The sequence below is a fragment of the Mesorhizobium sp. WSM4308 genome, assembly GCF_002294905.1.
GTDB lineage: Bacteria > Pseudomonadota > Alphaproteobacteria > Rhizobiales > Rhizobiaceae > Mesorhizobium.
Map to the genome: position 1 here is coordinate 56,960 of NZ_NSFW01000018.1, position 111,179 is coordinate 168,138.

General features: G+C 62.6%; 114 protein-coding genes, 4 tRNA genes and 1 pseudogene (2 of these 119 running past the window's edge). 47 read left to right on the forward strand and 72 right to left on the reverse strand.

Annotation, left to right across the window (positions count from 1 at the left end; all coding sequences use genetic code 11):
* A protein-coding gene (gene cpaB, locus CK227_RS28290; RefSeq protein WP_245318117.1) for a Flp pilus assembly protein CpaB crosses the window boundary here: on the reverse strand, positions 1-444 show its beginning. 483 nt of this gene lie to the left of the window's left edge; only the first 444 of its 927 coding nucleotides appear in the window; the start codon lies at positions 442-444; its stop codon lies off the left edge, out of view.
* Positions 445-681: 237 nt separating this feature from the next.
* Here cpaB and parE point away from each other — a divergent pair, with 237 nt between their 5' ends.
* Positions 682-2,739: a DNA topoisomerase IV subunit B gene (gene parE / locus CK227_RS28295; protein ID WP_064984353.1), complete on the forward strand. Its 2,058-nt coding sequence runs from the start codon at positions 682-684 to the stop codon at positions 2,737-2,739.
* Positions 2,740-2,783: 44 nt separating this feature from the next.
* Positions 2,784-4,850, forward strand: a complete 2,067-nt coding sequence (locus CK227_RS28300; RefSeq protein ID WP_095772796.1) for an FUSC family protein — start codon at positions 2,784-2,786, stop codon at positions 4,848-4,850.
* On the opposite strand, the gene CK227_RS28305 is transcribed toward CK227_RS28300, so the two are convergent.
* Positions 4,847-5,971, reverse strand: coding sequence for a DUF2336 domain-containing protein (locus CK227_RS28305; protein WP_095772797.1), 1,125 nt, complete (start codon positions 5,969-5,971; stop codon positions 4,847-4,849). The two genes, CK227_RS28300 and CK227_RS28305, sit on opposite strands and share 4 nt — an antisense overlap.
* 154 nt (positions 5,972-6,125) lie before the next feature.
* Between CK227_RS28305 and CK227_RS28310 the strand changes: the two genes are divergently transcribed.
* Both CK227_RS28310 and CK227_RS28315 read left to right on the forward strand, forming a co-directional pair.
* On the forward strand, positions 6,126-6,578 hold the full coding sequence (locus CK227_RS28310; protein WP_095772798.1) for a MaoC family dehydratase: 453 nt from the start codon (positions 6,126-6,128) through the stop codon (positions 6,576-6,578).
* Positions 6,578-7,459 (forward strand): CoA ester lyase, encoded by an 882-nt coding sequence (locus CK227_RS28315; protein ID WP_095772799.1) that lies wholly within the window; start codon positions 6,578-6,580, stop codon positions 7,457-7,459. The genes CK227_RS28310 and CK227_RS28315 overlap by 1 nt, the downstream gene beginning before the upstream one ends.
* A 19-nt stretch (positions 7,460-7,478) precedes the next feature.
* Here CK227_RS28315 and CK227_RS28320 read toward each other — a convergent pair whose 3' ends face one another.
* Positions 7,479-9,380, reverse strand: coding sequence for a hypothetical protein (locus tag CK227_RS28320; RefSeq protein ID WP_095804213.1), 1,902 nt, complete (start codon positions 9,378-9,380; stop codon positions 7,479-7,481).
* 164 nt (positions 9,381-9,544) lie between these two features.
* Positions 9,545-10,219, reverse strand: coding sequence for an isoprenylcysteine carboxylmethyltransferase family protein (locus CK227_RS28325; RefSeq protein WP_095772801.1), 675 nt, complete (start codon positions 10,217-10,219; stop codon positions 9,545-9,547).
* Between the two features lie 145 nt (positions 10,220-10,364).
* Here CK227_RS28325 and CK227_RS28330 point away from each other — a divergent pair, with 145 nt between their 5' ends.
* A complete protein-coding gene (locus CK227_RS28330) occupies positions 10,365-11,075 on the forward strand; it encodes a TetR/AcrR family transcriptional regulator (protein WP_095772802.1) in 711 nt (236 codons plus the stop codon).
* A gap of 18 nt (positions 11,076-11,093) precedes the next feature.
* Here CK227_RS28330 and CK227_RS28335 read toward each other — a convergent pair whose 3' ends face one another.
* A complete protein-coding gene (locus CK227_RS28335; protein ID WP_095772803.1) occupies positions 11,094-11,702 on the reverse strand; it encodes a flavin reductase family protein in 609 nt (202 codons plus the stop codon).
* The gene (locus tag CK227_RS28340; RefSeq protein WP_095772804.1) at positions 11,703-12,287 is read right to left on the reverse strand and encodes a nitroreductase; all 585 of its coding nucleotides are present in this window, start codon (positions 12,285-12,287) and stop codon (positions 11,703-11,705) included.
* Positions 12,288-12,441: 154 nt separating this feature from the next.
* Between CK227_RS28340 and CK227_RS28345 the strand changes: the two genes are divergently transcribed.
* Positions 12,442-13,404 carry a hypothetical protein gene (locus CK227_RS28345; protein WP_095772805.1) on the forward strand — a complete coding sequence of 321 codons (963 nt, stop codon included), beginning with the start codon at positions 12,442-12,444 and terminating at the stop codon, positions 13,402-13,404.
* A gap of 24 nt (positions 13,405-13,428) precedes the next feature.
* On the opposite strand, the gene CK227_RS28350 is transcribed toward CK227_RS28345, so the two are convergent.
* Together CK227_RS28350 and thrS are read right to left on the reverse strand one after the other, a co-directional pair.
* Complete coding sequence (locus tag CK227_RS28350; protein WP_095772806.1) at positions 13,429-14,367, reverse strand: GNAT family N-acetyltransferase; 939 nt, start codon at positions 14,365-14,367, stop codon at positions 13,429-13,431.
* 82 nt (positions 14,368-14,449) lie between these two features.
* Positions 14,450-16,426, reverse strand: a complete 1,977-nt coding sequence (gene thrS / locus CK227_RS28355) for a threonine--tRNA ligase (RefSeq protein ID WP_095772807.1) — start codon at positions 16,424-16,426, stop codon at positions 14,450-14,452.
* A 269-nt stretch (positions 16,427-16,695) separates the two neighbouring features.
* Between thrS and CK227_RS28360 the strand changes: the two genes are divergently transcribed.
* On the forward strand, positions 16,696-17,532 hold the full coding sequence (locus CK227_RS28360) for a class I SAM-dependent methyltransferase (RefSeq protein WP_095772808.1): 837 nt from the start codon (positions 16,696-16,698) through the stop codon (positions 17,530-17,532).
* A gap of 5 nt (positions 17,533-17,537) precedes the next feature.
* Here the strand turns inward: CK227_RS28360 and blaOXA are convergent, their stop codons facing one another.
* On the reverse strand, positions 17,538-18,365 hold the full coding sequence (blaOXA, locus tag CK227_RS28365) for a class D beta-lactamase (protein WP_095772809.1): 828 nt from the start codon (positions 18,363-18,365) through the stop codon (positions 17,538-17,540).
* 150 nt (positions 18,366-18,515) lie between these two features.
* Positions 18,516-18,890: a membrane protein insertion efficiency factor YidD gene (gene yidD / locus CK227_RS28370; protein WP_095772810.1), complete on the reverse strand. Its 375-nt coding sequence runs from the start codon at positions 18,888-18,890 to the stop codon at positions 18,516-18,518.
* A gap of 324 nt (positions 18,891-19,214) precedes the next feature.
* Between yidD and CK227_RS28380 the strand changes: the two genes are divergently transcribed.
* Positions 19,215-20,132, forward strand: a complete 918-nt coding sequence (locus CK227_RS28380; protein ID WP_095772812.1) for a LysR substrate-binding domain-containing protein — start codon at positions 19,215-19,217, stop codon at positions 20,130-20,132.
* A gap of 25 nt (positions 20,133-20,157) precedes the next feature.
* On the opposite strand, the gene CK227_RS28385 is transcribed toward CK227_RS28380, so the two are convergent.
* Positions 20,158-20,652 (reverse strand): cell envelope integrity protein TolA, encoded by a 495-nt coding sequence (locus CK227_RS28385; RefSeq protein ID WP_142876303.1) that lies wholly within the window; start codon positions 20,650-20,652, stop codon positions 20,158-20,160.
* Positions 20,653-20,654: 2 nt separating this feature from the next.
* Positions 20,655-21,101, reverse strand: coding sequence for an iron-sulfur cluster assembly scaffold protein (locus CK227_RS28390; RefSeq protein ID WP_095772814.1), 447 nt, complete (start codon positions 21,099-21,101; stop codon positions 20,655-20,657).
* A gap of 240 nt (positions 21,102-21,341) precedes the next feature.
* Between CK227_RS28390 and folE the strand changes: the two genes are divergently transcribed.
* From folE to CK227_RS28410, 4 genes are all read left to right on the forward strand, one after another.
* The gene (folE, locus tag CK227_RS28395) at positions 21,342-21,977 is read left to right on the forward strand and encodes a GTP cyclohydrolase I FolE (protein WP_095772815.1); all 636 of its coding nucleotides are present in this window, start codon (positions 21,342-21,344) and stop codon (positions 21,975-21,977) included.
* Positions 21,978-22,067: 90 nt separating this feature from the next.
* The gene (gene hisI / locus CK227_RS28400; protein ID WP_095773083.1) at positions 22,068-22,529 is read left to right on the forward strand and encodes a phosphoribosyl-AMP cyclohydrolase; all 462 of its coding nucleotides are present in this window, start codon (positions 22,068-22,070) and stop codon (positions 22,527-22,529) included.
* A gap of 84 nt (positions 22,530-22,613) precedes the next feature.
* Complete coding sequence (locus CK227_RS28405; RefSeq protein ID WP_095773084.1) at positions 22,614-23,585, forward strand: patatin family protein; 972 nt, start codon at positions 22,614-22,616, stop codon at positions 23,583-23,585.
* Between the two features lie 159 nt (positions 23,586-23,744).
* Complete coding sequence (locus tag CK227_RS28410) at positions 23,745-24,311, forward strand: dihydrofolate reductase family protein (protein WP_095773085.1); 567 nt, start codon at positions 23,745-23,747, stop codon at positions 24,309-24,311.
* 12 nt (positions 24,312-24,323) lie between these two features.
* Here the strand turns inward: CK227_RS28410 and recJ are convergent, their stop codons facing one another.
* From recJ to CK227_RS28450, 9 genes and pseudogenes are all read right to left on the reverse strand, one after another.
* Positions 24,324-26,105 (reverse strand): single-stranded-DNA-specific exonuclease RecJ, encoded by a 1,782-nt coding sequence (recJ, locus tag CK227_RS28415; RefSeq protein WP_095773086.1) that lies wholly within the window; start codon positions 26,103-26,105, stop codon positions 24,324-24,326.
* Positions 26,106-26,285: 180 nt separating this feature from the next.
* On the reverse strand, positions 26,286-26,447 hold the full coding sequence (locus CK227_RS38015; RefSeq protein ID WP_348628965.1) for a DUF6434 domain-containing protein: 162 nt from the start codon (positions 26,445-26,447) through the stop codon (positions 26,286-26,288).
* A 1-nt stretch (position 26,448) separates the two neighbouring features.
* Positions 26,449-26,523: pseudogene (locus tag CK227_RS38020) on the reverse strand (DUF6434 domain-containing protein); the annotation flags it as partial.
* A gap of 73 nt (positions 26,524-26,596) precedes the next feature.
* Positions 26,597-27,580: a class II fructose-bisphosphatase gene (gene glpX / locus CK227_RS28425; protein WP_095772816.1), complete on the reverse strand. Its 984-nt coding sequence runs from the start codon at positions 27,578-27,580 to the stop codon at positions 26,597-26,599.
* A 204-nt stretch (positions 27,581-27,784) separates the two neighbouring features.
* Complete coding sequence (locus CK227_RS28430) at positions 27,785-27,952, reverse strand: Thivi_2564 family membrane protein (RefSeq protein ID WP_095773087.1); 168 nt, start codon at positions 27,950-27,952, stop codon at positions 27,785-27,787.
* A 69-nt stretch (positions 27,953-28,021) separates the two neighbouring features.
* A complete protein-coding gene (locus tag CK227_RS28435) occupies positions 28,022-28,381 on the reverse strand; it encodes a hypothetical protein (RefSeq protein WP_095772817.1) in 360 nt (119 codons plus the stop codon).
* A gap of 125 nt (positions 28,382-28,506) precedes the next feature.
* Entirely contained in the window at positions 28,507-29,820 is a 1,314-nt protein-coding gene (locus tag CK227_RS28440; RefSeq protein ID WP_095772818.1) for a homoserine dehydrogenase, read from the reverse strand.
* A 38-nt stretch (positions 29,821-29,858) separates the two neighbouring features.
* Entirely contained in the window at positions 29,859-31,076 is a 1,218-nt protein-coding gene (locus CK227_RS28445) for an LL-diaminopimelate aminotransferase (protein ID WP_019858471.1), read from the reverse strand.
* A gap of 45 nt (positions 31,077-31,121) precedes the next feature.
* A complete protein-coding gene (locus CK227_RS28450; RefSeq protein WP_179296082.1) occupies positions 31,122-31,628 on the reverse strand; it encodes a hypothetical protein in 507 nt (168 codons plus the stop codon).
* On the opposite strand from CK227_RS28450, the gene phaC reads away from it, so the two are divergent.
* The 3 genes from phaC to CK227_RS28465 all read left to right on the forward strand — a co-directional run bounded on the left by phaC (position 31,616) and on the right by CK227_RS28465 (position 35,437).
* Positions 31,616-33,451 carry a class I poly(R)-hydroxyalkanoic acid synthase gene (gene phaC / locus CK227_RS28455; protein ID WP_095772820.1) on the forward strand — a complete coding sequence of 612 codons (1,836 nt, stop codon included), beginning with the start codon at positions 31,616-31,618 and terminating at the stop codon, positions 33,449-33,451. The two genes, CK227_RS28450 and phaC, sit on opposite strands and share 13 nt — an antisense overlap.
* Before the next feature lie 216 nt (positions 33,452-33,667).
* Entirely contained in the window at positions 33,668-34,924 is a 1,257-nt protein-coding gene (locus tag CK227_RS28460; protein ID WP_095772821.1) for a YcbK family protein, read from the forward strand.
* A 438-nt stretch (positions 34,925-35,362) separates the two neighbouring features.
* A tRNA-Glu gene (locus CK227_RS28465) sits at positions 35,363-35,437 on the forward strand.
* 69 nt (positions 35,438-35,506) lie between these two features.
* Here the strand turns inward: CK227_RS28465 and CK227_RS36390 are convergent.
* Both CK227_RS36390 and CK227_RS37475 read right to left on the reverse strand, forming a co-directional pair.
* A complete protein-coding gene (locus CK227_RS36390) occupies positions 35,507-35,818 on the reverse strand; it encodes a hypothetical protein (RefSeq protein ID WP_095772822.1) in 312 nt (103 codons plus the stop codon).
* Positions 35,819-35,979: 161 nt separating this feature from the next.
* Complete coding sequence (locus CK227_RS37475; RefSeq protein WP_245318119.1) at positions 35,980-36,180, reverse strand: nuclear transport factor 2 family protein; 201 nt, start codon at positions 36,178-36,180, stop codon at positions 35,980-35,982.
* 825 nt (positions 36,181-37,005) lie between these two features.
* On the opposite strand from CK227_RS37475, the gene CK227_RS36900 reads away from it, so the two are divergent.
* Together CK227_RS36900 and CK227_RS28480 are read left to right on the forward strand one after the other, a co-directional pair.
* Positions 37,006-37,179, forward strand: a complete 174-nt coding sequence (locus CK227_RS36900) for a hypothetical protein (RefSeq protein WP_179296424.1) — start codon at positions 37,006-37,008, stop codon at positions 37,177-37,179.
* Positions 37,180-37,253: 74 nt separating this feature from the next.
* The gene (locus tag CK227_RS28480; RefSeq protein ID WP_019858477.1) at positions 37,254-37,790 is read left to right on the forward strand and encodes a J domain-containing protein; all 537 of its coding nucleotides are present in this window, start codon (positions 37,254-37,256) and stop codon (positions 37,788-37,790) included.
* A 32-nt stretch (positions 37,791-37,822) separates the two neighbouring features.
* Here the strand turns inward: CK227_RS28480 and CK227_RS28485 are convergent, their stop codons facing one another.
* The 6 genes from CK227_RS28485 to CK227_RS36395 form a co-directional block, all read right to left on the reverse strand.
* Entirely contained in the window at positions 37,823-38,176 is a 354-nt protein-coding gene (locus tag CK227_RS28485; RefSeq protein ID WP_095772824.1) for a TadE/TadG family type IV pilus assembly protein, read from the reverse strand.
* A gap of 166 nt (positions 38,177-38,342) precedes the next feature.
* Complete coding sequence (locus CK227_RS28490; protein ID WP_179296079.1) at positions 38,343-38,783, reverse strand: TadE/TadG family type IV pilus assembly protein; 441 nt, start codon at positions 38,781-38,783, stop codon at positions 38,343-38,345.
* 5 nt (positions 38,784-38,788) lie between these two features.
* Positions 38,789-40,015 (reverse strand): pilus assembly protein TadG-related protein, encoded by a 1,227-nt coding sequence (locus tag CK227_RS28495; RefSeq protein ID WP_179296426.1) that lies wholly within the window; start codon positions 40,013-40,015, stop codon positions 38,789-38,791.
* A 580-nt stretch (positions 40,016-40,595) separates the two neighbouring features.
* The gene (locus CK227_RS37480) at positions 40,596-40,859 is read right to left on the reverse strand and encodes a DUF6074 family protein (protein WP_095772826.1); all 264 of its coding nucleotides are present in this window, start codon (positions 40,857-40,859) and stop codon (positions 40,596-40,598) included.
* A 210-nt stretch (positions 40,860-41,069) separates the two neighbouring features.
* Positions 41,070-41,366, reverse strand: coding sequence for a DUF982 domain-containing protein (locus CK227_RS28505; RefSeq protein WP_095772827.1), 297 nt, complete (start codon positions 41,364-41,366; stop codon positions 41,070-41,072).
* A gap of 64 nt (positions 41,367-41,430) precedes the next feature.
* A complete protein-coding gene (locus CK227_RS36395) occupies positions 41,431-41,625 on the reverse strand; it encodes a hypothetical protein (protein WP_143750540.1) in 195 nt (64 codons plus the stop codon).
* Between the two features lie 40 nt (positions 41,626-41,665).
* Between CK227_RS36395 and map the strand changes: the two genes are divergently transcribed.
* From map to CK227_RS28520, 3 genes are all read left to right on the forward strand, one after another.
* Complete coding sequence (gene map, locus CK227_RS28510; RefSeq protein WP_095772828.1) at positions 41,666-42,493, forward strand: type I methionyl aminopeptidase; 828 nt, start codon at positions 41,666-41,668, stop codon at positions 42,491-42,493.
* Positions 42,494-42,551: 58 nt separating this feature from the next.
* Complete coding sequence (gene radC / locus CK227_RS28515) at positions 42,552-43,313, forward strand: DNA repair protein RadC (protein ID WP_095772829.1); 762 nt, start codon at positions 42,552-42,554, stop codon at positions 43,311-43,313.
* A gap of 354 nt (positions 43,314-43,667) precedes the next feature.
* Entirely contained in the window at positions 43,668-44,438 is a 771-nt protein-coding gene (locus CK227_RS28520) for a hypothetical protein (RefSeq protein WP_095772830.1), read from the forward strand.
* A 90-nt stretch (positions 44,439-44,528) separates the two neighbouring features.
* Here the strand turns inward: CK227_RS28520 and CK227_RS28525 are convergent, their stop codons facing one another.
* From CK227_RS28525 to CK227_RS28535, 3 genes are read right to left on the reverse strand one after another with little or no spacing between them, the layout of a single operon-like run.
* Positions 44,529-45,491, reverse strand: a complete 963-nt coding sequence (locus CK227_RS28525) for a 3-keto-5-aminohexanoate cleavage protein (RefSeq protein ID WP_095772831.1) — start codon at positions 45,489-45,491, stop codon at positions 44,529-44,531.
* On the reverse strand, positions 45,488-46,435 hold the full coding sequence (locus tag CK227_RS28530) for a 3-hydroxyacyl-CoA dehydrogenase (RefSeq protein WP_095772832.1): 948 nt from the start codon (positions 46,433-46,435) through the stop codon (positions 45,488-45,490). Before CK227_RS28530 ends, CK227_RS28525 begins: the two co-directional genes overlap by 4 nt.
* A 10-nt stretch (positions 46,436-46,445) precedes the next feature.
* On the reverse strand, positions 46,446-47,252 hold the full coding sequence (locus CK227_RS28535) for an SDR family oxidoreductase (RefSeq protein ID WP_095772833.1): 807 nt from the start codon (positions 47,250-47,252) through the stop codon (positions 46,446-46,448).
* A 316-nt stretch (positions 47,253-47,568) separates the two neighbouring features.
* Between CK227_RS28535 and CK227_RS28540 the strand changes: the two genes are divergently transcribed.
* The 7 genes from CK227_RS28540 to CK227_RS28570 all read left to right on the forward strand — a co-directional run bounded on the left by CK227_RS28540 (position 47,569) and on the right by CK227_RS28570 (position 53,636).
* Positions 47,569-48,249: a GntR family transcriptional regulator gene (locus CK227_RS28540; RefSeq protein WP_095773089.1), complete on the forward strand. Its 681-nt coding sequence runs from the start codon at positions 47,569-47,571 to the stop codon at positions 48,247-48,249.
* 263 nt (positions 48,250-48,512) lie between these two features.
* Positions 48,513-49,397: a cytochrome c oxidase subunit II gene (coxB, locus tag CK227_RS28545; RefSeq protein ID WP_095773090.1), complete on the forward strand. Its 885-nt coding sequence runs from the start codon at positions 48,513-48,515 to the stop codon at positions 49,395-49,397.
* A 23-nt stretch (positions 49,398-49,420) separates the two neighbouring features.
* Positions 49,421-51,190: a cytochrome c oxidase subunit I gene (gene ctaD / locus CK227_RS28550; protein ID WP_095772834.1), complete on the forward strand. Its 1,770-nt coding sequence runs from the start codon at positions 49,421-49,423 to the stop codon at positions 51,188-51,190.
* Positions 51,187-51,891, forward strand: coding sequence for a cytochrome c oxidase subunit 3 (locus CK227_RS28555; RefSeq protein WP_095772835.1), 705 nt, complete (start codon positions 51,187-51,189; stop codon positions 51,889-51,891). Before ctaD ends, CK227_RS28555 begins: the two co-directional genes overlap by 4 nt.
* Before the next feature lie 14 nt (positions 51,892-51,905).
* Entirely contained in the window at positions 51,906-52,625 is a 720-nt protein-coding gene (locus CK227_RS28560; protein WP_095772836.1) for a heme-copper oxidase subunit III family protein, read from the forward strand.
* A gap of 9 nt (positions 52,626-52,634) precedes the next feature.
* Positions 52,635-53,024: a cytochrome C oxidase subunit IV family protein gene (locus tag CK227_RS28565; protein WP_095772837.1), complete on the forward strand. Its 390-nt coding sequence runs from the start codon at positions 52,635-52,637 to the stop codon at positions 53,022-53,024.
* A gap of 138 nt (positions 53,025-53,162) precedes the next feature.
* Entirely contained in the window at positions 53,163-53,636 is a 474-nt protein-coding gene (locus CK227_RS28570) for an aminoacyl-tRNA deacylase (RefSeq protein WP_095772838.1), read from the forward strand.
* A 155-nt stretch (positions 53,637-53,791) separates the two neighbouring features.
* Here the strand turns inward: CK227_RS28570 and CK227_RS28575 are convergent, their stop codons facing one another.
* The 5 genes from CK227_RS28575 to tig all read right to left on the reverse strand — a co-directional run bounded on the left by CK227_RS28575 (position 53,792) and on the right by tig (position 58,740).
* Positions 53,792-54,604, reverse strand: a complete 813-nt coding sequence (locus CK227_RS28575) for a DUF2189 domain-containing protein (protein ID WP_095772839.1) — start codon at positions 54,602-54,604, stop codon at positions 53,792-53,794.
* 457 nt (positions 54,605-55,061) lie between these two features.
* On the reverse strand, positions 55,062-55,997 hold the full coding sequence (locus CK227_RS28580) for a heme o synthase (RefSeq protein ID WP_095772840.1): 936 nt from the start codon (positions 55,995-55,997) through the stop codon (positions 55,062-55,064).
* 36 nt (positions 55,998-56,033) lie between these two features.
* Complete coding sequence (locus CK227_RS28585) at positions 56,034-56,414, reverse strand: cytochrome c family protein (RefSeq protein ID WP_027046909.1); 381 nt, start codon at positions 56,412-56,414, stop codon at positions 56,034-56,036.
* Positions 56,415-56,567: 153 nt separating this feature from the next.
* Complete coding sequence (locus CK227_RS28590) at positions 56,568-57,092, reverse strand: hypothetical protein (protein ID WP_095772841.1); 525 nt, start codon at positions 57,090-57,092, stop codon at positions 56,568-56,570.
* A 163-nt stretch (positions 57,093-57,255) separates the two neighbouring features.
* Complete coding sequence (tig, locus tag CK227_RS28595; protein ID WP_095772842.1) at positions 57,256-58,740, reverse strand: trigger factor; 1,485 nt, start codon at positions 58,738-58,740, stop codon at positions 57,256-57,258.
* Between the two features lie 370 nt (positions 58,741-59,110).
* Here tig and CK227_RS28600 point away from each other — a divergent pair.
* A tRNA-Leu gene (locus CK227_RS28600) sits at positions 59,111-59,195 on the forward strand.
* Between the two features lie 90 nt (positions 59,196-59,285).
* On the opposite strand, the gene CK227_RS28605 is transcribed toward CK227_RS28600, so the two are convergent.
* The gene (locus CK227_RS28605) at positions 59,286-59,678 is read right to left on the reverse strand and encodes a RidA family protein (RefSeq protein WP_095772843.1); all 393 of its coding nucleotides are present in this window, start codon (positions 59,676-59,678) and stop codon (positions 59,286-59,288) included.
* A gap of 438 nt (positions 59,679-60,116) precedes the next feature.
* Between CK227_RS28605 and CK227_RS28610 the strand changes: the two genes are divergently transcribed.
* Positions 60,117-61,190, forward strand: coding sequence for a hypothetical protein (locus CK227_RS28610; RefSeq protein ID WP_143750541.1), 1,074 nt, complete (start codon positions 60,117-60,119; stop codon positions 61,188-61,190).
* 217 nt (positions 61,191-61,407) lie between these two features.
* Here CK227_RS28610 and CK227_RS28615 read toward each other — a convergent pair whose 3' ends face one another.
* Entirely contained in the window at positions 61,408-61,992 is a 585-nt protein-coding gene (locus tag CK227_RS28615) for a GDYXXLXY domain-containing protein (RefSeq protein ID WP_095772845.1), read from the reverse strand.
* A complete protein-coding gene (locus CK227_RS28620; RefSeq protein WP_095773091.1) occupies positions 61,989-63,107 on the reverse strand; it encodes a DUF2157 domain-containing protein in 1,119 nt (372 codons plus the stop codon). The genes CK227_RS28615 and CK227_RS28620 overlap by 4 nt, the downstream gene beginning before the upstream one ends.
* A gap of 235 nt (positions 63,108-63,342) precedes the next feature.
* Here CK227_RS28620 and CK227_RS28625 point away from each other — a divergent pair, with 235 nt between their 5' ends.
* The 4 genes from CK227_RS28625 to CK227_RS28640 all read left to right on the forward strand — a co-directional run bounded on the left by CK227_RS28625 (position 63,343) and on the right by CK227_RS28640 (position 66,245).
* Positions 63,343-63,483: a DUF1127 domain-containing protein gene (locus tag CK227_RS28625; protein ID WP_013531315.1), complete on the forward strand. Its 141-nt coding sequence runs from the start codon at positions 63,343-63,345 to the stop codon at positions 63,481-63,483.
* A 49-nt stretch (positions 63,484-63,532) separates the two neighbouring features.
* Positions 63,533-63,673 carry a DUF1127 domain-containing protein gene (locus CK227_RS28630; RefSeq protein WP_019858543.1) on the forward strand — a complete coding sequence of 47 codons (141 nt, stop codon included), beginning with the start codon at positions 63,533-63,535 and terminating at the stop codon, positions 63,671-63,673.
* 567 nt (positions 63,674-64,240) lie between these two features.
* Positions 64,241-65,650, forward strand: a complete 1,410-nt coding sequence (gene trmFO / locus CK227_RS28635) for a methylenetetrahydrofolate--tRNA-(uracil(54)-C(5))-methyltransferase (FADH(2)-oxidizing) TrmFO (RefSeq protein WP_095772846.1) — start codon at positions 64,241-64,243, stop codon at positions 65,648-65,650.
* 112 nt (positions 65,651-65,762) lie between these two features.
* Positions 65,763-66,245: a T6SS immunity protein Tdi1 domain-containing protein gene (locus tag CK227_RS28640; RefSeq protein WP_095772847.1), complete on the forward strand. Its 483-nt coding sequence runs from the start codon at positions 65,763-65,765 to the stop codon at positions 66,243-66,245.
* Positions 66,246-66,255: 10 nt separating this feature from the next.
* On the opposite strand, the gene CK227_RS28645 is transcribed toward CK227_RS28640, so the two are convergent.
* From CK227_RS28645 to yajC, 6 genes are all read right to left on the reverse strand, one after another.
* Positions 66,256-67,206 carry a sterol desaturase family protein gene (locus tag CK227_RS28645; protein ID WP_179296427.1) on the reverse strand — a complete coding sequence of 317 codons (951 nt, stop codon included), beginning with the start codon at positions 67,204-67,206 and terminating at the stop codon, positions 66,256-66,258.
* Positions 67,206-67,634 carry a hypothetical protein gene (locus CK227_RS28650; RefSeq protein ID WP_095772849.1) on the reverse strand — a complete coding sequence of 143 codons (429 nt, stop codon included), beginning with the start codon at positions 67,632-67,634 and terminating at the stop codon, positions 67,206-67,208. Before CK227_RS28650 ends, CK227_RS28645 begins: the two co-directional genes overlap by 1 nt.
* Before the next feature lie 79 nt (positions 67,635-67,713).
* Positions 67,714-68,565: a phytoene/squalene synthase family protein gene (locus CK227_RS28655; protein WP_179296428.1), complete on the reverse strand. Its 852-nt coding sequence runs from the start codon at positions 68,563-68,565 to the stop codon at positions 67,714-67,716.
* Between the two features lies 1 nt (position 68,566).
* A complete protein-coding gene (locus CK227_RS28660) occupies positions 68,567-68,962 on the reverse strand; it encodes an Mth938-like domain-containing protein (RefSeq protein ID WP_179295843.1) in 396 nt (131 codons plus the stop codon).
* 26 nt (positions 68,963-68,988) lie between these two features.
* Positions 68,989-71,538, reverse strand: a complete 2,550-nt coding sequence (secDF, locus tag CK227_RS28665) for a protein translocase subunit SecDF (RefSeq protein ID WP_095772850.1) — start codon at positions 71,536-71,538, stop codon at positions 68,989-68,991.
* Between the two features lie 51 nt (positions 71,539-71,589).
* Positions 71,590-71,931, reverse strand: a complete 342-nt coding sequence (gene yajC / locus CK227_RS28670; protein WP_010909882.1) for a preprotein translocase subunit YajC — start codon at positions 71,929-71,931, stop codon at positions 71,590-71,592.
* 288 nt (positions 71,932-72,219) lie between these two features.
* On the opposite strand from yajC, the gene CK227_RS28675 reads away from it, so the two are divergent.
* Positions 72,220-73,110 carry an ATP-binding protein gene (locus CK227_RS28675; protein ID WP_095772851.1) on the forward strand — a complete coding sequence of 297 codons (891 nt, stop codon included), beginning with the start codon at positions 72,220-72,222 and terminating at the stop codon, positions 73,108-73,110.
* On the opposite strand, the gene CK227_RS28680 is transcribed toward CK227_RS28675, so the two are convergent.
* Positions 73,100-73,924, reverse strand: a complete 825-nt coding sequence (locus tag CK227_RS28680; RefSeq protein ID WP_095772852.1) for an AraC family transcriptional regulator — start codon at positions 73,922-73,924, stop codon at positions 73,100-73,102. The two genes, CK227_RS28675 and CK227_RS28680, sit on opposite strands and share 11 nt — an antisense overlap.
* A gap of 111 nt (positions 73,925-74,035) precedes the next feature.
* On the opposite strand from CK227_RS28680, the gene CK227_RS28685 reads away from it, so the two are divergent.
* Entirely contained in the window at positions 74,036-74,926 is an 891-nt protein-coding gene (locus tag CK227_RS28685; protein ID WP_095773094.1) for an NAD-dependent epimerase/dehydratase family protein, read from the forward strand.
* A gap of 110 nt (positions 74,927-75,036) precedes the next feature.
* Here CK227_RS28685 and CK227_RS28690 read toward each other — a convergent pair whose 3' ends face one another.
* From CK227_RS28690 to CK227_RS28750, 13 genes are all read right to left on the reverse strand, one after another.
* Positions 75,037-76,584, reverse strand: coding sequence for a peptidoglycan DD-metalloendopeptidase family protein (locus CK227_RS28690; RefSeq protein ID WP_095772853.1), 1,548 nt, complete (start codon positions 76,582-76,584; stop codon positions 75,037-75,039).
* Between the two features lie 282 nt (positions 76,585-76,866).
* Positions 76,867-77,520 (reverse strand): protein-L-isoaspartate(D-aspartate) O-methyltransferase, encoded by a 654-nt coding sequence (locus tag CK227_RS28695; protein ID WP_095772854.1) that lies wholly within the window; start codon positions 77,518-77,520, stop codon positions 76,867-76,869.
* A complete protein-coding gene (gene surE / locus CK227_RS28700; protein ID WP_095772855.1) occupies positions 77,517-78,275 on the reverse strand; it encodes a 5'/3'-nucleotidase SurE in 759 nt (252 codons plus the stop codon). Before surE ends, CK227_RS28695 begins: the two co-directional genes overlap by 4 nt.
* Positions 78,275-79,579 (reverse strand): serine--tRNA ligase, encoded by a 1,305-nt coding sequence (serS, locus tag CK227_RS28705; RefSeq protein ID WP_095772856.1) that lies wholly within the window; start codon positions 79,577-79,579, stop codon positions 78,275-78,277. Before serS ends, surE begins: the two co-directional genes overlap by 1 nt.
* A 104-nt stretch (positions 79,580-79,683) precedes the next feature.
* Entirely contained in the window at positions 79,684-80,559 is an 876-nt protein-coding gene (tatC, locus tag CK227_RS28710; RefSeq protein ID WP_095772857.1) for a twin-arginine translocase subunit TatC, read from the reverse strand.
* Positions 80,556-81,281, reverse strand: a complete 726-nt coding sequence (gene tatB / locus CK227_RS28715; RefSeq protein WP_095772858.1) for a Sec-independent protein translocase protein TatB — start codon at positions 81,279-81,281, stop codon at positions 80,556-80,558. The genes tatC and tatB overlap by 4 nt, the downstream gene beginning before the upstream one ends.
* 30 nt (positions 81,282-81,311) lie before the next feature.
* On the reverse strand, positions 81,312-81,533 hold the full coding sequence (locus CK227_RS28720; protein ID WP_010909892.1) for a twin-arginine translocase TatA/TatE family subunit: 222 nt from the start codon (positions 81,531-81,533) through the stop codon (positions 81,312-81,314).
* Between the two features lie 180 nt (positions 81,534-81,713).
* Positions 81,714-82,478: an SMC-Scp complex subunit ScpB gene (gene scpB / locus CK227_RS28725; protein ID WP_095772859.1), complete on the reverse strand. Its 765-nt coding sequence runs from the start codon at positions 82,476-82,478 to the stop codon at positions 81,714-81,716.
* A complete protein-coding gene (locus tag CK227_RS28730) occupies positions 82,475-83,278 on the reverse strand; it encodes a ScpA family protein (RefSeq protein WP_095773095.1) in 804 nt (267 codons plus the stop codon). The genes scpB and CK227_RS28730 overlap by 4 nt, the downstream gene beginning before the upstream one ends.
* A gap of 63 nt (positions 83,279-83,341) precedes the next feature.
* Positions 83,342-84,361 (reverse strand): beta-N-acetylhexosaminidase, encoded by a 1,020-nt coding sequence (gene nagZ, locus CK227_RS28735; RefSeq protein WP_095772860.1) that lies wholly within the window; start codon positions 84,359-84,361, stop codon positions 83,342-83,344.
* Between the two features lie 151 nt (positions 84,362-84,512).
* Positions 84,513-87,905: an SPOR domain-containing protein gene (locus CK227_RS28740; RefSeq protein WP_095772861.1), complete on the reverse strand. Its 3,393-nt coding sequence runs from the start codon at positions 87,903-87,905 to the stop codon at positions 84,513-84,515.
* Positions 87,906-88,008: 103 nt separating this feature from the next.
* Complete coding sequence (argS, locus tag CK227_RS28745) at positions 88,009-89,766, reverse strand: arginine--tRNA ligase (protein WP_095772862.1); 1,758 nt, start codon at positions 89,764-89,766, stop codon at positions 88,009-88,011.
* Between the two features lie 60 nt (positions 89,767-89,826).
* Positions 89,827-91,041, reverse strand: a complete 1,215-nt coding sequence (locus CK227_RS28750; RefSeq protein WP_095772863.1) for a deoxyguanosinetriphosphate triphosphohydrolase — start codon at positions 91,039-91,041, stop codon at positions 89,827-89,829.
* A 76-nt stretch (positions 91,042-91,117) separates the two neighbouring features.
* On the opposite strand from CK227_RS28750, the gene erpA reads away from it, so the two are divergent.
* From erpA to CK227_RS28770, 4 genes are all read left to right on the forward strand, one after another.
* Positions 91,118-91,465: an iron-sulfur cluster insertion protein ErpA gene (gene erpA, locus CK227_RS28755; RefSeq protein ID WP_019858570.1), complete on the forward strand. Its 348-nt coding sequence runs from the start codon at positions 91,118-91,120 to the stop codon at positions 91,463-91,465.
* A gap of 4 nt (positions 91,466-91,469) precedes the next feature.
* The gene (locus tag CK227_RS28760; protein ID WP_095772864.1) at positions 91,470-91,862 is read left to right on the forward strand and encodes a VOC family protein; all 393 of its coding nucleotides are present in this window, start codon (positions 91,470-91,472) and stop codon (positions 91,860-91,862) included.
* A gap of 7 nt (positions 91,863-91,869) precedes the next feature.
* Positions 91,870-92,664 carry an exodeoxyribonuclease III gene (gene xth / locus CK227_RS28765; RefSeq protein WP_095772865.1) on the forward strand — a complete coding sequence of 265 codons (795 nt, stop codon included), beginning with the start codon at positions 91,870-91,872 and terminating at the stop codon, positions 92,662-92,664.
* Positions 92,665-92,755: 91 nt separating this feature from the next.
* Positions 92,756-93,073, forward strand: a complete 318-nt coding sequence (locus CK227_RS28770; protein WP_179296429.1) for a hypothetical protein — start codon at positions 92,756-92,758, stop codon at positions 93,071-93,073.
* 47 nt (positions 93,074-93,120) lie between these two features.
* On the opposite strand, the gene CK227_RS28775 is transcribed toward CK227_RS28770, so the two are convergent.
* The 3 genes from CK227_RS28775 to CK227_RS28785 all read right to left on the reverse strand — a co-directional run bounded on the left by CK227_RS28775 (position 93,121) and on the right by CK227_RS28785 (position 97,200).
* Positions 93,121-93,951, reverse strand: coding sequence for a tetratricopeptide repeat protein (locus tag CK227_RS28775; RefSeq protein ID WP_095772866.1), 831 nt, complete (start codon positions 93,949-93,951; stop codon positions 93,121-93,123).
* Positions 93,938-95,662 carry a dihydroxy-acid dehydratase gene (gene ilvD / locus CK227_RS28780; protein ID WP_095772867.1) on the reverse strand — a complete coding sequence of 575 codons (1,725 nt, stop codon included), beginning with the start codon at positions 95,660-95,662 and terminating at the stop codon, positions 93,938-93,940. Before ilvD ends, CK227_RS28775 begins: the two co-directional genes overlap by 14 nt.
* A 290-nt stretch (positions 95,663-95,952) precedes the next feature.
* A complete protein-coding gene (locus CK227_RS28785; RefSeq protein WP_095772868.1) occupies positions 95,953-97,200 on the reverse strand; it encodes an OmpP1/FadL family transporter in 1,248 nt (415 codons plus the stop codon).
* A gap of 80 nt (positions 97,201-97,280) precedes the next feature.
* Here CK227_RS28785 and CK227_RS36400 point away from each other — a divergent pair, with 80 nt between their 5' ends.
* Positions 97,281-97,541: a hypothetical protein gene (locus CK227_RS36400; RefSeq protein ID WP_143750542.1), complete on the forward strand. Its 261-nt coding sequence runs from the start codon at positions 97,281-97,283 to the stop codon at positions 97,539-97,541.
* An 18-nt stretch (positions 97,542-97,559) separates the two neighbouring features.
* Here CK227_RS36400 and CK227_RS28790 read toward each other — a convergent pair whose 3' ends face one another.
* Positions 97,560-100,343, reverse strand: a complete 2,784-nt coding sequence (locus CK227_RS28790; protein ID WP_095772869.1) for a valine--tRNA ligase — start codon at positions 100,341-100,343, stop codon at positions 97,560-97,562.
* A gap of 266 nt (positions 100,344-100,609) precedes the next feature.
* Between CK227_RS28790 and CK227_RS28795 the strand changes: the two genes are divergently transcribed.
* Positions 100,610-101,242 (forward strand): VOC family protein, encoded by a 633-nt coding sequence (locus CK227_RS28795; protein WP_095772870.1) that lies wholly within the window; start codon positions 100,610-100,612, stop codon positions 101,240-101,242.
* Positions 101,243-101,301: 59 nt separating this feature from the next.
* Here the strand turns inward: CK227_RS28795 and CK227_RS28800 are convergent, their stop codons facing one another.
* The 5 genes from CK227_RS28800 to CK227_RS28820 all read right to left on the reverse strand — a co-directional run bounded on the left by CK227_RS28800 (position 101,302) and on the right by CK227_RS28820 (position 105,611).
* The gene (locus CK227_RS28800; RefSeq protein WP_095772871.1) at positions 101,302-102,126 is read right to left on the reverse strand and encodes a PopZ family protein; all 825 of its coding nucleotides are present in this window, start codon (positions 102,124-102,126) and stop codon (positions 101,302-101,304) included.
* A gap of 305 nt (positions 102,127-102,431) precedes the next feature.
* Complete coding sequence (locus CK227_RS28805; protein WP_179295841.1) at positions 102,432-103,832, reverse strand: TolC family outer membrane protein; 1,401 nt, start codon at positions 103,830-103,832, stop codon at positions 102,432-102,434.
* A gap of 165 nt (positions 103,833-103,997) precedes the next feature.
* Positions 103,998-104,666, reverse strand: coding sequence for a protein-L-isoaspartate O-methyltransferase (locus CK227_RS28810; protein ID WP_095772872.1), 669 nt, complete (start codon positions 104,664-104,666; stop codon positions 103,998-104,000).
* A gap of 91 nt (positions 104,667-104,757) precedes the next feature.
* Positions 104,758-104,831 (reverse strand) — tRNA-Cys (locus tag CK227_RS28815).
* Positions 104,832-105,323: 492 nt separating this feature from the next.
* Positions 105,324-105,611: a hypothetical protein gene (locus tag CK227_RS28820; RefSeq protein WP_095772873.1), complete on the reverse strand. Its 288-nt coding sequence runs from the start codon at positions 105,609-105,611 to the stop codon at positions 105,324-105,326.
* A gap of 220 nt (positions 105,612-105,831) precedes the next feature.
* On the opposite strand from CK227_RS28820, the gene CK227_RS28825 reads away from it, so the two are divergent.
* Both CK227_RS28825 and CK227_RS36405 read left to right on the forward strand, forming a co-directional pair.
* Positions 105,832-105,906: transfer RNA gene (locus CK227_RS28825), tRNA-Asn, on the forward strand.
* A 400-nt stretch (positions 105,907-106,306) separates the two neighbouring features.
* Positions 106,307-106,522, forward strand: a complete 216-nt coding sequence (locus CK227_RS36405; RefSeq protein ID WP_142876333.1) for a hypothetical protein — start codon at positions 106,307-106,309, stop codon at positions 106,520-106,522.
* Between the two features lie 877 nt (positions 106,523-107,399).
* Here the strand turns inward: CK227_RS36405 and CK227_RS28835 are convergent.
* Together CK227_RS28835 and CK227_RS28840 are read right to left on the reverse strand one after the other, a co-directional pair.
* A complete protein-coding gene (locus tag CK227_RS28835; protein WP_095772875.1) occupies positions 107,400-107,600 on the reverse strand; it encodes a hypothetical protein in 201 nt (66 codons plus the stop codon).
* Positions 107,601-107,866: 266 nt separating this feature from the next.
* Positions 107,867-108,229 carry a hypothetical protein gene (locus tag CK227_RS28840; protein WP_095772876.1) on the reverse strand — a complete coding sequence of 121 codons (363 nt, stop codon included), beginning with the start codon at positions 108,227-108,229 and terminating at the stop codon, positions 107,867-107,869.
* Positions 108,230-108,451: 222 nt separating this feature from the next.
* On the opposite strand from CK227_RS28840, the gene CK227_RS28845 reads away from it, so the two are divergent.
* Entirely contained in the window at positions 108,452-108,883 is a 432-nt protein-coding gene (locus tag CK227_RS28845) for a cupin domain-containing protein (RefSeq protein ID WP_095772877.1), read from the forward strand.
* Positions 108,884-108,980: 97 nt separating this feature from the next.
* On the opposite strand, the gene CK227_RS28850 is transcribed toward CK227_RS28845, so the two are convergent.
* On the reverse strand, positions 108,981-109,436 hold the full coding sequence (locus tag CK227_RS28850) for a carboxymuconolactone decarboxylase family protein (RefSeq protein WP_095773098.1): 456 nt from the start codon (positions 109,434-109,436) through the stop codon (positions 108,981-108,983).
* Between the two features lie 273 nt (positions 109,437-109,709).
* Here CK227_RS28850 and CK227_RS28855 point away from each other — a divergent pair, with 273 nt between their 5' ends.
* The 3 genes from CK227_RS28855 to CK227_RS28865 all read left to right on the forward strand — a co-directional run.
* Complete coding sequence (locus tag CK227_RS28855; protein WP_245318120.1) at positions 109,710-110,468, forward strand: copper homeostasis protein CutC; 759 nt, start codon at positions 109,710-109,712, stop codon at positions 110,466-110,468.
* Positions 110,465-110,953, forward strand: coding sequence for a GNAT family N-acetyltransferase (locus CK227_RS28860; RefSeq protein ID WP_095772879.1), 489 nt, complete (start codon positions 110,465-110,467; stop codon positions 110,951-110,953). The genes CK227_RS28855 and CK227_RS28860 overlap by 4 nt, the downstream gene beginning before the upstream one ends.
* Positions 110,954-111,014: 61 nt before the next feature.
* Positions 111,015-111,179 carry the 5' end (the start) of an SRPBCC family protein gene (locus CK227_RS28865; RefSeq protein WP_095772880.1) on the forward strand. 333 nt of this gene lie beyond the right edge of the window, so the window shows 165 of its 498 coding nt (coding positions 1-165); its start codon is at positions 111,015-111,017; its stop codon lies off the right edge, out of view.

Consider the following 111,179-nt stretch of genomic DNA (forward strand, 5'->3'; position numbering starts at 1 on the left):
GCCGACACCGGCGATCTCGTCGGTGCGGATGGTCACCGCCCGCATTCCGGGCGTCAGCATGTTGGAGAGCGTGGCGCGACCGTTCGGTCCCGACAGCTTGGTCAGCAGCAGCGGCTCGTTGACCTCGATCGGCGACAGCACGATGCGATTGCCCTCGCCGAGCAATCCGTCGATGGTGGCAAAGGCACCTTGCGGCAGCGAATCCTGCGGCCAGGGGATCTCGATCAGCTTGGCGCGGTCGAGTTCCTGGCCGTAGCGCAGCGGCGCTTTCGCCACCACGATGGTCTTGAATTCGATCCTGGGCGCTACCGGAGCCGCGATCGACGCCGTCTTCTCTTCGGCATCGGCCTTGGCCTGGCTCTTGACCCAGAAATCCGCGGCAAAGATCGAGATCGCGCCGAAAACGGCGGCGATGCCGATCATCGTTATGGCCTTGCCCCTCACGCCGAAACCCCTGATGCCCGTCGTTTCTTGTTTTGTTAGGCTCACGCTAGGCGGGTTTGTTAAAGAAACAGGAATCTTGAAAGGCGGCATTCGACCTATTTCCGCCCGCTTGGTTATCGAATGGTTTTAGGATAAGACGGGTCAAATCCCCGAACGTAACAGGAACCTCCGTCGCTTGGCGCTGAAAAGCGTGGCAGTATCGACGGGTGATTCGCAGCACCGGACCCTATGGCAGGCATGGACGACAACAACGATCTCTTCGGCAATATGGACAAGCAGCCGCAGCCGGTTCGCTCGCCGGCGCGCCCGGCCGACCCGCTTGTGCAGGCAGCAGCCAAGCGCCCGGCCGCGACCAAGGATGGCAGCGAGGGCTATAGCGCCGCCGACATCGAGGTGCTGGAAGGCCTGGAGCCTGTGCGCCGCCGGCCAGGCATGTATATTGGCGGCACCGACGACAAGGCGATGCACCATCTGTTCGCAGAGGTCATCGACAATTCGATGGACGAGGCGGTTGCCGGCCATGCCACCTTCATCGATGTCGAGCTTTCGGCCGACGGGTTTCTGACCGTTACCGACAATGGCCGCGGCATCCCGGTCGATCCGCATCCGAAATTCAAGAAGCCGGCGCTCGAAGTCATCATGACGACGCTGCATTCAGGCGGCAAGTTCGACTCCAAGGTCTATGAAACCTCCGGCGGCCTGCACGGCGTCGGCGTTTCCGTGGTCAACGCGCTGTCGGATCATCTCGAGGTCGAGGTCGCGCGTGGCCGGCAGCTCTATCGCCAACGCTTTTCGCGCGGCATTCCGGTGAGCGGCCTGGAGCAGCTTGGCGAGGTCCACAACCGGCGCGGAACGAAAATCCGCTTCCATCCCGACGAGCAGATCTTCGGCAAGGGCGCGGCCTTCGAACCGGCGCGGCTCTACCGCATGACGCGGTCGAAAGCCTATCTGTTCGGCGGTGTCGAAATCCGCTGGACCTGCGATCCCTCGCTGATCAAGGAAAAGGACCAGACGCCAGCCAAGGCGGAGTTCCATTTCCCTGGCGGCCTGAAGGACTATCTCAAGGCGTCGCTCGGCGACGACTTCCAGGTGACGCGGGAAATTTTCGCGGGAAAAAGCGAAAAGCAAGGCGGCCATGGCTCGCTCGAATGGGCGGTGACCTGGTTCGGCGGCGACGGCTTCATCAATTCCTACTGCAACACCATCCCGACCGGCGAAGGCGGCACCCATGAGGCCGGCTTCCGCAACGTGCTGACGCGCGGCTTGCGGGCCTATGCCGATCTCGTCGGCAACAAGCGCGCCTCGATCGTCACCTCGGAAGACGTCATGATCTCGGCGGCCGGCATGCTGTCCGTGTTCATCCGCGAACCCGAATTCGTCGGCCAAACCAAGGACAGGCTGGCGACGATCGAGGCAATTCGAATTGTCGAGACCGCGATCCGCGATCCGTTCGACCATTGGCTGGCCGACAATCCGCAGGAAGCCTCGAAACTGCTGGAATGGGTGATCGCGCGCGCCGACGAGCGGGTGCGCCGGCGCCAGGAAAAGGAAGTGTCGCGCAAGAGTGCGGTGCGCAAATTGCGCCTGCCGGGCAAGCTCGCCGACTGCACGCAGAACGCGGCGGCCGGTGCCGAACTGTTCATCGTCGAAGGTGATTCCGCCGGCGGCTCGGCCAAGCAGGCGCGCGACCGCGCCAGCCAGGCAGTACTGCCATTGCGCGGAAAAATCCTCAACGTGGCCAGCGCCGGCAATGACAAGCTGGCCGCCAACCAGCAGATATCGGACCTGATCCAGGCGCTCGGCTGCGGCACGCGATCAAAGTACCGCGACGAGGATTTGCGCTACGACCGCGTCATCATCATGACCGACGCCGACGTCGACGGCGCCCATATCGCTTCGCTGCTGATCACCTTCTTCTACCAGGAAATGCCCGCGCTGGTGCGTGGCGGCCATCTCTATCTGGCGGTGCCGCCGCTTTACTCGATCCGGCAAGGCGGCAAGGTCGCCTACGCCCGCGACGACGCACACAAGGACGAACTCCTGCGCACCGAATTCACCGGGCGCGGCAAGGTCGAACTTGGCCGCTTCAAGGGCCTGGGCGAGATGATGGCCTCGCAGCTCAAGGAGACCACAATGGATCCGAGGAAGCGCACGCTTCTGCGGGTCGATGTGATCGACGCCGAGGCAGCGACGAAGGACGCGGTCGACGCTCTGATGGGCACCAAGCCGGAAGCCCGCTTCCGCTTTATCCAGGAACGTGCCGAATTCGCCGAGACGGAAGTGCTGGATATCTAGCCGCTGGCCAGTTTAGCTTGCGCTTCCGATAAGGAGACCGGCATGTGACCTGGGCGCGGCTGAAGGCCTATTTCGAGACGAGCCTGGCCGGGTGGACGCAGCCGACGCGCTCGGACTGGATTTTCGCCTTGCGCACCGTTTCGGCCGGCCTGATCGCGCTGCTCGCCGCCTATGCCCTCAAGCTCGACCACCCGCAATGGGCGATGATGACGGTGTTCATCGTCGCCCAGCCGGTCGCGGGCATGGTGCTGGCGAAGGGCTTCTACCGGTTGCTCGGCACGCTGGCCGGCGGGCTGGCGGCGATCGGCATCACCACTGTCTTCGGCACCAACCCATGGGTTCTGGTGACGGTGCTCGCCGTCTGGATCGGCATCTGCACCTTCGTTTCCTCACTGCTGCGCAATCCCGAAGCCTATGGTGCGGCTCTTGCCGGCTACACGGCGATGATCATCGGCCTGCCTGCCTTCGGACAGCCGCATCTGGTCGTCGATCTCGCTGTCGCCCGTTGCGCGGAAATCGTGCTTGGCATCGTCTGCGCCGGCGTGACCAGCAGGCTGATCCTGCCGAAACTGGCCAGCGATGCCATCATATCGCGGCTGAAGCGCTGCATTCTTGACCTTGCCACCTATGCCGCAGGGGCCTTCTCGGGAGGTGATACAGCGACACTTTCCGCACTCCATCGCAAACTCGTCGCGGACACCCAGACACTTGGCGAAATGCGCGCCTATGCCAGGCTGGAAGCGCCGAGCTTCGCGCCGCGTGCCCACCCGGTTCGGCGCACCATCGGACAATTGCTCTCGGCCCTGTCGGCGGCACGCGCGCTGCATTCTCACGCCGCGCCGAAAAACGCCGCCCTCATCCCGGTGCGTTCGGAATTGCAGGCCCTTGTCGGCGATCTGGCGGCAAAGCCCGGCGCACTGGACGATACGGCACCCTGGGTGGAACGGCTCGACGCGATCTCGGCCAAGGCCCGGCAACTGCCCGATGCCTCGGTCGACCAGGGCGACGACAGGGTCGGCACCATCACGCGCCTCACCATCGCCGCCGATTTTGCCGAGGCGCTCAAGCAGGTGCTGCGCGGGCTCGATGCCTTGCGCGCGCCGGTCACACGTACCGGCCGCGCCAGCAGGCAGCCTGCGCTGGTGGTGCACCGCGACTACCCCGGCGCATCGCGCAATGCCGTGCGCGCTGCCCTTGCCACCTTGCTGGTCGCGGCCTTCTGGCTGACGACGAAATGGTCCGAGGCAGCGGGTACGGTCATTCTCGTTGCCGTCGTATCCAGCCTTTTCGCCGCTCGCCCCGATCCGGTGCAGGTGTCCTGGGGCTTCTTCAAGGGAACGCTGCTTGCCCTGCCCTTTGCCTTTCTCATAGGCCAGATAGCGTTGCCCGCCCTGCCCGGCTTCGGCTGGTTCGTCCTGTTTGTCGTGCCGATCCTGGTGCCGACGGCGCTGGGCATGGCCAATCCGCGCTATGTCGGCGTGGCCACGGCCTTCGCCATCAACTTCCTCGCTTTCCTCAGTCCGCATCAGGCGATGACCTACGATCCTGGCCCGTTCTTCGCCGGCTCGGCGTCCGTGCTGGTTGGTATCCTGCTGGCCATCGGCGTCTTCATTGCCGTGCTGCCCGCCGATCCGTGGCTCGCGGCAAACCGCATCGTGCGGGCCATGCGCGAGGATTTGGCACGGCTTTGCCTGCACGAGCGCGTGCCGAGGCGTTCAGCCTTCGAAAGCCTCGCCTATGACCGCGTCAACCAGCTGATGCCGCTGGTGCAGAACTCCGGCAGGAAGGGCGAGGCGGTGTTGGGCGGCGGCGTTGCTGCCGTGACGGTCGGCCTGGAGATCCTGAGGCTGCGCGGCACAAACCAAAACCATGCCATCCCGTCCGAAACCGCACTTTCGATCGCCAATTTCCTGAGAGGGCTGGCGCGCGAGCTGCTGTTCCGCGCTCCGGGTGATCCGCAGACAGCGACCGTCGCTGTCGCCCGGCAGTATGCGGCGAGCATCGCCCAGCGCAACGCCACCGGCGACATGCTGCAGATCGCGGCATCCCTGCGCATCATTGCCGCAGCGATGGAGGATTTTCCGGATTTCTTCGCGAAAGACCGAGGCTAAGCCGCCGCTATCGCCAACGCATGGCCGCGTGCGTTTTCGCGCAGCGCGTCGAGATGGATCGACTTGACCAGGGCGGCGAGATCGCCTTCCGCGGATTGCCCGCCCAACTCCTTGAGCATCAGCCAGCTGACTTCCTGCACGCCGGCGACGCGCTTGCCATTGGCGACCTCGCGCCAGATTTTCAGCGCACGCAGGATGATCGTATGCGTTGCCGCAGCCAGGCCCGCGCCGCGGAACAATGCCTGCAAGGCCACATCGTGGCCGCCGGCCAGCAGCGCCCTCACCCGCGGTTCGGACTGCTGGCCGAGTGCCACCAGCGTGGAGCCGAAGAAATCGACCTTGCCATGCGCTATGGTGCGGATGAGGAAGCTCGCGGTGAGATCGCCACGCAGCCTGAGATGCTCGATCAGCGCGGCATGTTCTTCCTGGCGCGTGCCCTCGATCAGCGTCACCGAGGCCTTGACGCAGGCGTCCCGCAGGACGCGATCGGCCCGCGCGGCGCCCATCAATGCCATGACCAGCGGTGAAGTCTTCAATGTCTCGCCGAGCTTTATGAGCAGCATGTGGCGGCAGTCGGCCGGAAGACGGGCGTCCGAAATCAGCGCCTCGCGCACCAGCGGCAGATGCCCATGGCGTTCGGCCATGCGGCGGAAGCTCAGCGACGCGATGTCGGCGCCGCTATTGGCGAGCAGAACCGCGCAGGCTTCCGACTCGCCGATCTCGGCGATTGCCGCCGCCAGCGCCATCGAGACGACAGGCCGGTCGGCGATCAGCTTCTGCGTCGCCTTTTGGCTCGCCGCCACGCGGTTGATCAGATCGGCATCGGTGAGCAGCGGTGAGCGCGCCAGCACCACACCGGCGACTTCCGGCTGGTCGGACGCCAGCGCACTGATGATCTGCAGCGGCGCGTGGTGGCTCATGGAGAGCGCTTCGGCCATCGCCAGCCGCACTTTCGACGAGGCATCGTCGAGCAGCAGCGTCAGCGCCGCCTCGGCGGCGCAGCGGTCCTCGAACGGCAATTCGGAATTGACATAGGCCCGGGCCAGCGCATTGGCCGCGGCTGCGCGCTCGGACACTCTTGCCGTGTAGATCCATTTCAGGAAATGCGAAACAACAACCATGCCCGCCTGCTTACGCCCCTTGCCGGAAGGTTTCCGGCCCCGCTGAAGACGGTAGGCAGAAATGGTTTACGAACGGTTCACCATGTTCATTAACTGGCTTGCGACCACCGGATGCAGCGCCTATCAACCGTCAATCAGCGCAGGAGACTGAAAAATGGCCGGCCTATACCTCGAAGAGTTCGTCGTCGGCCATGTCTTCCGGCACACGCTGCGCAAGACCGTGACCGAGAGCGACAACATGCTGTTTTCGGTGATGACGCTGAACCCGCAGCCGCTGCATATCGACTTCGATTTCGCCGCCAGAAGCGAATGGGGCAAGCCGCTGGTCAACTCCCTGTTCACGCTCGGCCTGATGATCGGCATTTCGGTCAATGACATCACGGTCGGCACGACGGTCGCCAATCTCGGCATGAAGGAAACCACCTTTCCGCATCCGGTTTTCCACGGCGACACCATCCGCGTCGAGACCACTGTCATCTCGGTGCGGGAATCGAAATCGAAGCCGGATCGCGGCATCGTCGAATTCGAACATCGCGCCTACAACCAGCATGGCGACCTGGTCGCCAAGTGCACCAGGCAAGCGATGATGCTGAAGAAGGTCGCCTGATGCGCTCGCTGCTGTTTGTCCCCGGCGATTCCGAGCGAAAGCTGGAAAAAGGATTCGGCGCCGGCGCCGACGTCGTGATCGTCGACCTCGAGGATTCCGTGGCGCCGCAGAACAAGGCGACGGCGCGAGACATTGCGGCACGCTTTATCGCCGAACGCAGGGGGCAAACCAGCTCGGCCATCTATATCAGGGTCAACGACCTGTCGACCGGATTGACGGATGACGATCTTGCCGCGCTCGTACCGGCGAAGCCGGACGGCATCATGCTGCCAAAGTCCAACTGCGGCCAGGACGTGCAGCAGCTCTCGGCAAAACTCAGGGTGCGCGAGGCCGAGAACGGCTTGGCCGACGGCTCGATCAAAATCCTGCCAATCATCACCGAAACCCCGGCGGGTGTGCTCGCCGCCGCGACCTACGCGGGCGCAAGCGCGCGGCTCGCCGGTCTCACCTGGGGCGCGGAAGACCTGTCTGCGGCGGTCGGGGCGCGCACGGCCCGCGACGAGCACGGACGCTACACCGACGTGTTCCGCCACGCTCGCCTGACGACCATCCTGGCGGCCGCAGCCGCGGAGGTCGCGGCGATCGACACCGTGTTCCCGAATTTTCGCGACATGGCGGCCTTCGCCGCGGAATGCGCGGAGGCCGAGCGCGACGGCTTCACCGGCAAGATGGCCATCCACCCCGATCAGGTGCCCGTGATCAACGCCGCCTTCACGCCCTCGGCCGAGGCGGTGAAGCAGTCGGCGGCGATCGTCGCGGCGTTCGAGGCGGCCGGGAATCCCGGCGTCGTCGGCATTGACGGCAAGATGTTCGACCGCCCGCATCTGCGGCTGGCCGAACGGCTGCTGGCACGCGCCAAGGCAGCCGGGCTCTCCGCTTAGTCTGGCGAGCCTTTGCTCGTCAGTCCCGCGCCAGCACGATGATCCGGTCCTCCGGCAGATAGGCCAGCGCTTCCGACCTCAGGGGATTGACGGTGACGCCGCCCAGCGCCCGCTGGTCGGCAACTCCGGCGCGGATGCGCCGGTAGCCTATCGCGATCTCGCCGCGCAGCCGCGCCGATTCCGCGATCGTCCAGAAGGTCAAGGGCTGGTCGATGGCGACATAGTCGGCGACCGGCCGCATGTAGATTTCGGAGCCCTGCTCGTCGAGCAGATCATCGAAGATCGCGGCGAGATATTGGTTCTCGGACGCCTGCGCCAGCATCAGGCTGACCAGCCGGTTGCTGACGACGAAATCTTCGGCCTTGGTCACCGCCGCAAGCTCGCGGTTGCGCACGTCGATCATCTCGCTGACGATGGAGATGTGCAGGCCGGCATCATCGGCGATCTTGCGCAGATGCAGCAGTGTCACCAGCGTGCGCGTGTCGGCCGGCTGCGCGGCCATGGTTTCGCTGTAGCCGAGGACCAGCACGTGGTCGTAGGAAGGCACGTCTAGGCTTGAAAGTGCCGTGCTGCTCGACGTGTCGGTGATGCGGCAGGAAACCTCCAGATTGTCGCCGGCGACCGGCAGTCCGGCAACTTCCTGCTCGAGGCCAGGCGTATCGGCGGCGATGGTCAGGATCGAACCAGGCGCGACATAGCGCGACAGTTCATAGGTGATGATCGGACCGCGCCGGTTCCAGCCGAGGATCAGCGTGCGCTCCGGCTTCGCCTCGACGGGCCGGGGGCCGCGGATCGCCGCCGCATTGATCTTGATCCCATTGCTGCCGAGCCTGATCGCGGCATCGTCCTCGGCGATGATGATGGCGCGCATGTCCTTGCCGATCACCGTATCCGACGGCGGGTTGAGATTGACGCGCCCCTTTTGGTCGCAAAGCCCGATCAGCGCGCAATGCTCATAGGCCATCACCGCCTCGCCGAACGTCTTGCCGGTGAGTTCCGGCTGCGCGGTCGTGTAGATCTCGCAGCCGTCGAAATCGAGCAGCTCCGAATAGACGCCGCTGAGGCCCGACTGCCGGCTCGAATGCACGACGATGCGCGAGATCAGCTGATCGGCCAGCACGAGCTGCACCTCGGACCCGCCGACGACGCGGGCGACCTCGGCATTCTTGCCGTCGCGGATCTCGGCGGCGATGTTGTAGGGGTCGGTGCGCCGGCTTGGGTCGTTGACCAGCGCCAGCACCGTCTTGATGACCTGCGAATCCGGATCGTCACCGTCCGGCGACAGCACGATGACCGACCGCGAGGTCTGCGGATTGACGATGGCGAGATCATAGAGATCGGTCGGATCGCCGCTGCGGCAGATGATGCGCGTGTTGCCCAGTTTGCCGACCTTGGCCGCGATCTCATCCTCCATCGCGACCTTGTCCATATTGGCCATGACGACGATGCGCGGACGGCGACGGCTGGCATTGGCAATGACGAGTTCGGAGATGACGTCGAAGATCGACGGCGACCAGTTGAGGATGATGGTGTGATCGGCCTCCAGCACCCGAGAACGGCCCTTGCGCAATTCGTCGAGCTTGCCGTCGACGCCGGCGCTGAGCACGCCGATGAGGGCCGATACGACGAAGATGCCGGCAAGCGTGACGGCCAGCATGACGAGGCGGAAGGCCCAGCCTGTGTCGCCGCCCATCGTCCCGGAATCGAGCGTGCGCATCAGCGATTCCCAGAACGCCTCGAAGAAATTCAGCGGCTCGCCACCCTCCGGCGCGATGCGGGTCACGGCAAGGAAAGCCGCGGCGGCGATGATGATCAGCAGGGAAACGACTGCAAGCCAGCCGATCAGCGCGATCGGGCCGGCGGCCATGCTCTTGTCAAAGCCGTAGCGCAGCCGGGTTTCCAGCGTGTCTCGTCTCTTCATGCCAGTGGTGCCCCCGCACTATCCCCAAGGTCGATGCGCCAACCCCAACGCATCGCCGAAGCCGCTCTCTTAGCGTGTGTTCGGAGGAAGGGGAATCGTTTTTCGCGGTCACTGCCAAGGAAGCCGCCGTGAGGCGAACCTGACGCGCCGGTCTGGTGCGGCGGCTACCAGACCATCGGGATCAGGCGGTAGCGGACCCGGGTTGCGTAGTCGTCATAGCCGCGCAGGCCGGTGCGCAGGGTCTTCTCCTCAATGAAGGTGCGCATGGCGAGGAGAACGATGAACACGAGCACGGATACCAGCCCCCACCAGGAGCCAAGCAGGAGTGCGGTGCCGGCGAAGAAGAGGATGGCGCCGGCATACATCGGGTGGCGAACGTAGCTGTAGGGTCCCGTGGTGATCACGCGCTGTCCACGTTCGGCCTGGATCTTCACCACGGGTGCCGCGAAACTGTTCTCCAGCATGGTCAGGTAGCAGATCCAGATTCCGACCAGCAGGACCAGCGCGCCGACCGTCTGCGCCCAGAAGGGGACCGCCGACCAGCCGAAACGGAAGTCGAATCCCATGAAGCTCAGCCAGCCGAAGATGCCGATGAGAAGTATGGAGAGCAGGACCTTGTCGGCCGCGGTCTGATTCTTCTGGATGGGAGGGCTCAGCCGCTCGTTCATCAGGCCCGGATCGCGCCGCGCCAGCGCCACGCCCATGGTGAGGCTGAGCCCCACCATCACCATCAGATAGACCCACGCCCCCGGCCAATGCAGCGTTCCGGCCGACAGGAAGAGCAAGGCGCCCATGACGCCGAACCAGATGAATGTCTGAAGCACCAATTTCGCGATCATGATCGACCTTCCACGTTATGCCCCTCGCCCGCATTGGCTGAAACAGACCAATGGTCTATCATACCGACCACTGGTCTGTAATTCAAGCGGACTATCTGATATCCGTGCTGGACGGGAACGACCGTCGCGTGCAGAAGGTTTCGTCATGCCCCGTGTCATCAAGCATCCAGAGATCAGGCGAGAAGACATTCTGGACCATGCCCAGGCCCTGTTCCTGACGCAGGGCTACGACAGAGCGAGCCTCAACGACGTGATTGCCTCCGCCGGCATCTCGAAGGGCGCCTTCTATCACTACTTCCCCTCCAAGGAGGCTCTTCTGGAAGCCTTGGCTGACCGTTTCGCGCGGCAGGCACTGGCTGGGGTCCAGGGTATACTCGACGATCCCGGCCTCGACCCACTTGGCCGGCTGAACAGCCTGCTCAGCCAGTCGCGGCAGGCCAAGATCGAGACCGCGGCGGAGGCCTGGGCTCTTTTCGAAACGATGTTCCGGCCGGAGAATCTGGTGCTTTTCCACCGCATCAACCTGGCAGCCAACGCGTCGTTTTCGCCCCTGCTGGTCAAGATCATCCGGCAAGGTGTCGAAGACGGCACCTTCAGGACCTTCGATCCGGAGGGTGTCGCCGATATCGTCATGCAGTTCGGCTTGGCCACGCACGATGTCGTCGCCAAGGCGATCGCCGGCGGTAGCGACGCCGATATGGAGGTCGCGATCAAAGTCCTGGAACAACGCGTCAGGCTCTACGAAATCGCTCTCGATCGCATCCTCGGCCTTCCCGACGGCAGCATTCGGATCGGGGAACCCGGCTATATCAGAGCCGTCATGACGGCCCGACGGAAAGCCGACAAGGCGCGGTGACTTGCCAGGTCCAGAAACCTACTCCTTGCTCCAGCGTGGCCGGCGCATCGAGAAGACCTCATTGACGCAGGCGTAGTCCATGTAGCCGAGCCGAGCCACATTGCCAGCCTTGATGATGTCGAACAGGCCATCTTTCAGGAAGGCGTCGTCAATGTGCACGCCGACCACCTCACCGGCGACAACGACGGCGCTCGTCGGCGTTCCATCCAGCGCCTTAGGGCGAAACACCTCCGTCACCCGGCATTCCAGCGCGGCAGGCGCGGCCGCCACGCGCGGTGGCTTCACGAGACGCGAAGGCGCCATGGCGAGATCGGCATAGACGAACTCGTTGACGCCGCGCGGCGCGTTGACGGACGTATAATTCATCTTCTCCGCGAGATCGCGGCTGACCAGATTGGCGACGAACTCGCCGGTCTCCTGGGCAAAGGTGGCGCTGTCCTTCTCGCCCTCCGAGGAGAACCAGACGATGAACGGCCGCGTCGAAACAGCATTGAAGAAGGAGTATGGCGCCAGGTTGATCTCGCCTGCCCCGTTCAGCGTCGATATCCAGCCGATCGGCCGCGGCGCCACGATCGCCTTCGACGGATCGTGCGGCAGCCCGTGTCCCTTGGGCGGCTCGTAGAACATTCAGCCTGCCCAGGCTCCTGAGTAGTCGGCATAGAGCTTTGCCGGATCGGGCCGTGGCCGCTCCGGCGCCGGGCCGGCATAGGAGCCGATATGGATGAAACCGACGACGCGCTCCTGCGGCGCCAGTCCGAGGATCGCCCTGCCCTCCGCCACGTCGGAATACCAGTTGCTGATCATGTTGGTGCCATATCCCAGCGCATTGGCTGCGATCATAAGGTTCATCGCCGCCATGCCGCCGGACAGGAACATCTCCCATTGCGGGATCTTGGGGTTCTCTTTCGGCACCGACACCACGCCGATCACCAGCGGCGCGCGGGAAAAGCGCGCCAGTTCCTGGTTGCGGCGGCCCTCGGGCAGCGGCCCTTCCCGCTGTTCGGCAAGCGTCGCCAGCTTCCTGCCGATCTCGATGCGGGCATCGCCGCGATAGAGGATGAAGCGCCAGGGCTCGAGCCGGCCATGGTCAGGCACGCGCGTGGCGGCGGCGATCATCGTTGCGATATCGGCGTCGCTCGGCGCCGGCTCCTTGAGGTCCGGAATCGGCGCTGAATTTCGGGTCAGCAGGAAGTCGATGATCGGCGACGCCATGGGCGCAAGTCTCCTGAACACTCTGTTTTGAGCTGAAGCGCACCATCGGGAATTCGGGCGGCTCGGGCAAAGGCGCGCAAGCGCCGGCTGAAGAGTCTATCGATCGGACTCTTAAGCCTTGAAATTGCCACCGCCATGGGCTTCAACGCAAGGCATGTTTGAGGGGCGACTGCGTCTTTTCCTGGTCTGGCTCTGCGCCGCGCTGTTCCTGCTGCCGGTCTCCCTGGCTGCTGGGCAGGAAAAGGACGGCGTCAGCGACCTGAAACTCCCCGGAATTTCGAGCTACGCGACGCCAAAGAGCGAAGCCCCGCTGGCGCTCGGCGGCGGTGGCGCCATCACTTTGTCGGCGCAGCTGACCGACAAGGGCACCGATATCACCCGCGGCCTCGTCTGGCGTGTCTTCAAGCCCGAAGCCGTCAACGGCAAATTGCCGATGGTCGCCTCCGCGCATGGCGGCAGCGCCGTCTTCCAGCTCGAACCCGGCAGCTATCTGGTCCATGCCTCCTATGGCCGCGCCGGCGCCACCAAGCGCATCACTGTCGGCAAGGAAGCCAAGCGCGAAAGCCTGGTGCTCGACGCCGGTGGCCTGAAGCTCGATGCGGTCCTGTCCGGCGGCGTGCGCATTCCCCCGAAAAAACTGCGCTTCTCGATCTATGAGGGCACCGCCGAGGCCAATGGCGACCGCGCGCTGATCATTCCCGATGTCGAACCCAACAGCGTCGTGCGGCTCAATGCCGGCATCTACCATGTCGTCTCGACCTACGGTGCGGTCAATGCGGTGATCCGCTCCGACATTCGCGTCGAGGCCGGCAAGCTGACGGAAGCCACTGTCGAGCATCATGCCGCCGAGATCACCATGAAGCTGGTGCGCGAAGCCGGTGGCGAGGCCATCGCCGACACGTCATGGTCGCTGCTGAACGAATCCGGCGATCCGATCAAGGAGACCGTCGGTGCCTTCGCCTCGATGGTGCTTGCCGAGGGCGACTACACCATCATCGCCAAGAACCGCGACCGCATCTATCAGAAGGATTTCACGGTCGTGGCCGGGCAGAATCAGGAAATCGAGGTTCTGGCGACCGAAGCGGCGGCCATGGACCCCGAAGAAGGCGCGGACTAGCCTCCGCTGCGAATTCTCTAGCTTTCAGGCGGCCAGCTTGGTCCGCGCGGGCAGGAAGGGAATCCGGCGGCGCGGCACCTGCGGTGCCAGGTCGAACACACCGCGGTAAAGCCGGTCGAGCAATGCCTTGCGGTCGCGCAGCGGCTCCAGTTCGCTCCAGCTCAGAACGTCGCCGACGCGCACGTCGATCGCCTTGCCGGACAGCCGCGCGAATTCGTGGATGAGCATCGAAAGGCGCAGCGTCAGCGAAGCCTTGCCGACGAATTTGGCCACGCGGCCATCGCGCTCGGCCATGTTCATCGGCCCGCTGACCAGATGGAACAGCCTGCCATTCTGTCCGGAGAAATGCATCGGAATGACGGACGCCTTGGCATCCTGCACCAGACGCGCCGGAAACATCTTCCATGGCAGGTCGCGCGCCCGGCCAAAGCCTTTCGGCGCGGTGGCGACACCACCGGCGGGGAACACCACGATGGTGACACCCTCCTTCAGCAGCCGTACCGCCTCGTGGCGCACGGCCATGTTGTTCTTCAGCGCTTCCTTGGTCTCGGAAAAGTCGATCGGCAGCGAATAGGGCTCCATCTCGCGGATCTTGAGCAGATCCTTGTGGATCATCACCCGGAACGGCCGCCCCAACTGCTCCGCCAGCGACAGCACGGCAATGCCGTCGCCAATGCCGAACGGATGGTTGGCCACGATCACCAGCGGTGTGTCCGGCAATGGTGCGGGCGGCCATTGGTCGGCGGTGCGGATCCGCACGTCGATCAGGTCGAGCATGCGGCTGAACACGCGCTCGCCTGATGGCACCACCTGGCGGCGCCAGAAATCATAGAGCGCGGCATAGCGGTCGCGCCCCGACAGGCCTTCAATGGAATGGATGACCCAGCGCGTCAGTGCCGGCTGTCGCGGATTGGCATAGGAAAGCTCGGGAAACGGTTTTTCGCGCGTCTTCAGCTTGAGCATGAGGGCTCGTTACAAGGTTGGCGTGACAGAGATATGAAAATGGCGGTGGATCGCTCCACCGCCATTCCTGGGAACTATCGGATCAGGCCGCGCGTTTGCGCCTGCGGTCCGGCGTAACGGCCTCTTCGGTCAGTTGCGCGATCGCCTCGGCGAGGCCAAGCGATTCCTGGTCACGCGAGCCGAGCCGGCGGATGTTGACCGTCTGTTCCTCCGCCTCGCGTTTGCCGCACACGAGGATGACCGGCACCTTGGCCAGCGAGTGTTCGCGGACCTTGTAGTTGATCTTCTCGTTGCGCAGATCGGCTTCCGCCAGCAGACCGGCGGCCTTCAGCTTTGCCACCACCTCGGTCGCGTAGCTGTCCGCCTCCGATGTGATCGTTGCCACCACCACCTGCAGCGGCGCGAACCACAGCGGGAAATGGCCGGAATAATTCTCGATCAGGATGCCGAGGAAGCGCTCCATCGAACCGCAGATGGCGCGGTGCACCATGACCGGCTGCTTCTTCTCCGAATCCGAGCCGATATAGAAGGCGCCAAAGCGTTCCGGCAGGTTGAAATCGACCTGCGTGGTGCCGCATTGCCATTCGCGGCCGATGGCGTCCTTCAACACATATTCGAACTTCGGCCCATAGAAGGCGCCCTCGCCCGGATTGATCGAGGTCTTGATCCGGTTGCCGGACTGCGTCCTGATCGTCTCCAGCACGCTGCCCATGATCGCCTCGGCATGATCCCAGGCCTCGTCGGTGCCGACGCGCTTGTCCGGCCGCGTCGACAGCTTGACGCTGATTTCGTCGAAACCGAAATCAGCATAGGTCGACAGGATCAAATCGTTGATGCGCAGGCATTCCGACGCCAGCTGCTCCTCGGTGCAGAAGATATGCGCATCATCCTGCGTGAAGCCGCGCACACGCATGAGCCCATGCAGCGCGCCCGACGGTTCGTAGCGATGCACATTGCCGAATTCCGCAAGTTTTACGGGCAGATCGCGATAAGACTTCAACCCATGCTTGAAAATCTGCACGTGGCCAGGGCAGTTCATCGGCTTCAGCGCGAAGACGCGGTCGTCGTCGGTATCGTCGCCGGCAACCGTCACCTTGAACATGGCGTCGCGATACCAGCCCCAATGGCCCGACGTTTCCCACAGGCTCTTGTCGAGCACCTGCGGCGCGTTGACCTCCTGATAGCCCTGCTCGTCGAGGCGGCGTCGCATGTAATTGACCAGGTTCTGGAACATCTTCCAGCCCTTGGCGTGCCAGAAGACAACGCCCGGCCCCTCTTCCTGGAAATGGAAGAGGTCCATCTCCCGCCCGAGCTTGCGGTGGTCGCGCTTCTCGGCCTCCTCCAGCATCGTCTGGTAGGCTTCGAGCTGCGCCTGGTCGGCCCAGGCCGTGCCGTAGATGCGCGTCAGCATCGGGTTGTTCGAATCGCCGCGCCAATAGGCACCGGCCACCTTCATCAGCTTGAAGGCGTTGCCGATCTGGCCGGTCGAGGCCATGTGCGGGCCACGGCAGAGATCGAACCAGTCGCCCTGGGCATAGATCTTGAGGTCCTGATCCTCGGCAATGGCGTCGATCAATTCCAGCTTGTAGCGCTCGCCCTTGTCGGCGAAGACCTTTTTCGCCTTGTCGCGCGACCAGACTTCCTTGGTGAACGGCTTGTTGCGCGCGATGATCTCGCGCATCTTCTTCTCGATCACCGGAAAGTCGTCCGGTGTGAACGGCTCGTTGCGGGCGAAGTCGTAATAGAATCCGTTCTCGATCACCGGACCGATGGTCACCTGCGTTCCCGGCCACAATTCCTGCACGGCCTCCGCCAGCACGTGCGCTGTGTCGTGGCGGATAAGCTCGAGAGCGCGCGCATCGTCGCGGGTGATGATCTCGACCTTGCCGGACTTGCCGAGCGGGTCGCTGAGGTCACGCACGGTGCCGTCAATAGCGTAGGCGACGGCCTTCTTGGCCAGCGACTTCGAGATCGATTCGGCAAGGCCGGCACCGGTCATCGCCGCGTCGTAGTCGCGGACGGAGCCATCGGGAAATGTCAGGGAAACGGAATTCAGCATATGGTTCTCCTATCCAGTCCCGCAAACGAGCGCGGGTGGTTGAAATGTATGTCACCCAAAAATGTATGATGGTCCCGGGGTTACGACATACAGAAGATAAAGCCGGATGCGCCAAATCACATGGACAAACGGCAGCGCGCGGGTTTTAGAGGCAGTGCCGGGCCAGGTAAAGAGTGCTGACTGGCCGGCCGTCAGGAAATGTCGGCAGTGATGTCGCAGCCCTCCGCCCAGGCTTGCGAACATCCCCGCAATCGTCTGGAATTGCCGATATGGAAAACGCAACACCCAGCCGAACCGCCCTTGGCGTCGCCCGCATGAGGGCTCTGCATCAATTTTCACCGCAGGCAGGGTTGTTTCGCGATCCCTACGCGATCGCGATTCTGGGTGAAGCCGCTCCCGCGGCGCGCGAGCTTGAACAGGAAGACGAGCGCCGCCGGCGCATGCGCCTGTTCGTGGCAGCGCGCGCCCGCTTCGCCGAGGACTGGCTGGCGGCGGCGGTGCATCGCGGTGTCCGCCAACTCGTCGTGCTTGGCGCCGGCCTCGACACGTTTTCGCTGCGCAATCCGTATCCCGACCTCAGCGTGTTCGAAGTCGATCACCCGGCCACGCAAGCCTGGAAACGCAAATGCATTGCCGACAACGGCCTCGCCGAGCCAGCCGCCACCAGATTCGTGCCGGTCGATTTCGAGCGGCAAAGCCTGTCTGCGGAACTGGCCGCGGCAGGCTTGCAGTCGACCGCGCCGAGCTTCTTCATCTGGCTGGGGGTCGTTCCCTACCTGACGAAGGAAGCGATCTTCAAAACCTTGTCCTGGATAGCGAGTGTCCCCGGCTCGGAGGTCGTGTTCGACTACAGCGAACCGGCTGCGAACCGCGGCGCGGCTGGACAGGCGGCGCTGGCCTTCCATGCGGCCCGCGTCGCATCTGTCGGGGAGCCATGGATCAGCTTCTTCGTGCCGGCCGAGCTGGCGAAATCCATGGGCGAGCTCGGCTTCGACGAGATTGAAGATATCGAGAGCGGCGATATCGCCGCCCGTTTTTCCGAGGCCCCGAAGGAAATGACGAACAATTCCGGCGGCCACATCATCCGCGCGCGCCGGAGCATCTGAGCGACCTATTTCACCAGCAGTGGCAGGTCTTTCAGAAACGCCGCCCGCGTTTTGAGGCCTTTTGGCATATCGGTGCGGGTGGCATCGACAACAAGGCGGGCAAAGACGATCTGCTGGCCGTCCTTTTTCGCCCAGCCGACGAACCAGCCGAGCGAACGCTTGTCCCTGATCTTGTCGGCATCACTGGCCAGCCTTGTGCTGCCGGTCTTGCCTTGCACCGTCCAGCCTCCGGCCTGGAACGTCGGGATGATGGCTGACGTCATGTCGTAGGCCTTGGCCGAGACCGGCAATTTGCGCGCCAGCAGCTTGCGCAGGAAATCGACCTGCTCGACCGGCGTGATCTTGAGCGAGGAGTTGACCCAGGAATGGGTAAGCCCGTCATTCTTGCCGGGATTGCCGGAAACGTCTTTGTTGCCATAGTCGAGTTTCGAGACATAGCCGGCAAAGCTCTCGGGTCCAAGCTTGCGAGTGATTTCACGCGAATACCAGAGGATCGAATCCTTCTCCCAGATCGTCGGGTCGACTGTCTTCTGGTCCCGCTTCACGGCCGCGAACTCTGGCTTGTAGTCCCAGCTCGGCGTGTGCTCGTCGCCCAGGATGCCGGCGTCATAGCCGATCAGCGAAAGCGGCACCTTGAACGTCGAGGCCGGGCTGAACCGCTGGTCGCAGGTGCCGTCCTGGTAAAGCACCTTGCCGCTCGCCGCATCGGCAATGAGGGTGCACTGCACATCTCCAAGCGGCGCCGATTGCGCGCGCATCGGGAACCCCAGCAACCAGGCGAGCAGGAAGAGGACTCCAGCCAGGATAAAGGGAAGACGGTCGATGTTACGCATTGATGCTCGCTCCAGAAGGGTGTTCGCGAGCGGGCTTAGCGAGGTCTCTTGTCTCGATTTTGTCTCAAATGCGCAGTTGTTGTGCAGGCTGGCGTTAACCCTACCAGTTCGTAAAGAACGAGACGCCCGCGCAAAACCCGTCAGGTGCGATCAGCCCTTTGCTTCGCCACGCTTCTTGCCGATCCGCCAGTATCGCCACGGCATGAACCAGACGTAGCGATCCGCCAGCAACTCCGGCACGAGGTCGACACCGTGCGTGCCGAACGGCCCGCAGCGCAGCACCCTGAAAAACCCCATCCAGCCGCCGGCCCACAGGCCGTGGCGGGCGATCGCCTCATGCGCGTATTCGGAACAGGTCGGCAGATGCCGGCAGGAATTGCCGACAAAGCCGGACAGCGTCAGCTGGTAGAGACGCACGAGCGAAGTGCCGACGAGACGGCCAGGCGTCTTGCGCCACGGGCCGGGCCAGTTGCGCCCTCGCCCCGGCGGTCTGACAGTATGGGCATGCCCGTGCGGGTCGTGCACCGCAGTCTCCGTATCGCGTTTCCCGTGCGATAGATGTGAGCTTCGTCGGGAGAACGCAATCCCTCCCCCGTGCTGTCATGGGCGGGAGCGACGAGACGGCAGCCTGTCAACCGGAGGCGCCCAGCGGCCGTTGCGGACAGGCTCCTCGCCGCACTTTGCATGGTGGCTTTCGTCACACCATTGGAATGTTGCGATCCGCATGACATCGCCAAGGATGCTCAGGAACTGGATCATGGTCGGTCTCCTTTGACGCGATTAGATCGCCGCTGGCCTTGGCCTTCAAACGAGTATAATTTCCACTTCGGATAATCCTGGGTTATGCGAATGAAGCGCGGGCGGCTGCCGTTGACTGCATTGAGAAGTTTCGAGGCGGCGGGCCGGCACCTGAGCTTCAGCAAGGCCGCAGAGGAGCTTTTCGTTTCCCAGGCGGCGATCAGCCGCCAGATCCGCGAACTTGAAACCTTCCTGCGCCAGCCCTTGTTCGAACGTCACCATCGCCGCGTCGAACTGACCGACACCGGCCGCCGGCTGCTCGCCCAACTGGTCAGGAGTTTCGACGACATCGACAAACTGCTTTCGGAATTGGTCGCCGCCCCCGCGCAATCCGTGGTTCGCGTCAGCGTCGAGCCGTCGCTTGCCTCCGTCTGGCTGGTGCCTCGGCTCAACCGGTTTCGCCAGTTGCGGCCCGATATCGACGTGTCCCTCGAAGTCGATGCCAGGCTGATCGAATTCCGCAGCGATCAGCCCGAGCTTGCCTTGCGCTTCAGCGCAAAGGCGACCTCGTGGCCGCGCAACCAGGCGGAGCGGCTTGCCTCCACAGTCGATTCTCCGGTTTTGTCGCCGGCGCTGCTCGCCTCGGGCCCTCCCCTCGAAAAGCCGATCGACCTTGCCCGCTACACACTTTTGCATGAGGAGAATCGCCAGGGCTGGACGCGCTGGTTCGAAGCCGCCGGCGTGCCGGCCGATGCCGTGCCCGCGCGCGGGCCGATGCTGGCGGATATATCGCTTTCAAAGCAGGCCGCCCTGCTCGGACATGGCGTGGCGTTGGGCGATCTCTTGCAGATCGGCAACGAGCTCGAAACCGGCGCGCTGGTCAAGCCGTTCGACATCGACGTTGCGTCCGGCGGCTACTGGCTGGTGGCCAGGAGCTTGAAGGAGCTTTCCGAGCCGGCCGCAGCGTTCGCCGACTGGATCCGAAGTGAATTTGCCTCAAGCAGACGGACATTGGAAGCAAAGGTCTAAGCCGGTTTCCGGGCCGGGGCTCCCGCTACTTTGCGTTCTTGTATTTATCGAGAAGCTTGTCGATGTCGTTTACCCCGACTGCTGGACGCCCGCCCGACGTGTCCTGTGCCGGGTGGAATGTGAGGACGACCTCGCGCCACAGATCGTAGTGCGCCGCATAGGACGTCAGGCCGGGAAACGGCGCACAACGCTTGATGGCCCGGACGGCAGCCTCGGCGACCTTGTCCGGCTGTGGTGTGACAGGATCGAGGATTTTTGGCGGACCGGCGAGAGAGCCGTCCTTGTTCAGGCTGATCCGGACGCGCGCAACACTCGTGGCATTTGCAGGCACTGCCCAACAGGTCTGGATAGCCTTCATGAGATAGTCGTGGATATCCCGCGTGACTGCCACGTCGGCCCGGCTCGAGCCACAGCCTGACATGAGTGCGCCGGCAAGGCTCCAGACGAACACCAGGCCATGAAAGGGTCGGTGTCGCGGGCTGCCGCGAAGTCCGCGCATCGTCAGAACGGGAAATGGCAAGATCAGGCCGCCTGTTCGGCGCGCTTCTTCTCGATTTGGCCGATGGCGTCGACCACGGCGTCAAAGGTCAGCATGGTCGAGGCGTGCCGTGCCTTGTAGTCGCGCACCGGCTCCAAATATTTGAGGTCGGCGAAGCGCCCTTCCGGCGGCGCGCCATTCTCTTTCAGCATCTTCAGCATGGCGTCGCGCACCGTGCGCAATTCCTCGGCGCTCGCGCCGACGACATGCTGCGCCATGATCGAGGACGACGCCTGGCCGAGCGCGCAGGCCTTCACGTCATGGGCAAAGTCGGTGACCACGCCGTCCTCCATCTTGAGATCGACGGTAACGGTCGAACCGCACAGCTTGGAATGCGCCTTGGCGGTCGCGTCCGGATGCTCGAGCCGGCCGATTCGGGCGATGTTTCCGGCAAAACCGAGAATTTTCGCGTTGTAGACTTCGTTGATCATTATTTTCCAATCCGTCGCCGCCAAGCGAACAGCGATTGCCGCTGCTGCGTCTTCCTTTCGCTCGCTACGACCTTATATAATGCTGGCAGTCCGGTAACGACAAGGCGATCAGCGCCCCTGTCCTGGCCGGGAAGTTCACGCCGCTTACGGGGCTGGAAACGGGGCGAGTTTCCGACACCGAAAGGTCGTGGTCCGTTCAACTCGTTCCTCCTTGGAGAGGAACTACGGGAGACGCCTTTTATGGATGCCGTCATCAAGAAACTCATGCCCCAGTCCGTCTACATGGAAAAGCCGGTCACCGACCGGCCGAGCGAGGCCGAGGTCGAGGCCGCCGTGCGCACATTGCTGCGCTGGACCGGCGACAATCCGGACCGCGAGGGGCTGATCGACACACCCAAGCGCGTGGCCAAGGCCTACCGCGAAATGTTCGGCGGCTACGACATGTGCCCGGCCGATGAACTCGGCCGCACCTTCGAGGAGGTCGCCGGCTACGACGATCTCGTCATCGTCAAGGATATCCAGTTCCATTCGCATTGCGAGCACCACATGGTGCCGATCATCGGCAAGGCGCATGTCGGCTATCTGCCGGATGGCAAGGTCGTCGGCCTGTCCAAGATCGCGCGGGTCGTCGATATCTTCGCCCATCGCCTGCAGACGCAGGAAGCTCTGACCGCGCAGATCGCCGGCGTCATCCAGGATGTGCTCAACCCTCGCGGCGTCGCCGTCATGATCGAGGCCGAGCACATGTGCATGGCCATGCGCGGCATCCGCAAGCAGGGCTCCACCACGCTCACCTCCACCTTCACCGGCGTTTTCAAGGACACGCCCGAGGAGCAGGTTCGTTTCGTCACCATGGTTCGCGGCGGCGGGGCATAACGTCTAGGCCGATATCGCTAGGCCATGATCCTGAAAAACGCGGACCGGTTTTCGGGTAAGATCATGGTCAAACAGGAAGATACACCGGCGATGTCGGCACTGGAATTTCCCAAAACTCCATCAGACAAGAAAGCCCTGGAGGAAGGCGCGGTGTTTTCGCCGCGCTTCGACGCCGCCGGCCTTGTCACCGTCGTCGTCACCGATGCCCAAGACGGCATGCTGCTGATGGTCGCGCATATGAATGCGCAAGCCTTGGCGCTGACACTGGAAACCGGCATCGCCCACTACTGGTCGCGCTCGCGCAACGCGCTTTGGAAGAAGGGCGAAACCTCGGGCAATTTCCAGCATGTCGTCGAGATGCGCACCGACTGCGATCAGGATGCATTGTGGCTGCGCGTCAAAGTGTTGGGCCACGACGCAACCTGTCACACCGGCCGGCGTTCATGCTTTTATCGGACGGTGGGACTCGTCGACGGCAAGGGGACACTTGTTGACGACGGCAGCAAGCCGCTGTTCGATGCGGAATTCACGTATCGGAAGCCATCGTCTTGAACCATCTGCCTCACACCAACCACACAGATTCATCATTTCGATACGGCCTGTCCGTATATTAGTCTTGGGACAAGGGAGATCATGATGCTCGAGTGGGCGTCATTGCGTAACAGACCAGATGTCAGGGAGGCCAACGGCCTGACCTCTTCCGGCGGCGCGTCCGAAACGAAATCTCCCAAGAAAACAGCCATTTCGCTCGCTTTGGGCGGCGGTTGCGCAAGAGGCTGGGCTCATATCGGCGTGCTGCGCGCGCTCGATGAAGCCGGCATCGAAGTTTCGATGATCGCCGGCACCTCGATCGGCGCGCTGGTCGGCGGCTGTTATCTCGCCGGCAAACTGGATGAGCTGGAAGAGTTCGCCCGCAGCCTGACCAAGCGGCGCATTTTCGGCCTGCTCGATCTCAATCTGCGCGGCAGCGGCCTGTTCGGCGGCTTGAAACTCGATGCCCGTCTGCGCGAGCATGTGGCGGGCGTCCGTTTCGAAGACCTGCCAAAACCCTTCGTCAGCGTCGCATCGGAAATCCGCACCGGCCACGAGATCTGGCTGTCGCACGGCTCGCTGATCACGGCCATGCGCGCGTCCTACGCATTGCCTGGCGTGTTCGAGCCGGTGAATTGCAACGGCCGCATGCTGGTCGACGGCGCGCTGGTCAATCCGGTGCCGGTATCGGTTTGCCGCGCCTACGAGCAGCCGCTCGTCGTGGCGGTCAACCTTCACTACGACCTGTTCGGCCGCGCCGCCGTGATCAAACACAGCGCCGGCGAACTTGTTGTCGAAAAGGACGCGCCGCGCCCCGGCCATGTCGGCACCGAGCACCAGACGCATCAGACCCGCCTCGGCATCACCGGCGTCATGGTCGAGGCTTTCAACATCATCCAGGACCGCATCTCGCGCGCCAGGCTGGCGGGCGATCCGCCAGATATGTCGCTGCAGCCCAAACTCAGCCATATCGGCCTCACCGAATTCCATCGCGCCGACGAGGCGATCCAGCTCGGCTATCAGGCGACGATGGCCCAGATCGGCGAACTGACCCGGCTGCAGACCGTTCTCGCCTGAGGCCAGCCGCTGTCCGAAACACCGTCCGTTGCGTCCCATCGACGGAGTGGTGCTGCACCCTTGAAGCGTTGGCGGCCTTTTCATTTGCCTGTTGTGTGAAAAACTGATTGCAAAACGCAATTGGTTATGCTGGCCTGTGCTGCTTATACGGAGGCGCCAATGGCCAGGCTCGTTTATTCCATGCTCACCTCTTTGGACGGCTATATCGCCCGATCGGACGAGGACATAGCACTGCCAGTGCCGGAGACAGAATTGCATCAGCATTTCAATGACATGATGAGGCTAGCCTCAGCAGTCCTTGCCGGGCGGCGGATGTACGAGACGATGCGCTTCTGGGACAGCCCTGAGCGCGAGACCGGCTCCACCGAGGTCGAGCGGGACTTTGCCCGCGCATGGCGAGAGACACCGAAGATCGTCTTCTCGACCACGCTTCGGCAGGTCGGGCCCAATGCCCGGCTGGTGAACGGCGATGCCGAGACCGCAGTGAGATCGCTCAAGTCAAAGACGGATGGCCTCGTCATCCTCGGCGGCGCAGACCTTGCCGCCGGTCTGGCACGAGCAGGGCTTATCGATGAATACCGGCTGTACATGCACCCGGTCGTGCTGGGGGGCGGCAAGCCGTACTTCCAGTCCGGCCTGTCGCTGAGGCTGAAACCGCTTGGCAGGGAAAGCCTGCCCCAGGATGTGACGCTAATGCGTTATGCGCCGGCCAACCAAGCTGCATAGATACTGACGCGGCTACGCTCGCGCCGCATCGACAATGCGGAATTGCACCGTGCGGTTGCCGTTCCAGTAATTACCAGACAGCGAGCCGGCGACATGCACGCTCTTGCCACGGTTCTTGAACAGGAATTCGCCAAGCACCGTATCGACGGCACGAAAGGCGATCGCCTGGATACGGCCGCCGCTGTCCGACTGCAATTCACAGCGTATATGGTTGGTGCCGACCGGCCTGGCGTCGGCCAGCCGATGGCGCGGCAGCACGAAGACCGGCGCGACGTGGCCGGCGCCAAAGGGGCCGGCCTTTTCCAGCGCGTCGAGCAGGCTGACCGTCGCGCCTTCGGCCGCAAGCGCGCCATCGATCGCCAGGCTCTCCTCGTCCTGTAGCCGAAACACGTCGGCAGCCGCCCGTTCCTCGAAGAACGCCCTGAGTTCGCCGAGCCTGGCGCGCTCCACAGTGATGCCGGCCGCCATGCCATGACCACCGCCCTTGACGATCAGCCCGACATCGGCGGCTTCGCGCACCAGCCGGCCGAGGTCGAAGCCCGACACAGAACGGCCCGAACCGGTGCCGATGCCCACAGCGTTGAAGGCAATGGCGAAAGCCGGCCGGCGCGCATGATCCTTCAGCCTCGAGGCGAGCAGGCCGACAATGCCGGGATGCCAGTTGTTGCTGGCGGTGACGACGATCGCCGGGCCGCTGCCACCGGCAAGCTCGGCATCGGCCTCGGCGCGCGCCGCGGCCAGCATCTCCTGCTCCATCAGCTGCCGCTCCTGGTTCAGCCGGTCGAGCGTCTCGGCGATGGTCCGCGCCTCGACCGGATCGTCGGTCGCAAGCAGCCGGCTGCCAAGCGCCGCATCGCCGATGCGCCCGCCGGCATTGATGCGTGGCCCGATCAGATAGGCGAGATGGAAGGTGCTGACCGGCTCGCCAATGCGCGATACCCGCGCCAATGCGGCCAAGCCTTCATTCTTCTGCTGGCGCGCCATTTGCAGGCCTTTGACGACGAAGGCACGGTTGACGCCGGTGAGCGGCACCACATCGCAAACGGTCGCCAACGCCACGAGATCGAGCAGCGAAAGCAGGTCTGGCGGCGCGACATCGCTCAGGCCACGCAGGATTTTCGCGGTCTGCACCAGGGCGAGGAACACGACACCGGCGGCACACAGATGCCCCTGCCCGGAAAGATCGTCGTCACGGTTTGGATTGACCACCGCAATCGCGGCCGGCAACGCGCCGCCGACCTGATGGTGGTCGAGCACCACGACATCGGCGCCGGCTTCGTTGGCGGCATCGACGGAAATGGCACTGTTGGTGCCGCAATCGACGGTGACGATCAGCGTCGCGCCGCGCGACACGAGTTCGCGCATGGCATCGGGATTGGGACCGTAACCCTCGAAGATACGGTCCGGAATATAGATTTCCGACGGTATGGAGAAATGTGCCAGAAACCGCTTCAGCAAGGCCGACGAGGCGGCGCCATCGACATCGTAGTCGCCGAAGATCGCTACCTTTTCCCGCGCCATCACCGCCGCCGCGATTCGGGTTGCGGCCTTGTCCATGTCGGTCAGCGACACCGGATTGGGCAACAGGTCGCGGATCGTCGGATCGAGGAAGCGCTCAGTCTCGTCGGCGGTAACGCCGCGTCCGGCCAGAACGCGCGCGACGATGTCGGGCACGCCATGACCTTGCGCGATGGCAAGCGCGACCATGTCCTGCCGTTCGGTCAGCCGGTGCTCCCAGGAGAGACCGGTCGCCGACTGCCTGACATCGAGGAAAAGGCGCCTTTCGCCCATTATGCGCTTTGCCAATTCATGGTCGGCCGCAGGATAGAGCATGTCGCGCAAAAATGTGCAGCGGTTTTGGGCTAACGACATGCGCGGACAACAGCCTAAAGTGCTGCGCGTGAACGCGACGCGCTTTAGGGCCAAAGACGGGCAAAACCAGGTGGTTCGCGGCGGGTGGCGTCGCAGGAGAATTCAAGACAAACCACGCTTTCCGCTTTTCAGCCAGGCGCGCCTGATCCATTCGTCGGCGGCGTCGCCCATTGTCTTGTCCCGACCGTCCTTTAGCCAGGCCATGAAAGGCCGATCGAACCTGAACGTATCGCCGCATTCGCGGGGTGAAATAGCGGCGCACATTCTGGGTGTTGCGATAGGATTTCGTGATGGGCGCGGCACACGAAATCGGATCCGCGTGCCAGTCGAACACATTCATCGTCAATCCTTGCGCCGCCAGGGTTCAGATGCAGCCAAGGGCTAGCAACTGCGGTGCGGCTTCGCAAGGAGGCCTAGAACTTATCCAGATCCTGATGCCGCGCCTTGATCTCGCGCACGGTCCGCGACGATGAGCGCAGTACGATGGTGTGGGTGGTGATATAGGTGCGGCCGAACTTGACGCCGGCCAGCATGTTGCCGTCGGTGACGCCGGTCGCCGCGAACAGCACGTCGCCGCGCGCCATGTCTTCCGCATGGTAGATCCGCTTCGGATCGGAAATGCCCATCTTGGCGGCGCGCGCGACCTTGTCCGGCGTATCGAGGATCAGCCGGCCCTGCATCTGGCCGCCGGTGCAGCGCAATGCGGCCGCGGCCAGAACGCCTTCCGGGGCGCCGCCCGTGCCGAGATAGAGGTCGATGCCGGTCTCCTCCGGGTCGGTGGTGTGGATGACGCCGGCGACATCGCCGTCGCCGATCAGCCGGATCGCGGCTCCCGTGGCGCGCACGGCATCGATCAGCTTGACGTGGCGCGGCCGGTCGAGGATGCAGGTGGTGATGTCCGAGACCGCGACGCCCTTGGCTCGCGCCAGGCTCGCGATGTTCTCGGCCGGAGAAGCATCGATATCGATGACGCCTTCGGCATAGCCCGGACCAATGGCGATCTTGTCCATATAGACGTCGGGTGCGAACAGCAGGCTACCCTTCTCGGCAATGGCGATGACAGCAAGCGCGTTGGGCAGGTTCTTGGCGCAGATCGTCGTGCCTTCGAGCGGATCGAGCGCGATGTCGACTGCCGGTCCTTTGCCGGTGCCGACCTCTTCGCCGATATAGAGCATCGGCGCCTCGTCGCGCTCGCCCTCGCCGATCACCACCGTGCCTTTGATGGCAAGACGGTTGAGCTCCTGTCGCATGGCGTCGACAGCGACCTGGTCGGCAGCCTTTTCATCGCCACGGCCGCGCAGCCTGGCGGCCGCCACGGCGGCCCTTTCGGTGACGCGCACCAGTTCCATGGTGAGTATCCGGTCAAGGCCGGCGACGATGTTCTGGGCCACATTCATGTTCGGCAAATCCTCGTTGGCATAGCGCCTCCCGCCGGAGGCGGGCCTGTTTTGTCAAACGAGCATGACAACGGCAAGACCTGCCGGACGTTTTATCGAAAAGCCAGCAATATCAATCGATTGAACCGCATTTCCGACAAGATTGCGGACCGGTCGGAAACGACCGGGCCGCCTTGAAGAAGCACTGAGGATTGCCGCCGCGATCTAGAAAACCGCGAGATATCTGAGCAACGAAATGATGCCGATGATGATAACGATGACCTGCACGATCTGCCGCATCCTGGCGTCGAGCGGCAGGCGCTGCACGAGATAGAGAACGAGAATGATGACGAGGAATGTGATCAGTATGCCCATCAACATGGATGAAGCCATGATGCCCTCCTTCAAATGAATTCCTGAAACGGGAAACGAGCCGGCACTGCCAGCCCGTTACCGGCACGCTCAATACCAACGGCGGGGCGTGTCGTTGTTCATCGACTGGCCGACGGCGATCCCGGCCAGAAAACCAAGCAGGCCGACGACGCCGATCACGGCTGTCGTCGTGCCCGGGTTTTCGCGCGCGACTTCCGAAACCGCCTGAGCCTGGCTGCGCAGCTGCTGTGCTGTGCGCGATGCACGCGCCGCGGCCGTCTCATAAAAATCCGAAGCCTGTTCGCTGGCATCATCGAGCATTTCCGCGCCCCTTGCCGAAATGCTCTTGTTGATCTTGGTGATCTCCTTGCGCAGTTCAGCGATCTGCTTTTCCAGCGTTTTCTGGATATCGTCGATGGAGGGGGTGTCGGACTTGCTGGTATCGGCCATGAAGCGGCTCCCTTGGTTACTGACCAAGAGAACGGCGCCGCAACGAATTCGTTCCGGCCAATGCGCGGCTGGTCGCCATCTGTCGACCGCAGGCGCCGGCGAGGACGTTACCCGCCGGGGGACGACTACCCTGCCCGCTCGATGCGGATGACCTGCGGCTTGTCGGTCAGGTGACCGTCCTTGGTGATGCCGTCGACGGCCTTGCGCACGGCTGCCTCGGTGGTCTCGTGGGTGACGAGGATCACCGTCTTCTGCGCCGCCGCCTCGCCGCTGACCGCATGCTGGACGATCGATTCCAGCGAAATATCGTTGTCGGCCATGCGCTTGGCGATCGCGGCAAAGACGCCGATGCGATCATGCACGGTCAACCGGATGAAGTAGCCGCCGGCATGGCTGCGCATCTGCGCCTTCTTGTAGGGCCTGAGCTCCTTCGCCGGCAGGCCGAAGACCGGGCCATGCTGGAAGCCGGGCCTGCTCTTGGCGATGTCGGCGATGTCGCCGATGACGGCCGAGGCAGTGGCGTTGCCGCCGGCGCCGGGGCCTGAAAGCAACAATTCGCCAAGAATGTCGGTTTCGATCGCCACCGCATTGGTGACGCCATGCACCTGCGCGATGACGGAAGCGGTCGGCACCATGGTCGGATGCACGCGCTGCTCGATGCCGCTTTCGGTGCGCTGGGCGACGCCGAGCAGCTTGATCCGATAGCCGAGATCGCCGGCCGCACGGATGTCGGCCTGGGTGATGTTGGAAATGCCTTCCATATAAATGTCGTTGGCGGCGATCTTGGTGCCGAAGGCAAGGCTGGTCAGGATCGACAGCTTGTGCGCGGTGTCGTGGCCCTCGATGTCGAAGGTCGGATCAGCCTCGGCGTAACCCAGCCGCTGCGCGTCCTTCAGGCAGGCGTCGAACGAAATGCCCTCGGCCTCCATGCGGGTGAGGATGTAGTTGCAGGTGCCGTTGAGAATGCCGAACACGCGATTGACCGAATTGCCGGCCATCGCCTCGCGCATCGTCTTGATGACCGGAATGCCGCCCGCCACCGCCGCCTCGTAGTTGAGCAGCACGCCCTTCTTCTCGGCGATCTCGGCCAGCGCCACACCATGCTTGGCGAGCAGCGCCTTGTTGGCGGTGACGACGTGGCGGCCGGCTTCGAGCGCCGCCTTGACCGACAGGCGCGCCGGCCCCTCGTCGCCGCCGATCAGTTCGATGAACACGTCGATGTCGGCGATCTGTGCCATCTTGACCGGATCGTCGAACCATTTTGCGGCGCTGACATCGACGCCACGGTCGCGTTTCGGGTCACGCGCCGAAACCGCCGACACGACAATGTCGCGCCCGCATTGCCGGGTCAGCTCCGCTGCCTTGTCGCGCAGCACCCGCGCCACCGATGCGCCGACCGTGCCAAGTCCGGCAATTCCAACACGCAGAGCTTCAGCCATGGAAGGCGACGTCCCTCAAAATCAGATCGAATTTTTGCTTACCGGTGGGCGGACAGCGGCACCACATTGTTGGGCTGCTTGGCGCTGGTCGACAGGAAGCGCTTGATGTTGCGCGCCGCCTGGCGGATACGGTGCTCGTTCTCGACCAGCGCCAGGCGCACGAAATCGTCGCCATGTTCGCCGAAGCCGACACCGGGCGCCACCGCCACATCGGCGTGCTCGATGAGCAGCTTGGAGAATTCGAGCGAACCGAGATGCTTGAACGGTTCGGGGATCGGCGCCCAGGCGAACATCGAGGCGGCGGGAGCTGGAATGTTCCAGCCGGCGCGCCCGAAGGAATCGACCATGACGTCGCGGCGCTTGTGGTAGACCTCGCGCACCTCGGCGATATCGGCGCCGTCGCCGTTGAGCGCATGGGCCGCCGCCACCTGGATCGGCGTGAAGGCGCCGTAGTCGAGATAGGACTTCACCCGGGTCAACGCCGAGATCAGCCGCTCATTGCCGACGGCAAAACCCATGCGCCAGCCGGGCATGGAGAAGGTCTTCGACATTGAGGTGAATTCGACGCAGACATCGATGGCGCCCGGCACCTGCAGCACCGAAGGCGGCGGGTTGCCGTCGAAATAGATCTCCGAATAGGCAAGGTCGGACAGGATGATGATGTCGTTCTTCTTCGCGAACGCTACCACGTCCTTGTAGAAGTCGAGCGAAGCGACCAGCGCCGTCGGGTTCGACGGATAGTTGAGGATCAGCGCCAGCGGCTTCGGGATCGAGTGGCGAACGCCGCGTTCCAGCGCTGGAATGAACCCATCGTCCGGCTCGACCTGCAGCGAGCGGATGACGCCACCCGACATGATGAAGCCGAAGGCATGGATCGGATAGGTCGGGTTCGGGCACAGGATGACGTCGCCAGGCGCGGTGATCGCCTGCGCCATGTTGGCGAAGCCTTCCTTCGAGCCGAGCGTGGCCACCACCTGCGTGTCGGGGTTGAGCTTCACGCCGAAGCGGCGCTGATAATAGGCCGCCTGGGCGCGGCGCAGGCCGGGAATGCCGCGCGAGGAGGAATAGCGATGGGTGCGCGGATCGCGCACCACTTCGCACAATTTGTCGACGATGGCCTTGGGCGTCGGCAGGTCCGGATTGCCCATGCCGAGGTCGATGATGTCGGCGCCGCGCGAACGGGCACTGGCCTTGAGCCGGTTGACCTGCTCGAACACGTAAGGCGGAAGCCGGCGGACCTTGTGAAACTCTTCCATGGCAGTTCCAGACAGCAAAAGGGGCTATGGGCGCGCGCTATATACTCATTTGCAGGTAGGGTCGAGGGCGGGATCGCATTTGCCTTCGATCTGCTTCAGCGTCTGCGGACCATGTTTCGTGGCTAGGTCCGCCAACGCCGCCTGATTGGCGACCGCAGCGCCGCCGCCGCTTTTGGCGCCCTGTGCGCCGCCATCAGCCTTGAGTTCGGCGAGCTTGGCGTTCGTCTCGGCCTGCGTCAGCTGCTTGTTCGCCACTTTGGGCGGGATGTTGAGGTTCGGAAAGGTGCCGGTATCCTTTGGACCTGCATTGTCGGCCATCGGCACCGGAGCGCTGGTATTCGTGCTCGAACACCCGGCGATCCCCAAAAGCACGATCGCCGCGCCGATGCGGCAAAAGCGTGCGGCATCAAAAAAAACAGTCTCGCCAATATTAATCGTCATATTGTTTCCTTGGCAGCCGAGGTAGAGCGAGATTGGACCCTGTCGGATGTCCCATGTTAATATGTCAAGAAAACGCTTCGGGAGGAACCCCGCGAACCATGTCCAAAACACCCGATTCGGGCAAAACGGAAGATGACGAGCCTTCGACCGTCGAGCAATATCTGGTGAAGGATCCGGAGCGCTTCGCGTTGAACATGGCGCGCATGATCGAGCAGGCCGGCAAGGCGGCGTCCGCCTGGGCCGAACCGCGCGAGCGCGGCGAAGTGCGCGACCACGTCGCCGAGCCGGTCGTCGACATGGTCAAGACGTTTTCCAAGCTGAGCGAATACTGGCTCGCCGACCCCCAGCGCGCGCTCGAAGCGCAGACGCGGCTGTTCGCCGGCTACATGACCGTGTGGGCGAACGCCATCCAACGCGTCAGCCCCAACGCCGAAGGCCCCGACGACGCCGTCAAGCCGGAGCGCGGCGACAAGCGTTTCCAGGACCCGGAATGGGGCCGCAACGCCTTCTTCGATTTCCTCAAGCAGGCCTATCTCGTCACCTCGCGCTGGGCGTCCGAACTGGTCGAGCACGCCGAAGGTCTGGACGAGCACACCCGCCACAAGGCGAGCTTCTACGTCAAGCAGGTGTCCAATGCCATCTCGCCGTCGAATTTCATCCTGACCAACCCCGAGCTTTTCCGCGAGACCGTCGCTTCCAACGGCGAGAACCTGGTGCGCGGCATGAAGATGCTGGCCGAGGACATCGCCGCCGGCAAGGGCGACCTGAAACTGCGCCAGGCCGACTATTCGCCCTTCGAGATCGGCAGGAACATCGCCACCACAACCGGCAAGGTCGTTGGCCGCAGCGATGTCGCCGAGATCATCCAGTATGATCCGGCGACCGAGACGGTGCTGAAACGCCCGTTGCTGATCTGCCCGCCCTGGATCAACAAGTTCTACATACTCGACCTCAACCCGCAGAAATCCTTCATCCGCTGGGCGATCGAGCAGGGCCACACCGTCTTCGTCATCTCCTGGATCAATCCGGACGAGCGCCACGGCGCGAAGGGATGGGAAGCCTATATCAGGGAAGGCCTGCAATATGGCCTCGACACGATCGAGGAGGCGACCGGCGAGCGGGACGTCAACGCGATCGGCTACTGCGTCGGCGGCACGCTGCTGGCGGCGGCGCTGGCTCTGATGGCACAGGAAGGCGACGACCGCATCAAGTCGGCTACCTTCTTCACCACGCAGGTCGACTTCACCTATGCCGGCGACCTGAAAGTCTTCGTCGACGAGGAACAGGTCGCGGCGGTGGAGAAGTCAATGAACGAGAAGGGCTATCTCGACGGCACCAAGATGGCGACCGCCTTCAACATGCTGCGCTCCGGCGACCTGATCTGGCCCTATGTCGTCAACAACTACATGCGAGGCAAGGACCCCCTGCCCTTCGACCTCCTCTACTGGAATGCCGATTCGACCCGCATGGCGGCGGCCAACCATTCCTTCTACCTGCGCAATTGCTATCTCGAGAACAACCTCTCGCGCGGCAAGATGGAACTGGCGGGGCATACGGTCTCGCTCGGCGATATCACCATTCCGATCTACAACCTCGCCTCGCGCGAAGATCACATCGCGCCGGCGCTGTCCGTCTTCCTCGGCTCGAAATATTTCGGCGGCAAGGTCGACTACGTGATGGCGGGATCGGGCCACATAGCCGGTGTCGTCAATCCGCCCGCCTCCGGCAAGTACCAGTATTGGACCGGCGGCAAACCGGAAGGCGATTTCGGCCAATGGATTGCCAGGGCCGCTGAGCATCCCGGGTCGTGGTGGCCGCACTGGCAAAGCTGGATCGAGGCCAAGGACGACACCCGTGTGCCTGCCCGCAAACCCGGCAAGCATATGAAAACCTTGGGCGATGCTCCCGGCAGCTATGTGAAGGTGCGAGTGTAACGGACTGTAATGTCTGGTGAGTTGACGGCCCGTCAAAAGCGGGCGAAATGGTGTCGTCAACCATCAAGCAGCCGTAATTCGGCGATCACTGCAAAAATACTTCCAGGCTTGCGGATTTGACACAGGTCTCGTTTCCGGATCGGAGACAAAGGTCACCTTGGACAGCGACTTCCAGTGCTGCGCCAAGGACGTACCGACCGGACATCGAGGGGGAATTTGACTTTGAAATCAGCAGGATGGAGCCTCGCAAAGGGAGAACGCAGCGCCATCTTGGCAGCGCTCTGCTGTGTGCTCCTGGCCTCCTGCACATCGGCCGGCGACCCGACAATGTCGGTCGGAATGCCCGGCTACAATGCCTCCGCCTCTGACATCAATGCGGCCGCCACCGGCAAGTCCATCGCCACCGCCGATTCGACATCGCAGACAACGGCCACGCAAACGACCGTGATGAGCGAAGGCGACACCGCACTCCCCGAAAAAGTCGCTTACGTACCGATCGCCAAGCCGCAAGCAGCCTTTCCGCTGATAACGCCGGCCGGCGCTGAAGCGATCGCGGGACAAACGCCGCAGGCCTTGCAGCAGCCGGCCCAGACGGCGCAGCAGACAGACGCGGTCGCCCAGAAGATCGCCGCCGCCGATGCCGCGGTGACAACGCCAAAGCCGGCCGCGGCGCCGGTGATGAACAATCCGGTCTATGTGACCGCAGGTGAGGTGCCACCAGCCGAGGCGCCAAAGAAACGTGGCTTCCTGGCCTCGATGTTCGGCGCCACGCCCGCTTCGGCCACACCGGCTCCGCTCATCAACACGCGATCGGGCGAACAGCCGACCGCACAGGCCAAACCCGCGCCTGCGGCGGCGGCAAAGCCGATCATCACGTTGGCCTCGGCCGACTCCACGGCAAAGCCGATACAGTTGGCCTCGACCGGTGACGACGCAGGTCATATCACCGGCAGCGATGCCTTGCCTGGCGTGCGCCAGACCGCCCTGTTCGAGATCAAGCGCAAATCCGGCCTCGACGACGAAAGCGACGTCGACCTCAATGAGGACGAGGGTCCAATCGGCGGCAGCTATCAGGTTGCGTCCGCAGCCGGCATGGCCCGGCTCGCGCCAAACGGCCTGCTGAAGCAGAACGAAAGCGTCGATGTCGCCTGCCTGAAGCCGTCTCTGGTGCGCGTGCTGAAGACGATCGAAGGCCATTACGGCCGCAAGATGATGGTCACGTCAGGTTACCGCGACCCTGCCCGCAACCGCCGCGCCAACGGCGCCAAGAACTCGCTGCACATGTACTGCGCCGCCGCCGACATCCAGGTGCCCGGCGTCTCCAAATGGGAACTGGCGAACTACATCAGGACCATGCCCGGCCGCGGTGGCGTCGGCACCTATTGCCATACCGAATCGGTACATGTCGACGTCGGGCCCGAGCGCGACTGGAACTGGCGCTGCCGCCGGCGAAGCGGCGGCGGTGACGGCTGAACGGCGCGATTTGACGGGCCAGAGCGGCTAGGGTCGTGCCATCAATATCGTTCCAGTGGACTTTCCATTGGCCTGAGCGCCCCCCCAACTCGTCATCCACGGGCGGAGCAGGAGCGAAGCTCCGTCGCGAAGACCCGAGGATCCATTCCGTGGCCTTGGTTGACGAGCGCGGCCGACCAGAATTCCGCACCGTTTCAACGCCTTGAAGTCGCGGCATGGATTCCTTTGGCTGCGGAGCAGCTCCAGGGTCTGCGCCGAGTAGCTTTGCTCCTTGCTCCGCCTTGGAATGACGAAGCAATGGGCGTTTTCGCTAGTCACCAAGCCGCGCCGTGGGTGATGAAGCCCCCGATTCCAAAGCCTCGGAAAAAAGTTGTCCAAGCCGGCACCTGACGGGTTGCCGGTTGCGCACAACGTCAGTATAAGCCGCTTCGTCTGAGCGCGCCCATCGTCTAGCGGTTAGGACACCGCCCTTTCACGGCGGTAACAGGGGTTCGATTCCCCTTGGGCGTACCAGACCTTTCAAACACTTAGCGACCTCCCAGTCCTTACTGTCCAATTTTTGGGCTGATTCCAGGGAATTGGTCAAAATGGCAACACAAACAATTTCGCGTGCATGATGGACGTCACCACCCGCGCCGAATGCGGCATGTCTGATGCGGCGGACCTTTCGGAGATTCGCCATTCCATCACCGGACATGTCGCCGCCTGCGCCGACCCCTTTGGCGCTCCTTCGGCTTCGGGGTGATCTCCTCGACCCGAGCCCTCGCGCGCCATGCTGAAGCATCGCCTGTCCGGCGCTTGGGTTTCACCCTCATCCTGTGTAGTCAGGATAGTGCGCACGTGCGCCTTGCCGAAGACGCTGGCGAGCAGGTTGTGGCCGGCTTTGTCGGTCATTGGCCGGGATCGGTGCTGTTGAGGCTGCACATGCGGATCAGCCAGCGTCCGCCAGCAGCCTGTCGCTCAAAAACGCTGAGCGAAGTTCCGTTCCCGGTCGCCTCACCCTCCGAATAAGCCGCGAGAGACCATGCCAGCTTCCCGGATGCCCCCGCCTCTGGCTAGTGTTTTGTCGGGGTGGCGTATTGGGTCCAGACGCCATGCAGCGCCTCTATCGCCGCGCGGCCGCGAGCCGGCGGCGCATAGGGAGAATGCAATTCCGCGTCAGAGGTGAATACCGCCGCGCAACCGGCAGCATCGCCGGCCCGATAGGCCGCAACGTAGATGTCCCAAAGCTCCTGCAGTTCGTCGCGGATCGACATCACTTCCTCCCGGTAAGGCCACGGAACCTTGGGCGCCTGTTGGCCTGCTCAGCCGCGGGCGGCCGCGCCGGTGCTGTCCCACGAAAGGCCGGCCGCGAGTTCATTTGCATTTTAGCTAATTGAATGTGAGATGGTCGTGAAATTCCGAGCGGGGGCTCATGACCACAGACATTTTTCTGACCGCTATCGCGGCATTCTCGATACTCGTTCCGCTGTACTTCATCCTCAGGTGAGGCGTTATGCCGCCTGGCGGGCGCACCAGCGCGCGTTCCTCGCTGGCGCTGTCCTACGCGGCAGAGGCTTCCCGTGCGTCCTGACGCCCGCCGATGGCCAGTCGCTGTGTCTCTGGATGCACCTGCAATCTGCTTGAACGCAGAAACCCCGCCGCTCCATTTGCGAAGCGGCGAGGCCTGCCCCAACCTCGGCCCCAATTGCCGGTCCCAACAGCCGGCATCGCTGACAATGCAATTGTTGTGCCAGCGACGATTGATCCATTACTGGACGGAAGAACCGGTCGCCGCAAGTTGCGCGGCCGCATCGTCCGGCCTGCTCAGGCGCCGCCCACCAGGCGCGATCGATTTCAACGGCGCCTTCCTTCCAGAGAGCCTCGCAAAGCCCGCCCTTTTCACGGCAGTAACAAGGGGTTCGATTCCCCTTCGGCGTACAGGCTTTCGTGCACTCCACCCCCTGTTTGCCGAATATCTCAGCCGCCCTTGCCTTGAGTCCCGGAGCAACCGCATCAACCATCTTATTAGCAAGCGCTTGTGTTCCTCACCAAGCCGGATCATTATCCAAACCATCAGGTCGCTGAAGGGGTAGAGCGCCATGGAACTGAGCTGCTATGATCCGGGCGGGAGCATCTTTGCATCACCCGCCTTCCTTAACCTCACGGCTGTTTTCATCATTCTGGCCGCCTTCGCCGTTGCGCGACTGATGGCAATGTCACGCGCGGATTCTCTCGACCAGCTTCGGTTCGCGCCGATCCAAGCCGCAAGTTGAGGACTGTCGTTCCTTGCCTTCAGCAGTCATGCTCTCGACGGTGTGCGCAATAGCGAAGTTGTGGGGGCGCCATCTTGTTCGTTGATTACTACGAACTCCTGGAAATCAGCCCGAACGCCAACTCGGAAACGATAGAACGGGTATTCCGCTATTTTGCCATGCGCTACCATCCTGACAATCAGGACACCGGCGATGAATCACGCTTTAGCGAAATCCTGGAAGCCCACAATGTGCTCAAGGATCCTGTGAAGCGCGCGCGGTATGATATCCAGCACAAAGACCATTTGAATCTGCGAACGGAGTTGATTGGGGAAGCCAGCAACAACACAACAATCGAACGCGATGTGGCCATTCAGGCGAAATTGCTCTCGCTGCTTTACGTCAAGCGCCGGCAAGACGTAAACAATCCCGGCATTGGCGATACAGAAATCGAACGTTTGTCAGGCTGTCCACGAGAACATCTTGAGTTTCATCTCTGGTACCTAAAAGCCAAGGGCTGGATTGGAAGGATCGAGAACGGAACCTTCGCGATCACCGTGGAAGGCATCGATCGCGCCAATTCCGAACATCGCCGTGACACCACGATAAGATTGCTGGACCATGCCGGCTGAAACGCGGAAGTTCGCGTCAGCGCCGCATTTCACTAACCGCCGACCAGCGGTACGGTAACGGTGGTGGCGTAGTTGATCGGAAAGGTGTCGAGGTAAGGAAAATCGACGACGAAGGCATAGGTGGCGGTCAGATGCGCCATGCGGAAACCGCCGCTTGCCGGGTCGATGGCGATCGTCACGTTCACATCCTTCAAACCCAAGGCCTGCAATTTCTGCCTGGCGATCGATTGGATGTCGGCCTGGGTCAGCGTGTTCTGAAGCTGCAGCGAGCGCGATGATGTCTCCAGCGTATAGCGAACGCTGGACACCGAATGCATCGACCAGCCCAAGGCGAAGATCCCGAACAGCAATATGATGAGGAACGGTGCGATCAGCGCGAACTCCAACCCGGCCCCGCCCGAACGATCTCGCCCGAAGGCGCCTTGCCTGGCGCAATTCCAGGAAAGGTGTGAGCTGGTTGTCCCGGGAAAAGCGCGCAGCGCTTTCGCTTGGGAATCGCGGCAAAACAAAGAGCGAGGGCGTTTCGCCATTTCCGCGAAACGGTGAGACGCCCTAGCGAACACGGATCACCTCCAGATGGCCGATGACGCTGGAAGCGGAAAAGACGCCGAAGGTGAAGGGCGGCGTCCAGGTGGCCGATGCCTGGATCTGAACATAGACCGACGGCACCTTTGGTCCGCTGCACAGAGTGGAGGCGTCGACCACGGTCGTCCCGCACATATAGATCCGGCTTAGCGTGACCTGGCCGTCCGCCGGCCGTTTCTCCCAGCTCGAAATGGCGACGGCCTGCGTCGCCGTATCATTCGTCGAGCCTTCCATGATCAGGTTCGCGGCGGTCTTCACGCCGGCACGCATCGACAGCGAACTCGTCACATAGGACCAGCCGTCGATGATACCGAGCAGCGCCGCGCACAGGAAAGGCAGGACCATCGCGAACTCGACCGCTGCAACGCCCGTTTTATCGCTCAGGATCGGCACAGATCGGGGCTCCACGGAGGCTACTCCACCAGCGCCACGGACCGCGCCGCCGGAATGTCGCGCATTCCGAGGCTCGTGCAATCCTGGTTGATGGTCGTGCTGCCGGACCATTGAATCGTATTGGCGACGACCTGGGTGCAGCCGCTGTTGCCCGAGAAATTGCCAAGATAATTCACTTGCTGTTTGGGGAAGTAGATGGCCCCGGTTAGCAGCGAATCCGCTGTTCCATTGAATGTGCTGGATGCACTGTTGCCGGCCCTGTCGCCGTAGAACAGCACACCGGAATAGATACCCGAGGTCGGCGCGCTGAGCTTCACGGAGGCGTTGCCATTCATGCTGACGGTCGAACTGCCCGACATGAAGATGGTCACATCGCTGCCGGTGATGATCGCGTTGGCGTTTATCTTGAGATCGCCCTGAACGACATAGACGCCGGGCGAGAGGGCGACATTGCCCTTCAGCGTCATGCCGCTGCAATAGGTGCCTGGGCTCAGCGTCGCCTTGTTGTCGTTCTGGCATGGGTTCGAGGCCGCCGGAACCGGGAGGTCTGCAAATGGATCTGCCGCAGGCAGCGCCTGGGTGATCGGGGCCGCGCAGACCGTGGTGACGGGATTGCTGAGAGACACGCCGCCCGCCGATATCAGGCAATCGACCTGGAGGCTCGCCGAGCCCTGGAGCTTGATGGCGTCCGGAGCGATCGAATTGGACATCACCACGCAGCCGGTGACCTTCACGGTGGTATTGCCTGAAAACGATGCAGCCTGCGAGGCGGTCTGGTCGAGCGCGGTCATGCAGGCCTTCGAGGCATCGGTGATGAGAGCCACCGCCCTCGCCTGTTCGGGAACCTGGCTCTGCGTGAAGATCGAGGTGAACATCCGGTTGAGGTTCTGAGCGACGATGACCTCGACCGCCTTCTTCGCCGTATTCGGCCCGGACGCCGGCGGCGTGTTGACGATGATCGTGCCCGAGCCCAGCCCGTTCGTCGCTGCCGACTGCGTCGCGGCCGCGACGATCGTCGGCTTGTCGGAACCCGAGATCTGTTCAAGCGCGCCGGCATAGGCCGCGGCATCGGCCGTCGCCTGTAGTCTCAGGCTGTTGTAGTACCAGTAGGAGGTCTCCACGCCAAAGCCGGCCGCGCCGACGACGATCGGCAGGCTGAGGGCGAAGATGGTGGCAACATTCGCCCGTGTGCTCCGGCGTATACCGGTCGCCATGATCCGAATTCGGGCGAAGCAATTGAAAATCATAACTTAAATTAGAAAGCATGCATATATGAAGGAACGGCTAAAAAGTTCGGTTCATTTTTTGATGAGGGCTTCGATTGGCTTCAAACAGTGGGCCGTCGGCTGATCAGTGCATGCAGACGTCGCGATAGGCAAGAAACTCACGGCGCTGGAACGTCAGCACGGTTCGGCACCTTGCGCCTGGGCAAAAGCCTTCGAACTACATGTTGCTGGCTGGACGAATCGGAGGCGGTGGGCGATGCGCGGGCTTTTGCCGCGATTTAATGGGAATGTCCGCCAAGGATGCGCGTCTCGGCTTGATGGACAGCGATAGGGCATTGCCACGGCGCTTCAGCAGCCCAACTGATATCTTGGCAACGAGGTCCCGTATTTCCATGGGCGCTCCTCCCGAGCAGCCCCCGCCACCTTATTATTAGCAGCGAAGCGAATTCTCCGCATTTAACTTTGATGTATCAAGGTCGCGCGATGTTGCTTCGATGTCAGGCTCATCGAACGCCATGCGCCCGTTGACGGTGACCGCGTCCTCGGCCGCCCTCGGGACAACGAAGGCGCAGCCAGGTGCTGCCTGGAAGAAATATTTTCTTCAGGCGGAAAGAACTGGAGCCGACTCAGTCGCCAATCCAGCCGAAAGCTCTCTCTGTACGGCCAGGAAAAACCTGCGCACTTCATCACTTGCGGTTGCTCTGTCCCTGCCCGACCCGACAACCAGGTCAAGCAACTCGGCCGCTTTAGCCCTCCAGAACGAGGCTGCAGGCTCGCCATGCAGATTGTCTAGGCTGGCTGCAACTTCCCTGACCAAAAACAGCTGACGGTCGATCGGGAATGCACGGACTTTTTCTGGGGACATCTTCCAAACCTGAACTGACGCAACGAATCAACCATTGCTGAACAAGCAATGGCGTAGCCGCCAAGGTGGAAACGGAAGCTTAACGTCGCTGTCGATGCATCATCGTGCGAGGAAATGCAGATGATGATCGAGGCACGAGATCACCACGCACATTCAAGCCAAGTTGGTTGAGAAAACGGAGTTGGTCGATCGGAACAGGCGAAGCAGCCCTCAGGCCCGCTGCAGGCTTGCCTCGCCGCCACGCTTGCGCGGCGCCATCATGTCGCTGGCCATCAGTCCGGTGACACGGCAGAACGCCATGAACGCCCGGCAGGCATCCTCGGTCTTGACCACGTCCACAGTGGCGCCGAAGCAGGCATTGAAGGCTTTCTGATACACCGGTCCCTGCCGGCGCGCCGGCCAGTCCTGCAGGAAATCCAGCGCCTGCTCGACGCTGTAAATCTCCTCGACGGGCAAGCCGGGGCCTTGCGCAATGCGCACCGGCACCTCGAATTGCAATCTATCCATCCGCAAATCTCCCGACCCCGTCGCCCAGGCAGCGCCGTTCGTCGTCAAAAGTTGCTTTGCCCGCTCAGTGCCACGCAAATGTGTCGTCACTGCGGAAACGGCCGTTTTTGCTTCGCACGATGGCCGGAAAGGAAAGCAACCGTGCAAAAACCGATCGAAATTGGCCCAACGATACGAATATCCCGCCGGCTAAGCCCGCATCAGCCAGTTCTTCCTTGAACCTTTTGCCCTCAAGTGCCAAATCTGGCGGAATACCCACGCCAGAACTCCTGCAGCGCTTACCCTTCCATACGGACAAAATGGTCACCTATCTCGACGCCGCCACGGCCCCTCTCAGAAACACCGGCCAGATCCGCCTCTATGGCGAGGACGGTTTTGCCGGCATGCGCAAGGCATGTGACCTCACCGCCCGTTGCCTGGACGCGCTGGTGCCGATGGTCGCGCCCGGCGTCACCACGGACGCCATCGATCGTTTCGTCTTCGAGTTCGGCATGGATCACGGCGCGCTGCCGGCGACGCTCAACTATCGCGGCTACACGAAATCGTCCTGCACCTCGATCAACCACGTCGTCTGCCACGGCATTCCAGACAACAAGCCGCTGAAGGATGGCGACATCGTCAACATCGACGTCACCTATATTCTCGATGGCTGGCATGGCGATTCCTCGCGCATGTATCCGGTCGGCACCATCAAGCGCGCCGCCGAACGCCTGCTCGAGGTCACCCATGAATGCCTGATGCGCGGCATCGCCGCCGTCCGGCCGGGTGCCCGCACCGGCGCCATCGGCGCCGCTATCCAGACTTTTGCCGAAGCGGAGCGCTGCTCGGTGGTGCGCGACTTCTGCGGCCATGGCGTCGGCCAGCTCTTCCACGACGCCCCCAACATTCTGCACTATGGCAGCGCCAATGAGGGCGTCGAGATGCGGCCCGGCATGATCTTCACCATCGAGCCGATGATCAATCTCGGCCGGCCGCATGTGAAGGTGCTGTCGGATGGCTGGACGGCGGTGACGCGGGACCGTTCGCTGTCGGCACAGTACGAGCACACGATCGGCGTGACCGACACCGGCTGCGAGATTTTCACGCTCTCGCCCAAGAACCTCGACCGGCCCGGCCTGCCGGCCTGATATTTTTAATACGTCGGGCGACCGCCTTGCCTGACTGATTGGCTGGATGCGGGGGCTGATGGGGAAGGCCAGCGACGACGACGAGCGGAGTTTCTTCGCCGAGGTGCCGGTTCGGCCCGCGGCGAAGGCGAGGCCCATTCCAGCTGAAAAGCCTGGATATCTCGGCCACCGCGACCGTTTGCGCGAGCGCTTTGCTTCGGCGGGTCCAGACGCCCTGCCCGACTATGAACTTCTGGAGCTCTTGCTCTTCCGGCTGATCCCGCGCGCCGACACCAAACCGGCCGCCAAGGCATTGCTGGCGCGCTTCGGTACGCTGGCCGAAGTGCTTGGCGCGCCCGTCAACCTGCTGCAGGAGGTCAAGGGCATCGGCCCGGCGGTGGCGTTCGACCTGAAGGTTGTCGCCGCGACAGCGCAACGCATGGCGCATGGCGAGGTGCACGGCCGTGAAGTCCTTTCGTCCTGGACGCAGCTCCTCGCCTATTGCCGCTCGGCCATGGCCTTCGAGGCGCGCGAGCAATTCCGCATCCTGTTCCTCGACAAGAAGAACGCGCTGATCGCCGACGAGGTGCAGCAGACCGGTACTGTCGACCACACGCCCGTCTATCCCAGGGAAGTGGTCAAGCGCGCCCTCGACCTGTCGGCCACCGCGATCATCTTGGTGCACAACCACCCGTCAGGCGATCCGACGCCATCGCGCGCCGATATCGAGATGACGAAAGAGATCATCGAAGCGGGCAAACGGCTGGGCATCGGCGTGCACGACCACATCATCATCGGGCGCAAGGGATACGCCAGCATGAAGGGCCTGCTGCTGATCTAGGGGCAACGACCAACATGGCGACCATGCCGTCTTCGCTGAAAGCAAAGCCATGGCGTTCCTGCCTCACGCATTCGGCCAGGCTTTTCGTCATCGACTTCCGGTATTCCAACGCGTTTCCGACCGACATTGTCTGACGGACGGGACCATGGTCCTGGCTGGTATGGGACTTCAGTAGCACAGCGACCTCACGGCGCCTATTTGCATGAAATATCAATAAGTTAAGCCACAAGCCATTACCAGACTCGCGCATTGCGACCGCATTTGTCTAAAGTTTACTCCGTACGATTAGTGGATTCTCATATTACGCTGATCTAGCGCGGTTGGGCGGAGGTGGCGATTCCCCGAGGAGACACCATGACAAACCGAAAAACTCTGTTCGCGGCGCTTGCCGCATTGACGCTTCTGGCGTCGCCGGCGCTCGCCGGGGCCGGCGGCAACGGGCACGGTGGCGGCAATGGCAGCGGCCACGGTGGCGGCAACGGCAATGCTGGCGGCAATGGCAAAGGCAACAGCGGTGCCTCGCATGGCAAGTCTGCGTCGGCCCCCGGACGTGTTGGCAAGGTGGATGCTGATGCCACGACCGACACCACGGTCGACACGACCACCAAGGTCGCAGCCGTGCCGAAGGAGAAAAACATCCATGCCAAACTCGGCCGGCTGAATTCGCTGCAGCGCAACATCAACGCCTATATGAATTCCAAGAGCAAGAAGTTCGCTGCCCTACAGGCCTTCGTGACACAGTCGGCGAAAGCCAAGGTTGCCCAGGCCGCAGCTGAGACGGCAGCCGCCACGGCCGCCGCCGCGCAGGCCCAACTGGATAAGCTGAATGCGCAACTGACCGCACTGCAGGCTGATCCGAATGCCACGGCTGCGCAGATCCAGGCTGTGAAAGATCAGATCACCGCCCAGCAGGCCGTTGTCGACGCCGACAACGCAGCGGCGGACCAGGCTGAGGCGGCGGCTGCCACGGCAACCGTCGGCACCGACCAGGCATCGCTCGATGCAGCGCTGACGGACATGGCCAACAAGCCCGTCGACGACGACGTCACCGCCTGGGCCGAAGGCGTCCTTGCAGACAAGATCGACCAGATGGCTACCAAGATCGAAGCGCAGACGACGCCTTAGGCGTCGACCGGAACGGCAATAGCAAGGCCGCCGGCGGCCTTGCTATTTCTTGACCATCGAGAAAAACTCGCACCCTCGGTCCTGGCCGGGTCAGAAGGCGACCTTGTCGCCGCCCTTCAGGGACAGGATCTCGCGCGCCTCGTCAGGCGTCGCCACCTCCATGCCAAGCCCTTCGATGAGCTTGCGCGCCAGCAAGACCTGTTCGGCGTTCGACTTGGCGAGCTTGCCCTTGCCGGCCCACAGGCTGTCCTCCAGCCCAACGCGGATGTTGCCGCCGAGTGCTGCCGATTGCGCGGCGATGCGCAGCTGGCTGGCGCCGGCGCCCAGCACCGACCAGCGGAACTGGTCGCCGAACAGCCGGTCAGCTGTGCGCTTCATATGGGCGACGTCTTCGGGATGGGTGCCGATGCCGCCGAGCAGGCCAAACACCGACTGCACGAAGAACGGCGGCTTCACCAGCCCCCGATCGGCGAAGTGGGCGAGGTTGTAGAGATGGGCGATGTCGTAGCACTCGAACTCGAAGCGCGTGCCATTGTCGTAGCAAGTCGCCAGAATGTATTCGATGTCCTTGAACGAGTTGCGGAAAACGAGGTCGCGCGTCGCCTCCAGATGCGGCTTTTCCCAGTCGAACTTGAAGGTCTCGTACTTGTCGGCGAGGTGATAGAGCCCGAAATTTATCGAGCCCATATTGAGTGAGGCGACCTCAGGTTTGAACTGGGCAGCCGGGCGCACGCGCTCCTCGACCTTCATGTACGGGCTGCCGCCTGTGGTGATGTTGATGGCGGCATTGGTTCCTTGCTTGACGTGCGGCAGGAAGCGGGCGAACGCCTCCGGCGTCTGGTCGGGCTTGCCGGTTTCCGGGTCTCGCGCATGCAGATGCAGGATCGCAGCACCGGCCTGCGCCGCCGCGATCGCTTCCGAGGCGATCTGATCCGGCGTGATCGGCAGATAGGGCGACATGGTCGGCGTGTGGATCGCACCCGTCACCGCGCAGGTGATGATGACCTTGCCCTTGGCCGCCGATGCGCCTGATTTGCGGCTGGTTTCTTTCATTGTCCGAACTCCTGATCCGATTTCTTCTTGTGTGCCGCCAGCGCCATCAGCCGGCGATCCCGCCAGACCTGCCGGTCACCCAGGCTTTCCCTCGGCAGGCGCTTGCTGCGCTCGGCCTCGACCGTTTTCATGACATCGCCCGCCCAGTCGACGCGGCGCAGCATCTGCGGGAAGATGTTGGAATAGATGCCTTGGTAACGATCGACATAGTCGCGCACGCCGCCGGGTGCGTTGAGGTCGATGGTCTCGAACGGTCCCATGAAGGACCAGCGCAGTGCCAAGCCATCGCGAATGCCGATATCGACATCCTCGACACTGGCGTAGCCGTCCGCGACAAGCCGGAAAGCCTCCTCCAGCAAGGCCCCTTGCAGGCGGTTCATGATGAAGCCGTCGAGCTCGCGCCTCATCACCAGCGGCGCGTGGCCGGCGTCGATGAGGAAGGCGCGCGTCTTCTCCAGCGTCTCGGCGGAAGTCCACGGCGCCGGCACCACCTCTGCCGCCGGAATGAGATAGGGCGGGTTGATCGGATGCACGACTAGGCAGCGGTGCCGCCCTTGCAGATGGTCGGTGAATTTCGACGGCAACAACGCCGAGGTGGAACTGGCGATGATCGTTTGCGGCCCGGCAAGCCGATCGATCAGCGAGAACACCTCCCGCTTCACATCCAGGTTTTCAGGCGTGTTTTCCTGGACATGGGTTGCGCCGGCCAGCGCCTCCGCCAGCTCGCCAACGATGGCGATGCGGCCAAGCACGGTGTCGACGGATTGCCCGCGCAGCAGGTCGTTCGCGGAGAGATCGCCGAGCACGCCCTCTATGTAGTGGCGCGCCCCGCCCGTCGCGGCAGGCGACTGATCCCACATGCGCACATGATGGCCGGCGCGGGCGAAGCTGATTGCCCAGGCCCGCCCGATGAACCCGCTTCCGACAATCGCGACATTGGCCATGGCTTGGTCCTCAAAGTGTTTCGACGTTGCCGTCGACGCCGAGCGACTGGCCGGAAATGTTGATGCCCGCATCGGAGAGCAGGAACGCCACCATCGAGGCCACGTCATAGGGGCTGGTCATGCGGCGCAGCGAGATGTTCTGCAGATAGCGGCCCGTCATCTCCTCGTGGCTGATGCCGACCTGTTTGGCGCGCGCCGCGATGACGCTTTCGATGCGTGGCCCCTCGATGATGCCGGGCAGGATGGCATTGACCCTGATGCCGTGCGGCCCAAGCTCCTTGGCGAGGCTTTGCGTGAAACCGATGACGCCGAATTTGGCGGCCGAATAGGGTGTGCGGAACGCGTAGCCATGGCGGCCGGCCGCCGACGACATGGACACGATCGAGCCGCCGCCGGCTGCCTTGATCAGCGGTACGGCGCGCCTTGCGCAGAGGAACTGCCCTGTCAGGCAGATATCGATGCAGCGCCGCCAGTCATCCGGTTCGATCTCGTCGACACCGCCTGTCGGCCCGGCAATGCCGGCGTTGTTGATCAGCGCGTCGAGCCCGCCGAGTTTCTCCTTGACCGTCTCGAACAGCCGGTCGACGTCCTCGTCGCGCGAGACATCGGCCTTGACCGCCGCGACCAGGTCGATCTTGCCGGGAGCCGCGGCCAGCGCCTCGTCGGAGATGTCGCAGACGACGATGCGTGCGCCGAGCCGCGACAGCGTGTCGGCGATGGCGAAGCCGATGCCGCCGGCGCCCGCCGTCACCAGCACGCGCTGCCCTTTCAGCCCGGCCAGAAATTCGTCCGCCGATGCGGGTGCCTTTGCGCTCATCGTCCTGTCCTTTTCATTGCAGCCGCCGTTCGCGCAGCGCCATGACGGCGCCCAGAACGACCAGCCCGTAAAGAATTGCCCTGGTGGCGTAGGCAGCGTGGTGCCGGCCAGCAGCATCTGCAGCGCCGTCAAAAGCAGCACGCCGCCGAGCATGCCCGCGTCATTCGATGTCGGAGACCGTATCATCATTTGATCAACGATCAATGATGAAATATCTTACATCAAGACTGGGGCGCCGACGCTTGACGCGGCAGCCGGAACCCTGCATTCCGGGAACGAGTTATGGCGCGGCCTTTGCGCCGAAAGGTTGATGGAAATGGCCGGAGCGGCGTTCAGGAAGCCGGGTGTCGAGATCGTGCCCCTGTCCAGGGAGACCCTGCAGGACAGGGTCTATCGCCACGTCACCGAATTGATCCTCGACGGCAGCATCGTGCCTGGCGAGATGGTGACGGTGCAAAGCCTGGCCGACGCCTTCGGGGTCAGTCCTATGCCGGTCAGGGAGGCATTGCGGCGACTGACCGCGGCCAATGCCCTGATGGTCGTTTCAGGGCGCTCGATCGGCATTCCCGCACTCAGCCGCGCGCGCCTCATCGATCTCAGGAATGTCCGCTTCGAGATCGAGGCGATCGCCGCCGCCTGGGCGGCAGAGCGCATCGACGATCAGGGCATCGCGCAACTCGGCCAGCATCTGGCAGCGCTCGAACAGGCCAACGCGGCGGGAGACGTCAAATCCTATCTGCGCGCCAACTACGCCTTTCACTTCTCCATCTACCGCGCGGCCGGCTCGGAAAACATCCTCAACATCATCGAAAATCTGTGGCTGCAGATCAGTCCCTATTTCAACATGCTGCATGATTCCGGAAATTATTCGACCGCCAACGAGCATCACCAGGAGATGTTCGCGGCACTGCGCAACCGCGATGCCGAAGCCGTCCGCCAGGCCGTCCGCGCCGATATTGACGCCGCCTTCGACGTCCTGGTCGACCTGCTGAAATAGCACTGGGAATCCGGCTAAAACAGCGTCCGCTCATATCCTCCTCAAGCGCCGTTCGGAATTCCTGCTCGAACGATCGTTGAGGCGGTCAGAAGGTCATTCCAGCCTGCTGCTGATCCAGGGATAGCCCGTCTCGCCGCGGCAAAGGGCGCATTTTTCCCGTCAAGATAGTAGCCTCTGGAATTGCGACCCCAAATTAAGCTATGATGCGCTTGGCATTTCTTGCGGGCGGCTTCGCTCCCCCTTGAATGCCGGAGGAACGGGACATGGCCGTAGCGCTTGTACTCGTTTTGATCGTCGTGGGCTCGGTGTTGTTTCACCTCCTGAGCCCATGGTGGTGGACGCCGATTGCCTCGAACTGGGCCTATATCGACAACACCATCATCATCACTTTCTGGATCACCGGCGTCGTCTTCGCCGCCGTCGTGCTTTTCATGGCCTATTGCGTGTTCCGCTTCCGTCATCGGGAAGGCAATCGTGCTGCGTACGAACCGGAGAACAAGCGGCTCGAATCGTGGCTGACGATCGTCACCGCGGTTGGGGTCACGGCGCTACTGGTTCCCGGCCTGTTCGTCTGGAGCCGATTTGTTACCGTTCCACGCGACGCGACAGAGGTCGAGGTCATTGGCCAGCAATGGCAATGGAGTTTCCGCCTGCCCGGCAGGGACGGCAAGCTCGGTACATCAGACACGCGCGACGTCGGTGCCGACAATCCGCTGGGGGTCATCCCCAGCGATCCCAATGGTCAGGACGATGTCGTGGTCGCAGCGGCCGATCTGCATCTGCCGGTCGGCAAACCGGTCAAGATGCTGCTCCGCTCGATCGATGTGCTGCATGATTTCTATGTACCGGAATTCCGCGCCAAGATGGACATGATCCCGGGCTCGGTGACCTATTTCTGGTTCACCCCGACCAGGACCGGAACCTTCCAGGTCCTATGCGCCGAACTTTGCGGCCAGGGACATCCGATGATGCATGGCGTCGTGATGGTCGACACCCAGGAAGATTATGTCGCCTGGCTCGGCCAGCAGCAGACTTTTGCACAATTGTCGGCCCCCCAGAAGACGGGGTCGGCAGACGAGACGACGGGACAGACCGCGGCAGCGGGTCCCGAAATTGCAGCAGGGCTCGAAACGGTAGGGTCTCGCTGAAAAAAGGACACGGAGGTGTTCCTATGGTCGACATCACCCCTGCAGATGGCATCCCGCCGGCCGAAGTCGCGGAAGTAGAACTCTACCATCCGCACAGTTGGTGGACCAAATACGTCTTCTCGCAGGACGCCAAGGTCATCGCCGTCCAGTATTCGGCAACGGCAACAGCAATCGGCCTGGTCGCCCTGGTGCTGTCCTGGCTGATGCGACTGCAGCTTGGCTTTCCCGGCACGTTCGACTTCATCACCCCGGAGGCCTACTACCAGTTCATCACCATGCACGGCATGATCATGGTGATCTACCTGCTCACCGCCCTCTTCCTCGGCGGCTTTGGCAACTATCTGATCCCCCTGATGGTCGGCGCGCGCGACATGGTCTTTCCCTATGTCAACATGCTGAGCTACTGGATCTACCTGCTCGCCGTGCTGGTCCTGGTGTCGAGCTTCTTTGCGCCCGGCGGACCGACGGGCGCCGGCTGGACGCTCTATCCGCCGCAGGCCATCATGAGCGGGACGCCAGGCGGCCAGGACTGGGGCATCATCCTGATGCTCTCCTCGCTGATCCTGTTCATCATCGGCTTCACGATGGGTGGCCTCAACTATGTGGTGACCGTGCTGCAGGGTCGCACCCGCGGCATGACGATGATGCGCCTGCCGCTGACCGTCTGGGGCATCTTCACCGCGACCGTCATGGCCCTGCTCGCCTTTCCGGCGCTGTTCGTCGCCAGCGTGATGATGCTGCTTGACCGCGTGCTCGGCACCAGCTTCTTCATGCCGGCGATTTCCGAGATGGGCGAGCAGTTGCAACACAATGGCGGCAGCCCGATCCTGTTCCAGCACCTGTTCTGGTTCTTCGGCCATCCCGAGGTCTACATCGTGGCGCTGCCGGCGTTCGGCATTGTATCCGACCTGATCAGCACCCATGCACGCAAGAACATCTTCGGCTACCGGATGATGGTCTGGGCCATCGTCGGCATTGGCGCGCTGAGTTTCGTGGTCTGGGCGCACCACATGTATGTCAGCGGCATGCACCCTTATTTTGGCTTCTTCTTCGCCACCACAACGCTGATCATCGCCATTCCGACCGCCATCAAGGTCTATAATTGGGTGCTGACCCTGTGGCGCGGCGACATCCATCTCACCATACCCATGCTGTTCGCCCTGGCTTTCATCGTCACCTTCGTCAATGGCGGGCTGACCGGCCTGTTCCTCGGCAATGTCGTCGTCGATGTTCCGCTGTCCGACACGATGTTCGTCGTCGCCCATTTCCATATGGTCATGGGTGTCGCCCCGATCCTCGTGGTCTTTGGCGCGATCTACCATTGGTACCCGAAGGTCACCGGCCGGATGCTCCACGAAACGCTGGGCCGGTTCCATTTCTGGGTCACCTTCCTCGGCGCCTACCTGATTTTCTTCCCCATGCACTACCTCGGCTTGATGGGCGTGCCGCGGCGCTATGCCGAACTGACCGACATGACGATCATGACGGAGTCGGCCCATCACCTGAACTCTTTCATCAGCGTCATGGCCTTCATTGTCGGCTTCGCCCAGATGGTGTTCCTGTTCAACCTGATCTGGAGCATCCGCCATGGCCGCGAGGCCGGCGGCAATCCGTGGCGGGCCACGACCCTCGAATGGCAGACGCCGCAAACACCGCCGGCCCACGGCAATTTCGGCAAGGACCTGCCGATCGTCTATCGCTGGGCTTACGATTACAGCGTACCGGGTGCCAAGGAAGACTTCATCCCGCAGAACATGCCGGGCTCCTTCGGACCCTCAAGGGAGCCGGCATGAGCGTCATCCTGGTCTTCCTGCTCGTCATTGCCGGTTTTGCCGGATGGTGGCTTTCGCACCAGCGGCTGATGACGAAGCCATGGCTCGAGCAGGGTCTGGCCGGTGATTTTGTCGGGCTCGACCGGTCGGCCCTGCCAACAGCCAAGATAGGTCTCGGCGTTTTCCTTGCTGTCGTCGGCTGCCTGTTCGCGCTCTTCACCAGTGCTTATTTCATGCGGATGGCGGTGTCGGACTGGCAGCCGTTGCCCCTGCCGCGACTGCTCTGGCTCAACACCGGCGTGCTGGTCCTGAGCAGCGTCGCCCTGCAATGCACTTCGGTGGCGGCGCGCAGGGGTCAGATCGACACTGTCAGGCTCGGCCTTGCCACGGCCGGGCTCACCGCGCTCGCCTTCCTGGTCGGTCAGTTCATGGCATGGCGGCAACTGACCGCCGACGGCTATTTCCTGGCCTCCAATCCGGCCAACAGCTTCTTTTACCTGATAACCGGCATGCATGGCCTGCACGTCTTGGGAGGGCTGGTGGGTCTGGGCAGGACGACCACGAGCGCCTGGACTGGAGCGCGGCCGGAACGGCTTCGCCTCGGCGTGGAACTATGCGCCATGTACTGGCATTTCCTGCTCTTCGTCTGGCTTGCCATCTTCGCGTTGCTGGCCGGCTGGGCCGCGACGTTCATCGACATTTGCCGGGAGTTGCTGACCTAAAGGGGATCAAGCGGATGGCAGAGACACTGACACATATCGGCCATACGGAGCCACGGCCTACAGGCTGGCGAGGCATTGCCGCCGATTGGTCCTCGGATCAGCGTGCGTTCAAGAACGTGTCCTGGGGCAAGGCCATGATGTGGATATTCCTGCTCAGCGACACCTTCATCTTCGGCTGCTTCCTGCTCTCCTACATGACCGCGCGCATTTCGACACGGGTGCCGTGGCCCAATCCGAGCGAGGTCTTTGCGCTTCGTATCGGCGGCTCGGATATCCCGCTGATCCTTATTGCCATCATGACCTTCGTGCTGATCTCCAGCAGCGGAACAATGGCCATGGCCGTCAATTTCGGCTATCGCCACGACCGCCGCAAGACGGCCATCCTCATGCTTCTGACCGCGGCACTCGGCGCGACCTTTGTCGGCATGCAAGCCTTCGAGTGGACAAAGCTGATCACTGAAGGGGTGCGACCCTGGGGTAATCCCTGGGGTGCCGCACAATTCGGGTCGTGTTTCTTCATGATCACCGGTTTCCACGGCACGCATGTGACGATTGGTGTGATCTTCCTGATCATCGTGGCGCGCAAAGTCTGGCGCGGAGACTACGACCTCGGACGGCGCGGCTTCTTCACCAGCCGCACCGGCCGCTACGAGAATGTCGAGATCATGGGGTTGTACTGGCACTTCGTCGATCTGGTCTGGGTGTTCATCTTCGCATTCTTCTATCTTTGGTGAGAGGCAGACATGGCTGAAGCAACCGCAAACGGCCTAGGACAACACGCACTTCATGCGGCAGCGCCGGCGGCCGTCGCCCGTGCCGACGTGCATCAGCAACATCCGATCAAGCTCTATCTGGTGGTCTGGGCGTGGCTGTTCATCCTCAGCACCTGCTCCTACCTGGTCGACTATTTCGGCCTCCACGGCTATCTCAGATGGTCGCTGATCCTGATCTTCATGATCCTCAAGGCAGGGCTGATCGTCGCTGTCTTCATGCACATGGCCTGGGAACGGCTGGCGCTGGCCTATGCGATCATCCTGCCGCCGATACTGGTGCTGGTGTTCGTGACAATGATGGTCTTCGAAGCCGACTACACGCTTTTCACCCGGCTGGCATTTTTCGGAGCCGGACCCTGAGGCACGAACCGCATTCAGATCTTGCCGCCGCGCCTCGAACCATCAGCAGCTGGTCTATTTTAGTATCGGAAACGACATAAGGAGAATGACTGCCCTCGTTTCCCCACCCGTCGCGAACTCCGGCAAAGGGAGGCCAAGATGACGATCGCTACCAGACTGAAGGACTTTATCGACAGGAAGGGAATTTCATACGACACAGTCGCCCACCATCGCACGTCCACCAGCAGACAGTCCGCCATCGCGGCGCATGTACCCGGCAGCATAGTGGCCAAATCGGTCGTTGTTCACCACGAGCTCGGCTATGCGTTGGCCGTCGTTCCCAGCACGCACAGGATCGAGCTCGGCACATTGCAAGACGTCATGGACAAGCGTCTCGGACTGGCCTCCGAAGACGAGGTGACTTCGCTCTTCGCTGATTGCGATACCGGCGCCATTCCGCCGATCGGCGCCCCCTACGATGTGCCGGTGATTGTCGATGACAGCCTTGGTGATGCCGCCGACATCTACTTCGAAGGCGGCGACCACAGAACGCTGGTGCATGTCAGCGGCGAGGATTTCCGCAACTTGACGATGGGCGCATACCGCGCCCGCTTCAGCCACCGGGCTTACTGACGGCTTCGATCAAACCCGCACCGGCATCCTGAGCAATCCAGGAAAAGTGTGATCGGTTTTCCGTCCGGAATTGCGTTAAAACAAAGAGATAGAGCATTTTACCGTTTCCATGAAACGGTAAAATGCTCTGGCCGGTGCGGTGAAGCAAAACGTCCTTAACTCGTCGGTCTGGCGGGCGACTCCACAACCTTGCGGTAGACATGCCAGGTGGCATGGCCGAGGATCGGCAACACGACGGCGAGCCCGACGAACACCGGCAGCGAGCCAATGATCAGGCCGACGGCGACGATCAGCCCCCAGACAGCCATCACGATCGGGTTCGCCAGGACCGCACGCACCGAGGTGTGGATCGCTTCATAGGCACCGACATCGCGGTCGAGCAACAATGGGAAGGCGACGACCGTCGTGCACAACACCACCACGGCAAAGACAAAGCCGATGGCGTGCCCCAATATGATCAGCGTCCAGCCGCGTCCCGTGGCAAATATCGCGTTGATGAAGCTGGATATCGATTCCGGCGGAGCCGGGCCGAAAAGATATTCGTAGAATATCTTCGCCGTCAAAAGCCACGTGATGAAGATTGCAAACAGCATGATCCCGACCGCCGCGATGGCCGGCAGCGCCGGAGAATTCCTGACCTCGAAAGCGTGCCTCCAGGAGGTGTCGAGCCCGGCTTCCCGTCTACGGCTGATTTCATAGAGGCCTATCGCCGCGAATGGGCCAACCAGCGCAAAGCCAGAAACCAGCGGAAACAACAACGGTAAGGCATTGGCGCCTGAAGTCCAGGCGGCGAGCACGACGCCCACGAGCGGATAGATCAGGCAGAGAAAGATGATATGCGACGGTTTGACCATGAAATCATCGACGCCCCGCCTGAGCGCGTCAAAAAGGTCGGAAACAGAGATTTTTCGAATTTTGGTATGTTCCAGCGTCTCGCTGGCGCCTGCTATCACATGAAAGCTTGCCATGACCGTTCCTCCAGACCGGGTCCGGAAAGGTCGCGATTTAGCGGTGCTGACGTTTGCGTGACTGGCCACGCAAAACCGCGACCTGCACCGCCACCAATATACTCTCTTGTGAGGGACTTGTCGCCCGTTGTTGGGCCGCATGGCTGGCTCTGGAAACCCTTCTTCGATATGCTCATGCTGCGCCGCATGTCTCTTTTTTGGGGCACGTAAAGGCGCTGGACCACTTGGATCCTTTGCGAACCGGAGAGCGGTGCAGCAGAGTCGATCCCGATCCTCAGGACCATGCACTGGGTCGAAGGCGAAGGTCATGGACGCAAGGACGCTTCTCATAGTCGGCCTTGGCATAATCATTCTGCTGTTGCTGGGATTCTGTGCGCTGCCATCGTGACGGCACTGCGCCGTCTTCGGCACGGCACTCGCCGGCCGGCCAGAGCGGTTCGCGGATGGCGATCTGCGCTCAGATCCCGGCTGAGATCAGCGCGCGCATGGCAATGGTATCGGCAAGCAGCGCGGCGAAGATCGCGAAAAGATAGAGGATCGAATAGGCAAACAGCGCCTTGGCGGGTTTCAGCTCCGTTTCGGAAGCGGCCAGAACCTTCCATGAATGCCAGATGAAACCGACGCCCAATGCGGCCGAGGCGATTCCGTAGTAGCCGCTGGTGTATCCGAAGAGCCAAGGCAGCACGCCGACCGGCGCCAGAAGCAAGGCATAGGCAAGGATTTGCCTACGCGTCGAAGCAGGGCCGGCCACATTCGGCATCATCGGAATGCCGGCAGCGGCGTAGTCGCCAACTTTGAACAGCGCCAGCGCCCAGAAATGCGGCGGCGTCCACAGAAAGATGATCAGAAACAGGATGAGGCTTTCGATGCCGACGGCGCCGGTTGCGGCCGCCCAGCCAATGACAGGAGGAAGGGCACCAGCCGCGCCGCCGATGACGATGTTCTGCGGTGTCGAGCGCTTCAGCCACATCGTGTAGATGACGATGTAGAAGAAGATGGTGAAGGCCAGCAGCGATGCGGCAAGCCAGCCTACCAGTACGCCGAGTGTCATGACCGAAAGCGCGGAAAGCACAAGGCCGAAGCCGAGAGCTTCGCCCGGCGCGACGCGGCCCGACGGAACCGGCCGTCTTGACGTGCGCGACATCAGCGCGTCGATGTCTGCGTCATACCACATGTTGAGGGCACCAGCCGCTCCTGCTCCGATCGCAATCGAACCGATTGCGATCACGGCGATGACCGGATTCATCGCGCCAGGCGCCACCATCAGGCCTACGAAAGCGGTGAATACGGCAAGCGCCATGACCCGTGGCTTCAAAAGCGCGAAGAAATCGGCCGCCGTCGCTTCCGAAAGGCGGATGGAGGTATCCTTGAGGGGGCTTTCCCTAGTCGACATCTCGGACGACCACCGATGGGTGGCGAGGGGCCCAGGTCACTTGGAGAAGGTTTTCAGATAGGCAATGACGTTGGCCACGTCCGCATCGTTCTTGAGGCCGGGAAACGTCATTTTGGTGCCTTTGACCATGGCCTTGGGATCGTGAAGGTAGGTCGTCAGCGTTGGCTCGTCCCATTTGACGCCGGATTTGCCGGCCGCAATCATGGCATCGGAGTATTTAAAATCCGGATGAGTACCGGCCGTGCGGCCGATGACGCCGTGCAGCGATGGACCGATCTTGTTCTTGTCCTCGTTTGCGATGTGGCAGACTTGGCATTTGGTGAAGACCTTCTCACCAGCCGCGGCATCCTGTGCCTGCGACGGATGCGCGATGAAGATCGTAACGGACACCCCAGCAAAAAACGCTATAGCGCGCATGGCATTTCCTCCCTGATCGCCATTTATGCCTCGGACGATCGCGCCTTGGGCAGAATATCTCTCCCCAGTGGAATTGCGGTACAAACATACCATGGAATCCAGGCGGCGGGTAGAAAAAGCCAAGCATTGCGAAGGTTTAGAACCCAGCCACGCTCAAGGCGGATCGGTCCGGCAGCTTCCGGCGATCTGCTCAACCGCCTCTTCGAGCCCCGCAAGGTCGAAATCCGCCTGGCCGCGGCCTGACAACAAGCCGAACCGCCATGAAAGCGACAGCCGGCTTGCGGGAACAAGGCGCTTGATGCCGTCGGCGCCGTCGCGCACCAGCATTCGGCCGCGCGATCCGACCGACCAGCTCTCGTCGAACTTGCCGCCGTCGTCAACAGTGACGGACATGGTGATCTTGCGGCTGGCCGAAACCCCGTCATTCAACTGCAGCCATTCGGTCCAGCGCGGTTCTCCGTCTGCCCGGCAGGCAATGGTCAACACCGGGCTGTAACTCAAGGCACCGCCACCCGTGATCAGCTTGTTGGTGCCATGAAGCGAAGCGGTCACAAGGCCATCATCGTCTGTTCCGAAGCGCCACTCGCCGGCAAGCGCGCCGGCCTGGGCAACATCGCAGACGAAGGCCAGAACGAGCGCCAGGGCGACGGGACGCCCCTTTTCGAAGAATAGGCTCAACGCCCCCTCCAGGAACCACACGGTTTGCAACAGCAGCGCAGATAATGCTCAACGCCAGGTATCGCCAAGTGCCATTTCCCGCAAAGCGAATCGGCTGTTGCAGTTTCGCAACGAAAAAGGCCGCCTCGAGGGCGGCCTTCGTCGATTCCATCAAGCTCGGGACTTATTCGGCGTCCTTGGCGGCCTTTTTCTTCGGCGCGGCCTTCTTCTTCGGCTCTTCCGCCTCGTCGCCGGCCTCGCTCGCCTTGGCTTCAGCCTTCTTGGCCGCAGCCTTCTTCGCGGGCTTCGCCTTGGTCGTGGTTTCCGCGTCCTCGTCGTCGGCCATCAGCTCTTCCTTGCTGACCTTGACGTCGGTGACCGAGATCTGGCCGAGAAGGTGGTCGACGACCTTCTCCTCGAACATCGGCGCGCGCAGCGCATTCAGCGCCTCGGGGTTGCTGCGGTAGAACTCGAAAGCTTCCTGCTGCTGGTTGGCCGGGAAGCGGCGAACCTGCTCGAACAGGCCACGCTGCAATTCCTCGTCCGATACGGTGACACCGGCCTTCTCGCCGATCTCCGCCAGCACCAGGCCGAGACGCACCCGGCGTTCGGCAAGACGCTGATATTCGGCGCGGGCTTCTTCTTCGGTCGTCTCTTCGTCGGCGAAGGTGCGGCCGGCGGCCTCCAGGTCGCGGGTGACCTGAGCCCAGATGTTGTTGAACTCGGCCTCGATGAGCTTCGACGGCGCCTCGAACGAATAGGCGGCATCGAGCTGGTCGAGCAGCTGGCGCTTGACCTTCTGGCGCGTCATCGAGCCGAACTGGTTCTCGATCTGGCCGCGCACGATCTCACGCAGGCGCTCCAGCGATTCCAAGCCAAGGTTCTTGGCGGTCTCGTCGTTGATTTCCAGCTCACCCGGCTTCGACACTTCCTTGACGGTGACGTCGAACGTGGCTTCCTTGCCGGCCAGATGTGCGGCCTGGTAGTTTTCCGGGAAGGTCACGGTGACCTGCTTTTCGTCACCGGCCTTGGTGCCGATAAGCTGGTCCTCGAAGCCAGGAATGAATTCCTTGGAGCCCAGCACCAACGGCTGGTCGGTGCCGGCGCCGCCGGCAAAGGCCTCACCATCGATCTTGCCGACATAGTCGATGCTGACGCGGTCGCCTTCGGCGGCCTTGCCGGTCTTCGGCTCATAGCTGCGTGCCGATTCGGCAACGCGCTTGACCTGGTCGTCGATCTCGGCCTCCGGTACGTCGAACACCTGACGCGTCACCTTGATATCGGAGAAATCCTTGATCTCGATCGCCGGGATGACCTCATAGTTGAGGCGGAACTCGAAGTCGGTCCCGCCGGCCAGGATCTTCTCGGCTTCCTTCTCGTCCTCGGTCATGATGACTTCGGGCTGCATGGCGGCCTTTTCGCCGCGGCCCGTAATGATCGAACGGGTGGAGTCGTTGAGGATCTCGTTGACCACTTCGGCCATGAACGACTTGCCATAGACCTTGCGCAGGTGCTGCACCGGCACCTTGCCCGGCCGGAAGCCGTTGATGCGAACCTTGTTGCGCGCGTCCGAGAGCCTCGCCATCAGCTTGGCTTCCATGTCACCGGCCGGCACGGTGATCTTGATCTCGCGCTTGAGACCGGAATTAAGCGTTTCGGTGACCTGCATCGTAAAACCTTTGTTTTCACCAATGAGACTGCCACGGCCTCTGCCGTTTACAGCCTGCCGGTATATTCTTGCCGGGAATGGCTTTTGGTACGGAACCTGGCGATTTGACCGAAATTACGGCCCAAACTCTCCCAAACTGCGTTCCAAAATGTGAATAAGTTCTTGTTTTTCCTACTTCTTATCACATTCTGTAGAAGCGGATCGTCGCGTCCCGTCACATTTGACACGCCTTTTGTCACAGGCGAGCCTAATTTTCAACAGTCTTCGCGCTTAGGCGAATAACCAACATTTCGGCCCTGCCCACATCTCGTCTCTGACATCTCGTCTCCGACATTGACAGAATGATGGCTACATGGGATTGCCGGGCGATGCGGATGTGGCGGAACTGGTAGACGCCCTGGATTTAGGTTCCAGTGCCGAAAGGCGTGGGGGTTCGAGTCCCTTCATCCGCACCACCCTTCGCTCTGCGAGCTTCGGGTCGCAGGCCACCTGAAGCTCGCTAGATGGCAAAGAGACTCCTCGGAAGCTAGCTTCTGATGGCCTCGTCAAATGACCGCTATCGCATCGACCTCTATGAGGTAGCCTGGGGACATTATCGCCACCCCGACCACCACATTGGCTGGCTTGTGATCTCCAAACAGCGAAATCTGCGCTTCTTCGATGATCGGCACTTGTTCGTCGCGCTTGTAGTCGACAATGTAGATCGTAATCTTGCAAACCTGCTCGGGCCGCGCGCCTGCCGCACTGAGCGCCCGGCCGAGATTGCCGAATGCCAGGCGCGCTTGCGCCGCAAAATCACCATGCCCAACCAGCTTGCCGTTTATGTCTTCGGGCTGCTGACCTGAGATGAATACCAGCTTGGATCCCGTCGCGACGACAACCTGTGTGTACATCTCTGGAACTGGCAGATCATCGGGGTTGATGAGTTCGAGCGACACTGGACAATCTCCTGCTTTGTTCGGCTGAAATCGATAGTGATGATCACCGCGCCGCTGGCACACAGGGCGACAGCGCCGGGCGCGTGACATCAACGGCACGGCCCCGCGCGAAATCTCCCAGGGCGACGACGCGCTGGCCAGCGCGCCGATTGGGCTCAACGCCATCAACACGGCTAACTCAGTGCATTTCGCATGGGGTGTCCGGCAATGATTGGTCAGTCGACAGCGTACTGTCAATTGATCCGGCCGGCGCGCGGTGGCGCATCCACATGTCGCCGGAGCATGCGGATTTGGCGGAACTGGTAGATGCCCTGGATTTAGGTTCCGGCGCCGGAAGACGTGGGGGTCCTTCATCTGCACCAATCTTTTCGGCGAATGGCCCCCACGAAATCCAACTTTCAAAGAAGGCTCTTGAAATAGCACGTAGACAGGTTCTTATTGGCTGAAGGCAGGTTGGGGCTCTGTCAGTTTGTGCGTGTATTGTCTCTAGTTCTGGCGGTAGGGTCGATTGTAGCGGCGGCAACATCTCAGGTTGAGGCCCTAGAATACACGCCTGTTTCGTCTCCAGGGCAGCAGCCGTTTCTTGTTGTTTCCGGAGAGTTCAAAGACAATGAACCCCTGAACGCCTTTAGCAACGCGGTTGCGGGCAGCGGGGCCCGGATGATCGTATTCAACTCCCCCGGCGGCAACGTCGGCAGCGCGCTTCGGTTGGGGCGTATGATCCGCGCGGCGGGATTGGATACGCTTCAGGTTCGCCAATTGCAGTGCGCTTCAGCCTGCTCACTGGCCTTCTTGGGTGGCGTCCACCGTGTTGCCGAACCAGGTACTATCGGCATTCATCGGGCTTGGTTGAAATGGACTGACGGGATTTCCAGAGAAGAAGCCAAGGCCCGTGTCGAGCTCGGAACGGCCGCAATCACATCCTATGTAGTCGAGATGGGAGTGGACCCCGAGCTGATTGAATTGGCGTCGAGCTATGACAAGCATGACATAAGATACCTATCGGCCAGCGAAATGGCAGAGTTGCGTGTGACCAATGTCGCAGCGAACCAATCGCCCGTGGATACGTCGCAGGTGTCGACGCGGCCAGATCCTGCGCCCGTGCCAGTGCCTGCACCCGACGCAAGGCAACAGGCGGAGAGCGCTGCGGTCGCCTTCGTCAAGGATCTGATCGAGCATCATGGCGACAACGACGATTTCGCTCTTGCTCAAGTTCAGGCGTCCTACGCTCGCACCGTCGACTATTATGGCAAGTTGACGAACCTGAGTTCGATCATTCAGGACAAGAGGAACTATTACCGGCGATGGCCTGAACGCATATATAACGTCCGCATTGACAGCATTGTGGTCACCTGTGCAAACGATCGCTGCATGGTTTCTGGCGTGTATGACTGGGTCGTGCGCAGCCCCTCGACACACAAGCAGGACAAAGGCGTAGCAGACTTTAGCTACACCATATCGACTGGCCCCTATCTCAAAATCATCGCCGAGACGAGTAGGGTCCGGAGTTGACCAGCGGAGTCCTCCATCCTGAGTTAGTGAACTCTCTTGCGAAAAATCTGTTCAGCTATTTCGCATAGTGGCACTCGCCCCTCCCGGTGGGCACCACAGTTGATACAAAGTGAGTCCATTCCGGTGCCGCGCTGCCGCAACGCTTGTACGGCAAGGCCTTACACTGATTTAGAGGCGTCTGGTCTTGCTTCGCACCGATAACCGGCATCCATCGTTATTAATATAGCGGTTCCTCGAATAGCGTCTTGTCGCCGTCGACCAATGCCTTGATCTGCGCGGTGCCGTCGCTGGCGAGCGCAAGCCTTATGCCGAACGGGCGCACCCGCATGTCGCTCTGGATCGCCATCCCCTCGCCTTCCGGCAGGTAGAACCGCTCGATGCCGTAGTCCGGCGCGATGGTCATGCCCTCGCTGCGCAGATCCCAGCCTTCGGCGACATGGCCTGCAATATCAGCCTCGTCGGCAGCGGCCGGCGCCGGCGCCTTGCCGAACCAGGCGGTGGTCGGCGTCCAATAGCCGTCAGCACCCTTTTTCAGGCGGACCACGATCGACGTATCGTCGCTGGAGAATTTGCCGGCGGGAATGTTGGCGATCATTTTCACCGGAATGCGCGAAATCGCGTAGCCGAGGATGATGTAGTCGCCGCGCAGCAGATCGCGCGGATCGACGGGTTCGATCTTCAGCAGCACTTCCTTGCCGTTGCGCAGGATAGCCGCCCGGCCGGCGATGATCCAGCTCAGGAAGCCGATCTGGACGAGCGCCAGCACCAGCGCCGAGATAACAAGCCTCTTTCCGGTCATCATGCGGTGGCTCCCCCCGTTGCCGGACCCTTCATGCGTTTTTCGACGCGAATGATGATGATCGCCAGGATGCCGAGCAGCACCGCGGCGGCAAGGAAGAAGCCGGCCGTGTCGAGCATGGACTGCAAGGTCACGACATAGATCATGGCGAGTTCGAAGGCGAAGCCGAGATAGGCAAGCCAGCGCAGGCCACGGCTCTCCCGTCCCGCCAGCACGATGGCGGCGACTATGCCGGCCAGCGCGACGACCGAGGCAATGGCGAAACCGCTGTTGTAAGTACTTTCGTCGGCCAGTTCGAACTGGATGATGGCCAGCCCGGTAAGAAAGCCGAGCAGCGCATGCAGGGGCAAGCGGCCGCCGAGTTGCACGATCCTGTCGACAGGTTCCGGTGCGAAGACAGAAGCCGCGAAGAGCACGGCGGAGACGATGACCAGAGGGATCGCCACCGGCAGCGTCGCGTGATTCCCGGCCAACAGCACGAGATAGAAGAGCAGCGACAGGATGATCAGATGCCGCGCGGCCTGGCTGCGGGTCCAGAACGAGACGGCAAACAGCACGATCGCCATGACGACGAAGGCATGCGGAAACGCGCTGCGGCTGTAATAGTCGAACCCCTTCAGGAACAGCCAGGCGTCGGCGATGCCGACCGAAGCGACGGTCAGCGGGTTCGACCGCAGCGCGACCGCCGCCAGCGCCGTTCCGGCGCCCCAGGTGACCAGCGCGGAAGCCTCGTCGCCGGACAGATGGTACATCTGGCCGATCAGCGCGATCGAACCGCCAAAGGCAGCCGCCGCCACGATCCACAGGGCTTCGCCGATCGCCGCATGGTCGCGCGTCTTCAGCACCGCGCCGCCGACATAACCGCCAAGGATGATGGCAAACAGCGCCGCGACCCGCGCCAGCCGCGGAATGGCATCCCAGTTGGCAGCGACGAAGATCAGGATGGCCGCGCCGAACAGCAGGGCCGCCATCATGGCCAGGATCGAACCGAAGCTCAGCGACTTGCGCGTATTCGCCTCGACGTCTCGCGTCAGGGCGTCGGCCGTCGCGGCGTCGATCAGGCCTTCCTGGAGCCACCGCACAATGTCGGACCTGACCCGTGTCGAATAGCCCGCCATGTCCTGCATCCCCCGCTGGGTCGTTTTTTTAACCGAACCAGCCAAACCGTTGACGTCACGGCACTTTCCGATTCTGGCTTCTTTGTGTCAGGTCCATGAAGGCGCGTTAATGTTGCATTGCACAATTTGCATTGCTGCCATGCAGCCATAGCGCTTTTAAATCGATATGAGCCCGCCTATTTATAGTTCGTACACAAACGGAATGATCCGCAAGAAAGACGAAACGAGAACTACCATGAACCTGATCCGCAACTATCGCAACTGGCGCCGCTACAGGGACACCGTGTCCGAGCTGAGCCGCCTGAGCAACCGCGAACTGACCGACCTCGGCATCAGCCGCAGCGACATTCCTTACGTCGCTCGCAAGGCGGTCTAATTTTTCGGACCGCAAATGGTCCGAACAAGTTTCCGAAAAGAGAACGACAATGAACCTGATCCGCAACTATCGTAACTGGCGCGTATATCGCGAGACGGTTACCGAGCTGGGTCGCCTTTCGAACCGCCAGCTGCATGATCTCGGTATCGTCCGCGACGAAATCAAGATCATCGCCCGCCGGGCGATCTAACGGAATTTCGCTGGGGTCGACCTCCTCCCCGACCTCCAGCGAACGGTCAGCCCTTATCCTCCTCCCGAGGGTTGACCACCAAAACGGCGCCCGCCGCACCTCCTCCCGCGGCGGGCGCTGTTCCCGGGGCAAACGAATTTTGCTCCAAAGGGTTTTGCCCCTTTTAAAAGATGGCAAAAGAGATTTCGTCAAAGCCGACCTCCTCCCCGGCAATGACGAATAGGTCCAACCTTCACCTCCTCCCGAGGGTTGGCCAACCAAACGGCGCCCGCCGCACCTCCTCCCGCGGCGGGCGTTGTTTCCCCGGAGCAAAATGAATTTTGCTCCAAAGGGTTTCGCCCCTTTTCAAAACGCGAAAAAGATTTCGTCAAAGCCGACCTCCTCCCCGGCGATGGCGAATACGGTCGATCTTCACCTCCTCCCGAGGATCGACCCCCAAAACGACACCCGCCGGACCTCCTCCCCCGGCGGGTGTTGTTGTTTTCGGCGCCTGGTTCACCATCTGCGGTTTGCCCGCACCAGGCACGGCAATTGCAATCGCCGCCCCAAGCGATTATTCCGGCGCTCATGAGCAAAAATCCCATACACATAATCGGCGGCGGTCTCGCCGGTTCCGAAGCCGCATGGCAGGCCGCGCAGGCCGGTGTTCCCGTCGTGCTGCATGAAATGCGCCCGGTTCGCGGCACGGACGCGCACAAGACCGATGGCCTGGCCGAACTCGTCTGTTCCAATTCCTTCCGCTCCGACGACGCCGAGAACAACGCGGTCGGCCTGCTGCACGCCGAGATGCGACTGGCCGGCTCGCTGATCATGAGCGCCGGCGACGCCAACCAGGTGCCGGCCGGCGGCGCACTGGCCGTCGACCGCGACGGCTTCTCCGAGGCCGTGACGAAGAAGCTCCAGGCGCACCCGCTGATCACCATCCAGCGCGAGGAAGTTCCCGGCCTGCCGCCGGCGGACTGGGACCAGGCGATCATCGCCACGGGACCGCTCACCGCCCCATCGCTGGCCCAATCGATCGCCGAGGCGACCGGCGCCGATGCGCTCGCCTTCTTCGACGCCATCGCGCCGATCATCCATTTCGACACGATCGACATGGACACCTGCTGGTTCCAGTCGCGCTACGACAAGGTCGGCCCCGGCGGCACCGGCAAGGACTACATCAACTGTCCGATGGACAAGGAGCAGTATCTCGCCTTCGTCCAGGCGCTGATCGACGGCCAGAAAACCGAATTCAAGCAATGGGAAGGCACGCCCTATTTCGACGGCTGCCTGCCGATCGAGATCATGGCCGAGCGCGGCGTCGAGACGCTGCGCTACGGGCCGATGAAGCCGATGGGCCTGACCAACGCGCACAACCCGACGGTCAAGGCCTATGCCGTCGTCCAGCTAAGGCAGGACAATGCGCTGGGCACGCTCTACAACATGGTCGGCTTCCAGACCAAGCTGAAGCATGCCGAACAGGTCCGCATCTTCCGCACCATTCCGGGCCTGGAAAACGCCGACTTCGCCCGCCTCGGCGGTCTGCACCGCAACACCTACATCAATTCGCCGACCTTGCTCGACGCCTCGCTGCAGCTGAAATCGCGTCCGGGCCTGCGCTTCGCCGGCCAGATCACCGGTTGCGAGGGTTATGTCGAAAGTGCCGCGATCGGCCTGCTCGCCGGCCGTTTCGCCGCCGCCGAGCGGCTCGGCCATGCGCCGTCCCTGCCACCGCTCACCACGGCTTTCGGCGCGCTGCTCAACCACATCACCGGCGGCCACATCGTTTCGGACGACGAGCCGGGCAAACGCTCCTTCCAGCCGATGAATGTCAATTTCGGCCTGTTCCCGCCGGTGGAAGCGGTGAAGATCGAAGGCAAGCGTCTGCGCGGCAAGGACAAGACGGTTGCCAAGCGCCATGCCATCACATCGCGCGCGCTGGGCGATTGCCGGCAATGGCTGGGTTTGCCGGCGCGGGCAGAGGCGGCAGAGTAGCCTTTAATTGCATACTCCAATCTGCCCCGGTCTCGGCCGCCATCAAGTAGAGTTCTTCACGGACTAGTTGCAGAAGTTCTCCATCTAGCTCTACCTTCATGGTGGAGGTCCGATGAGCGTCACCTGGCCGGAGATCGCTTTCCAACTTGAACCGGACGTCGCGCTGGCGGCGGCAAAAGCGTGGTCGTGGCTTTTACCGGAGCCTTGGAACCCGGTTGTTTGCTCAATGGTTGGAGGCGTGTTTATCGAGCAGCCGAACAACGGGGTTCACTGGCTCGATACCGGGACGGGCTTGGTCGAGCAGGTGGCTCACAATCGGGCGGATTTTGAGGAGATGATCAGGCTTCGTACTGATCTCGTTGACGAGTGGTTCCTCCCGCCGCTTGTGGAACGCCTTCGCGCCGCAGACAAGAAGCCGAAGACGGGAGAATGCTACGGCTTCACCATCTTGCCCGCCTTTGCCGAGGGCAAATTCGATGTCGAAAACATGTTTGTGGTCCCCGTGAGTGAGCAGTTCGTAGGCATGGCCGATATTCATCGCCGGCTGAGCGAATTGTCCGACGGCTCAAGGGTACGGCTCAAGGTGATCGATTAGGCGCGTAACGCTACTCCGCCGGCTCGGCACCCGCCATCGGCAATCCCGGCTTCCCCGCCTCGGCAGGATTGCGCCTGACATAGGCCGCCTTCAGGCTCTCCGAAGTTTCGCGCGAGCCGTCATGGCTCCAGCCGGGCGGCTTGATCAGGTAGTTCAGGCGATCGCTGAGCGTAATACCCGGCGCAAACGCATCCCTGAACATGCCGATCCATTCGTGGAACGCCACTTTCAGCGGGTTGAAGGTGCCGAGATTCCTGACGATGCCATAGCGCGGCCGGTCCTCTTCCAGCTCTTCGACGAAGCTGCCGAACATGCGGTCCCAGATGATCAGCGTGCCGGCATAGTTGGCGTCGAGATAGCGTGGATTGGTGGCGTGGTGGACGCGGTGGTGCGAGGGCGTGTTGAAGATGAACTCGAACCAGCCCCACATCTTGCCGATGGCCTCGGTGTGGATCCAGAACTGCCAGACAAGGTTGAAGCCGAAGGTGAAGGCAATCACCGCGGGGTGAAAGCCGAGCAGCACCAGCGGTGCCTGGAGGACGAACATGAAGGTGAACAGGCCCGTCCAGCTCTGCCGGAGCGCCGTCGACAGATTGTAATGCTGGCTGGAGTGATGGTTGACGTGTTCGGCCCACACCCAGCGCACCCGGTGCGCAATGCGGTGATAGACATAATAGCGCAAATCATCGAGCAGGAAGGCGGCCAGGAACACCCAGACCGACAGGCCGAGATTGAAGACGCGGAACTGCCACAGCCACAGCAGCGCCCAGTAGGAGACGACGCCAAGCAGCAGCCCGGCGACGACATTGCCGGTGCCCATCATCAGGCTGGTCACCGTGTCGCGCGTCTCGAACGAGCCTTTCGCGCGGCCGGTGCGCACCAGCCAGAGCTCGATCAGGATGGCGGCGACGAAGAACGGAATGGCCAACTGGGTAACTTGCGGAAAATCATAGCTGTCCATCACGCGGCCTCCCTGGCGGCATGGCGTGCTTCAAAAGCTTTCAGCAAGGCCTGCGCATCGCCGGCATTGGCGAAGCGGAAACGGCCGCCCTTCCAGGTGAAGTCCGTCAATCGCAATTGAATTGTGTTCGTCTCGTCGGAATTGGACACCGAGACGTCCGTAGCGGTGACGATGCGCGTCAAGAAGCAGTCGCCGATGCCGTGGACGATGCCGGTGCGCCCTCGTCCAAGGTCCAGAAATGCCGTTTTTGCGTCCGCCGTCAGGCGAACTGTTGCAACCATCTCGTCGGGAAAATCCTCGGCGAAACGGTGCAACGCCTGATCGGGATCGGCCAGCGTGGCCGTCTTGCTGCCGCCGGTGAAATGCACCGCTGCAACCGACAGCGCAATGCCAAGGACGACGATCACGACCAGAAAGGGCAAGCTCATGGATTTCCTCCGGGCCGGCCTGTCATCTCCGGCGACAGTTCCCGGCATGGCCGACTCCTTAGCACGATTGACGTTTACGTCAAAGTGCCGGCCAGCCCTTGCTCGCCCGCCGCACCAGCAGCCAGTGCCGGCGCAAGGCGGATAGCCGCGCGACGCCGTCGAGTGGCGAATGGCGCGAGCCTTCCATCCTGTCGAGATAGGCGCGCGACAGTGCCAATGGCAGGAATGCCGGGCGCAACGACGCCGGCAGCCCGGCGGCGCCCCGCTCGAATGCGGAAAGGTGTTCGCGTGCCAGCGCTGTTATCGCCGCTACGGCACGCCGCGCCCCAGGCCCGCCATCGCCGGCAACAAATTCCTCCGGCGTCGATCCCGCCGCCGCCAGAATGTCGGCCGGGAAAAAACACTGCCCGCGCTTGCGGTGCAGCGGCAACAGCAGCAGCAGTCCGGTCATGGCCTGCGCGCAGCCCGCCCTGCCTGCCAGTTCGGCGAAGCGGGGCGCCTCGACGGGATCGAGCACCATCGCCGCAAGCTGGATGAGCGCGGCCGCCGTCTCGCCGCAATAGCCTTCCAGGTCGGTACGCGACGGCATCGGATCGTCATAGAGATCGAAGATGCGCGCCTCGAGCATGTTGTCGAAGGCCGGCTTCGGCAGGTGATGGCCAGAAATTGTCGCCTTCAATGCGTCGGCGACGGGATGGCCGACGGCTGCGCCGTCACTGTCGGCGGCGATGAGGTCACGCCACCATTGCAGCCGCACCTCGCCCGGCAATGCTTCATGGATGCGATCGCGGATGCCAGCGATTTCGGCATTGAAAGCGTAGAGCGAAAACAGCGCATCGCGCTTGTCGGCCGGCGCGTAGAGTACCGTCAGATAGCGGTCATGATCGGCGGCGCGCACCGCGTCCATGACGATTTTGGCATTTTGCGACATATCACTCGACGGCGATGAGCGCGGCAGCCACGGCGCGGTCTTCCGCCAGGAGGACATTGTAGGTCCGCACCGCAGCCCCGGTCGACATCGGGTCGGAGGCAATACCGGCCTCCTTCAGCGCCGCTCGCAGCGCCGCGGGCAATGGCCTCAAATCCTTGCCCATGCCGACCAGCAGGATCTCGACCTTGTCGGCCTCGGCCAGCAGTTTTTCGAAATCGGCCACTGTCAGCGCTGAAGCGTCCGCCGGCTCCCAGCCATGGATGCCGGATGGCAGGCACAGCAGCGAACCGCGATGCGACATGTCGGCAAAGCGGAACCCGCCATTGCCATAGGCCTCGATCGACGCGCGGCCGGGGAAGTGCGCCTCGCGGATGACGATGCCTTTGCCGGTCACCACTTTCGTCACCCCTTCGGGGCCGCGCGTCAGGTCGCGACCGCCTTGCCGCCGTTGACCGGCTTCTCCTCGTCGGCCGAAGCCTGCGGCCGCAGCTTGAACAGGATCAGCAGCGGTGCCGCGATGAAGATCGACGAATAGGTGCCGAAGACGACGCCGAACAGCATGGCCAGCGTAAACGAGCGGATCACCTCGCCACCGAACAAAACCAGCGCCAGCAGGGCCAAGCTGGTCGTCACCGAGGTCAGCGTCGTTCTCGACAGCGTCTCGTTGATGGCGTTGTTCAACAGTTGCGGCAGCGGCATGCGCTTGTATTTTCGCAAATCCTCACGAACGCGGTCATAGACCACGATCGTATCGTTCAGCGAATAGCCGATGATGGTCAGGATCGCCGCCAGCGATGACTGGTTGAATTCAAGCCCGGAGATGACGAAGAAGCCGAGTGTCATGACCACATCGTGCACCGTCGCCACGATGGCGCCGACCGCGAACTGCCATTCGAAGCGGAACCAGACATAGACCAGGATGCCGACCAGCGCGACCAGCATTGCGATCGTGCCTTGCTTGGCCAACTCCCCGGAAACCGTTGGCCCCACAACTTCGACGCGGCGGAAGTCATAATTGTCCTGCAGCTCGCCGCGCACCTTGTCGATGACTGTCTGCTCGGCATTCTCGCCGCCATCCTGCGTGCCGACACGGATCAGCACGTCGTTCGGCGCACCGAACTGCTGCACCTGGACCTCACCGATGTTGAGATCCGACAGCCGGCCTCTGATGTCGGCGATGTCCGCATTGCCGCTCTTGGCCTGCACCTCGATCAGCGAACCGCCCTTGAAGTCGATGCCGTAATTGATGCCGACGGTCATGAACGTCACCACGGACAGGATCGACAGCGCGCTCGAGAGCGTGAATGTCCAGCGACGGATGCCCATGAAGGGGATCTTGGTGCCCGGCGGAATGAAGGTCACCGGCGCCTTCGGCAATTCCTTCGGACGGGCGCGGCGCAACCAGATCGACACCAGCATGCGGGTGAAGGTGAACGCGGTGAACACCGTGGTCAGGATGCCGATGGCGTAGGTGATGGCAAAGCCCTTCACCGGGCCGGTGCCGAGATAGAATAGCACCACTGTCGCGATCAGCGAAGTGACATTGGAATCAATGATCGTCGCCAGCGCCTTCGAGAACCCGGTATCGATCGCCTGGATCACCGAGCGGCCGGCGCGTCGCTCCTCGCGGATGCGTTCGTAGATCAGCACGTTGGAATCGACCGCCATGCCGATGGTCAGCACGATACCGGCGATACCCGGCAAGGTCAGCGTCGCGCCGAGCAGCGACAGCAGGCCGACGATCATCGCCACGTGCACCGCCAGCGCGATGTTGGCGAGGAAGCCGAGGAAGCCGTAGGCAACGAACATGAAGGCAACGACGAGGATCGAACCGATGATGCCGGCCACCTTGCCGGCATGGATCGAATCCTGGCCAAGGCCCGGTCCGACAGTGCGTTCCTCGATGACCGTCAGTGTCGCCGGCAGCGCGCCGGCTCGCAAAAGCACGGCGAGATCATTGGCGCTCTGGGCGGTGAAATTGCCTGATATCTGGCCGGTGCCGCCGAGGATCGGTTCACGGATCTGCGGCGCCGAGATCACCTGATTGTCGAGGATGATGGCGAACAGCTTGCCGACATTCTGCGAGGTCGCCTGGCCGAAGCGGGCGGCGCCCTTCGAATCGAAGCGGAATGAAACCACCGGCTCGTTGTTCTGCGAATTGTAGGTCGCCTGCGCGTCGACGAGGTTTTCGCCCGAAACGATGACGCGGTTTTCGATCAGATACGGAACCGGCGGATCGTCCTGCGAATAAAGCACCGAGGAGCCTGCGGGCGGGCGCCCCTTGAGCGCGTCCTGCACCGGCATCGACTGGTCGACCATCTGGAAGGTCAGCTTCGCGGTCTGGCCGAGGATTTCCTTCAGCCGCTGCGGATCCTGCAGGCCTGGCACCTGCACAAGGATGCGGTCGTCGCCCTGCCGCTGCACGATGGGCTCGGTGGTGCCGAGTTCGTTGACGCGGCGCTCGACCACTTCGATCGACTGCGCCAATGCGGTCGATGTGCGGTATTTGATGCCAGCGTCGGTGACGGTGAATTTGAGCAGGCCCGGCTCGGAATCATCCAGCGACATTTCCTGGATGGAGCCACCGGAGAACAGGCCAGCGGCGACAGGATCGGTCAAGGTCTTCAACGCCTTTTTCGCGGCGTCGAGCTGGGCCGGATCCGTGATGCGCACCTGCAAGGTCCGCCCGGTGCCGGCAAGGCCGGTATAGCCGATCTTGGCGTCACGCAGCAGCGTGCGGATCTCGTCGCGCGTCGTCTCCAATCGATCCTTGATCAGATCGTTCTGGTTCATCTCCAGCAGAATGTGCGAACCGCCCTGCAGATCGAGGCCGAGCGTCATCTGCCGCTTCGGCACCCAGCTCGGCAGCTGGGCCAACGTGCTGGCGGGGAACAGATTGGGCGCGGCGAGGATCACTGTGATGGCGACGGCCACCCAGATCAGGATCATCTTGAAGCGCGAAAAATACAGCATATGGCGTCGTCCGTCAGAGCGTGTCCGCGGATCGCTCCGCCTTGAATTGGGTTATTTCTTGGCGTTCTGGTTGGCCACCGGTTCGCCCTTGACGCGCACATCGGCGATCGTCGAGCGCAGCGCCGTCACCTTGGTGCCACCACCAAGGTCGATCTCGAGCTCGTTGTCGTCGATCACCTTCGTCACCTTGCCGACGAAACCGCCGCCGGTGACGACCGTGTCGCCGCGGCGGACCGCCGCCAGCATCTCGCCGCGCTTCTTCAGCTGCGTGCGCTGAGGGCGGATGATCAGAAAATACATGATCACGAAAATCAGGACAAACGGCAAAATGCTGATGAACATATCGGGAGAGGCGCCGCCAATGCCTTGGGCGTATGCCGGTGTCACGAACATCGAGGTACTCCTGAATTTTGAAAACAGCCGCCAACCGTCCTGCGGAGTTTGGCGGCCCCTTGAAATTTGGCCGGAATATAGTCGGTAAAGTTGTCAATGCAACTGCGCGACCGACCAAATCGGCTGCTTTTCCGGCCTGTTCGCCCGTGTTAGAGCAGGATCGCGAAAAGCGAGAGCCGGTTTACAGAAAAGATCACGCTCGAACAAAAGGTTGGGACCGGTTTCGAACCCGACGGATTCGAACGTGTCCCACCTGCCTGCCCCACGAAACGAGCCAGAAGACCTGAAATGACCGACAGCACCATCGACGCCCTCAACAAGAAACTTGACCGCCTGATCGAGGCTGTCGGCCGCCTCGCCCCGCCGCCGGTGCCTGAAACCGACCTCAGCGAGGCCGACTGCTTCGTCTGGCAGGCGGATCCCGGCTATCTTGAGCCGGTGCGCAAGGTCAATCGCGTCGACATCGGCCTGATCCGCGGTGTCGATCGCGTCCGCGACATCCTCGTCGACAATACCGAGCGCTTCGCCGCCGGCTTTGCCGCCAACAACGTGCTGTTGTGGGGCGCGCGCGGCATGGGCAAATCGTCGCTGGTCAAGGCCGTGCATGCCGAGATCAATGCCCGGGCCAAATCACAAAAGGCTAAATCCGACCTGCCGCTCAAGCTGATCGAGATCCACCGCGAGGACATCGATACGCTGCCGAAGCTGATGGGTCTGCTGAAGGCCGCGCCGTTCCGCGTCATCCTGTTTTGCGACGACCTGTCCTTTGATCATGACGACACGTCCTACAAGTCGTTGAAGGCGGCACTTGAAGGCGGCGTCGAAGGCCGCCCGGCCAATGTCATCTTCTACGCCACCTCGAACCGCCGCCATCTGTTGCCGCGCGACATGATCGACAATGAGCGCTCGACCGCCATCAACCCGTCCGAAGCGGTCGAGGAGAAGGTCTCGCTCTCCGACCGGTTCGGGCTTTGGCTCGGCTTCCACAAATGCTCGCAGGATGAGTATCTCGAGATGATCAACGGCTATGCCAGCCATCATGGCCTCGACATCGACCCCGGGCAGCTGCGCGCGGAGGCGCTGGAATGGGCGACGACGCGCGGCAGCCGCTCGGGCCGCGTCGCCTGGCAATTCACGCAGGATCTGGCCGGCCGGCTTGGCAAGCCGCTCAAGGATTGAGGCGTCGCGCCCGTCGCACGTCGCGCGGCGTTTGGCCGATCTCGCGGCGCATCCAATGCGCCAGATGTGACTGGTGCGCGAAGCCCGTCAATTCCGCGACCTCGCTGGTGCTGAGATCTCCCTGCTGCAGCAGGGCACGCGCGCGTTCGACCCGACGTCGCAACACATAGCGATGCAGTGTGACGCCCGTCGCCACCTTGAACCATGTCCGCAAGTGCGAGCTGCTCGCGCCGGCCACCCGGGCCAGCCGATGGATCGAGAGCGGCTCGTGGAGAGCGGCCTCGATGTGCTCCAGGACGCGCTTGAGCTGGATATCCGACAGGCGGTTCGTTCGTTCGATGTCCATATCGTCGGCACCAAGCAGCCTGACCGCCAGCGCGGCGCCAATGCTGTCGGCGAATAGAGAGCCGCTCGGTGGGCCCGCATCGAGATCGCTCTGGAGCGCGCGAGCGAGATGCTCGATGCGCTGGTCACGAAGCAGGTGGCGCGTGTCGAGCCGCGACATCAGCGCCCTGCCGCCAAGTTCCGCCGCTACCCTTTCCATCAGGGCTGGCTGCAAGACGATCTCGATCGTGTCGAACGCGGTTTCGGCCTCGAAACCGCCCTCCTCGCCAGCTGGTACCAGGTCGATATCGCCGGCGCGCCTGACGAAATGGCGCCCAACCTGATTGCAGTAGGAGCGTGTCGCCGCGCTTGCATGCACCATGACACGATGGTGCGGCGCCCGCGGCAGACGATGGACACCTGCCTCGATGTGCCGGGAGATCATTGCGACGTCGGATGGGGATCGGGCCGGAGCGAATTGTGGACGCATGCTCTCTCGATTCGTGGCGAAACCTGTTCAAGATTTGGCAATTCCCGCGCGATTTTCAATGCCGCGAACCTGTACGCACGTCTCTCCATCAAGCTTGGAAGAGAGGTTGCCATGAGTTTCTATGTTGTCGTCGGCGCGGGCCCAGTTGGACGCGAGACCGCGCGCCTTCTTGGAGAGGAAGGACATGATGTCGTTCTCACCAGCCGAGGCGTCGGTTCGAACGCGCTGCCGAACGTGCGGACCATACAGGCCGATGCCACGCATGCCTCGGAACTGTCGCGTATCTGCCGAGGTGCCGATGCCATTTTCATGTGTGCCATGGCCGCTTATGATCGGTGGCCGATCGACTTTTTCCCCATCATCGATGGCACCGTGCGCGCGGCCGAAGCGGTCGGCGCCAAACTCATCGTGCTCGGAAACCTCTATGGCTATGGGGAAAATGCCGATAGCCCGCTTCGCTCCGACCTGCCCCTGGATCCCACTTCGAGGAAGGGAACCGCCAGGACGATCATGTGGCAGCGGGCGGTTCGTGCCGACGTACCGGCGATCGAAATACGCTCCAGCGACTATCTCGGACATGGCGCGATCAGCTATTTTTCACTGATCGCGCTGCCCTCCATCATCGAGGGCAAGCCTACCGCCTTCATTGGCGACCTCGACGCAACCCATGCCTGGACCTTCACCAAGGACGTCGCGAGGACGCTGGTCGCGGCGGCCCGCTACAACGGCGAATGGGGACGCGCGTTTCACGTTCCCTCGCAATACGCCTCACCACGGGAGCTCATCCAGAAAACCGCGGCGGTGCTCGGACGAGAGCTTTCAGGGACACGTTCCTATTCCGCCCCTGAGATCGAATCCCTGGGCATGCATGAGGCCATCGAGATGCGCTACCTCTTCGAGAGACCCCTGCTGGTTGATGCCTCCGACACAGAAGCACTTCTGGGCGTGAAGGCCAGCCGCCTCGAGGAGATGATCGCCGACACGCTCCGCGATCATCTGTGAACCGCGCGGGCGGGCTTTGCACAAACTGAAAAAGCCCGCTCCTTGCGGAACGGGCTGAGCCGGCGGGCCGGACTGGAGGTCAGACGGCCCGCAAAATCGCTTTTTTTGTTCTATTCGAGATAGGTCGAGGGATCGACCGGCGCCGAGTTCTTGCGCACTTCGAAGTGCAGCTTCGGCGAGTCCGTCGTACCGCTCATGCCCGAGAGTGCGATCTCCTGGCCGCGCTTGACCTTCTGGCCGCGCTGCACCTCGATCGAACTGGCATGGCCATAGACGGTGACCAGGCCGTTCTCGTGGCGCACCAGCACCGTGTTGCCGAATTCCTTGAGCCCATCGCCGGCGTAGATGACGACGCCGTTCTCGGCCGCCTTGATCGGCGTGCCCGAGGGCACGGCGATGTCGACGCCGTCCTTGCCGGATCCGAAACCGGAGATCACCCGGCCGCGCACCGGCCAGCGCATCTTGCCGATACCCGTGGCATCGGGCGCCACCGCGTCGTCGTCCTCGGCCTGCTGGATGACCTTCGCGTCCTTCTTCGGCGGCGTATAGGATGCCAGCGTTTCCGACGGCGTGGCCTTTGCCGGAGGCTGCGTGGTTGCCGTGGTCACCGGATCGACTTTCGCCGGCTTGGCGCTGGCGACCGTCGCGGTTCCACCGGCCGGCACCTTCAGGGTCTGGCCGATCTTGAGCAGGCCATCCTTCATGCCGTTGGCCTGCTTAAGCGCAACGACGCCGACGCCGGTCTTTCTGGCGATCGAAGACATCGTGTCACCCGACTGGACCGTGTAGGTGCCGGCGGCGCCTGTTGCCTTGGCGACCTGCGCCGGCTTGGGCTCCTTGGGCTGGCTTGCGGCGGCCGAAGCATCGACCTGCGCGGCGGACTTGCCTTCCTTGAGCTTAGGCTGCTGCGGCAGGACGGCGACCTTGTCCGGCGCGGTGGCCGGCAGGTCGTGCTTGCCATCCTTCGCCGGCCCGTCCTTCAACGGCCTGGCGTCGGCGACCTTCGGCTCGGCCTTGCTCGAATAGGCATAGGCCGGAATGACGATCTTCTGGCCGGTCTTCAGCCCCTTGGTCGGGCTCAGGCCATTCACCTTCATGATGACATCGGCCGGCACTTTGTAATGCGCCGCCAGGCCGGAAATGGTCTCGCCGTCCCTGACGACGATCTCGGTCGCGTGCGGCCTGCCCGCCTCGGCCACCTTCGGCGCGTCGGGCTGGGCATTCTTGAACGGCTTGGCGGCCGGCTCCACGGTGCCGGTTGTCGTCCTGTCGACATGGGGAGCAGGCCGAACCATGGCCGGCGCCGAAGCGGCACGCACTGGATTGGCGGCAGGCGCGAGCGCCGGCGCGGGTTGCGCCTGGGCTGAAACGGGCGGCGGCAACGGCCGGCTCGAAACCGGGTCGAGGCTCGAGCGGCTGATCGACTGCGTGTGGCTGCCGTCAAGCGGCGCGGCCGAGACATCGCCCGGATAGGGCTGTACGGCATCCTGCTTGTTGATGATGGCGCGCTGATTGTTGGTCGAGGAAGTGAAGACGTCGTCGACACTGTTGAACCGCGAAGCCTGGGAACTGCACCCGGCGGCCGCCCCCGCAATCATGAGAACAGCGCAGCCCCGCGCCAGATTGCGACTGTTTGTCTTCAAAACACTGAGTTGCATCGCACTAACCCGCACAAACGCTGCACCAACTGGATCGGATTAAAGCGCGTTAATGTTACTGGTCGGTTAACCCATTAGAATCCGACGAAAATTTTCTTAAAACATTCGAGTGCGCAGGAGGCGCGTCGAGATTCAGGTCAGACCAAGTCGAAAATGGTTGATACCGAGAACCGGAGCGGAGCGTACTTCAGTACGTGAGCACAGTTCTACTGCGACGCAGTAGAACGGGGAAGCGCAGGTGTCAGCCATTTGCAGGGCGGTCTCACCTGAATATCAATGCTCCTAGATGACCGCGGCTATGCTGCGCAGGATCGGCTGCAGCCGCACGAGGCCGATATCCTCGCGCTCGAAACGGCTGCCGACCTTGGTGAGCTTGGCCAGCACCTGCTCGCCCTCCTCCGGCCCGATCGGCGCGATGACGATGCCGCCGCTCGACAGCTGGTCGAGCAGGAAGCGCGGCAGGCTGTCGAAGGCGGCCCAGGCGACAATGCGGTCGAACGGGCCTTCTGCTGGCAGGCCGCCGGAGCCGTCGGACTGGCGCACGATGACATTGCCGATGCCAAGCGCCTCGAAACGCTGCCTGGCCTGCTCGACCAGGGTCTTGTAGCGGTCGATGGTGACGATCCGCGCCGCCAGCCGTGACATCACCGCCGCCGTATAGCCGGAGCCGGTGCCGATCTCGAGAACGCGATTTCCCGCTTCGATGGCAAGGGCCGCGATCACCGCCGCCTGCATGTCGGCGCCTTCGATCGCCTCGCCGCATTCGATCGGCAGCATGCGGTCGGACCAGGCGAGTTGGTGGAAGTTGGCCGCCAGGAAGCCGCGCCGTGGTGTCGCCTCGAAAGCCGCGATCAACGCCTTCGGCACGGTTCCCCTGCCGCGCAGGCGCAACAGGAAAGCGGCAAATCCTTCGCGGTCATCGATCGGCAGATTCATGCAAGCGCCTTGCTCAGCTGGTCACGGATCTCATGCGCGGTGAGGTCGAGCTGCAACGGCGTCACCGACACCAGACGGTTGCGCAGCGCGTGGAGGTCGGTGCCTTGCTTGCCCTCGACCGGCTCGCGGCCGAAGCGCAGCCAGTAGTAAGGCAGGCCGCGCCCGTCACGGCGCTCGTCGACCCACAGGCTGTGCACGAGTTTTCCTTGTGTGGTGACCACCGTGCCCGCGACCTCTTCGGGAAGGCAGTTGGGAAAATTGACGTTGAGAAGCACGCCGTCCGGCAGCGGCGTCGCGACGAGCTTCTTCAGCAGTGCCGGCGCAAGCGCCTCGGTCGTTTCATAGGGAACGATGCGATCCTCGCCGACATAGGAATAGCCCTGGCTGAGCGCGATCGAGCGGATACCGAGCAGCGCGCCTTCCATGGCGCCGGCGACGGTTCCCGAATAGGTCACGTCGTCGGCGATATTGGCGCCCGAATTGATGCCTGACAGGATCAGGTCAGGCGCGCCGGGCAGGATCTTCTTCACCCCCATGATGACGCAATCGGTCGGCGTGCCGCGCACTGCAAAATGCTTCTCGCCGATCCTGCGCAGCCGCAGCGGCTCCGAGATCGACAGCGAATGCGCATAGCCGGACTGGTCCTGCTCCGGCGCCACCACCCAGACATCGTCGGAGAGTGTGCGCGCGACGCGTTCGAGCGACGCCAGGCCCTCGGCATGAATGCCGTCGTCATTGGTCAGAAGAATGCGCATTACTTCGCTTCGATCTTTGCCAGACCGCCCATGTAAGGCCGCAGCACTTCAGGAATGGTTACGCTGCCATCCTCGTTCTGGTAGTTTTCGATGACGGCAATCAGGGCGCGGCCGACGGCGGTGCCCGAACCGTTGAGCGTATGGACGAAGCGATTGCCCTTGCCGTCCTTGTCCTTGTAGCGCGCGTCCATGCGGCGCGCCTGGAAATCGCCGCAGACCGAACAGGACGAGATTTCGCGATAGGCGTTCTGGCCGGGCAACCAGACCTCGATGTCATAGGTCTTGCGCGCGCCAAATCCCATGTCGCCGGTGCACAAAACCATGGTGCGGAACGGCAGTTCCAGCCGCTTCAGCACTTCCTCGGCGCATTGCGTCATGCGCTCGTGCTCGGCGAGCGAGGATTCCTGGTCGGTGATCGACACCAGCTCGACCTTGTAGAACTGGTGCTGGCGCAGCATGCCGCGTGTGTCCCGGCCGGCCGAGCCGGCTTCCGAACGGAAGCACGGCGTCAGCGCGGTGAAGCGCAGCGGCAGCTTTTCATGCGCGGTGATTTCTTCGCGCACGAGATTGGTGAGCGGCACCTCGGCGGTCGGGATCAGGCCAAGCCTACCCTCCCCATGCGGCGTGAAGAACAGGTCTTCCTCGAATTTCGGCAGCTGGTTGGTGCCGAAAAGCACTTCGTCGCGCACCATCAGCGGCGGGATCACTTCCTCGTAGCCGTGCTCGGTCGTATGCAGGTCGAGCATGAACTGGCCGATCGCGCGTTCCATCCGCGCCAATCCGCTCTTCAGCACGGTGAAGCGCGAGCCCGACAGCTTTGCCGCCCGCTCGAAATCCATCATGCCGAGCGCTTCGCCGACCTCGAAATGCTCCTTCACCCAGTTCGGCCGCGTCGGCACCTTGCCGACAATGTGTTTGACGACATTGTCGTGTTCGTCCTTGCCGACCGGCACATCGTCGAGAGGCACGTTGGGCAGCACCGCCAGCGCGTCGGTCAGCGCCTTGTCGAGCTCGCGCTCACGCGCCTCGCCATTCTGGATGAAGGTTTTTATATCGCCGACTTCGGCCTTGAGTTTTTCGGCAAGAGCGGCGTCACCCGAACGCATGGCGTTGCCGATCTCCTTCGAGGCGGCGTTGCGGCGCTCCTGCTTGGTCTGCAGCTCGGTGACGTGTTCGCGCCGCGCCTCGTCCCTGGCGATCAGATCATCGACCGTGGACTGCGCCTCGCCGGCCGACCACGAGCGCTTCACCAGCGCCTCGACAAGGGCCTTCGGGTTGTCGCGAATCCATTTGATGTCAAGCATGGTTTGAACGCTCCTGAGCTAAGCTCCGAGGGCGTAAACCGCATCCTTGACCGATGCAAGATGAGGCTGGGCGGCGCTTGTCGTTTTCCGCCGCCGCTGAGGTCTTACGAGGCAGCCGACGCCGGAGGCTCGTCCGGTGTCTTGTCGGCCACGGTCTCCCCGGCTTCCTGCTTCTCACGCGCCAGGCGCTCGCGCTCCTGGCTGCGCTCGATCAGGCGGGACGACCAGATGGCGACCTCGTAGAGCAGGATGGTCGGGATGGCCAAGCCGATCTGGCTCATCGGATCGGGAGGCGTCAGCACGGCGGCGACGACGAAGGCGATGACGATCGCCCATTTGCGCTTCTCGGCCAGCGCCTTGGACGACAGCATGCCTACGCGCGTCATCAGGCTGGTCACCACCGGCAGCTGAAACACCAGGCCGAAGGAGAAGATCAGCGTCATGATCAGGCTGAGATATTCCGACACTTTCGGCAGCAGCGAAATCTGCACCTGCTCGTCCGTGCCGGCCTGCTGCATGGCGAGGAAGAACCACATTACCATCGGGGTGAAGAAGAAATAGACCAGCGAGGCGCCCATCAGGAACAGGATCGGCGACGCGATCAGGAACGGCAGGAAGGCGTTGCGCTCGTTCTTGTAGAGGCCGGGCGCGATGAATTTGTAGATCTGCGTGGCGATCAGCGGAAAGGCGATGACCATGCCGCCGAACATGGCGAGCTTGACCTGCGTGAAGAAGAATTCCTGCGGCGCGGTGTAGATCAGCTCGACCTTGTGCGGGTCGAGACCCGCCCATTTCGTCGCCCATCTGAAGGGGACGACCAGAAGGTTGAACAGCCTCTTGGCGAAGAAGAAGCAGACCAGGAAGGCGACGAAAAAGCCGCCGAGCGACCAGATCAGCCGGCGGCGCAACTCGATGAGATGCTCGATCAGCGGCGCCGACGACTTCTCGATCTCGTCCTTTTCCTTGTCCGAAACGCTCACTTGGCGGCTCCAGCCGTCTTCTTGGCCGCCGGCTTCTTCGCCGGCGCAGGCTTCGGTTCGGCTTTCGCCACGGTCTTTGCCGCAGTCGCCTTGGCGGCGGCAGGCTTCGTCACGGCCTTTGTCGACGCCTTAGGCGCGGGTGCGGCTTTTACCGTCACCGTCTTCGCGGATGTCGAGGTCTTGGCTGGCACCTTTGCCGCCGGCGCGGCCTTGGCGGCTTTCCTGCCCGCCTTCGGCGTCACGGCAGGTCCCGTGGACGCCACCACCACCGATTCATCGGTCATGGCCGGGAAAATCGGCGTTGGCGGCGTTGCTCCCGCGGCGCTGACGCCAGGCATTTCCGTCGCGCCGTTCTTCAACGGCTCGGACGCCTGCGGCGCCGTAGCCACCGGCGTTGCCGGATCGGCGGCCGGCTTCGGCTTCATCGCCGAGTCGACGCCGGCACGCACATCGGCCGCAGCCTGCTCGAACGGATTGAGCTGTTTTCTGATCTCGGCAACGGGGCTGAGCCCCCTGAGCTCGTCGACCGACTTCTTGACGTCGTCGAGTTCCGCTTCCTTCAGCGCTTCGTTGAACTGTTTCTGGAAGTCGGCGGCCATGGCGCGCAGCTTCGCCGTCGTGCGGCCAAAGGTGCGCAGCATATTGGGCAAATCCTTCGGCCCGACGACCACGATCATGACGACCGCGATCACCAGCATTTCGGTCCAGCCGACTTCAAACATGGCACTCTGTTCCGACTAGAACTTTTTGGCTCAGCTCTTGCTGGCTTTTTCCTTCACGGCCGAAACGGTCTCGTCGGCACGGTGTTCGACGGTGCGCTTGTCGTCGGCGACGTCGTCGTCCGCCATGCCCTTCTTGAAGCTCTTGATGCCTTTGGCCATGTCGCCCATCAGCTCGGGAATCTTGCCGCGGCCGAAGACCAGCAGCACGATCACCAGCACGATCATCCAGTGCCAAATCGAAAATGAACCCATAGCAAATCTCTCTCGAATGTTTTCCCTGGCGATGATCTATGCGTTTTCGCGTTGAGATTCAAACACAACAGCGACAGAGTTTATGAAAGGGTGACGGATGTCACGCTTTTTCGACTCGCTGGCCCGCTACCAATCGGCGCATCTACGACCTATCGGCGCGCTTGGACAGAGCGCCAGTGGTCAATCTTCCGTGACGCGTGGCGTCAGCAGGCCGAGTTCCTCGAGATCGATGTCGGTCAGCGGATCCTCGTCTTCCGTCAGCAAGTCGGGATCGGCCGGCGGCTGCGGGATGGCGAAATTCGACGGCATGCGGCCCGAGAGCAGGCCCGCCCCCTTCAGTTCTTCCATACCGGGAAGATCGCGGATTTCCTCGAGCGCGAAATGATCGAGGAAGGTTTCGGTGGTGCCATAGGTGACGGGGCGGCCAGGTGTCTTGCGGCGGCCGCGCATGCGCACCCATTCCGTCTCGAGCAGCGTGTCGAGCGTGCCCTTCGACGTCTCGACACCGCGGATATCCTCGATCTCGGCACGCGTCACCGGCTGGTGATAGGCGATGATCGCCAGCACTTCGAGCGCCGCGCGCGACAGCTTGCGCTGCTGCACCGTATCGCGGCTCATCAGGAAGGCGAGATCGCCGGCGGTACGGAAAGCCCAGGCGTCGCCGACCCGCACCAGATTAACGCCGCGCCGGGCGTAAACCTGCTGCAGCTCGGCCATGGCCAAAGCAACGTTGATGCCGTCGGGGAGGCGCGCGGCAAGCTGCTTTTCGCTGACGGGTTCGGCGCTGGCGAACACGATCGCCTCCGCCATGCGCACGGCCTCCGCAATATGCAGGCGCTCGGCCGGGTTCTGCATCGGATCCTCGGCCGAAGTCCGGTCGAGCTCGCCTTCCAGCTCATCGTCCACCTTGAAGGGGATAACCGAAGCGTTGGCGCGTTCGCTCATGATGCCACCTCGACTGCCTTGATTGCCGGTGCGCGGTGATCGCGCAGATAGATTGGCGCGAACACCTCGTCCTGTCGCAGATCCATCTTGCGCTCGCGCACCAGTTCCAGTGTCGCCGCGAACGAGCTGGCGATCGCCGTGCGCCGCTCTTCCGGGCTGGTCATGTATTGGATGAGGAAGCTGTCCAGCGCCGTCCAGTCGCGCAGCGAGCCGATCAGCCGGGTCAGGATGTCGCGCGCGTCCTTGAGCGACCAGACGCCACGCCTGGCGATCGTTACATTGGTGATCGCCTGCTTCTGCCGCTGCTGGGCATAGGCGGTCAGGAGATCGTAGAGCGACGCCGAATAGGCGTTGCGCTTCTCGATGATCACCATTTCGGGCATGCCGCGCGCGAACACGTCGCGGCCGAGGCGATTGCGATTGACTAGGCGGGCCGCCGCATCACGCATCGCTTCCAGCCGCTTCAGCCGGAACTGCAGCACGGCCGCCAGTTCCTCGCCGCTCTCGCCCTCTTCGCCCGGCTGCTTGGGGATCAACAGCTTCGACTTGAGGAAGGCGAGCCATGCCGCCATCACCAGATAGTCGGCCGCAAGTTCGAGCCGCAGCGCCCTCGCCTTCTCGACAAAGGCCAGATACTGCTCGACCAGCGCCAGGATCGAGATGCGCGCCAGGTCGACCTTCTGGGTGCGGGCAAGATGCAGCAGAAGATCGAGCGGGCCTTCGAAGCCGGCCACATCGACGACCAGCGACGGGTCGCCGGTGACGCGTGAATCGTCATTCTCGGCCCACAGGCGGTCCATCGGTGCGGCCTTCGCGGCCTTGCCTTCCAATGTTTCCGCCACTGCCTCTGTCACTTCCCTTGGTTAGGCCACCGCATCGAAATAGGTGGCGAATTCAGCGCGTATCTCGGTTTCCTCTACCGCGTCGCGTTTCCTTATATAGGTCAGCGCCCGCTTTGCACGCTCCAGCGACTTGCCTTCAAGCCCCGTGGTGCGCGACGCAATGCCCGCCATCTCCTCGAAAACGCCGTTGCAGTGAAGGACCAGATCGCAGCCCGCCGCAAGGATCGACGCCGCCTTTGTCGGGAAATCCCCAGAAAGTGCCTTCATCGAGGTGTCGTCGCTCATCAGGAGCCCGTCGAAGCCGATGTCGCGGCGGATGATCTCGTCGATGACCTTGCCGGACGTCGTCGCCGGGTTCTTGGGGTCGATGGCGCTGTAGACGACATGCGCCGTCATCGCCATCGGCAGGTCGTTGAGCTCTCGGAACGGGGCAAAGTCATGCCGCTGCAGGTCGCTGAGCGACGCGTCGACCGTCGGCAGCTCGAAATGCGTGTCGGCAAAGGCCCTTCCATGCCCCGGAATGTGTTTCATCACGGGCAGCACGCCGCCCGACATCAGGCCTTCGGCGGCGGCACGGCCGAGCTCGATGACCGCGCGCGGCTCCTTGCCGTAGGCACGTGCGCCGATGACGTCGCTGGCGCCTTCTATCGGCACGTCGAGCACCGGGAGGCAATCCGCGGTGATGCCGTAGCGCAGTAGATCGAAGGCGTGCAGGCGCGCCATCAGCCAGGCAGCACGGGCACCGGCCTCATGATCGTCGCGCCACAGCGCTCCAAGCGCCCCGCCCGCAGGGTAGTTCGGCGCCAGCGGCGGCCGCAGGCGTTGCACCCTGCCGCCTTCCTGGTCGATGAACACCAGCGCGTCCGGCCGCCCGATACAGTCGCGCATCTCGGCGACGAGATCGCGGATCTGCTCGGTCTCGCCGATGTTGCGGGCAAACAGGATGAAGGCCCACGGGCATTCATTGCGATAGAAATTGATTTCTTCGCGGGTGAGCGATTTCCCGGCACAGCCGAGGATCATGGATTTTGATTCGGTCATGCCAGGAGTCTAGGGCTTCGCGCGGCCAAAGGGAATCGTCTGGAAATACATGCGGTCCGACGCCCGAAATGCTTCCACATGAAAAAGCGCTGGGCGTATGAAAAAACCGGCGCGACCTTGGGCCGCGCCGGCTTTGATTGGTTGAACGCGTCTAGCGCGACACGAAGCAGTTGCCGCCGGCGGCCTTGTAGCTGGTGCACAAATTGATAGCATCGTTGCGTGACTGGGCCACAACGCGGACGCGGTAGAACGTGCCCTTGCCGGCTATCTCGGCCTTGACGATGTTGGCGGTGCGGCCGGCAAGCACGCTGCCATAGCGGCGCTGCAGATCTTGGTAGGTCGACTGGGCGCTTTCCACCGTCGGCTGCGAAGCAACCTGCATCGACCAAGAACCGCTGCCGGTAGCCGTCGTTGCCTGGTCGATGGAGGCGACCTGATCGGGCTTGACCTCGCCGACGACGTCGACGGGCTGGTCGGATGGACGCTGCGGCGCGATCGCAACCTTGGCCGGAGTATTGGCCGACTGCGCCTTGGCCGGTTTGGCCGCCGGCTTGAGGGCCGGCTCATCGCCCGATTGGGCCGCGGCGGCCGCCACGGTGCCGGTCTGGTCGGCATCGGCGGACGGCGCGACGTGCTGCGGCGCCGGATCGCTCGGTTCAGCGGCCGCCACCTGCGGCGCGGCCGGCGCCGGATCGTCGCGCGGCACCAGCGAGCCGTCCGATTTGACCACCATCGTCCTCACCTTGCGCGGTGCGACGGCGACGACATCGGTGTTGTTGCCCTTGTCGGTATCCTGCAGCACCTGCGCGATGCGATCCTCGGACTTGGGCGCTGGCGCCGCATTGTCGGTCGGCGCAAGATTGCCAGCCGGCGCCGCACTGGCGGTCGGCGCGGCATTGCCGTCATCGGCTCCGCCGACGACAGCACCCTGGCCGGCAGAAGGATTGACGGCACGGGCCGGATCCTTCGCCTGCACATCCACGGGAACCTCGGTGTTGGTGACAAGCTTCTGCTGCACCGGTTCGGCGGGCTTCGCGCCCTTGACCACCGCGTCGTAAACCTTGTTGTCCTGGTTCGGCACCACGGTGCCGCCCGGATTTTCCGGCTTGACCTTGATCGGCGAATTGTCGGCCTTGACGATCACCGGCGCTTCGCTGCCGCCCTTGCCGCCGAAAGACAGCGCAAAGGCGCCAAGACCGCCAGCGACCGCCACGGCACCGACGATCGCCGCGATGAACAGGCCACGGCGGCCCGACGGCCTGGCCGCTTGCCGCTCGCCGAGACCCGGAACGGACATTGCTTCGTCCAGTTCAGGATCATAGTCGAGCTCATCGACGGTGAAATCGTCCGCCTGCGAGACCGGCTGGCTGCCAGGCAGACTGTCGAGATCGAAGCCGTCGGCGGCGTCGGCATAGCCGGTGTTCGCTGCAGCACGGGCGGGCATTTCCGCCGGCCGCGCCGCATAGGTCCGCGCTTCCGGCTGAAGGGCCGGTTTGACCCCGCCATAAGCCGGTTTGGGTTCTTCGTACGCCGGCGCATGATAGGCCGATTTGAATCCGCCATCAAAGGATTCATCGGCATAGGCAGCGCTGCTTGCGGGTGCGGCTGCAGCAGGCGCGACCTCCACCGAATTCATTTCCGTCAGAAGGCTGGCGAACTCTGCGTCGAGATCGTCATAGCCTGATGCGGCCGGTTCATCTTCCTCGAAATGCAGTTCCGGGATGTCGAGATCGTCCGCCAGCGCCACGACGCGCTCCGGCACATCGACCGTTTCGACATCGGGCATCTCTTCGTAGCGCGACGACTGTCGCGGCTGCGGTGCGGATGCGGGCGCCGCATAGGGCGCGGCCGCAACCGGCTCGGGCGCGCGGTAGGGCGGCACCACAGCCGCCGCTGGGGCCATTTCAGGCGCGGCGGTCCTTGCCGTCATCGAAGCGGCCGGCTGCGCCGCGAATGCCGGCTGTTGGGGAACCGGTGTCACGCGGCTCCACGAACGGGTCGGCTCGGTCGGTGCGGAGCGTTCGGCCAGCCAATCGGGGGAATCGGTCTGATCCTGCCGCCAAGCTGCCTCGTCGCGCGGATCGAGATCCCCGGCCAAGGCCGCGTCGAACGCATCATCGTCGAAATCGATGTCGCTATGATTGGCGGCGTCCGCGCCCAGATCCTGGCCGTGAAGCTCATCGAGCGGCAGATTGTCGAGATCGGCATCGGCGGCGTGAGCCGCGCTGGAGGCATGCGGATCCTCGGTCGCATGTTCGTCGAGATCCCAGTCGAGATCGGCAGGCTCCTCGGCGGCCTTTGCCGGCGCGGGAACATACGACTGAACGGGAGCAGCGGCCGGCTGAGCCGCAACGGGTTGAGCGGCGGCGGGCTCGGGCTCGGGCTCGGGCTCCTTGGCCGACGGCGGCGTGCGCGCCGTCATGGCGCCCAGAAGTGCGTTCAACTCGTCTTCGAGGCTACGCTCGTCCGCCACGGGGGCCGGCGCCGGCTCGGCCATGACGGCTGCCGGCGTTGCCGGAGCTATCGGCTGGACCGCGGCAGCGGCAACCTCGGCGACCGGCTCTTCGGCAGGCTCGGCGAACGAGTCGTCCAGGTTGAGATCGAAATCATCTTCCGAAACGGCTTCGGAGCTCGAGAACTCGTCCATCGCATCCACGGCATGAGCGGGCACTTCGTGCGCTTCCGCCGCATCAAAGGCCACCGGCTGGTCCGCCTGAACCTCAAAATCCATATCGACATCCGCCATGGCGTCGTCGAAATGCCCCTCGAAATCCTCGTCGGCGATCGCCTGGGTTTCATTCGCGGCGGCCAGCACCGGCTCCGGATAGTCGACCGCGGCCGCATGGGGCTGATCCGCCGAATGGTCGTCGAGCATCAGCTCGTCTTCGAGCGAAATCGCGACCGCATCGTCGAATTCGTGCGCGGCGGCCGGCTCGACAGCCATCGGCACTTCGGCAACGGCATGCTGGGGCTCGACGGCTTCGTCCTCGATCTCGGCGGCATGGTCCTCGACGTGGAAATCCTGGTCGAGCGAAGCGGCAAGCTCGTCTTCCATCGGCAGGTCGTCCTCGAAGGGCGAAACGTCTTCGAGCGAACTGGCGACGGCATTGTCGAAATCGGCGTCGAAGGCAGGCTCGACGGACGGCGCGGCTTCGGCAGCGCCAGGGTTGGCATGGCTGGCGACGAGCCCCTGCTCGTCGGCACCCGCGAGGTCCAGATGGAAATCGTCGTCGAGCGACAGCGCAAGATCGTCGTCGGCCGCGTCTGTGGCAGCCGTTTCGAATGCCGGCTCATGAGCCTCGACAACCGGAGCGGCGACACTGTCGCCAGCGTCGAACTCGCCCATCAATTCCTTTTCGAGGTCGATGTCGAAATCGTCCTCTTGCACGGGCTGACTGGCAACAGCGGCCTGCGGCTCGACCCGCGCCTGCGGCTTGACTGGCTGGCGTGGGTCGAATCCCATGATCCTGGTCAGTTCCGCGAACGGATCATCGTCAGTGATGTCGTTGTTGTCGGCTACTCTCAGCTGGGTTCTGTCTGCCATTATTGTTCCCGAACTCGCACTCATTCGGACGCCATGGACGTCGCGCAGGGTTGGCCCTTACCAGCGCAATGTGGGCAAAAGGTGACAGGTTTTTTAGTCAAACCTAACGCATTTCGGTGGGCGCAGCGGCTCCGATCAACGTCAGGCCGGACGTCAGAACGTCCGAAACAGCCTGCACCAGCCCTAGTCTGGCATGCGTCAATTGTCGGTCGTTAACCTTAACAAAACGTAAGTCCGGATTATCCGTACCCCGGTTCCAGTGTCCGTGGAAACTGGAAGCCAGGTCATAAAGGTAAAATGCCAGCCTATGCGGCTCCAGCGCAAGAGCCGCGGATTCGATCAGGCGTGGATATTCGGCGAGCTTGCGGATCAGGCCGATCTCGCCCTCGTCGGTCAGCGAAGCCGCGGCGGCAGCCAGGCTCTTGCGATCGAAATTCGCTTCGCCCAGCTGCTCGCTTGCCTGCCGGAACACCGAATGGCAGCGCGCCGAGGCGTACTGCACGTAAAACACCGGATTGTCCTTGGACTGTTCGGTCACCTTGGCGAAATCGAAATCGAGCGGCGCATCGCTCTTGCGATACAGCATCATGAAACGGATGGCGTCGCGGCCAACCTCCTCCACGACTTCCCGAAGCGTCACGAAATCACCGGACCGCTTCGACATGCGAACCGGCTCGCCCTCACGAAACAGCTTGACCAGATTGCACAGCAGGACGGTTAGTTTGACCTCGTCACCGGCAATGGCCCGTGCCAGCGCCTCCAGCCGCTTGACGTAACCGCCATGGTCGGCGCCCAGCACATAGATCAGATCGACGAAACCGCGATCGACCTTGTCCTTCAGATACGCCACGTCGGCGGCGAAATAGGTGAACGCGCCGTCGGACTTGACCAGCGCCCGGTCCATGTCGTCGCCGACCGCGGTCGAGCGGAAAAGCGTCTGCTCGCGGTCTTCCCAGTCGTCCGGCTTCTCGCCCTTGGGCGGCGGCAGCTTGCCCTTGTAGATGTGGCCCTTCAGCGTCAGGTCGTTGATCGCCGAACGGATTTTCCTGGCATTGTCGGTATGCAGCGTGCGTTCGGAGAAGAACACGTCGTGATGCACGTTGAGCAGCGCCAGATCCTCGCGGATCATCGCCATCATCGCATCGATGGTGCGGTCCTTGACAATGGCCAGCGCCTCGTCATCGGGCATCTGCATCAGCGAACGGCCGAACTCCTTGACCAGCGCCTGACCAACCGGCACCAAGTAGTCGCCGGGATAGAGCCCGGCCGGTATTTCGCCGATGTCGTCGCCCAGCGCTTCGCGGTAGCGAAGGAAGGCCGAGCGCCCGAGCACATCGATCTGCGAGCCGGCATCGTTTATGACATATTCCTTGGTCACTTCGTAACCGGCAAACGCCATCAGATTGGCGAGCGCGTCGCCGACAACGGCGCCCCGGCAATGGCCGACATGCATCGGCCCCGTCGGGTTGGCCGAGACATATTCGACATTGGTTTTCCGGCCGGCGCCGATCGTCGAGCGGCCGTAATTGCGCCCCTCGCCCAGAAGCGCCGACAGGTGCGCCTGCCAGAAGCCGTCCTTGAGCCGGAGATTGACGAAGCCGGGGCCGGCAACCTCGGCGGCGGCGACATCCTTGTCATCGCGCAACGCCAACGCCAGCCTTTCGGCTAGCGCGCGCGGGTTCTGGCCGGTGGGCTTGGCCAGCACCATCGCCGCATTGGTCGCGAGATCGCCATGGCTGGCGTCGCGCGGCGGTTCGACGGCAATGCGTGAAAGGTCGGGCGAAACGCCGTCCTTGTCTTTCAGATCAAGCGCTTCGACAGCCTTTGTGACTCGCGCGGTGAAATCGGCGAAGATGTTCATGGGTATTGCTCTGGCGGTTTAGGCGAATCCGGCTCATTGGCCGGCAAAATCGCGCTCGCCCTAGCTCAAATCCGGGGTGCGGTCAAACAAACGCCTGTGTTCCTTGAGCGCATAGGTGTCGGTCATCCCTGCCAGGAAATCGGCGACGCTGCGCGCCTTGATGCGATCCTCGGCCCGGTCCAACCCCTCGCGCCAGCCATCGGGCATGGCGCGCGGGTCGGCGAAATAGACGTCGAACAGGTCCCTGACGATCTGCTCGGCACCGGCGCGCACCCGCATCACCTCCTCGTGCCGGTAGAGGTGCTTGTAGAGAAAGGCCTTCAACTCCTTCTCGGCCGCGGCCATCTCGGCGGAAAAGCTCACCATCGTCTCGCCCGCCGCCCTCACCGCGTCGGCGCTGCGCGGCCCGACGCGTTGCAGATTTGCCGTCGCGGCAACGATGACATCCTCGACCATGGCGGTGATCTGCCGCCGCATCAGTTCGTGACCGGTGCGCACGTCATCGAGCCTGGGATAGCGTTGGCGCACGTCCTCCAGGATCTTCCCCGGCAGCGAGACGGTTTTCAGCATGTCGAGCGTCAGCAGCCCTGCCCGCAACCCGTCATCGATGTCATGCGTGTTGTAGGCGATGTCGTCGGCGATCGCCGCGCACTGCGCCTCGATGCCGGCGAACCGGTCGAGTTCGAGATCCTGCAGCTGCGAATAATCGCGGATCGCTTGCGGCACCGGCCCTTTCAGCCCCTTGCCACTGGCATCGGTCAGCGGGCCATTGTGCTTGACCAGGCCCTCCAGAGTCTCCCAGGTCAGGTTCAGCCCGTCGAATTCGGCGTAGCGCGCCTCCAGCCGCGTCACGATGCGCAACGACTGGGCGTTGTGGTCGAAGCCGCCCCAGGCCGCCATCTTGTCGTTCAGCGCGTCCTCGCCGGTATGGCCGAAGGGCGTGTGGCCGAAATCATGCACCAGCGCCACCGCCTCGGCGAGATCCTCGTCGCCACGCAGCGCCCGCGCCAGCGCACGTGCGATCTGCGCCACCTCGATCGAATGGGTCAGCCTTGTGCGATAATGGTCGCCTTCATGGGCGATGAAGACCTGTGTCTTGTGCTTGAGCCGCCGGAACGCCGTGGAGTGGATGATGCGGTCGCGGTCGCGCTGGAACGGCGTGCGGGTCGGGCTCTCGACCTCGTCGAACAGCCGCCCGCGCGAGCGCGCCGGATCGGTGGCATAGGCCGCGCGCGGCCGATAACCGAACCCGATGTCGCCCAACTCATTGGTCATGGCTGATGCTGCCGCAGTTGACTTGGCCCCTTGCGCTTCATACCTATCATGTGAAACCGAAAGCAAGGTGACGCCGATGGGCGCTGATGCCAAGACCGCCATGAAAGTGGACATGACCGAGGCCGCCGCCAGGCGGATCGCCAAGATTGTCTCTGGCGAGGCCGGCAAGACGGCGTTGCGCGTGTCCGTCGAAGGCGGCGGCTGCTCTGGATTCTCCTACAAATTCGACCTGGTCGACACGCGCAACGATGACGACGTCGCCATCGAGAAGGACGGTGCGACCGTGCTGATCGACGATTTGTCGCTGGTCTATATGGGTGGCTCGGTGATCGACTTCGTCGACGATCTGATGGGTCAGTCCTTCCAGATCCGCAATCCGAACGCGGTCGCCTCCTGCGGCTGCGGCACGAGCTTCTCCGTCTAGCGGCATGCCGGCCATCGGCGCGGTCCGTCAGGTCGCGCTGTCGGCCGGACGCAATCTTGATTCGACGCTGGCCTTCTGGCGCGATGTGCTCGGCATGGCCGCTCATGCCCGCTACGATCCGCCGGGCATCGCCTTCATCATGGCCGGCGATGTGAGGCTGCTGTTCACCGACGGCGTTCCGGCCGGCATAGTCTATCTCGACATAGCGGGCATCGAAGCCTTCCACGCCGAGGCGAAAGCCGCGGGCGTCCCCTTCACCGCACCACCGGCGCTCGTGCATCGCGATACCGAAGGCACCTTCGGACCACCGGGGGAAAGCGAGTGGATGGCCTTCCTAAAGGATCCCGCAGGCAATACGATCGGCCTGGTGGAACGCCACCCGCCGCAGGAAGAATAAGACCGTCATGAAAATCGTCACCTGGAACATCAACGGCATTCGCGCCCGCATCGGCAACCTGACCCACTGGCTGACCGAGAGCGCGCCCGACATCGTCTGCCTGCAGGAGATCAAGACGGTCGACGACCAGTTCCCGCGCGCCGAGATCGAGGCGCTGGGCTACAATGTCGAAACCCATGGCCAGAAGGGTTTTAACGGCGTGGCGCTGCTGTCGAAGCTACGCTTTGACGAAGTTATCAGAGGCCTGCCCGGCGACGACACCGATGAGCAGGCGCGCTTCATCGAAGGCGTGTTCTCGACCGACAAGGGCGCGTTGCGCGTCGCCTCGCTCTATCTGCCGAACGGCAATCCGATCGATGACGAAAAAAAATTCCCCTTCAAGCTCTCATGGATGGCGCGGCTGGAGCGTTGGGCCGAAGAGCGGCTGAGGCTGGAAGAGGCGCTCGTGCTGGCCGGCGACTACAACGTCATTCCCGAGCCGATCGACGCGCGCTTTCCGGAAAACTGGCTGGGCGACGCGCTGTTCCAGCCGCAGACGCGGCAAGCCTTCCGCGGGCTGCTCAACCTCGGTTTCACCGAAGCGGTGCGCGCGGTCACCGATGCACCCGACACCTACACCTTCTGGGACTATCAGGCCGGCGCCTGGCAGAAGAACAACGGCATCCGCATCGACCATCTGCTGCTGTCGCCGGAGGCCGCCAACCGCTTCTCGTCGGCCTCGATCGAAAAACATGTGCGCGCCTGGGAAAAACCATCGGATCACGTCCCGGTGGCGATCGACCTCGCTCTGCAGCCGGCCTGACCGGGAACCCTTCGGCCGGCGAATTGCCCCGGCCTGTGTCGCCACAACGACGTTGTATCGCCACAAATCGGGCGCATGATGGAAAATCATCATGGCGGCCGGGGTTCCCGTGACCATTCGATTTTTTGCTTGTCCGATCGGCTTGGCATTTGCCACGGCCACCATGGTGCCGGCCTTCGCCGCCCCCGAATGTCTTGCCAATGGAAAATCCTATCCGGTCGGTCAGGTGGCCTGCCTGACGGTGGCCGACCAGAGCCACCTGGCGCGCTGCGAGATGGTGCTCAACAACACATCCTGGACGAAGATCGGCGACAGCTGCCCCGGAAACACGATGGCGCCGCACCTGCACGTCACGCCGATCTCGACGCCCGCGCCAAGCATGGTGCCGACGGAGCCAACCGAGAATTGATTTTTTCGCCTAATTAATCTCCCCGTGGAGGAGAGCGGCAGACGACCTTACTGGTCTGCGTTGGTGGTGCCCTTGGTCAGGATGTCATCGGCCAGCGAAATCGCCGTGCGCCGGTCGGCTTCGCCTGCGGCGGCGAAAGCCTCTTCCTGCATGCCGCGGATCCAGGGCTGGTCGGCAGGCGACGCGCGCTCGAGTGCGGCGGTCATCATCGCCAGGCCGCGAACGATCTTGCCGCTCTGGAACAAGAGATGGCCAAGCGTCGCCTGCGCGCCGGCATGGCCCTTCTCGGCGGCGAGCTGGAACCAGCGCCCGGCCTGCCTGACGCTGGCCTTCACGCCACCCTCGCCCTTGAGGAACATCTGCCCCATCTCGAACTGGGCGTTCGGGTTGCGGTAGTTGGCGGCGGCGCGCATGTAGTATTCCTGGGCCGCCACCTCGTTCTCGGTGACCGGGCTGCCGGGAATGCCCTTGCGCAGGTAATCGCCGAGCGCCACCAGCGCGTCGGAGACGTAGCTCTCTTCCGGCGAACCGGGCTCGACGTCCTGGTCGACGATCTCGGAGAAGAACTTGAACGCCTCATAGTCGTCGCGCGCCACGCCGTCGCCCTCGGCATACATGCGGGCAAGTTTCCAGGTGGCGCCGATCTGGCCGTTTTCGGCGGCGTATTTATAGGCTTCGGCGGCCTGTTCCTTGTGGCCGTTCTTGTAGGCGGAGAAACCGAACTGGAATACCGCCCAGGGGCTGGACTGCGGCTTCACGCCGGTCTTGTCGTCGAACACCTTGTCGTCGAAGGCCAAAGCCTGGCCCACGGCGCCAAAGATCGCCGCAGCGACCAGTGCCGGAAGGACAGATGACCTCAACAACTCAGATATCCGCATAGCAGTGTGTTTCTTTCGCACCGCCCGGATGGGTGACCGCGCCATCCCTGGCCGACCCGACCGTCTGTGCGTATTTCCATATCGCGCCCGACTGGTAGTCGGTCGTGCGCGCCTTCCATGTCTTGGCCCGCGCCGCCAGTTCGGCCTCCGACAGTGCCACTTCGATCGTGCCGTTCACGGCGTCGATCGAAATCACGTCGCCATCCCGGATGAGGCCGATCGGGCCGCCCACCGCCGCTTCCGGCCCGACATGGCCGATGCAGAAGCCGCGTGTCGCGCCCGAGAAGCGGCCGTCGGTGATCAGCGCCACCTTGCCGCCCATGCCTTGGCCGTAGAGCGCTGCCGTCGTCGACAGCATCTCGCGCATGCCGGGACCGCCGCGCGGCCCTTCGTAGCGAATGACCAGAACCTCGCCTTCCCTGTAGTTGCGATGCGTCACCGCCTCGAAACATTCCTCTTCCGAATCGAAGCAGCGCGCCGGGCCGGAGAATTTCAACTCCGCCATGCCCGCGACCTTCACGATCGCGCCTTCGGGGGCAAGGTTTCCCTTCAAGCCCACGACACCGCCGGTTTGGGTAATTGGTCTGTTGGCCGGGCGGACCACATCCTGGTGTTCATTCCAGGAAACGTGCTCCATGTTTTCGGCCAAAGTGCGGCCAGTGACCGTCAGGCAATCGCCATGCAGATAGCCGTGATCGAGCAGCGTCTTCATCAGGAGCGGAATGCCGCCGGCCTCGAACATGTCCTTGGCGACATATTTGCCGCCAGGCTTGAGGTCGGCGATGTAAGGCGTCTTCTCGAAAATCCTTGCGACGTCGAAGAGATCGAATTTGATGCCCGCCTCGTGCGCGATCGCCGGCAGATGCAGCGCTGCATTGGTCGAGCCGCCGGTGGCCGAAACCACGGTCGCCGCGTTCTCCAACGCCTTCAGCGTGACGATGTCGCGCGGCCGGATGTTTTTGGCGATCAGCTCCATGATCTTTTCGCCGGAGGCGAAATTGAAGCGGTCGCGCATTTCGTAAGGGGCCGGCGCACCGCAGGAATAGGGCAGCGCGAGACCGATCGCCTCGGCGACGGTCGCCATGGTGTTGGCGGTGAACTGGGCGCCGCAGGAACCGGCCGACGGACAGGCCGCCTGCTCGATTTCGAGCAGCTCGGCATCGCCGATCGTGCCGACCGAGTGCTGTCCGACCGCCTCGAACACGTCCTGCACGGTGATCTGCCGGCCGCGATAGCTGCCGGGCAGGATCGAACCGCCATAGATGAAGATCGACGGCACGTTGAGCCGCACCATGGCCATCATCATGCCGGGCAGCGACTTGTCGCAGCCAGCGAGGCCGACCAGCGCATCGTAGCAATGGCCGCGCATGGTGAGCTCGACCGAATCGGCGATGACCTCGCGCGACACCAGCGACGACTTCATGCCCTGGTGGCCCATGGCGATGCCGTCGGTGACGGTGATGGTGCAGAATTCGCGCGGCGTGCCGTTGGCGGCGGCGACGCCCTTCTTGACCACTTGCGCCTGGCGCATCAGCGAGATGTTGCAGGGCGCGGCTTCGTTCCAGCAGGAAGCAACGCCGACCAGCGGCTGCGCGATCTCGGCGGCCGACAGGCCCATGGCATAGAGATAGGACCGGTGCGGCGCACGCGCCGGACCGACAGTCACATAGCGGCTAGGGAGCTTAGCCTTTGAAATGACCTTGGCGTCCATTCTCATCCTTGCCGCGGGCGGTGCGGCCTGCCCCGTCGCCGAGCCTTTTGGCGCGTGTCCCGAGACAGGTTCGAGGTGCGCCGGGTTTATGGCGGGAAATGGGCAATTTCCCCGACCTGACTTCTAGCGCGGGGGTTGTTCAGAAAGTGTTGCCAAAACGTCACAATCGCAGCGGGCGATCCCAGTGCGGCTTATATACAACGCAGCTTGGATACCGGAGGCACCGACGATGTCGGTTGCAAACAAAAAGGCCGAGCATTGCCCGGCCTTTTTGTCGAATTCTCAAAAGGTTAGAACTTGATCTTGATGCCGCCGGAAATTGCCGTGACCAGATCGTTGCCGAAGTCGTAGCTGACGTCATTGCCGGCCACATAGCCGTTTTCGCCATTCACTGTCCCAGAATGGCCGCTGGTCAGCACGCCGATCGCACCGGCCAGACGAACCTCGATATTGGGCTGGGGCGTATAGGCGACGCCGCCACCCACTGTCCAGGTATCGGTCTGTGAGCCATATCCGTGTGACGTGCCGCGATCCCATGAAAGCTGGCCGGCCGCACTCCACTGATCGTTGAACTTGTGACCGATTCCGCCCGTGACAGTCCAGCCGTCGCGATACATCAGATCCAGCGAGGTGATCTGGCCTGAATGCAGAGCATCACCCGTAACGCAGGCCGCCGAAGGAGTGCCGACCACGCAAATCGGAACACTCTGCAGCAGGCTCCAATTGACCCACTTCAGCGAGCCGAAGGCAAGCCAGCCGGGAGCAATGCCCGATTGCAACTTAAACTCGACCGTGTCCGGCATGTATTGTGTCGAGCCATAGATCGGCAGCACGACACTGCCGACATGCGTCAGGTCCAGCGTGCCCGAGATATTGTCGAGCTTGACCCGCGAATTGTAGACGAGGCTGGCGCGCAGCGCGATGTCAGGGATTTCATAGGCAAGGCCGGCGCGCCAGCCCCAGCCGGTCCCTTTGAGATCAACCTGACCGGTGCCCTGGAAACCCGGTACCAACGGCGACACCAGGTCTTTCTTGAAACCGTAGACTTCCTGGTAATACACGCCGCCGATGAAGCGAATCTGGCCTTTGCCGGCATCCATCTTGTAGGAGCAAGTCGTCGCGTAGTTGTTGCTCTTGATATCGGTTTCCATGTTGGATTCGGCGCCGGCCCACAGACCCGGGTTGGTGTGCGCGCCCCAAGGCTGGGAATAGTCGAACATACAGTCGACACCCTGAACGATCTGCGCCTTGACGCCGATGCGCGGCACCCAGTAGCTCTCGCTGTCCTTCGCCGTGCTGCCCAGGAATGTCAAATTGCCGTCGAGCGGGTTGGTATCCACCGCATTCTTGAGCTTGCGCTGCGGCATAACATAAGTCGATTCCGCTTCCGTTGCGAACGGCGCCGGATCGAACAGAAGATCGATATCGTAGCCGCCACGCTCAATGCCGCCGGCATGCGCCGAACTCATCGCCGTCCCGATCAAAGCCAGCGAAAAGCACCCTGCCCCCAGCAGTGCTTTCAGTCGCACAATAGTCATGAATGTCCTCCCCGAATTCGAGTGCATCAAGCTAGAACCAATTCGGGTTAACGGTGCAATAACGAATTCTTGGAGCGTACATGTACATGCTTGCCAAACGCATTTCCGACAAAATGCGGATAGGCACCGCAAGGCCGAAAAACGGCCAGACGCGTGCTTATCCGACCGAAAAATGGGAAAGATTCGTTCCAAAAGGCTTAAAAATAGCTCTTTTCACGGGCTTTCGGCCCCATTGTTACATTATGGCAACAATGGGGCTAAAACTTCCGTTTACGTCAAAATTAACGCAACGGAATGCCTACTTTCGAGGCAAAAAGGGCCGTCATTTTAGAGACGGCTAAAGTCCAGCGAATCTATCCTCAACCGGCATCGCGAACCCTGGTCAACGCCACCGAGAGCTTGTCCTGCGCGTCGCGATATTCGGCGAGCTTTTCGCGCTCGGCGTCGACGATCTCGGCCGGCGCGCTGGCGACAAATCTTTCATTCGACAGCTTCTTGTGCAGGCGCGCGATCTCCTCGGTCACCTTGGCCAGTTCCTTCTGCAGCCGGGCAGCCTCGGCGGCGAGATCGATCAGGCTGCCGAGGGGCAAGCAGATCGTCGCCTCGTTGAGGACGATCTGCGCCGCGCCCTTGGGCGCCGCGTCGGCCAACGAGATGTCGCCGACGCGGGCCAGCCGCTTGATCGCCGAGTCCTCGCGAACCAGCCGCTCGCGCGTCACATCATTGGCGCCGACCACGACCAGCGGCGCGATCGCCGCCGGCGGCACGTTCATCTCGGAGCGCACCGAGCGGATGCCGGACACCAGGTCGACCAGCCAGTTGATGTCGGCGGCGGCATCCGCGTCCTCGAAGTCCGGCGACGGCCAGGCGGCGTGACACAACAGCGAATCGCGCTCCTTGCCCTCGCCCGCCGTCTGCGCCCACAGCTCTTCCGTCATGAACGGCATCATCGGATGCAGGAGCTTGTAGATTTCGTCGAGCACGAAGGCGACGCAGGCGCGGCTCTCGGCCTTGGCCGCCTCGTCCGTGCCTATGAACACCGGCTTCAAGAGTTCCAGATACCAGTCGCAGAACAGGTTCCAGACGAAACGATAAGCAGCTCCTGCCGCTTCGTTGAAGCGGTATGAGGTGATGCCGTCGGTGAGCTCGCGCGCTGCCCGCGTCAACTCGGTCAGGATCCAGCGGTTGACCGCAAGCTTGGCGTCATTCAGCCAGAAATCGTCGTTGCGCGCGACTTCGTTCATCTCGGCAAAGCGCGTCGCGTTCCACAGCTTGGTGCCGAAATTGCGGTAGCCGGCGATGCGCGCCGGGTCGAGCTTCACGTCGCGCCCTTGCGCCGCCATCACGGTCAAGGTGAAGCGCAACGCATCGGCGCCATATTCATCGATGAGGTCGAGCGGATCGATGACGTTGCCTTTCGACTTCGACATCTTGGCACCGTTCTTGTCGCGCACCAACGCGTGCACATAGACGGTGTGGAACGGCTCCTCGTCCATGAAATGCAGGCCCATCATCATCATGCGGGCAACCCAGAAGAAGATGATGTCGAAGCCGGTCACCAGCACGTCGGTCTGATAATAGGTCTTCAGTTCCGGCGTCTGGTCCGGCCAGCCCAAAGTCGAGAACGGCCACAGCGCCGAGGAGAACCAGGTGTCGAGCACGTCCTCGTCGCGGGTCAGTATCTCGCCCGGCTGGAAGTTTTCCAGCTTGTCCTCGACCCAGGCCTTCCACGGGCCTTCGAGCGCCAGGTAATATTCGATCGCCGCGCTCAACGCCTCTTCCTCGGTCTTCTCGACAAAGACGCGCCCGTCAGGCCCGTACCAGGCCGGGATCTGGTGGCCCCACCACAGCTGGCGCGAGATGCACCAGGGCTGAATGTTCTCCATCCAGTCGAAATAGGTCTTTTCCCAATTCTTCGGCACGAAGTTGGTGCGGCCTTCGCGCACCGAGGCGATTGCCGGCCTGGCCAGTTCCGCCGCGTTGGCGTACCACTGCTCGGTCAGGAACGGCTCGATCGGCACGCCGCCGCGATCGCCATGCGGCACGGCATGGCGATGCGGCTCGACCTTGTCGAGGAAGCCGCCTGCTTCCATCAGTTCGACGATCTTCTTGCGCGCGACGAAGCGGTCGAGCCCATCAAGCTCGTCCCAGACGGCCTGGCGCTCCGGTGTCGCATCGAGACCGGCGAGGAAATCCTCATTGTCCTTCAACTTGATGGCGGCTTCGATGGTCAAGATGTTGATCGCCGGCAGCTTGTGGCGCTTGCCGACCTCGAAGTCGTTGAAATCATGCGCCGGCGTGATCTTGACCGCGCCCGAACCCTTTTCGGGGTCGGAATACTCGTCCGCCACCACTGGAATTTTTCTGCCGACGATCGGCAGCACGACGTTCTTGCCGACCAGATGCCGGTACCGCTCGTCATCCGGATGCACGGCCACCGCCGTATCGCCCAGCATCGTTTCCGGACGCGTGGTCGCGACCGTGATGAAGGTTTTCGGATTCTCCGGATCGAAGGTCTCGCCCTCCAAGGGATAGCGGAAGTGCCAGAGATTGCCGTTGACTTCCTGCTGCTCGACCTCGAGGTCCGAGATCGCGGTCAAAAGTTTCGGGTCCCAGTTCACAAGGCGCTTGTCCTTGTAGATCAGCCCCTCCTTGTAGAGCGCGACAAAGACTTCGAGCACGGCCTTGGACAGGCCTTCATCCATGGTGAAGCGTTCGCGCGACCAGTCGGCCGAGGCGCCGAGCCGCTTCAGCTGGTTGAAGATGGTGCCGCCGGATTCGGCCTTCCACTCCCACACTTTCTCGATGAACTGTTCACGCGTGAGGTCGCGGCGATGGATCTGCTTCTCCATCAGTTGCCGCTCGACCACCATCTGCGTGGCGATGCCGGCATGGTCCATGCCGGGCTGCCACAGCACGTTCTTGCCGCGCATGCGCTCGAAGCGCACCAGAATGTCCTGCAGCGTGTTGTTGAGCGCATGGCCCATATGCAGCGAGCCGGTGACGTTGGGCGGGGGAATGACGATGGTGAAGGCTTCGGCGCCCTCTTCCGCCCCGGCGCCGGCGCGGAAGGCGTCCGCCTCTTCCCACACTTTGGCGATCTTCGGCTCGACGGTCTTTGCGTCGTAGGTCTTTTCAAGCATGGGGAAACGGTCCGCGCTGTCGGGATTTTTGCTGGTTCGGTGTAAATCGGAAGGTCTTGGCCAAGTCAACCGCAAGGGCCGCCTCGGTCCATGAGAAGCAAATAGGTGTGTCCGCGTTCATTTCAACGGAAGGTCGTGGCGTTCGGCAATCGCACCTTGACCGCCAGCCGTCGCAGCCATACCGTGCGGGCGCTGCAGTAGGGCGCATCGGCTTCCAGCCGGAGGGGCATTGCCCGCCTACGCCACCTCAACTCCACAATGCGCCCATGCCGACCCTCGAACACCACAAGAAACAGGCCAAGCTCTATCTGAAGTGGCATCGCGAACGGTATTATCCCGTCGCCGCTGCGATTGGATGGCTCCTGCCGCGTTTTCACCATCTCAGCGACGGCCAGATCCTCGATCACGGCTTCAAGCTTGCCGATGCCCAGGAACTCGTCGCCAGGAAGTCAGGTTTCGAGAGCTGGCAGGCGCTGAAGGAAGGCCTTCAAACCGTGACCGATCATTTAGCAACCGACGCCGCAAAACCGCATCTCGCCTTTGCCGAGCCACAGCTCTTTGTCTGCGACATCGTAGCGGCCTGTAGTTTCTACCGGCAAAAGCTCGGCTTCGAGACGCGCTACACCTATGGCGAGCCGCCCTTCTACGCCCAAATCATCCGCGATGGCGCACGGCTCAACCTGCGCCATGTCGACAAGCCTCCACTCGCCGCCAGTTCGACCGATGACCTACTGGCGGCGACGATCGTTGTCGACAACATCAAGGCTCTATTTCTGGAGTATCAGGCGGCCACGGCCCCGTTCCACCAGACATTGCGGACCGAACCCTGGGGCGCCCGCACCTTCATCGTCAAAGACCCCGACGGCAACCTCATCTGCTTCGCGACCAGCGCTGGCTGACCTCATCGACAAAAACGCCGCCTCATGGGCGGCGTTTCGAGAGTGATCGTTGGAGGAGATTACTGCGCGCCGCGCGCGACGCGCTCGATCTCCTCGCGCACCAGGCGCTCGACCAGCGTCGGCAGATTGTTGTCCAGCCAGTCCTGCAGCATCGGCCGCAGCATCTCCTCGGCCATCTCGTCGAATGTCTTCTTGCTGCGGCTGGCAAAGGCGTCGGACAGCTCGCCGAAGGCCGCCGCGACCTGCCGGCCCGCATGTTCGGAAAGGATTGCCGGGCGCGCCGCGGGCCCATCGCTTGCCGCCGCCCACGCCTGAGCGGCGTCTGCAGGAACCTCGCTCGAAGACGGCCGTTCGAACGCAGCCTCCACCACCGGTTCGCTCGTCGGCGTCTCGGGTTGGGCGACCGGCTTGCGGATCGCTTTCGCCTGCTCCCCGACCGCCGCGATCTCGCGCCGCCAATCGGCAACGATGGCATCGCTTGTCGCGCTGGCCTGCGGGGCGGCCGGCGCTTCGGTCGTGGCGGCGGGCGCCGGCTCGGCGGCGATCCTGGCGCTGACCTCGGCCAGCGTCATCGACGGCTTGAGCGGCACGGGATCGGCGCGCGTCTGCGATTCCACGCGCGCGATCACCGGCTCGGGCGAAGGCGCCTGGACTTCCGCGAGCGCGCCCGGCTTTCTGGTTTCGGGGGCTGCATGCAGCTCGGCGCGAAATGCATCGACATCGGTGGCGGGAGCCTCGCCCGGCGACGGCTCCAGATCCTGCCGCAGCTCTTCGGCCTCGCCCGGCTGCTTGCGACCGTTGTCGCTGTCCTCGATGATCCTCCTGATGGAAGCCAGTATCTCTTCCATGGAAGGTTCGCGCTGTGCGCTGCTTGCCGTTGCCATCGTCACATCCGCCGCCCTTGTGACCTGTTAGTTCTTTCGCTCCGGCAGAAGCCGGATTCGAATCATGGCGACAGCGTAACCGACGGATCGCGGCACGAGAATCCCCAATCTGGGGACATGTGGGATTTCAACAGATTAGAAGCAATTCCGAGAAAAGTGTGAAAACGGGTTTCCTGGGGAAGGCGCGCCGCGCGCTCCCTTCGGAATCGCGCAAGTGCAAAGAGACAGGCGCAACTCCGAAGCAGAACCGGTTTTCAAGCAAGGTTGCGCTCGGACTGGCCCGACATAAGTCGGGCCGCCGGCGCTTAGCGGCCGTCCGGCGTGCGCAGGCCGATCCATTTGTCCTTGACGGCGTTGTAGTGCTCTTCGGGCTTGTACTTGGTGACCTGCAAGGCAAGCCGGTCGACCGACAGGCGACCCATCGCCGACAGGATGGCATAGCTCGCCACCACCACATCGTGTTCGGAATTGGCCTGGTTGATCTTCGCGGTGATGACGGCGGCCTGCGCGTTGAGGACGTCGAGCGTGGTCCTCTGGCCGACATTGCGCTCTTCGATGACGCCGTTCAGCGCCAGTTGAGCGGCATCGATCACCTGCCTGTTGGCCGAGACGCTCTGCTGCGCGGCGGTGTATTGCGACCATGCCGTGGCAACGGCCTGGCGAACCTGGTCGCGGCTGACGTCGACCTGGATGCGGGCCTGGCCAAGCGATTCCTTGTTCTGCCGCACGACCGCCGAGGTCCGCCCGCCCGAATAGATCGGAATGGTCAGCGTCGCGCCGATATTCGCCGAGGTCGAATTGCCGTTGGTGCCCGAGATGTCTGGAATGGCCTTGCGGTAGTTTTCCGAGATGCCGGCCGACGCCGACAGTTGCGGCAACAGCGCGCCCTCCGCCGACTTCACCGAGAACGCCGCCGCGTCGACCAGATGTTGCGTAGCGAGAATGGCCGGGTGTTCGTTTGCCCCGATCGCAATCGCCGCATCGAGGCTCGACGGCAGCAGCCTGCCCAACGGCGAAGCGGGCTTGAGCTTGCCCGGCTCGTCGCCGACCACCTGGTGGTAGGTTGCGGCGCTGGCCAGCGCCTGCGCGCGGGCGGCACTCAGCGAGGCCACCGCCGAGGCGCGCGACGCATCGGCCTGCGCGACGTCGGTGCGGGTACCTTCGCCAACTTCGAAACGTGACCTCGCCGCACGCGCCTGCTCGGTCAGGAACTGCAGGTTCTGTTCGGTCAGCACCGCGATCTGCCGATCGCGGATCACGTCCATATAGGCCGTGGCCGCGCTGAACAGCGTGTTCTCTTCGCTGTTGCGCAGGCTCTCGACCGACGCCTTGACCTGGGCTTCAGCCGCCGCGACGTTGTTTTTCGTCTGAAAACCGTCAAACAGCGACTGGTTGATCTGAATGCCGTAGCCGCCGCTCGTCAGCTTCGAGTTGCCGCCGCCATTTGCCTGGCGCGTGTTTGTATAGTCGATGGAAGCCGATCCCGTAATCGTTGGGCGCCAGCCTGATTTGGCGATGGCCACGCCTTCGTCGGTGACGCGCACGCCGGCGCGGGATGAATTCAGCGTGGAATTGTATTGATAGGCCTTGGCGAGCGCGCCGGTGATGGTTTCCGCCGACGCGGTTAGTGGGGACAGCGCGGTCGCGGAGACGAGGACGGCGGCAAAAAGGGTCTTGGATACAGACGGCACGAGTACATCCCTCATTCGTTTTCCATGGGAACTTCGCCGCGCCAGCTTCTCGTCAGAGCAGCCGGAGTGGCGTGTTTCGTTCCCTGTCACTCGGTCCCAAAGTGCCCCCAGTCTGGGATTAGCAACGATTGTTCAAATGTAAGCGACCATGACAAAGCCTCTGCTGCAAGGCTAAATCATTCAGAATTCAAAAGCATGCTCACGTTCGAATCCCGGTAGTGGCTTAATTGCCGCATTAAATGCCCTTCTCCCGGTTACAACCCCCCCAGCCTTGAAAAAAAGTCGCGCCACGCCGGAATTGCCACGCCCTTCGACCGCGACGAGTCGGCCGCCTTCGGCGAGCTGATCGAGCAATGGCGCCGGCACTTTCTCGACACTGCCGCCGATGAAGATGACGTCATAGGGTGCCTTGGCCGCATGGCCCTGCGCCAGCGCACCCTGGACCACGGTCACATTGCCGCAGCCAAAGCCGGAAAGGGTCGATGCCGCGGTTTGCGCCAGCGCCGAATCGCTTTCGAGCGCCACGACCGACCTCGCCAGCCGCGACAGGATGGCCGAGGCATAGCCGGTGCCACAGCCGACATCGAGCGCCGAATCGGTCGCATTGATCTCGGCCAGCTGCATCAGCTTGGCCAGCGGCGATGCTTCCATCAGATAGCGCGCGCCATCGGCGCCATCGGCAATGCGGATGTCCTCGTCGATATAGGCGAGATCGCGCTGGCGGTCGCCGACGAAAACCTCGCGCGGCACGGTAAGCATGGCCTCCAGCAGCGGGGCGCTGGTCACGTCGGTGGTGCGAACCTGACCGTCGACCATCTTGACGCGAAGCTCGGAGAAATCAGCGCTCATGTTCCAACCAATCCGCTTGCCGCGCCAGAACCGCGGTTCATTTCGATGAGAACGTCAGGCTCCGGCGCTGAGCGCGCGGGAGCCCGGGTATTGGAGGCCTCGCCCGGAATCGAACCGGGGTGCAAGGATTTGCAGTCCTCTGCGTAACCACTCCGCCACGAGGCCTCGTTGCTCCCGGCGTTCCACCCGGTTCCAATAGGTTGCGGCGAAAATGGCGTCAAGCGGCCACCACGCATTCCGCGCGGTTTCCTCTGCAAGAATCCGACCCTCCACATCGAGCGCCGTGGCCACGGTGGGTCACGGCGAATATTAGACGATCATTAAGTATAGCAGCAGATCACGAGAAACTCCACGCCCTCGCCACCGTTGAGAAACGAGGAGGACTTCGCCATGCGACCGGCAGCGCCGAACACCGGAAGGAACGCCTGGGACGGCTTGTCGCGATCAGCACGCGAGGCATTGCTGCGCCATGCCATCGACTGCCTTGCGATAGATGGCACCGCCAGGCTTTCGCCGCGCGACCGCGCGCGTCTCGCCTCGGCTGCCGCCGTTCTCAGGGAAATCCGCGAGGATTTGGAGAGAGGTGGGAACCGAAAAGCGGATTCGCCAAAATCCGAAACACGAACAAGGGCATGACGACGCGGAAGGATGGCACGGTCAAAGGCCCGGCTTGGTACCCGTCGTTCCATCCGGCCGACGCCGCCGCTCCCACCAAACGACGAAGCGACGCCGGTGGCGTCGCACCATGGCGAATTCATAGGAGAGCACCAGCAATCCGATCGGAACCATCCAGAAGCCGAGGATCGGCAGAAAGCCGAGAATGCCGCCGATGGTCAAAAGAATGCCGATCGTGATTCTGAGGCCACGCGATTGCGGCATGGTGAATTCGCGCCCGAAAATCGAGATCTTTCGTGCCGGTATCCGGTTTTCGTCTGCTGCCGTCATCGCAATGGCTGCCCATCTGGTCGCTCGAAAAAGCCTATTTACGAAAGCCGCGACCGCCGTTTCGGTTCCGCGCCTATCGCCAAGACGGCTAATATGAGGGCGGACGCCGCCGATTGCGAGAAACCGTCGCGCGAAAAAGTCTCGGAAAAAAGCGAAATGCTTCTTTGCAAAGCCGAAAGGTGTTTGCTATAGGCTGCGCCACTTGCTGAAGAGCATCCGTTCCCCGGTAGCTCAGTGGTAGAGCAACCGGCTGTTAACCGGTTGGTCGCTGGTTCGAATCCGGCCCGGGGAGCCAAACATTTCCAAGCACTTGGCTATGATGTCTGCGTGAGCGCGAAATTGCGCTTTTGCCTTTGGGGCTATGTCTGGGGCAATAATTGCGAGTCTCCCGTCGCTTCCGGTCGTGATGTTGCTTTCGCACGCGTTCCTGCGCGACTATCCAACTTTCAGTGAAAGGGGCCAGCGCGATGCCATCCAAGGTTTGGAATGCCGTCGCGTCTGGGGCAGTTGAGGTCGTCGTCGGGATCGGCGGGACCCTCACCACCGCCTTTCGGTATGCCGCCAGTCAGTCGAGAAGCGTCTGAACGGCCTCCTGGACCGCGCCATGGGCCTGATTGCGTCCTTCGTTCGCATGTTTCTACAATATTAGCATGGACGCATATACTTGCCATGCGGCGCCTGGAGCGGAGACCCAAATGGGCGGCTATAAGGCCTGGCATGATGCTATTCACGACCATCAGGTCGAAAGTTTCGCTTCGGAGAACGGTTTGACTGCGGACCTGGTCTGGGAGTTGATCCTAAAACACGGTAACAGCCGCAAGGCCGTGATCAAAGCTGCGCAGGGTCTAAAAGGTGATGTCAGGCGACACGGCCGATCAGCACCCTGCCCGCCGACCCGCCCCGGACGATGAGCGTGGCCCGACGAAAGCAATAGCCGGCTTGCTCCAATAAGCCGCGATGGGCCACTGTCAGGTCGCTCGCTTGGCGCTTTCGAAAGTCGGTTTCGGCTTGCGCACGATTTGGAGAATCACAGCCATCCATGGCATTATATTCAGGACCGCTAATATGAAGGGCGTCGACTTCGTGAGACATTCCGAAACCGTCAGTTTTTGAAGCAGGAGCATGGCCCCAACTGTAGAAATCAGCCAATCCCTAGGCGAGTGGGTTGTTACGATCGTAACAACGGACGGCAACACCTATTCTAGAGCCTTCGAACGTGAGTCCGATGCGATCGCTTTCGCTGTCAATCAGCGTTTGCATCAGGAATTGCAACTTCCGCCGCCCGACTAGTCGCCCTGAACTGGCACCTTGCTTAGGCCTTTGTCCTCCTGGACTGGCCCGGGGTCAGGAAGCCATCCCTTATCAGGTCCAACGCGTCGAGCGCGTCTTCACCCAACAAGTTTGTCAAGGGCACTCCACCCACGCGCACAACCTTGTTGTTGTCTATGTCGTAGACTTCCCAGAGGCCATCATTGACCCTTCGGATTGCGTGCCGTCGCTCCATAAGGAGTCTCTAATAAACGAGTCACCGAAGCGCCAGCAAGAAAACTCGATCGAAAGAGTTAACGGTGGAAAACCATGCTCGCTTTGGCAAACCCCTGCGAATGACCCGCAAAGAGGCCGCGTCAAATCAGCTCAAACTGGCAATCAGCTCTTCCACGAAGGCGAGTTCGCCGGCGCCATCGCCCCAAATCGTCCAGCACTTCCGAAAGGGAGCTGGTTTGCCTTTGTAGTCGACCGGCGCGGTGCTCGACCTTAAGGGCAAACAGGATGGCGACGCCGCCTTGGCTACCAGGCCAAACGAACTATCTGGGAAAGCTCGGCAATGTCGCCATAGATCATCGATCCCTTGACGAGCAAACATTTGTTACCGAGAACCTTGGAGAGTGGGCTCGACGCGGTGCAAACCGGCCGGTCCCTGTCCTTGGCCTCGGCATAGCCGATGCTGATGGCAAGGACAGCGATAGCAATGAGTGTCGTCTTGGTCATATTGGGCCACCCACCAGTGAGTCTCTGCAAAACATAGGACGTGAGTATTTATTAGCATCTACTCATATTAGGCTTCATCCATCAATTAAATGAAGCGAACCCATCTTCGATCGCGCGCTAAAGGTAGATCAAAGCCGGCGGAGACCAGCGAGCAGCCCGGGGCGAGCGCAATAAAAATCGCCGCTTCACCATTGCTTTCCAGGGAGCTTGCGATGGATTACGTGGAACGGCGAGGAAGCCCGCGGAGTCATCCCACGGCGCCCCCCTCACGCCATACCGACAATGCTCTGCGCATGGGCATGGAGCTGTTGGGCCGCTCGCTGGTATTCGATCGCGTCGCCGCTACAAACAACCAGGAACTGCGCCGCGAACTCGTGCGTATTTGTAGCCGGGATGGCAAGGATGGCCTTCACGACCTCCGACATATCTTGATAAACGCGTTTCAGATCGCGGTCGGAAATGTCCAGGGAGATCGAATTCGTCAGTGCCTCCCAGCGCCGAAAACCCGCCAGGATGGGACTTTCGTTCGAGTTTGCGGCAAAAATCTTTTCCGCCGCAGCGGCCCCCATGGGCGGAAAGGAGACCATCGTGCCCACCACCGTGCGTCTGGTCATTGCATCAAACATCATGTCCGAGCTCCTACGACTGAACGCAATTCTGTAGGGCCGGCGATCGGGCGGCACATTGTTCTGCGTCAAATTCCGGCAAGCTGCCCGACGCGGAGCAGGCGGAATATGAAGGAAGTCTTCGGCTGGCTGGTCGATTGAGCCATTCATCGCAATGTCGAACGCCACTCCCGCTTGCGCGCGGCTGTCCGCCGCGCGATAGATGCCTCGGTTCGGGGAGGAATCATGCGCAAAATCCTGATTTCGGTTCTGCTGGCCGCGGTTGCGCTTTACGCGAATTGCGCTCTGGCACTGGACAGCAGCACCACGCCTGTCGTCGTCACCCCGCTCGCATCACGCACGACCACCGCCTCCGGCCAGCCGATCACGCTGCCGCAGAAGAACGTGCAGGTGCTGGTGTCGAGCTATGACATCGCGCCGGGCGCGACCTTGCCGGTGCACCGGCACCCCTTCCCGCGCTATGCTTATGTCGAGGCCGGAACGCTGAAGGTCACCAATGTCGAGACTGGCAACAGCAACACCTACAACACAGGCGATTTCATCATCGAGATGATCGGCCAGTGGCATCAGGCCACGAACATCGGCGATGGCCCGGTCAAGCTCCTGGTGCTCGACCAGGTCGAGCAAGGCGCCAAGAACACGGAATTGCGGCAGTAGCCAAGCGTCGCGCTCATGTGGCGGAAGGCGGGAGGCAACGCGCCACCCGCCTTCCCGCTCCGTATCGGATAACCATCCTGCAGCGCGGGACCGGTGCTCAGCCCCAGCTGCCGACCATCTGTCGTGTCGTCGCATTCAGCCGGTTGAAGGCGTTGATCAGGGCGATCTGGACAACCAGCGCGGCAAGGGCCTTTTCATCATAGTGGCAGGCGGCTTCGTCCCAGACATCGTCCGACACGGCGTCGGGCCGGTCGGCGAGCCTCGTGCCGGCCTCGGCCAGCGCCAGGGCGGCCCGTTCGGCGTCGGTGAAGTAGGGCGTCTCGCGCCATGCCGCCAGCGCAAAAATGCGCTCGTCCTTCTCGCCGGCCTTCTTCAGTTCGCGCGCGTGCATGTCGACGCAGAGGCTGCAGGCATTGATCTGGCTGGCGCGCAGATGAATGAGCTTGCGCGTCACATAGGGTATGTCGGCCGCCTCGGTCGACTTGTCCAACGCCAGCAGAGCCTGCAGGGCGCCTGGGATGAGCATCACGGGATTCTTGAGTCTGGCTTGCATGGTCTTCTCCTTTTGAAGCGTTTTCGTCAGGACGTGTTTTGCCGAGCCCGGAAGCAACGCATTCGGGATTTCAGCAGATGGAATTTCGGCTGCCGCCGCACAGCCACCGGTCAATCCATAACCGTGTAGCTATGGGTTATTCATAACTACACAGTTATAGGACTGTCAAGCCGGGAAATGTCGGCTGGTCCAAATGGCGGTGCGCCGTTCACGCTTTCGCGCCAGCCGCCCGGGTGCTAGGGCTTTGCGCAACATCATGAACTGGATCGCCCCTTGACCACGCAAACCCGCCTGCCGCTGATCGAAATCTGTGTCGAAGGCATCGATGGCCTGCTCGCCGCGCAGGCTGCCGGCGCCGACCGGGTCGAACTGTGCGCCAGCTTGGTCGAAGGCGGCATCACGCCGAGCCTCGGCACGGTGCGCGCGGCTCTCGATCAGGCGACAGTGCCGTTTCACGTCATGGTGCGGCCGCGCGGCGGCGATTTTCTCTACAGCGAGACCGAATACCGCTCGATGCTCGCCGATGTCGCGGCGCTGCGCGATCTCGGCGTGCCGGGCGTGGTGTTCGGCTGCCTGAACGCCGACGGCACCATCGACGAGAAGCGCATGAGCGAATTGACGGAGGCCGCCGGCTCCCTGAACGTCACCTGCCATCGCGCCTTCGACATGACACGCGACCCGGCCGAGGCGCTGGAGGCGCTGATTGGCTGCAAGGTCGGCCGCGTGCTGACCAGCGGCCAACGCGACACCGCGATCGAAGGATTGTCCATACTGGCGGATCTCGTGCGGCAGGCCGGCGACCGCATCATCATCCTCGGTTGCGGCGGGCTCGATCTCGGCAACATCGCCGAGGTGCGCCAAAGAACCGGACTGGCCGAAATGCACTTTGCAGCGCTGAAGGACGTGCCAAGCGCCATGCACTACCGCAATCCCAAGGTTGGCATGGGCGGCTCCGATCTCGATCGCGAATACCGCAACACAGTGACCGACACACCGCAGGTGGCGGCGACGATCGCGGCGGCCAAGGCATGACCACCCCGATAGAGCGCATAGCGCAACGCGACGAAGCGGACATACTGGCGCTCAACAACGAGCATGCCGCCGAACTGTCCTGGCTCGAAGCCGAGCGGCTGTCGTTCCTGCTCGGCGAGGCGTTCTACGCACGGCGCATCGGCGATCTCGAAGCCTTCATCATGACCTTCGACCAGGAAGCCAACTACGACAGCCCGAACTTCATCTGGTTCCGCGAACGCTACGAACGCTTCATCTATGTCGACCGCGTCGTCGTGGCGGCGCATGCAAGGGGCCGCGGCCATGCGCGCCGGCTCTATCAGGACCTGTTCGAACATGCCGAACGCGCCGGCCATACGCTGGTCACCTGCGAGGTCAACGCCGATCCGCCCAACCCCGCCTCGGACGCCTTCCACGCCGCGCTGGGCTTTGCCGAGGTCGGCGAAGCAGTGATCCACGGCGGCAAGAAAGCGGTGCGCTATTACGTCAAGCAGATCGTCACCTGATTGCTGGCCACATAAAGAAGACGCGCCTAATATAAGCGTTCCACCAAATGGAGGAACCGCGATGCCAAGCAACGTCTTCCGCTTCGACGAAAGCTGGGACATTCCCGAAGGCACGCCGCAGCAAGTGTGGGACGTGCTCTCCGACGCTGAATTGCTGCCGCTCTGGTGGGGCGAGGTCTACAAGGAAGTGGTTCCGCTCGACCGCAAGGGCAAGGCGTCAGTCGGC

Bases quoted from the DNA above. Each gene is read 5' to 3' on its own strand.
- coxB (WP_095773090.1), top strand. From the start codon at position 48,513: ATGGCCGTAGCGCTTGTACTCGTTTTGATCGTCGTGGGCTCGGTGTTG.
- CK227_RS28840 (WP_095772876.1), bottom strand. From the start codon at position 108,229: ATGATGTTTGATGCAATGACCAGACGCACGGTGGTGGGCACGATGGTC.
- scpB (WP_095772859.1), bottom strand. From the start codon at position 82,478: ATGAGCGAACGCGCCAACGCTTCGGTTATCCCCTTCAAGGTGGACGAT.
- CK227_RS36400 (WP_143750542.1), top strand. From the start codon at position 97,281: ATGTACATGCTTGCCAAACGCATTTCCGACAAAATGCGGATAGGCACC.
- trmFO (WP_095772846.1), top strand. From the start codon at position 64,241: ATGAGCAAAAATCCCATACACATAATCGGCGGCGGTCTCGCCGGTTCC.
- CK227_RS28525 (WP_095772831.1), bottom strand. From the start codon at position 45,491: ATGAAAGAAACCAGCCGCAAATCAGGCGCATCGGCGGCCAAGGGCAAG.
- CK227_RS28505 (WP_095772827.1), bottom strand. From the start codon at position 41,366: ATGGATAGATTGCAATTCGAGGTGCCGGTGCGCATTGCGCAAGGCCCC.
- radC (WP_095772829.1), top strand. From the start codon at position 42,552: ATGGGGAAGGCCAGCGACGACGACGAGCGGAGTTTCTTCGCCGAGGTG.
- CK227_RS28790 (WP_095772869.1), bottom strand. From the start codon at position 100,343: ATGCTTGAAAAGACCTACGACGCAAAGACCGTCGAGCCGAAGATCGCC.
- map (WP_095772828.1), top strand. From the start codon at position 41,666: ATGGTCACCTATCTCGACGCCGCCACGGCCCCTCTCAGAAACACCGGC.
- CK227_RS28380 (WP_095772812.1), top strand. From the start codon at position 19,215: ATGAAGCGCGGGCGGCTGCCGTTGACTGCATTGAGAAGTTTCGAGGCG.
- erpA (WP_019858570.1), top strand. From the start codon at position 91,118: ATGGGCGCTGATGCCAAGACCGCCATGAAAGTGGACATGACCGAGGCC.
- CK227_RS28320 (WP_095804213.1), bottom strand. From the start codon at position 9,380: ATGAAGAGACGAGACACGCTGGAAACCCGGCTGCGCTACGGCTTTGAC.
- CK227_RS28565 (WP_095772837.1), top strand. From the start codon at position 52,635: ATGGCTGAAGCAACCGCAAACGGCCTAGGACAACACGCACTTCATGCG.
- CK227_RS28330 (WP_095772802.1), top strand. From the start codon at position 10,365: ATGCCCCGTGTCATCAAGCATCCAGAGATCAGGCGAGAAGACATTCTG.
- CK227_RS28585 (WP_027046909.1), bottom strand. From the start codon at position 56,414: ATGCGCGCTATAGCGTTTTTTGCTGGGGTGTCCGTTACGATCTTCATC.
- CK227_RS28310 (WP_095772798.1), top strand. From the start codon at position 6,126: ATGGCCGGCCTATACCTCGAAGAGTTCGTCGTCGGCCATGTCTTCCGG.
- CK227_RS28835 (WP_095772875.1), bottom strand. From the start codon at position 107,600: ATGACCAAGACGACACTCATTGCTATCGCTGTCCTTGCCATCAGCATC.
- CK227_RS28785 (WP_095772868.1), bottom strand. From the start codon at position 97,200: ATGACTATTGTGCGACTGAAAGCACTGCTGGGGGCAGGGTGCTTTTCG.
- CK227_RS28435 (WP_095772817.1), bottom strand. From the start codon at position 28,381: ATGGCCGATACCAGCAAGTCCGACACCCCCTCCATCGACGATATCCAG.
- CK227_RS28575 (WP_095772839.1), bottom strand. From the start codon at position 54,604: ATGGCAAGCTTTCATGTGATAGCAGGCGCCAGCGAGACGCTGGAACAT.
- CK227_RS28625 (WP_013531315.1), top strand. From the start codon at position 63,343: ATGAACCTGATCCGCAACTATCGCAACTGGCGCCGCTACAGGGACACC.
- CK227_RS38015 (WP_348628965.1), bottom strand. From the start codon at position 26,447: ATGTGCGCCGCTATTTCACCCCGCGAATGCGGCGATACGTTCAGGTTC.
- CK227_RS28640 (WP_095772847.1), top strand. From the start codon at position 65,763: ATGAGCGTCACCTGGCCGGAGATCGCTTTCCAACTTGAACCGGACGTC.
- CK227_RS28360 (WP_095772808.1), top strand. From the start codon at position 16,696: ATGGAAAACGCAACACCCAGCCGAACCGCCCTTGGCGTCGCCCGCATG.
- hisI (WP_095773083.1), top strand. From the start codon at position 22,068: ATGTCGGCACTGGAATTTCCCAAAACTCCATCAGACAAGAAAGCCCTG.
- parE (WP_064984353.1), top strand. From the start codon at position 682: ATGGACGACAACAACGATCTCTTCGGCAATATGGACAAGCAGCCGCAG.
- CK227_RS28530 (WP_095772832.1), bottom strand. From the start codon at position 46,435: ATGGCCAATGTCGCGATTGTCGGAAGCGGGTTCATCGGGCGGGCCTGG.
- xth (WP_095772865.1), top strand. From the start codon at position 91,870: ATGAAAATCGTCACCTGGAACATCAACGGCATTCGCGCCCGCATCGGC.
- blaOXA (WP_095772809.1), bottom strand. From the start codon at position 18,365: ATGCGTAACATCGACCGTCTTCCCTTTATCCTGGCTGGAGTCCTCTTC.
- CK227_RS28645 (WP_179296427.1), bottom strand. From the start codon at position 67,206: ATGGACAGCTATGATTTTCCGCAAGTTACCCAGTTGGCCATTCCGTTC.
- CK227_RS28405 (WP_095773084.1), top strand. From the start codon at position 22,614: ATGCTCGAGTGGGCGTCATTGCGTAACAGACCAGATGTCAGGGAGGCC.
- CK227_RS28750 (WP_095772863.1), bottom strand. From the start codon at position 91,041: ATGACCAATGAGTTGGGCGACATCGGGTTCGGTTATCGGCCGCGCGCG.
- CK227_RS28795 (WP_095772870.1), top strand. From the start codon at position 100,610: ATGCCGACCCTCGAACACCACAAGAAACAGGCCAAGCTCTATCTGAAG.
- tatB (WP_095772858.1), bottom strand. From the start codon at position 81,281: ATGTTTGAAGTCGGCTGGACCGAAATGCTGGTGATCGCGGTCGTCATG.
- tig (WP_095772842.1), bottom strand. From the start codon at position 58,740: ATGCAGGTCACCGAAACGCTTAATTCCGGTCTCAAGCGCGAGATCAAG.
- CK227_RS28615 (WP_095772845.1), bottom strand. From the start codon at position 61,992: ATGATGACCGGAAAGAGGCTTGTTATCTCGGCGCTGGTGCTGGCGCTC.
- CK227_RS36390 (WP_095772822.1), bottom strand. From the start codon at position 35,818: ATGACCGACAAAGCCGGCCACAACCTGCTCGCCAGCGTCTTCGGCAAG.
- CK227_RS28860 (WP_095772879.1), top strand. From the start codon at position 110,465: ATGACCACCCCGATAGAGCGCATAGCGCAACGCGACGAAGCGGACATA.
- argS (WP_095772862.1), bottom strand. From the start codon at position 89,766: ATGAACATCTTCGCCGATTTCACCGCGCGAGTCACAAAGGCTGTCGAA.
- CK227_RS28410 (WP_095773085.1), top strand. From the start codon at position 23,745: ATGGCCAGGCTCGTTTATTCCATGCTCACCTCTTTGGACGGCTATATC.
- surE (WP_095772855.1), bottom strand. From the start codon at position 78,275: ATGCGCATTCTTCTGACCAATGACGACGGCATTCATGCCGAGGGCCTG.
- CK227_RS28430 (WP_095773087.1), bottom strand. From the start codon at position 27,952: ATGGCTTCATCCATGTTGATGGGCATACTGATCACATTCCTCGTCATC.
- CK227_RS28315 (WP_095772799.1), top strand. From the start codon at position 6,578: ATGCGCTCGCTGCTGTTTGTCCCCGGCGATTCCGAGCGAAAGCTGGAA.
- CK227_RS28540 (WP_095773089.1), top strand. From the start codon at position 47,569: ATGGCCGGAGCGGCGTTCAGGAAGCCGGGTGTCGAGATCGTGCCCCTG.
- CK227_RS28675 (WP_095772851.1), top strand. From the start codon at position 72,220: ATGACCGACAGCACCATCGACGCCCTCAACAAGAAACTTGACCGCCTG.
- CK227_RS28335 (WP_095772803.1), bottom strand. From the start codon at position 11,702: ATGTTCTACGAGCCGCCCAAGGGACACGGGCTGCCGCACGATCCGTCG.
- CK227_RS28560 (WP_095772836.1), top strand. From the start codon at position 51,906: ATGGCAGAGACACTGACACATATCGGCCATACGGAGCCACGGCCTACA.
- CK227_RS28535 (WP_095772833.1), bottom strand. From the start codon at position 47,252: ATGAGCGCAAAGGCACCCGCATCGGCGGACGAATTTCTGGCCGGGCTG.
- CK227_RS28820 (WP_095772873.1), bottom strand. From the start codon at position 105,611: ATGACGGCAGCAGACGAAAACCGGATACCGGCACGAAAGATCTCGATT.
- CK227_RS28350 (WP_095772806.1), bottom strand. From the start codon at position 14,367: ATGCTCAAGCTGAAGACGCGCGAAAAACCGTTTCCCGAGCTTTCCTAT.
- CK227_RS28805 (WP_179295841.1), bottom strand. From the start codon at position 103,832: ATGAGGGATGTACTCGTGCCGTCTGTATCCAAGACCCTTTTTGCCGCC.
- CK227_RS28775 (WP_095772866.1), bottom strand. From the start codon at position 93,951: ATGCGGATATCTGAGTTGTTGAGGTCATCTGTCCTTCCGGCACTGGTC.
- CK227_RS28630 (WP_019858543.1), top strand. From the start codon at position 63,533: ATGAACCTGATCCGCAACTATCGTAACTGGCGCGTATATCGCGAGACG.
- thrS (WP_095772807.1), bottom strand. From the start codon at position 16,426: ATGCTGAATTCCGTTTCCCTGACATTTCCCGATGGCTCCGTCCGCGAC.
- CK227_RS28325 (WP_095772801.1), bottom strand. From the start codon at position 10,219: ATGATCGCGAAATTGGTGCTTCAGACATTCATCTGGTTCGGCGTCATG.
- CK227_RS28620 (WP_095773091.1), bottom strand. From the start codon at position 63,107: ATGGCGGGCTATTCGACACGGGTCAGGTCCGACATTGTGCGGTGGCTC.
- CK227_RS28655 (WP_179296428.1), bottom strand. From the start codon at position 68,565: ATGTCGCAAAATGCCAAAATCGTCATGGACGCGGTGCGCGCCGCCGAT.
- CK227_RS28555 (WP_095772835.1), top strand. From the start codon at position 51,187: ATGAGCGTCATCCTGGTCTTCCTGCTCGTCATTGCCGGTTTTGCCGGA.
- ctaD (WP_095772834.1), top strand. From the start codon at position 49,421: ATGGTCGACATCACCCCTGCAGATGGCATCCCGCCGGCCGAAGTCGCG.
- glpX (WP_095772816.1), bottom strand. From the start codon at position 27,580: ATGAATGTGGCCCAGAACATCGTCGCCGGCCTTGACCGGATACTCACC.
- phaC (WP_095772820.1), top strand. From the start codon at position 31,616: ATGTCCAAAACACCCGATTCGGGCAAAACGGAAGATGACGAGCCTTCG.
- CK227_RS28685 (WP_095773094.1), top strand. From the start codon at position 74,036: ATGAGTTTCTATGTTGTCGTCGGCGCGGGCCCAGTTGGACGCGAGACC.
- CK227_RS36900 (WP_179296424.1), top strand. From the start codon at position 37,006: ATGGAACTGAGCTGCTATGATCCGGGCGGGAGCATCTTTGCATCACCC.
- CK227_RS28770 (WP_179296429.1), top strand. From the start codon at position 92,756: ATGGCGGCCGGGGTTCCCGTGACCATTCGATTTTTTGCTTGTCCGATC.
- CK227_RS28730 (WP_095773095.1), bottom strand. From the start codon at position 83,278: ATGGACCGCCTGTGGGCCGAGAATGACGATTCACGCGTCACCGGCGAC.
- ilvD (WP_095772867.1), bottom strand. From the start codon at position 95,662: ATGGACGCCAAGGTCATTTCAAAGGCTAAGCTCCCTAGCCGCTATGTG.
- CK227_RS28810 (WP_095772872.1), bottom strand. From the start codon at position 104,666: ATGAGCGCTGATTTCTCCGAGCTTCGCGTCAAGATGGTCGACGGTCAG.
- CK227_RS28720 (WP_010909892.1), bottom strand. From the start codon at position 81,533: ATGGGTTCATTTTCGATTTGGCACTGGATGATCGTGCTGGTGATCGTG.
- CK227_RS28570 (WP_095772838.1), top strand. From the start codon at position 53,163: ATGACGATCGCTACCAGACTGAAGGACTTTATCGACAGGAAGGGAATT.
- serS (WP_095772856.1), bottom strand. From the start codon at position 79,579: ATGCTTGACATCAAATGGATTCGCGACAACCCGAAGGCCCTTGTCGAG.
- CK227_RS28680 (WP_095772852.1), bottom strand. From the start codon at position 73,924: ATGCGTCCACAATTCGCTCCGGCCCGATCCCCATCCGACGTCGCAATG.
- CK227_RS37475 (WP_245318119.1), bottom strand. From the start codon at position 36,180: ATGTCGATCCGCGACGAACTGCAGGAGCTTTGGGACATCTACGTTGCG.
- CK227_RS28345 (WP_095772805.1), top strand. From the start codon at position 12,442: ATGTTTGAGGGGCGACTGCGTCTTTTCCTGGTCTGGCTCTGCGCCGCG.
- CK227_RS28440 (WP_095772818.1), bottom strand. From the start codon at position 29,820: ATGGCTGAAGCTCTGCGTGTTGGAATTGCCGGACTTGGCACGGTCGGC.
- CK227_RS28305 (WP_095772797.1), bottom strand. From the start codon at position 5,971: ATGGTTGTTGTTTCGCATTTCCTGAAATGGATCTACACGGCAAGAGTG.
- folE (WP_095772815.1), top strand. From the start codon at position 21,342: ATGGATGCCGTCATCAAGAAACTCATGCCCCAGTCCGTCTACATGGAA.
- CK227_RS28445 (WP_019858471.1), bottom strand. From the start codon at position 31,076: ATGGAAGAGTTTCACAAGGTCCGCCGGCTTCCGCCTTACGTGTTCGAG.
- CK227_RS28740 (WP_095772861.1), bottom strand. From the start codon at position 87,905: ATGGCAGACAGAACCCAGCTGAGAGTAGCCGACAACAACGACATCACT.
- CK227_RS28340 (WP_095772804.1), bottom strand. From the start codon at position 12,287: ATGGCGTCGCCGATCATCGACTTCCTGCTGACCCGAAATTCAGCGCCG.
- CK227_RS28760 (WP_095772864.1), top strand. From the start codon at position 91,470: ATGCCGGCCATCGGCGCGGTCCGTCAGGTCGCGCTGTCGGCCGGACGC.
- CK227_RS28650 (WP_095772849.1), bottom strand. From the start codon at position 67,634: ATGAGCTTGCCCTTTCTGGTCGTGATCGTCGTCCTTGGCATTGCGCTG.
- CK227_RS28520 (WP_095772830.1), top strand. From the start codon at position 43,668: ATGACAAACCGAAAAACTCTGTTCGCGGCGCTTGCCGCATTGACGCTT.
- CK227_RS28495 (WP_179296426.1), bottom strand. From the start codon at position 40,015: ATGATTTTCAATTGCTTCGCCCGAATTCGGATCATGGCGACCGGTATA.
- yajC (WP_010909882.1), bottom strand. From the start codon at position 71,931: ATGTTCGTGACACCGGCATACGCCCAAGGCATTGGCGGCGCCTCTCCC.
- CK227_RS28580 (WP_095772840.1), bottom strand. From the start codon at position 55,997: ATGTCGACTAGGGAAAGCCCCCTCAAGGATACCTCCATCCGCCTTTCG.
- secDF (WP_095772850.1), bottom strand. From the start codon at position 71,538: ATGCTGTATTTTTCGCGCTTCAAGATGATCCTGATCTGGGTGGCCGTC.
- CK227_RS28695 (WP_095772854.1), bottom strand. From the start codon at position 77,520: ATGAATCTGCCGATCGATGACCGCGAAGGATTTGCCGCTTTCCTGTTG.
- CK227_RS28845 (WP_095772877.1), top strand. From the start codon at position 108,452: ATGCGCAAAATCCTGATTTCGGTTCTGCTGGCCGCGGTTGCGCTTTAC.
- nagZ (WP_095772860.1), bottom strand. From the start codon at position 84,361: ATGACCGAATCAAAATCCATGATCCTCGGCTGTGCCGGGAAATCGCTC.
- CK227_RS28690 (WP_095772853.1), bottom strand. From the start codon at position 76,584: ATGCAACTCAGTGTTTTGAAGACAAACAGTCGCAATCTGGCGCGGGGC.
- CK227_RS36405 (WP_142876333.1), top strand. From the start codon at position 106,307: ATGGGCGGCTATAAGGCCTGGCATGATGCTATTCACGACCATCAGGTC.
- CK227_RS37480 (WP_095772826.1), bottom strand. From the start codon at position 40,859: ATGTCCCCAGAAAAAGTCCGTGCATTCCCGATCGACCGTCAGCTGTTT.
- CK227_RS28850 (WP_095773098.1), bottom strand. From the start codon at position 109,436: ATGCAAGCCAGACTCAAGAATCCCGTGATGCTCATCCCAGGCGCCCTG.
- CK227_RS28800 (WP_095772871.1), bottom strand. From the start codon at position 102,126: ATGGCAACGGCAAGCAGCGCACAGCGCGAACCTTCCATGGAAGAGATA.
- CK227_RS28390 (WP_095772814.1), bottom strand. From the start codon at position 21,101: ATGATCAACGAAGTCTACAACGCGAAAATTCTCGGTTTTGCCGGAAAC.